This window comes from Phyllobacterium sp. CCNWLW183 (assembly GCF_037203775.1).
GTDB lineage: Bacteria > Pseudomonadota > Alphaproteobacteria > Rhizobiales > Rhizobiaceae > Phyllobacterium > Phyllobacterium ifriqiyense.
In genome coordinates this window covers 1-115,343 of record NZ_JBBCBN010000011.1, presented here as the reverse complement: position 1 = coordinate 115,343, position 115,343 = coordinate 1, and the positions used below count along the sequence as shown (strand labels likewise).

Below are 115,343 nucleotides of genomic sequence, written 5' to 3'. Positions count from 1 at the left end.
ATCTTACTTCGAATTATCAGGGTGGGCAGTCGGGGCAGATTTTGCTTGATATCGACCTTGCAGCTGAAAGCGCCGACGTCATTACAATTGGCGGCGTTGCCATGGGCAAAATGAATCTCCGTCTCAATAATATTTCCGAAGTAACAGAACCGATTCTTGGAAGTTCAATACTGCTGGTCGATATTCAGGGGTCTGGAAATAACCTTGACGTTACCGCAGATGGTTTGCCCACCGGTGGTGTTGTCCGTTATGATCTTGTCCGTCAACCTGCCAGCGGGGGTAACGGATATCAGTATGTGGTTAAATCAGGGGTTGACGGGAATGCTGCAAGCGCCGTCGTTTCAGGTTTTATCGCTGCCCAGAACGTCGTTGCTTCATCTTTTTTCAAACCGTCAAGCGGCCTTGTTTCGGCGCCAATTGATCCCGATAAAAATCAGTTCGGCATTGCGCCCTGGATGCGGACCAATTCTGGCATGTCAACAATCGAGACGTCAGGAACAATCCGGCAGCCCGACGGAACGCTGATAGATACGCCCGCTAAACTGGATTCCCAGTATATAGGCTATCAGTTTGGTTTTGACGGCGGCCTCTTCAACATCAATGACACAGACGCCAACATCAACGTCGGCGTTACCGCGGGTCAGATATTTGGTAGTTCCGATCAAAAGAACTATGAAAATACAACGGATTTCCAGTCTGTTTTCTATGGTGCCTATGCGGCCTTTACCAAAGGCCCGCTTTTCCTGGATCTGCAAGTCCGCCAAGAACTGACTGATTATACTGTCAATGTGAATGATGAAGTGTTTCAAATTGGGGGCGAGAAGGTTTCTGGGACCCGGAACTCTATTGGCGGTTCGGCTTCCTATACCTACGCACGAAACGATTGGAGTCTTATTCCTGCCGTTGGCTTTACCTACTCGATGAATCAGACTGATGATCTGTCAATACCACGCAACATTCTCCTCAACCAAAAAGAGGGCAAAGTTCGCTTTGAGGATGTCGAGAGCATGATCAGCTTTGGAGGGTTGACTGTTTCAAAGAATTATTTCGTTCTTGATGATCGCCTTCGCCTTTCACCGTTTATTACGCTAACGGCCTACCATGATTTTGCCGGCGATATCGATGCAACCATGACGATTGATCAAAACAGCGCTAATCCGATCGTGCTTCCAGTCACAACGAAGCGGCTTCAGACGTATGGGGAAGCAAGTATCGGCATGAATCTTTTATCGTTGACAGGCAAGATCGGTGGTGCTGAACGCCTGATGGTCGGAAGCGTGCGGGGTGATTTCCAATTCGGCGAAGATGTCGTTGGCGGTGCAGTGACAGCACAGTTCAGAATGCAATTCTAAGATCTGACTTTAACTTATCGATCCGGTGTTGTTAACTAACCGACAGAGCTACGACTGTCAGATTATCAGCTGTTCCATTGATCAATGTATTATCGATAATTCTGTCGACGATCGCTTCAACCCGGTCGTTGGCCATCAAGCCGGGGTCACTGGGTTCGAGTACGCCTTCGGCAACGTTCGCCGTCATCAGCATAAATTTGTCTCCGGGCAAAAGCTCGCCGGTAACAGTGCTGGATGTTGCTTTGAATTGTAGTTGCAGGGTAGAGCCCGAACGTTTGCTAAGGCTGGTATCGGTTAACTCGATCACTTCATCGCCTCGAAGCAGGATGCAGTGAACATTTCCCTGCACGATCAATCCAAACCGGCTTTCGCGAAAGAGAAAGCTGAGCACGCCCGCCTGCAGCGCAGGACCAGCGACGGTGATATCAAGACGCTCGGTCAATGCACGTTTGGCATCCTCCAATCTTTCCTGCAGGACCTGTAAAGCATCATCAATGCCAGCCGGCAACGGAACGCTGTCCAAAGCTGCCAGCAGGAAGCGTGAAATAGTTGCACTGCGACTGAGGCCAAAGGTTCCATCCGCGATGGAGACAAGCCCTTTATCCAATCGAAACACGAAGCTTTCGATGTTTTGCTCAGCCAATGTTCCCCGATGGGATCGTGCAGCCAAAGATAGCGCTCCGGCTTTGGCAGATTCAGAAGACATGCCGTTATTGTGACGGGACAGTCCGCTTTGGCGTGCGCGCTCGAAGACGTCATCAAAATTCGCGGGTGCGGAGCCGTCAGTAAAGAACGATGCAAAGGCGCTGGCTGACGGCCAACCGCTGTAGAGCGAGATGCCAGCCTTGCGTCGATCCGAGCCTGAAGTCCACCATACTGAACGTGGGCCAGAGCTTTGATCATTCAGTGCTGCCGCAAGGGGAGCAAATATAGCTGTGGTTTCGCTATGCTGATTGGGCTGGCCGATATTAAAAGCTATTTTAGCCAGCCGGTGATCGAAAAAATCGAGATCGAAGTCATCGTCAAGCACACTTAAGACCAGACCCTCGAGCGACTGCAGCCATTCATCAGTCTGCCCGACTGCGGCAACGGAAAGGGCAAAGTCCGGTATTTGTGCTGCTGCGAGAAAAGGAAAATAACGGCCTGCCTTGTCAACGCTCGGGATCATCGTCCCCACAACGGGATAGGGTCCGCATATTTCCGCCTCCAGATAAAAACGCCATATCGGTGCGTTCAGATAAAGCTCCAGCCATTCACCAGCGAGTGTTTCCTGACTTGTCTGTAACGCGGATTGAAGCCACTGATCAAAATGCGCACGAACATTGCGATCAATGCGCCGGCTGACAAAATCTCCCTTTGAGGGGATTTTGCCGAAATAACCCGCCAAGACCGTGTCACGGTGGTGCATAAAACCTGGTTCCTTACTTCTATTGGTCTGGCAGGCGTCCATTGCCTTGTATCTGAGAATTGAGGTTACAGGCCCTCAGGGCATTTAAACGAGCGTATTGCATTCAACGCAAATGGATTGAGCACTGACCCGACCCTGATATCAAAGCTCGCCCTACGGCTGCCTATGCGGAATATTGCAGTAAACTGATCGGCGCTGGACACATTTTTTTGCGCCATGTCAAACAGGCGGAACATCGCCCACGGGCCATTTGTCTTTTTGGTTGTACCAGGTCCCGGAGGATTGAAGGCGATGCGTGCTTCGCGATTCCCTTCGCCCGGCCATTGGAAGGACTGGGTTTGGGGAGGGCCGTGATCGTAGGTAATGTTCTTGCCATTGATATCGAGAGAGACACTCGTCGAATTACTATCAAGGTCAGCCGGCGTAATATCCAGATCGAGACTTAGCTCGTTGCCGCCCTTTGAGAAGAAGGCGGTCTGTATCTCTTGAGCATTTTCAAACTGGATGAGAGCATCGCTTGGAATAGCTTCGGCACCGTTCATTCCGGTTAAGCGCCATGGGGACTGTGATACGTCGACGAACGGCTTCAGATGCAATTGGAAGAATGTTGCAAACTCACCGGATGGTCCGAACATGCGAATGAAATCGTTGATGGCGACATCGTTGACACCATTGGGGTTGAAAGGATAGCGGCCCTCGATACCAGCCTTGCAAACGCGTGCCGCTGAAGCCTGCCACATGGCAGACATGGACTGACGGGCACCGTTAGCTGTCAATCGCGCAATATCTGTCGCAAGACGGCCAATCCAGATACTTACCGGTTCAGGCAGGCGCTGTGCCTGTGTCACCAGCATCTGATTGGCCGATACAAGCTTGCTTTCTACGCCGAAGATTGTGTTGACATCTCCGGCGTTGATTGCGGCGCGGCTCAATTGCAGGGACAGCTCTTCAAGGATCGGAGAAAGATCCGCAAATTCCGATTTTTGACCCTCAGGCGCCTGCAGTGATTTACGCAATGCAGCGTAGGGATCGAGCATGTTTGTTTCAAAACCATCGGTCAACAATTGCAACGCCTCAACACGTGCGGATTCTGCCTTGGCCTTTTCCTCTGCCAGACGCCGCTGCGCTTCGTCTGTTGCACCCTCTTTGGGGGCTGGATTTTTAGGTGTTTCAGGTGCCGCAAACTGCTGCGGGTCGAGATTCGTTGCATCAGCGATGGCAGTGGCAAGAGTGCGCAGAGGATTATCATTGGAAGCGAGAATACGCACAATCTCAGCGGCTTGAATAAGATCGGGAGCAGGAAGAATGGTGAGGTCGCTCAGAAGCGCTGCCCATTGCATGCGGTTGGCATTGAAATAGATGCGCAATACATTGGTCTTGAGATCGTCACCAGATTCTGCATTCGCTTGATCTTCGCCAATAACCCAGCCTTCCTTGGCGAATTGTTCTGCCATTTCCGCCAGACGGGGCAGGAAATAATTGAAGTAGCCGTCACGCGTGAAAACGCCCGGTATGCCTTCACGCAAGTCCGTTAGGGTCTGCCGCGCGAACAGCAGTTTTGCTCCTGAACCTGCTTTGTCGAGAGGCCGCCACTCGGGTAGCGCAAGAGCATCAGGGCTTGCTACAAGAAGTTCGTACAGTTGCTGTGCCCGCGGGATGGCGCTCAGCTTTTCGCGGGCCTTTTTGATCAGGTTGTCGTCGAGTGTTACTGCCGTCAATGGCCGCGACAGCAACGCACGACTGTGAGCAAGCAAACTTTCGCGGACCTGGGTGCGTCCAGCACCGGGCAGGCTTGTGTCAAACGTTGCCCGCAGCTGACGCAAAGCAAATTCCTCATCAAGCGGCCCGAGGCCGCCAAGCATGCTGTAGAGTTTAAGCGTATCATAGAGCTGGCCCGTGCTGATCTTCGGGTCATTCATCCGGTTTTGCAGATGAACCAGCAAACGCGGCAACAGGAAACCATTTAACCCGCGGGCATAAGTCGCCTGCATGCTTTCCCGAAGTTTTTCTTCCTGATCAGTACCAAAGTGATACCAACGGCTCTTGCCCGCAATGTCATCGGTAAGGGCTCCGCGCAACGTATCAAGCGGTGATAAAACGCGGTTTAAATCGTCAGTCGTTATGTCTTCGACAGGAATGGACATCGCTTCGCGGTTATAGGATGCAATCCTTGCATTCACGGCGCCCATCGTGCCTTGGTTGGTGAAATAGGCGTGTGCCCAGCCTCCGAACAGTCCGCCGGCAATAACCAGGGGAACCAGATAGAAGATTGCAGACATGATGCGCTTGCGGCGCTGAACTTTGAGATCTGTCGTAACGAGATTGGCTTCACCAAAGATCACGTCATTGAACAGACGCGACAGGAAGAATGCCTTCTGCGAGACCGTTCCGGTTGTATTCGGTTCCTGCAGAAACGAGAAACGCTCGGAAGTCGACCGGCCAACCTTGTCATAAACTGCCCCGGTTTGGGTGGCGGAAACAAAATAGACGCCGCGCAGCAGTGGCGCACCAACCAGTTTTGAACTCGCAGTCAGTTCGCCGATCTGTTCGACAAGCACATTCTTGATAGATGCAAATTGTGCGGGGAACCGGAATACGCTGCTTCGCCGGATATCATCGGGCTCCTGTTGCATGCGCTCCAGCAATATCTTGTGCATGCGTTCCAGCAGCAGATCGATTTCACCCGAAAATGCCTGAGCGATCTTGCCTTTCGACTGACTGACGCCAAGCGGGAAGGTAACTCCCAGAACCTGTTCACGATCAAACTTGTTGAAATTGTCGAAGAACTCGCCAAATCCCGCAAGCATATCAACCTTCGTGAACACGAGATATACGGGCAGGCGTACCTTCAGATTGTCTTCAAGATCACGCAGGCGCTGTTTGAGTATGCGAACTTCCTTAAAGCGCGCCTGCGCACTTTGGGTAAGTATGTCCGCCATGCTGATCGTTACGATAACGCCATTGATTGGCTTTAACGGGCGATGACGCTTCAGTAGACCCAGAAAGCTTTGCCATGCAGTACTGTCAACGGTAACATCGCTGTCCTGCGTTGTGTAGCGCCCGGCTGTATCAATCAGCACAGCCTCATCGGTAAACCACCAGTCGCAACTGCGTGTGCCACCAACGCCCTGAATGGCCTGCTCGTCCATTTCATCGGCAAAGGGAAAGGACAGGCCTGAATTCACCAGCGCAGTTGTCTTGCCGGATCCGGGAGAACCGATGATCAGATACCAGGGAAAGTCGTAAACGTAGCCAAACCGCTTTTTGCTGATCGATTTGAGGCGCAGCAGTGCGTCTTTGAGGCGTTGCCTGAGGAGCGTAACCTCTTCTCTTGCATCTGCTTCGGAAGCCGTGCCGTCTTCCGCGACGGCATCAATCATCGCAGCTTCAGCCCGGCGACGCCTGAATGCCGAAACAATTACATAGATAAGCCAAGCCAGTACGACGACGCCAATCGCCACCAGACGGCTATATTCGGTTTCCAGCGGGCGCCATTGGCCGAAGGCTACGCTTTCGCCGTAAAACCAGATCATCACAGAAATGGCGACAACCCAGATTAGCGACCAAAACCTGCCGCCCTTGAGGAAGCCGGCGTAGCCCTCAAGATAAGATCGGATTGTGTAGAGCCAATTGAGGATATTCACTGTTGAGTGCCTGCGCCGGTTGCCGTGTCATTCTCGGGGCGCGGAGTAGCAATTACGACGATTTCTGTTCGCCTGTTTGCCTCTTTACCCTCTTTGGTATCATTCGTATCGATCGGTTCAGACTCGCCCTTGCCCTCGAACGTAATTTGATTGCCAGGTACATAGGCCCCGAGGATTTTTGCGACGTTTTCTGCTCGTGCTCGCGATAGATCAAAGTTTGACGGAAACCGAGCATTATTTCTGATCGGATCATTATCGGTATGACCGAAAACCTGCACCGCAAAATGCTCCTGCGCAATGGCCCTCCCAATGCGATCTATCAGACCCCGAAACTGCGGTGACACGTCTGCTTTTGCCGATGCAAAAAAGCCTGCGTTACGAAAACGCACGAGCACGCGATTACCGTTGCGTTGAGTTGTAACCAGGCCGCGATCTACTTCCGGTTGCAGGAAAGCGAGGAAATTACGAATCCGATCAACCTGCTCGACGGGCTGGGGAGCTGGTTCGGCAACTTTAATTGATGGATTGCCTTGGGGTGGTGCAGCCGCCATGGCTACCATGACTGCGTCTGAGTCTCTATTGAGCAGCCGCAGAATGCCGATGTAACCGAAGGCGCAAAGCAGTACCAGTAAACCAAGCAAGGTCGGATAAAGATTCTTGAAGCGCCCCTTGAGGAAGCGAGCATTGATTCCGCGCCAATGCGGCGACACTTCTCGTTCGACATCTCCCATTGTGGCTTGAAGCGTCCGGTACAGGCTGTCTCTGATCTGGGACAGTTCCAACGCGCCACGCGCACTAACCCTAAGTTTGCCTTTGAAACCGAGCGAAAGACACAGATACAGCAACAGCAGAATATCTCGGTTGCGGCCTGGATCTTTGTGAAAGTGCTCAAGCAGTTCAAAAAAACGTTCGCCGCCCTGCACATCCCGGTGGAACGTCGAGACGATACTGTTGCTCGCCCAATTGCTTGCGCCGCCCCATCGTGTGCTTAAGACGACGTCGTCAATAGTGGCGCACAAGGCATAATGGGCAACGCGTGCGTGCTGGGCATCGACGTTGGCATTGGCTACTTTGCGTTCGTATGCGCGCATTTCGTCAATGACCGCCGTACGCAGCTGATCTGGATCGGGACCTTCATGAAGTCCGCGCAAATGATAAAGCAGATTGAGCTGTGGCCGTGCTGCCGACACTAAAAACGGCAGGCCTTTAGGTGTGCCGTCGATCATCTCCACGCCGCCTTCAGTCAATGCAGCTTGCAACGTGGTCGTTTCGGCAGAATCGGCGATACTGGATTGGGCATTACGACCACGATCACCGCCGGGTTTTGGCTTTATGATCGTCGGTTCGCTGCGCCAGAACTTGTCGTCACTCATAGCGTCATGACTTTATTGCCCAAAGCTCAAACTCAATGGACGGAAACTCACCGGCCAGATGCAGAGCGATAGCACCGGAAGTGCTAAGCTGTTTCCACAAGGGGCCGTCTTTATCGAGTTCAAAATAGCTTGTGCCCGGGCGATAAGGCAATTGGCGCGGCGCTACAGGCAGTGGGCGAACCGCTATGCCTGGAAGAGCGACATTGACCAGTTCGGCGATACGTTCGACTGGACCGACCTTGATCTGGCGAGGCAGGGTGCTGCGAAGTGCTTCCGATGGCATATCGCTTCGTACAGCTAATACAAAGCCGCTGCCGAGGAGCAGATTGCGGTCTGTAATCGTGCCAACGCGTACACCATGCTTGCGTTCGTCGAGTGGAATTTCCACCGCTGAACGTTCCAGCACGGAAGAAAGTGACTCGCGCAAATCTGCCAGAACCGGATCAAAAGAGCCGCGCAAATCAACATGGCGGTAGCCGGGGAAAACCGACCCCCTGCGTCGTTGCTTAGTGAAGGTTGAAAGCTCTCCGGCAAGCTGGGCACAGAGCACATAAAGCGTCTCCGGATGCAAAGCAGCAAGATTTTCGCGGTGATGCCGGAAGACTGCTTCATTGCGGTTAAGGACTTGCAGGAACTGGAAGTCGGAAACCTCTGCCGTGCCGCGTATGGATGGATCGCCCATTCGATCGGCGATCGCTTCGGCACGGTGGGACATGATACCCAAAATTTCGGTGACGATATTTTCGAGTTGAAGCTGGGCTGCGCAATTTGTGGCTGATGCAATGAAGGTATCGTCAAGTAGGACCGATTGATCCTGTCGAACCTCGACAATGCGGGCTACAGCTATGCGATCATAACCGGCCAATTCTTCGTCTGACAAAAGAAAATTCAGGCGCAGCCTGCCAACCTCCAGCAGTGCTGAAATTGAACTGCCTTCATTCGTATCCTGCACCTCATACTTCTGACGCGCATAACGAATGCTGCGTCCCGGTGTAGTCTCGCCGCCTACTTCAGCAAGTCCTGCCTGTTGCATGGGAAGGCACAAATAGACCAGAACATTCTTGGTACCTTCCTCCAGTCGCAGTGCTGGGGGCAGATCAACGGGGCCGGGGGCTTCGAAAACAGTGCCGTCCGGCATCACTCCCCGCGCACTGGAAAGAGCAAACAGACCATTGCTCAAAAGCTGTTCATTAATAGCAAGACGGGAAACACCCCACGGGAACTTTACCAGTTCACGTGTTGCCGCCTTTACAAGCTTCTCGGTCCAGCGGTCCTGTTGCTGGAAATGCTGCGCCCGAAGGAACATGCCTTCCGACCAGACGACGCGATTGTCATGTTCCATCAATAAACACCGTATCGATTAATTGCTGGCGGACGCACTGACAGACAGTCTTCCGACAGAAATGCTTAAGTTCCCGGAGCCTGAAATCGGAACGAGTGCACGCCAGCGGGCGTTCTCAATGTCGCGGAAACCGGCGATTACACCAGCATATGCACCGTCAATGCCAGGATTGATGACCAGATTGGCAGTCTCACCCGGACGTACAGAAATCGTCTTGCGCTCTACAAGGTCGTCACCGAGTGCGCTTCCGCCTTTCAGCTGAAAATAATCGAGTGACTGGAAGCGGCCGGGCGACTTCAGCACGAATACTTCTACCGCTGTGGGCGTGGCCGAGCCGGAAGGTGACGGATTGGCTGAACTGCTGGCGGAAACAGTGACAGGAATTGGTTCCTGGTATTGCGGCCCCGTGTTCTCGGGTGTTGATGTGCAGGCAGAAAGAAACACTGCCGCCGAAGCAGCAAAAGCGAAATGAAAAGATCGTTTTGACGATGTGTTTTGGTGACGAGACTTAGATACTTCAAGCGTTTCAAAACGCATACTACTCTCCCGATGCAATCCATTTATGGACTTGACACAGCCTAAGTGACCAAACTGGTTGTAACTTGCAGATAAGACACCTTCACGTCAACGTAATCTTGAGTGGGCGAGATTTATGTTTTGGAAAAGAATTTGCGAAAAAGTTTCAGTAGTGCAGGTTTGCGCCGTTCGTCCTGTTGTTCCTCGAAAAGTGTTGTCGAGGCAAGGAATTCATCCCAAAGAGCTGCCTTACGCAGCGCAGGGATCGCTTTTGATTTGGTTTTGCTTGCAAGAACTGAAGGATCGATCGCCTGTTGGACCTCTCCAATAAAGTCCAGCACGGCTGCCGACAGCTTGGTCTGGTAATTGGTGATGGAGCGAAAGTCGCGCTCAATGAGCTTCATGTCAGCAGGTTCAGCCTCGTTGATGAACTCCACGACGCGATACATCCGCTGGCTGTCCTCTTGGCTTGCCAATGAGAATATCCAGGGTGTGTCTCCAACAATGCCTTCCAGCTCCAGGCGAGCAGCGGATGCATTCTTTCCTACATGCATTTCATAGAGTTCGCTCAAGGCGATTCGCATAACTGCGCCGGCTTTTCGCAAAAACTGTTCCGGATCAAGACCGGGTGTCGATGCATCCAATCCCGCACCATCCATAAAAGCCTGAAGCAGTTCAGCAGCTTCCTGTGCTGAAACGGTTCTTGCTGGGGCCGCTTTTGATGGCGTTGGTACAGGAGCTATGGCTTCGGGCGTTATCGAAGGCTGCTCAAACCGGACCGGCTGCTGTTCGATTACCGGTTCTTCGTCATCACTATCCCAATTGTCCGGAAGGATAGGGCGCACGACCGGCAATTCAAACAAGGAGTTTGCCGCTGGCGTTTGTTCTATCCTGTCAGAAAGTGAAGAAGGGCGGGTGGCCCGATACGGCTTGATGATATCCACTTCAGTTTCGGGCGGCCCATCCCAGCCGATATCGGAGACGCCCAAGCCTTCACGCGATGCAGGTTTGGCTGGCTTGTCAAACAATTCATCGTGGCTTTCGCCGGGCAGTTGCCCCGTGGCTCCGACGCCCGCAGGAGCAATGTCCGATAGAATTGACGTCACGCTTGGCCCTGCCAGCAAGTCAGCGCTGCTACTTTGCGCGACAGGTGTTCGAATGGCGGCGTTCTTCTGCATGACAAGTTTAAAGCGGTAGTCTGCGATCTCAATAGTGTCGCCATCAAACAATTGCTGACCATGTTGCCGGTCGACAGCAATTCCACCAACGCTGACGCCGTTTGTACTTTTGTCGATAAGATAGATGCCCGTATCGCGCTGTTCCAATGTGCAATGATGCTTTGAAACGACACGGCGGCTATCCTTGATTACCCAATCGCAGCTTTCGCCCCGGCCTATGGTAAAATGCCGCCCTTGAACCACCATGGAACCACCAAAAGAGGTGTCATTCGAGTTGTTCATGGCTTGAAGTTCAATTCGCATTTGTAGTTCCTGCATATGGTAGGCAATAAATCTGTGCGTCTTACGACGGACAAATAACTCTGATATCTTAGTCTTCACCACAAGACAGTTGCAAGTACAGCGATATCTAGGCTAATTTTGTGTATACACTGTGATCTGCTGAAGATCGGATGAAAACAGGAGTGCACCGGACGATAGGACTTGTCTGGTAACGCCCGCAAGTTAAAGAGACAGTGAGTGTCCTCTCATGTGCAATATATCAGTCGATTGACTTCATTCGCGCTACACGTGGGTGCGGTGCTTATTGCGCTGTTTTTTGCGCTGCAGAGTGCCCAAGCAGAAATACTGGGGCTTCCGGTACAAAAACGCATTGCCTTGATCATCGGTAACGCCGACTACCAGAATGTCGAGAAGCTCGAAAACCCAGCAAATGATGCCGCAGGTATCTCGGACGCATTGAGAGCGCAGGGATTTGATATCTTTCCTGCAAACAACACTACGCGCGCCGAATTCGACAGGATTTTCGAAGATTTTAAAGTGCAGGCCAAGACTGCGGACGTCTCACTCGTCTATTTTTCGGGCCATGGATTTCAGTTGAACGGTACGAATTATCTGGTGCCCGTCGATGCGCATCTCAATGATCGGACAAAGATTGTCGAGGAGACAATCAGCCTCGACAGGATCATTGCCGAAGTACAATCGCCGGACCGTCAGACACTGATTTTTCTTGACGCCTGTCGTAATAACCCCTTGCCGGGCGGCGGATCGGTAAATGCCGGCCTTGCACAGGTTACAGGCGGCGCGAACGTATTCATAGCCTTTGCCACCCAACCCGGTAACATCAGTTATGATGGCGCCAGCTCGTATAGCCCATTTACCAAGGCGCTGCTCGACCATATCAATGCACCCGGCCAGGACATCTCAAACATGATGATCAAGGTGCGTGCCGATGTGTTCGCAAATACACTTGAGCAGCAGCTGCCCTGGGATCAGTCTTCCTTGAAGAAACAGTTTTACTTCTCGCGGCCGGTTGATGGAGGTGAGGATCAACAGACTACCATTGCGATGGCTGCTCAACCGGCAAGAGGCGGGCAGGGCCTTTCCCGCCGGACGGACCTTGGATCAATGATTGATCCTCCGGCAGTGGGTCTGACGGTTGCTCCGCCGGATGCTGGAGCTGCACCGTTCCCCCCGGCCATCAATCCGGAAATTATGCCAGGCAACGGTTTGAATCCGCCGGTGATTTATATGCCTACGGCACCGGCAGAAATATTCGGGCCAGAGGATCTGGTCTGGGGTCTGCAACAGGAATTGCAAAGGCTTGGATGCTATACTTCTGATTTGGACGGTGTGTGGGGAGCGAGCTCACGCGAAGCCCTTGCTCGGTACTATTCGAACAGAAACCTCAAGGTTACCGATACTGCACCGACACAGTTTCATTATGAAAACTTGCGGCGTGAAACGAACACCGTTTGCGTGTATGTGCCACCTCGACAGGCGGTTGCTCCGGCACGCAATGGTCCACGGGCTCAGGTAAAACCTGCCAGAGCGCCACGACCTGCAACAACATCAGCGCCGCGACAGCAGATTGATGCACCTGCCCGTGCTGCGCCGCCACGCAAAGGTTTGCGCGATATTGGTATTGGCGGTGTGTACCGATAACGCCCGTCAGGGGCGCGCAAGTCTTGTCAGCTTCATATGGTGACTTATGAAGCATGAAGGATCCCTCCATACCATCAACGCGGACTTCAAGCAGGCAAAGAAACTGTCTGGAAGGCGGCGTTTGATACGGCGTTTCACACGCTTCCTTTCGTTCACTTTCATTATCGCTGCGATCGGTTCTGCGATATATTTTACTCCGCGTTTTGCCAATGCCCCTGAAGATTTGACAGACCAGACATTGGTTATCCCGGAAGGCGAGGTTAACTCCGCTGGCAAAGAGGGGGATTTCGAGCTGGCAGCAACTGATGACCGGCGAGACGCGCTGCTGCTGCAAACTGTCAACAATGAAAAGCCGCAGGCCCGTAAAACTGAAATCCGCTTCCAGAAGAACGATAGTGGCTCGGAAATAAAGGGCCCGATCTTTTATGTCTCAGACACGATGCTTTCGAGTTCCGTCCGGTTGATGACAGCATTGCCTGCAACTCCGCAAGATTTCGCCCTTATGCAAACAGCTCCTGAAGCGCCGGCAACATCGGCAACGCCCATGAGCCAGCCGGAGGCCGGATCTAAACCCGGTGACACCGCCCCCACCGACGCCGGCTGGGAAGGCAGCGTATCGTCCAGTGAACATACGCAGATCGGCCAGACAATGCCCGGCAGTTCCAATAATATTGAAATCATCGGCGAAAAGCAGCGCCCACCGCAAAATCAGCAATATGTAATCAAGGTTCTGGCCGAACGAAGTGTGGCTGACGTGCTGACAGATGGCCACACAACACTAGGTGAGAATATCCGTGTATCCGAAGCCGTGGCCAGGCTCTTGAACATTCAACTGCTGCGCCCGGGTTATCTTGCTGTCTGGCGAACATCAGTTGTGGATCCGCAGAGTGTGACGACTGCACCGGTACAGCTTTCACTGTACGGGACCGAGGGGCTGATCGGCAGCTTGGCGCGTGCCGACGACGGCAGCTACCTCAAGATTGACGATCCCTGGAAAGATGAAAGCTGGACAGAACTCGTAACAGGAGGCAAGCCCGAGGCTAGTGAACAGAATTTCCGCATCATGGACGGCATTTATAGTGCCGGGATACGCAATGACATACCTTCGAACGTGGTCACCGAGACAATTACACGGATGTCGCGACTGTATGACCTTGGTAAGTTCATCTCGCCCGAAGACAGGGTCACATTGCTTTATTCGGAATCTCCGCGCGATGGACCCAGCGAAAGCGGACGTGTGCTTTATGTATCGGTCCGGCGTAGCGGAGAGACTTTGCAATGCTATCTCCTGCGGCCCGAGCGTGGTGGTGACTACTCTTGTATGACGGAAAATGACACCACGTCGGGTCTTGGCGGCGCAGAAGGTTTCGTGCTCCCCGTCAAAGGCGTATTCCGGTCTGGTTTTGGTCCGCGTGTTCATCCAATTCTTGGTTCGGTAAAGTTTCACGAGGGCGTGGACTGGTCAGCGCCTGCCGGGACGCCCGTTTATGCATCGTTCGACGGGACCGTATCTTTTGCCGGTACCAACGGCAATTTTGGCAACTTCATCAAGATCAGACATGCGGGCAATCGTGAGACGCATTATGCGCATCTACAAGGATTTGCCGGTAACGTGACAGTGGGAAAATCGGTGAAAGCTGGTCAGATAATCGGCTTTGTTGGATCTACTGGCCTTAGCACCGGCCCACATCTGCATTTTGAGCTTGTGGCCAATGGCCGGCTGGTTGACCCATTAGGCTCCAGCTACAGCGAAATCGGGCTTGATGGGGAAGCAGCGAAACTTGTTCAACGCATTATTCATGTGGAGAGCGGCGGCAACCCTAACGCAGCCAATCCATTGTCTTCTGCCAGCGGTCTCGGCCAATTCATCAATAGTACATGGTTACGGATGATGAATTCCTATCGAGGCGATCTTGTTTCCAAGATGAGTGTCAGCGAACTCCTCGCGTTAAAATTTGATCCGACGCTTGCTACGGAAATGGTCATGAACCTCGCGAACGAGAATGAGGCGACATTGAAAGCCTCAGGAATTCCCGGTACTGCAGGCAATCTCTATCTGGCCCATTTCCTTGGCGGCGGCGGTGCCGTAACTGTGCTTTCAGCCGCGCCAGATACGCAGTTGAGCTCGCTGTTCGACCAATCGGTATTCGCAGCCAATCCGTTCTTATATGGCAAAACCGCTGGATGGATCGTCGATTGGTCCAACCGTAAAATGTCGGGCAGCACTGGGGGTATGACGTCTCCGGTTTATCGTGAAGCTCGGGTCAAGGCATCGCGGTTCCGGCAATACAGCTCGGCAATTGACGATATTCTCTCCAAAGTCCCCGGCTGATCGGGACTATTCGCCAGATGGCTCACGAACGATCCTTTCATCGTACGCTTCGCCGAAGTAATGAAGAAAAACGTCCAGAATGCCATTTTCATGTGGTTCGTTGCGTTCACGCCATGCTTTGACGTAACGCGCCCAATAAGCACCCTTGCCCGAAAGCAGAGAGCTTGGAGTTGAAGCTTCGATCGCATCGGGAGACAGTTCGTTCAGGAGACGAAACAAAGCCGTTTGCATCGCCTGAAATACCGCCTGTTCGTGCTGCTTCAATTCCTCGACCGTTTCGGAGAAACTGTTGCCGGCATCAAGATATTCGAGTTTGTTTGCACCAAACAGTGCAGCCAAAGCGGTAGATGCCTCGGGGATGAACTTCATCGGATTATTATTGTTCGTTTTCAGCACCGTTTGTCTGGTGCTGCGGATGAGAGCGCGCATTTCTGCCCGAGCAGCCAGCAACTGCGTTAATCCTGGTACGATTGTGCGGAATATCTGTCCGAGTTGCTCGGCAAACTCGTCATCCTGACGCCCCGCCAAAGTTTCGGGGTCGAGTCCTGCGCCACGAGCGAAATGTTCAATGAAGCGCTCGCGCGGTCCGCCGGTATGGGATGCACCAGGCCGAGGTTTGACGATGGTTGGTCGGGGCTCTTCAGCAGCGACTGATACAGGTTTAAGGTTCTGTAGCGACGCAAGCTGATCAACTCCGAGGAACATCGTGCGATCCTCCATCTCACGCAACCTTCCATCGGCATTCAAGGGCATGATGACCGTTTGCTCAAAATCCGAGGGTCGAGCAGCCTTTGCAGGCTTTTCGAAGAAAACCCGTAATTGATAAGGGCCGATCTGGATAAGGTCACCCGCAGAAAGAACCCGCCGCGCGCTGTTCTGCAGTTCCTCGTCATTGATCAAAAGGCCATTTGCTGAAAGATCCTCAGCCCAGTAAGAGTCCTTATCATAGTCAACTCTGCAATGTGTGGTTGAAACGAAACGGCTCCTGTCAGGCAAGGTCCAATCAGCTTCTTCAGCACGGCCAATGGTGAAGCTACGCTTGTCAGATACATATTCCGGTATGACATCGTCACCATGCAGAGAACGATTCTCCAGTCTTAGCACCAATCGCATCTGCTTCTCCGTCTGACCCTATCCACCTATAGCCTATTCAAATAAAGTGTTGAATACCAAGACTATAGTGGATTTGGATGATAGATAATCAGCAAGGTCGGTCATATTTGATGAAGTCGCAAGGTCGAAGCGGGGAAAGCAGCATTTGATACTTCGAAACCCTATTGTCCCACTTGTGCTGGGCGCTACGTTTTTGCTGCTGGTTTCGATAATGCCCGCATCGGCTGCGTTCACCGTTTGCAACCAGACGTCCGACATAGCCAATGTGGCTATTGGCGAGCAGGTTGAAGGGCAGATGCGCACGGAAGGCTGGTGGGCCATTGCTGCCAATCGTTGCGCGGATGTTATCAAAGTGAAACTCGCCAATCGCTATATCTACGTACACGCTGTTGACGTACAGGGGCGCCCTGTTCTTAAAGGGAGCGTGGCATTGTGCGTTGACACCAAAAAGTTCCAGATCTCAGGAAAGGATGATTGCTGGCAACGCAACCATCTGCGAGGACTATTTACCGAAGTCGACACCCAATCATCTGATAACTGGACGCTGTTCTTGAAGGATGGATCATAAAAGGAAAATCAAATCTACTGATTTTCTCAAGTGACTATGGAGCCAGCATATTTTATGTACATTGATGGCAAGCCCCCAATTTCTGGCGAGTGGTTTAATTGCCACGGCGCTACACATACCGGGCGCGTCCGCCCGGTAAACGAGGACAGATTTCTTGCGAAACCATCGCATGGTATCTGGCTCGTTGCCGACGGGATGGGCGGTCACTCACATGGCGACGTTGCGGCTTCGATGATTGTTCAGGCTGCCACCAAAATTGAGCGGCCATCCACACATGTGGATCTGGTGAGCGCGTTCATTGGACAATTGCACGGGGTGAATGAGGACATTCGCAATCTGACTCGCGAGCATGGATTGGGAGTTATGGGATCGACCGTAGTCGGGCTGCTTATCGCAGAAGGGCAGTTCTCCGCGGTCTGGGCGGGCGATAGCCGCCTCTATCTCAATCGCGGAAACCGTATGACCCAGCTGACGAAGGATCATTCAGAAATCCAGCAGATGATCGATAACGGGACCTATGACGCTGTAGGGGCTGCAGGGCGCAAGAATGTTATTCTGCATGCGGTCGGCGTTCGCGAGCTTCCATATTTCGAGACTGTTGATGGTGAGATCAAGGAAGGCGATACGTTCATTCTGTGTAGTGATGGTCTCACTGCACATTTGTCCGCGCCGGATATACAGGGCATCGTTTTATCCTTGCCGCCAGCACCTGCATGTCAGCTTTTGATCGAAACGGCGTTGCAGCGTGGCGGAACAGACAATGTGACTGTTGTAATCGTTGAGTATCGCGGAAATGAAATGACAGGCAGACACTCATGAGCGGCAATACCGGTAAGTGCATGGGTAGTATCAAGCCGGGAACCCGGTTGAACGACATTTACGAAGTTACCGCGCTTTTGGCAGTCGGTGGAATGTCGGAGGTTTATAAAGGGCATAACATCCAGACTCTGGATGAAGTCGCCATTAAGGTGATCCTGCCGCATCTGGCGAGTGATGAACACGTTATTTCGCTGTTCAAGCAGGAAGCATCAATCCTTAACTCCCTCGGGCACGACGCCATTGTCCGCTATCACGTTTTCTCTATAGATCGCGCCACGGGTACGGCTTATCTGACGATGGAACTGGTCGAAGGGCCGTCATTATTTGAGCGGATAAGGGACCGTCCTCTCAGTTTGGCCGAGGCAGCCAAACTGATCAGCAGGATTACATCAGGTTTGAAAATCGCACATGGCCGCGGCGTGATCCACCGCGACATTTCTCTCGACAATATCATTTTGTCCGGCGGCAATGTCGAAGGCGCCAAATTGATCGACTTCGGGATTGCCCGCCTCGGCATTGGCGGAGACAGAACGCTGCTGGCCGGAAGCTTCGCCGGGAAGTACAATTATGTTTCACCCGAACAGCTCGGACTGTTTGGCGGTGAGGTTCACGAACCCAGCGATATTTATAGTCTGGGATTGGTTTTTGCCGCGGCGCTGCGTGGCAAACCCATTGATATGAGCGGCACTCACGCAGATGTTGTGCGTAAGCGGCAATCCATTCCCGATCTTTCAACGATCCACCCTGCCGCGCGGGCGATCATTCAGCGTATGCTTCAACCCAATCCTTCACTTAGACCCAAGAAGGAAGAAATCCTTGATGCGCTGAGGCCAATGATTCCCACCAGCAAAGAACCCACTTTGCGTCGCTCCGGTGGTTTGGCACGCAGCACTCCATTGGCGGCTTCCAGCCAGAATGCTGCATCGCAGGGAGGGGCAGGCAAATGGTTGGGGCTGGTGTTTTTTTTGCTCATCGCGGGAGGTCTGGGCTGGTACGGATACAACAATCAGGCCTTGATTCAATCTTATCTCACGGCTGCCAAAGAGCCTGTACAAGCGCCTGCCGGCAAGTCTGATTTCAAATTGAACGCTGACACTGGCATCGTGCCGCCGCCAGGTGCACCGCAACCACAACCGCAACCATCTGCCGGATCTTCGAAGCAGGAAACACTGGAAGCTCAGCCTGAGCCTCCTCCACAAAAGGCTGAAGAGCCTGCACCGCCCGCGATCAAACCTCCCGAGCCAATGGCAGAACCGGAAAAGCCGGCAAATTCCGTTCCGCAGGTTGCTCTGAGCGAACAGGACTGGGTTAAACAGTTTTCCGGCGGTCCATGCTTTTTCGCCAACAGCGCTAAAACGGCACCCGAGAAAATCAATATCGAAGGTTTTGCACCAAGTGTTGAGCCATTCTACGAGATGGAGAGAGCATTTCGCGCCGCTTTCAAATATGAGCCGACTATCCATGTGCGTCAGGTTGCTGCCGCTCAATGCAAGGCGCTCGCTTATCTCGCAGAAACCGGTGCAAACGCTGGCAAACCGATCATCTCAATGAAGAATGAAGTGCTGGGTGCAGGCGAGCAATTGATTGCGACGGTCAGCGGTGTTGAAAAAGGTCAGCTTCATGTTCTGCTGGTGCGCAATGATGGCGAGGTGGATGCTGTAGACACAAAGCGCGGTAGCGATGGGGAGGCGACGATTGACCTCAAATTGGCCGCACCCGCCAAGCAGGTCTCTACACCTTATATGCTCATCGCTATCCAGTCGGACGAAAAACTTGATATAAAGACTGGCAAGGATGTTTTCAAAGCACTGGCTTCTGCCTCCCAACAAATGAGAACCAAACCTGTTGTTACGGTGAAATATTTCCGGCAGCAGGGCTAATTTGCGGCCTGGGCAACTTTATCCGGGTCGAAAACCGCATCTGCGCTATCTTCTGGGGCTGGAGCCTGCCGTACCCAAAGATCCCAGCCAAGCCGGCCGACAGGTGAACCGCTCTCCAGGCGAGATTCGGGAATATCCTCTTTTGCAAGAATTAACTGGATTTCGAATGACAATGACGGCCCGCAATAAAGCCGTATGAGCTCAGTCAATTCCGCAAATTTTTTCTGGGCGGGCATCAGCGACAGATATTCCCCGTAGCGAAGGGGGCCGATCGAAACCCTGATGGCGCTTCTACGGTCGGCATAAGACGAACCGGCAATAGCCGTTACGCCTAACAATGCGTTTTCCCGGGAGCCGCTGCCGAGTTGTGTTTGCTCCGAGATATCAACTTGCAGCCAGCGTTTCTGAAATTGGTGCACGGTTACTTCATATCCAAGAAACTCGGCAAGCATGAGTCTTAGGTTTGTAGCGGTCCGGCGTTGATTAGCGAAAAACCCGGAGAAGTAGAGCGGGACCTCTGATGCGATGACCAGTTGATCAACAAGTTTTGGAGAAGCGAGACCCAAAAGAGCATATATGCTTCGGGTCACCTTGTTCTTCGGGCCGATTCCAAAAAGCTGAATGAGGCTGGACAGCCGGTACTTTCGCGAACTTGCGAAGAACAACTCGCGCAACTCTGCAGCAAAAATCTCGAGGAAGTCAAAATAACTTGAGCTGCGCAGCCGTTTCTCATCAAGCGCACGATCGGTATAGACGGCGGGCAATGCCGCTACGGGACCGACGAATCCAATATAATTGGCGTGGATACTGATTTTCTCTCCCCTGTTTTCTGCAGAGGAGAGAGCGGTGGCCACGTGATTATTCGTCGCGTGGGATGTCAGGACTGTGGATGTGATTTTATCGCCTGCCAGCTCCAACAATAATTGCGCAGCGTCCGGATCAAAAAGGTGCGGCTCAGCCCTGAGCCGATCAATCAGAGAGCTTGGAGATACCTCACTCAAAGCAATACCTCTTCAGCGGTACGTGGCGAGAACCGCACGACGGGCAGGGCAAGTCCGCTAAGCCGTACAGTAAGGCGGGAAAATGTATTGATGGAAGCATACAGGCCGAAAAAGTGCGAAAGCACTGATCCAAAAAGGTAGGCTTGGCCGCGGTCCATCAGGGCGTCCGTAAATTCCACCGTGACATCAACACCACTGGCAATCGTCCCGTCACTCAGCCGTGCAGTCGCTTTGCGGCTGGTGACCGATGCAATTGCTTCAATCATGGATCGCATTTCCGGTGAGCGCCGGAAATCATAAAGCCGGAGCATGCTCTTGAGTATTTCCGGGTCGCCGCTGGTTAGGGGCAGGTGGTTCAATGAAAGATGCGAGATGAGCTTCCAGTAGGACTCACCTTCAGATTCGAAACGATGCGTATGTGTCGGGGGAAGGAGGCAACTGATCTTGCCGATCTCTCCGACCTTGGCTTGAGCACCGAAATAAGGTTGTCCGCCACCAAATGGCAGCAACTCCGGCAGGCCACGATTGAGGCACAAGGCATCGATAGAGGCCACCAGATGGTCTTCCGGTGTCGTAGGGTCAAGGTTCATATCAACAAAGCGAATCTTTGCCTTGAACGATTTGCTGTCGTCATCAATCTCGCGCTTGTACTGCCAGAACATGTCGGCATTTTTTTCATTGGACTGCTTTTTTCTGCCAAAGAACGGAGGCACCTCTTTGCGGTTGCCCTTCTGGTCAGAAATATTGACCCGCTCAATAGCGTAGATTTCCCGGGTGGAGTTATAGCGGGCATCGGGAAGCAGATCATATTCATTTTGGGTATGGTTCACAGAGATCGGCTCAGCACGCTGCTCAAACAGGTTGATGACCGGCGTGCAATGCAAATCAAAGCTCGTCAGGTCCACAGCCTTCGCCAAAGCGTTGGCTGGCGTGTCGAGATAGAAGAAAATATGAAACTCATTGCCTTTAATTCCCGACAGAAAGGACTTCAGTCCCTTCAGCTCAAAGAACAGAAACTTTTCCGGCAGCGCGAAGAATTCGGCAAGAAGACGAAAGCCGGGGAAGCTTCTGTTGGAATACGGCAACATACGCCTGTCATGCTCGAAGCCGAGGGGTTTCAGCGCATTTGGCGGGAGGCGAAGCGCAGCCTTGTCCTCCCTGTGCCGTCCAATCGCAATACCTAGCGTATGATTGAAAAGAAGTTCGTACAGCGCAGCACCGGTTATGAATGGTGCTTTGATGAAGAACGTCAAAGCGTCGAGATCAAGTTCAGCGATGGTTGTAACGGGGCCGGTTGTCTTGATCCTGAAGGAGAGACATGACATTGGCGTCAAGTCAGGCACAGGCGGTGCCACATAAGGCGGTTGGGCCAGCTTGCAGTCAGTCAGAGCGACCGGGCTTAACGCCAAGGATTGTGTTGTCGTGAACCGGCAAGTATCACCGCGAACCGGTTCTGAATCGACAATCATGCCCCGTGGCAGATCAATCGTTTCGTCCTGCTGATCCGAAGGATTGAATTTGAGAATGGACATTGACGGTATTTGCGCCAGATAGTGCGGATAAAGCGATTCCAGCAGCGTTTCTGTCAGTTCAGGAAAATCGTCATCCAGCTTCTGCCGGACCCGCGCTGCGCTATAGGCGAAACCTTGTATCAATCGTTCAACATGCGGATCGTCGACAGCTTCCGGAGTAAGGCGCAGACGCCCCGCAACCTTGGGGTGCTGGTGAGCAAAAACCGACGCACGCTTGCGTAGCGCTCCAAGCTCCCGATTATACCAGGCAAGAAAACGGTTAGCCATGATGAGCGCCGCCAATCATGAAATGCCGGGTCGTCGGGTCCAGCGAGGTATCGAAAATGATTGGTTCTATACCATCCGGAAACAGCATCTCTGCTTCGATGCGCAAGTCCAGCACACGATCCTGATCGTTACGATTTCTGCCAAGCCCAACCTGAACGTGAGAAAGGCGAGGGTCGAATGCCACGATCACTTGCCTGATAGCTTCTGCGAGACGCAATCGTTGTTCGGTCGTGGCCAGCATCAGACCATGAAAACCGGCAGTGCCAAATCTCAAAAGGCTTGTGTGCAGTTCTTCAAATTCCTTCTCGATGGAATGGGGCCATTGCTGCGCGTTCAGAAGCGCTTCTATGTCTTTGCGCACACTTTCACGGATATTATTGATCTTCTGCCGGGGCGTTGTGGGCTGATCGGTCATCATATCAGGATCGTGATCCATCAGACGATCAAGCACAGATTCAAAAGATATCCTGCTGCTTGCTGCCATGTCTAACTTGCCACTGCCGGAACGAATTCTATCGAACCAATGTCGAGAATTCCCAGTACATCATCATCGGCAAGCAAGCATTTCTGTCCCTTGCCTGCATAAAGTCCGCTGCCAGCTTCAACCCAATCGGTTTCACGGCCGAGTTTCATGGCATCATCCGCGTCGCGGGAAAAATATGTTGCCGGCATCACAATTTCGGATTGAGACTCATCGCGAAGCGTCAACAACGCGTTACGCCAGGTGAGATCACGCACACTCTGGATCGGATGAAAATCCAATCGGCCAATCCGGTTAAAGTCGATCCACATATAGGTACCGTTGGTGTGGAAAATCTCGATAGCATGCGGAATACGGTCATCAAGATCACGAAACGCGCTTACGGGACGGCCGTCAATTTTGACAGAACCCTCAAAGACGTTTTCGGGAAAGGATTCCGGCGCTTCGCCATTTTTTCCGCTCGTCTTCTTATCCAGCACAAGCGCATTTTTCATCGCAAGTTGATCGCGCTCGCTCGGGCCCTCGGGAAAAGCTGGCACTGCCCCTCTCTCAAACCATGCGGCGCGAGCATCTGCAGCGCGAAGACGTCCGCGAAGCATTGTAAGGCCAAGCGCCAGATCCGGCAGGGTGTTTGCCAATATTGCGGCTTGCTTGTCAGCACGCTCGAAATCGCCACTCACGATCAACAGGTCAATCAGCAAACGACGCGCTAAAGCATCTGTCGGATTTTGCTTGACTGCGGCCAGTCCGGCGTCGACCGCTCCACGCAGATTTCCCGCATCAATAAGGGCAGAAACGCTGTTTGTTTGACCCGCCATTATGCTTTACCTCTGCTGGACTGTTGGGACTTGCTGTTCATATCGGCGAGCAGCTGGAAACTCGCAGTAACATCATCCAGCTGAAAATGCGGTTGCAAGCGCATAACGCAACCATAGACACCCGGTCGCCCGGGAATTTCGCGCACTTCCACGGAAGCTGACCGAAGCGGGTGGCGAGCCTTCATTGTTGCGTTCGCATCGTCATTACCGATGCAATAGGTGGAAAGCCATTTTTCCAGCGTATCCCGCAAGCTGGTGGAGGTCGCAATCTGACCGATATTCTCGCGCATGATCATTTTCAGGTAATGCGCGAAGCGGCAGGCACACAGCACATATTGCACCATTGACGCGATACGCGCATTGCGGTTGGCAATGTCTGAATCATATCGGGCCGCTCGGTGAACAGACTGATTGGAATTGAATACGAGATTGGGCGTGTAAGGGACTGCCGCAAGCGGCATAAAGCCTGCTTCGCTCAAAACTTGCTCTTGCGATGGGTTCAATCTCTGCTCCACAGGTGGCTGGGCGGCGAAATCATGGCGATCAGTGGAGAAGGCCAGATGAGGCAACATATCCACCAAACCACCGCTTTTTTCGTCTTCACGAACACCGCGAAGATCAGCAAACCAGCCGGACGACGCATACTCACGCAGGACGACCATAGCAAAGGCAAATGCTGAATTGCCCCATAGCAAATTTTTACCTTTCGCGTCGATATTTTCGCTGAAGCGAAAGCCGTCCATGCGCGCAATATCATTGCTTTTGTAGGGGCTGCGGACAAGAATACGGGGCAGGGTCAAGCCAAGAAATCGGGTATCTGCCGCCTGCCGCAGTCTGTTCCATCGTACCGCGCGATTTGCCTTTAGAAGGAACGAAAGGTCTGGCATACGATCGAGGTCGCTATAGCTCTCAATCTCAAACAATGATGGATGGGCTGCGCAGATAAAGGGCGAGAAGGCTGCTGCAGCAATGCTTGCGACGCTTTCCAAAATAGCAAGATCGTTGGTCTTGGTGGCCGGATTTATGCCGTCAGCAATTGAATAATCGCCGATGAGCAAACCATAGGGCTGCCCGCCCGGCATATCGAATTCTTGTGAATAAATCAATTCAAATAGGCGACTTTGATCGAAGTCTGCGGAGCGCTCGATATCGCGAGCGATTTCTTTCCATTTGGCCGGAAAAATCCGGATTTGAACGGGGCTTGTGCTGACCGGCATCCAGACAAGACGCAAAAGATTACGCCATACCGCTTCCAGTTGCTGGAATTCGGGGTGGTGAATAATGCGATTGACCTGCTTTGTAAGGCTGTCATCAATGGCATTAATCAAGCAGTCAATTTGATAACGGATATCAAAGTCTATATGCGGAGCTGGTTCAGCAGCCTCCGCGAAGGATTGACGGGTCTCGTATCGTTTTGAATCCGCAAGATACTCGGACGCCACGAAATCATCACTCCTGAATTCCGAAGGTAATACCGGAAGAAAGACCGCTTAGCACATTGGAATTAGGAACAAACCCGTGATCCGTCTGTACGAGGCGGTCGCTACAATAACAATTTTCCTGCTGCCGGAATATGGCTTCAGCTTTTAATTGCGAGCCTTTGGAATACGCGCGACCATCCGTAAGGATGTCGTTAGTTCTTCCATCTGCAACCACGGACGGAGCCATGCAATAGCTTCGTAAGATCCGGGACTACCGGCAACCGCTTTAACTTCGACGCGCGCATCGCGCAGCGGATACGCAGCGCGATTTTCAGGACCGGCATCATCATTGGCATTAACGTAATTATTGATCCAACGGTTCAACCATGCCTGGCAATCTTCCGCTTCCATGAACGAACCGATCTTATCCCGGCCGATCACTTTGAGGTAATGTGCGAAGCGCGATGTTGCCATCATGTAAGGCAGACGTGCCGATATTGCAGCATTCTCGGTTGCTTCTGGCCGGTCATACTTTGCGGGCTTATGTGTTGTCTGCGCGCCGAAGAAGACAGCATAATCGGTATTCTTGTAATGGCAGAGTGGCAGGAAGCCGAGTTTGCCCAGTTCCGCATCACGACGATCTGTGATGCCGATTTCGGTCGGGCATTTTGTATCCGTATCGCCGTCATCGCTCTGGAAAATGTGAACCGGCAAAGACTCCACCTTGCCTCCATTTTCCGCGCCGCGGATTGCTGTGCACCAGCCATTCTTGGCAAATGCATCGGTAAGGCGCGAGCCGAGAATATAGGATGCGTTGGACCAGCAATAATTATTGTGATCCATAGCCTTGTCGCCAAACTTGATCGCTTCGTTGTAATCGAACTCATCGATTGTCAGCGTTTCAGGGCCGAAGGGCAGGCGTGTTAGTACCCTTGGCATAGTCAGCGTCACGAAACGTGAATCGCTGCTTTCGCGGAAGGAGCGCCACTTGATATATTCCTTGGTCTGAAAGATTTTTTCCAGATCGCGTGGCTTTGACAACTCGGTGAAATCGTCGAAACCAAAAAGTGTCGGTCCGGCGGCGGCGATAAATGGAGCAAAAGCCGCAGCAGCTACGGAGCTCATGTTCTGCAGCGCTTCGATGTCTTCAAACGAGTTTCCAAACTCGTAATCGCCAACCAATGCGCCGAAGGGTTCGCCACCAGCGATACCAAATTCACTTTCATAGATGGTTTTGAAAATCTTGCTCTGGTCAAACTCAACTGCCTTTGACAGATCGCGGGAAAGTTCGCGTTTGCTGACGTTAAGCACGCGAATTTTAAGATTTGCGCTCGTTTCGCTGTTGTACACAAGGTAACGCAGACCGCGCCAGCTGCCTTCCAGCTTGCGGAAATCCTCGTTGTGCATGATCTCGGCGACCTGCGTGGATAGCAGTTCGTCGATCTTCTTGATCGCATTGTTGATGGTGACAGAAAGGTTGCGGTTGTAGGAAACCGTTCCCTTCAGTGCTTCGCTGGTCAGCGTGCGCAGCAATTGTTCAGTGCGGTCAGAAGAAGTTTGTTTGGTAGCGGAGATTGCTTCGTCGAGCAGGCTCTCCTTGACGACGGTCGTTGTAGTGCCTTGCGATGCGCTCTTTGAGGTCGCCATTTATTTCGTCCCTTTTTCGCTGCCGGGATTGCGTTCATCAAGTTCAGCGGCGAGCTTTTTCAGATCTGTCTGGTTCTGCAGGATGCGCTCGAGGAGCACTTCAAGGTTTTCAGAGCGATCGGCTTTCGTCAAAAGATCACGTAGCTGGTTGCGGGCTTCGAGCAGCGATTTAAGGGCAGGAACCTGCTCAACAATGGAACCTGGCTCAAAATCCTCGAGCTTCTCGAACTTGAGTGCAACGGCCATTTCGCGGCCTTTATCCTCTAGTGTGTTCTCAACGCGGATATTCAGGCCGGGTGTCATGCGACGCATGACATCGTCGAAATTATCCCTATCGATCTGGACAAATTTGCGCTCGCCGAATGGCTTTAGCGGCTCTGTCGGATTGCCGGAAAAATCGCCGAGAACGCCCACCACGAAAGGCAGTTCCTTCTCGACAACCGCACCTTCGGTTTCAACCTCGTACTTGATGTGTACCCTCGGCTTGCGGACTCTTTCGAGTTTGTCGTGAACGCTGGCCAATTGATGCCTCCTGCCTATGTGTGCTTGTAAGAAGTGGGGGGATTATTGCAAACCCTTTGTAGTTAGCAACTATTTTCTCAATCGAGGGTTGCTAGCGGTTGTATTACTACCCTCTCAACCTGTTCATTCCCGCCGATTGGCGGGGTCAATTCCCGCCCGGATCATGACATCACGGCGTAGTTCATCATGCGGTATCAGTTCTTCAAGCAGTCGCACGAAATCCATTCGCCCGCGACGGACGAGCGTTTCCAGAGCAAAGGGCAGCGACGAATTGGGTTCGGTGGCGCGAAAGAAACTGGCAACCTGCAACAATTGGTCAAATGCCTGTTCGCGATTCTGGATAGGGCCAGCCTGTTTCACGGCAACCGGCACGGCGGCGATCTGGCCCGCGTTCTGCGTTTCGGCGGGCACCATTGCCGGCGTAGGATTTTGAGGAACGTGCGCGACCAGTTTTTCCATTTCGTTGTAAGCTCTGCTTATCGATTCCAGAACTGCCTGAATTCGAGACACTGAGAAGGCATTGTTATTGCCTTCGCTTTCCTGCGTCAGACATTCGTCGATAGAGCCGAGTATTGCGAGGGAACGGTTTGCGTCGTTCTTCATGCGGCGAAACGCGTGGGCGTCAACATGTTCCAACGCGTCGCGAAACTCAGCCCATTGAGGGCCAGAAAGATCACGAAATGCTTGATCGTAGGTCCAAAGGTTAAATCGGCCATAAGCTTCATTGGGAAGCATCGATACGAGACGCAAGGGGCGCACCAGCGTACCGTCATCCTGACTACCATTGAGACCTGTCAAAGGGGCGAGCTTGTCGGACAGATCTTCGTCATCGATCGAATGGAGCTGGCTGAAATGGTTGTGCACCATTTTATCGAAAGCCGACAGAATTTCAGTCAGTGCCTGAATACCTTCCACACGAACTGCGGCCTCCATCAACCAGCAGAATATTTCGATGTCTTTGGTGTGCAGAGACAGGGTGTCGAAAGACAGGTCGTGTACGGTGCGCCAATGCACCGAGGGCCGGTGAACGAACGATTCCGAGGCAACGGAATTACGGTCATCATCCTGACTTATTATGGCTGGGTTTTCTATTGTGCGATCTTCGGAACGTGCATTTGAACGAGCATCCCGGATCGCCTGATAAACAGAAACGAGTTTACTATCGATTCGAAGGTTAACGCCGCAGGGGTTTTCCCCGGTAAATGCAACACCGAGAATTTCATAGTTATTCATTCGCAATACCCAAATACACAAAACTAAGACGCCGTTTTGAACCTTATGCGAAGAATATGTCAAATGGAACATTGTTATGCAGTTGCGTTATGTTGAATCATTATGGTGAACCTCGTGTGTCTTTTCTGCCTCGCAAATAAAAGCACTGCCATTATGCAACGTTTTTATCAGGATCACTGTTCTAGCCTGTGGCAACATTAACAATGCTTGTTTTTGTCGATTGATTTTTCATTCGAGATTTTCCTAATGTACGCGCGGCAATAGCAGGAGCAGGTTTTAATTCATGCCAAAACTGGATCTGAGACGGCTCGTTCAAAAACTGGACGGGGAAGTGGTCGTGGGCCTTGAAGAAGCCGTTGCCATCGCGGTCAGGAATAATCATTCCAGCGTTGAAATCGAGCATTGGCTGCTTGCATTGAATGATAAAAGCCAACGTTTTCGTGAGATTATTCAACGCAGTGGCGGCGATCTCGCTTCGATCGAAGCCGAAGCATATCGCGCACTGGAGCGCTACCCACGGGACAGTAGCTCTGCGCCGGCAATATCCACCAGCATTATCGATGTCATTCGAGAAGCATGGATTGGTGCGTCGTTGCAAAGCGGACGCTTGAGTGTCGGGGTTCTCGATCTTCTCCATACCTTGCTTGCCGATAGCACCTTGCGTGCGACGACGATTAGCGCTGTGCCTTCTGCCCGCGATATCCGGTTAGGTGAGCTCGAACGTCTGATCGAGGAGCGCGGCAGCGAACCCGCCGTCTCGGCGAAGCCTAAATCATCTGACGGTGCGCCGGCAAATGCTGGTGACGAAGAGTTCTTATCAGCATTCACCATTGATCTGACCGAACAGGCCCTCAATGGCGAAATTGATGCTGTTGTTGGACGCGAAGCAGAACTTCGCCAGCTGATCGACATTCTCGTAAGGCGCCGGCAGAACAATCCAATCCTCGTGGGTGAGGCGGGCGTTGGTAAGACGGCTATAGCCGAAGCTTTTGCGCTCGAAGTCGCAGCGGGCAACGTGCCGGATATGCTGAAAGACATTCGCCTGCTAACGCTTGATCTTGGTCTCTTGCAAGCGGGCGCTGGGGTAAAAGGTGAATTTGAGCGGCGGCTTAAGGGTGTGATCGACGATGTAAAGGCTTCGCCGGTTCCAGTAATTCTGTTTATCGACGAGGCACACAGCTTGGTCGGAGCGGGTGGACAAGCAGGGCAGAGCGATGCTGCAAATCTGCTCAAACCAGCATTGGCCCGCGGCGAATTGCGTACCGTTGCAGCCACAACATGGGGCGAATACAAGAAATACTTCGAACGCGATGCGGCTTTAACGCGGCGATTCCAGGTGGTCAAAGTCGATGAGCCGGACGAAGAAACAGCAGTGCGTATGGTTCGAAGCCTCGCGCCTGCACTTGAGAAACACCACGGGGTCAAGATACGCGATGAAGCCATTAGAGCGGCGGTATCACTCTCCATGCGATATATTCCTGGGCGTCAGTTGCCTGACAAAGCTGTCAGCCTGATTGATACGGCAGCCGCAGCGGTGTCCATTTCCCGCGCAACGGTGCCGGCCCAGATTGAGGATGCAAACAGAGCAATTGATCTGCTTAATCTCGAAAAGACACGTTTGGAACTTGAGCCCGATACATCGGTATCGAGTGAGCGGCTCGTCGAAATAGAGGAGCAGCTTGCAAGCCTACAGACTATCGCGGCCGCTTTCGTGACACGTTTGGGGCAGGAAAAGATACTTGTTTCCAATGCCGATGAGGTCGAGGCTGGTTTTGCAGAACCTGAAAACAGACCGAAACTTGCATCGCTCGAGAAGGAACTGCGGGCGCTACAAGGTGATTCCGCACTTATTCACCGTGTGGTTGACCGGGAAACTGTTGCGGCCGTAACCGCACGTTGGACCGGCATTCCCGTCGGTCGCCTGGTTCGCAATCTGGTGGAAGCTGTTCAATCACTTGAGTCGCGTTTGCAGGAACGGGTTGTCGGTCAAAATCAGGCGATAACATTAATCTCCGATGCGATGATCACTGCCCGTGCCGGCCTTGGCGATGATAGGCGTCCACCCGGCGTCTTTCTTATGGTCGGAACTTCCGGTGTGGGTAAAACCGAGACGGCGCTTGCTCTTGCTTCAACACTCTATGGTGGTGACCAGAGCCTTACAATCATCAATATGTCGGAGTTCAAGGAAGAGCATAAGGTTTCACTTCTGCTGGGTTCTCCACCCGGCTATGTCGGATATGGCGAGGGCGGCATTCTGACGGAGGCTGTTCGTAAGAGGCCATATGGTGTGCTTCTCCTTGATGAAATCGATAAGGCTCATCCCGGTGTGCAGGACATTTTCTATCAAGTGTTCGACAAGGGAATGCTGAAGGATGGCGAAGGCCGTGATATCGATTTCAAGAATACAACGATCTTGATGACTGCCAATACTGGTACAAATACACTAACGGCACTTGCGGCAGACCCCGATACTATGCCGGAAGGTCAGGCGTTGGTGGATATGCTGCAGCCCGAATTGCTGGGGCAATTTAAGCCTGCATTCCTTGGCCGGGTGACTGTCGTACCGTACAAGCCACTGGATGAAGCGGTGCTTGCACTTATCGTCAAGTTGCAACTTGGCAAAGTGAGTAAACGTCTACGCGATGCATATAAAGCAAGGCTAATTGTCTCAGACGAGGCGACACAGGCGCTGATTGACCGGTCCAAAGCGGTCGAAACAGGCGCGCGCGCAATTGAATCAACGATCTCGCGTGAATTACTGCCAAAACTCGCGCGAAGTATTCTGGAATTGAATTTGGAAAATTTACATCCGGAAGTTGTGCGTGTAGGTATTGACGGAACGGGGAGGTTTATTGTTGATATCGAACCTGTAACAGTACTTAAAGAACCCAACCGAATATCCGTCACATAAGGATGCTAGGAAGGTTAATACATTGCCATAACGCTTACTTAGGCAATTCACGGAGAGGGGTTTAACCCGTCATTTCTACCGACTAAAGGAGCTAGATAATGCCAATTTACTTGCAGATTGACCAAATTCAGGGGGATGCGACACATGAAACGCATAAGCGTTGGATGGATATTGAAGCGATCCACTGGAATGTAGGCCGTAAGATGAACACATCGGCAGGTTCCGCAGCCAACCGCGAAGCATCTGAACCGACACTTAGCGAAGTTATACTGACCAAGGTCAGCGACTCGTCATCAACGAAGCTTTTTCAAGAAGCCTGTGCTGGCCGCACAGGCAAAAAGGCTGTCATTCATTTGGTAACTACAGGAAATCCTGGCGATACTTACATCGAATACATTCTGACCAATACATTGATTGCAAATTATTCGGTTGACTCCAACGGTGATCGTCCGGTTGAAACATTGCGTTTGAACTTCACCAAAATGGAAGTGAAGTACACACCATATGACAACAATCACATGCCGCAATCGCCGCTGATTGCTTCTTACGATCTCGCGACAACGCGCGCAGCGTAAGCCAAATTTCAGACGACCGAGGCGGCCCTTTGGGCCGCTTCAGATTTCCGCGGGCCGACAAAATCCCTAATAAGAGCGGCCAGTATGACGTTGATATGAATGTTTTTTTACGCGTAAAGCTTTGCTTGAATAATTGCCTTGGTTAATTTATTCTAAATACAACTGGTTACAACTTTAGGGCCATGAAGAGGAATAACTATGCGATTGCTCCTTTCAGTTTCGGCGGCGGCACTTTTGGTAAGCTTTGCTGCGCCATCTTTTGCAGATCCTGCATATAAATCAGAAGCTATCGTTGAGCATTTCATCAAGTCCGCTGAACTTGGAAAATCTCGCGCGATCTGCGTTGGTACTGAGCAAGAGTGCGCGAAACAGCTTGTAAATGAAGCCGCTTCACCGCTGAACATGAAAGTGACGTTCGAGCTTAACTCTGATCGTTTGACCGGGGAAGCCAAGCAAACACTGGATGAATTCGCCAAGGCAATGAACGATAAGGCCCTTAAAGTCGCTTCGTTCCAGGTTGAAGGTCATACCGATGCAACCGGCACCGACATTTACAATGATACTTTGTCGATGCGTCGTGCACAGTCCGTTTCGGCTTATCTGGAGGGCCTCGGTGTTTCAGCTGAGCGCCTGAAAGCAGAAGGATTTGGCAAGCGTCACCCGAGCGTAAGTGACCCATTTGCACCTGAAAATCGCCGCGTTGAAACACGCCTCGTGTTGCCGAAAGGGTAAACAGCAGTAAGTTATTTCAGCAGAACTTGCTTGGACTGATTGCTGAAAGAAATAACTGTTGCGATGCAGCGGCGTTTCTTTGCGCTTAACTCTGGAAATCCCGAGATCTAAGGCGCCCGCTTCGCTGGCAGTTTAACTGTATCCGGCAACAGGTCTTTCAAACAAATCTGGCCAACTCATCTCAAATAACGTGGCATGGTTCGCGGACCATAAAGTAATAAAAATCTCATATTATCACGAATACTTTTGTATATAGGGGGAAGTATGTGGAAGTTTACACAACTCGCGGACTGGTGGGGGGAGCAGCAGAAGCAATCTGTTGCCGCTTTAGACGAATGGGTCGAGGGTTCAAACTACAATCAGGGTGTCATAATCGTCGCGGCGGGCACCCAAGCACTAATGACGTTCGGCTCGGGTTTCGTTGATGTTCTGCGGATGGGCGACGGGGTCGCCAAAGGGACCGCCGCGGGCTTAGGTCAAGATGCGCTGCGCGTCGCTGCGATTTTCCCAGTTGGCAAAGCAGCACAGATGTTTCAAGCCGCCAAAGGGACAGCGCTGGCTAAGGTAATTGTGGACATTAATCCAAGTGCGGGGATTTGTGCTTGGGTAGCATCCGCCAAGGCCCTTACACAAATTGGCGGTAAGATCGGTGGCAAGCTCTTTATAACAGTCGATGATCTGGCGAAAGCCATAGGTGTTAATGTGCGACACCTGTCCGGACTCACTATGGAACAGATTAAGATCGTGCTGACAAAGATGGGCGCGCGCGTTGGAGCTGTACGCGTAGTAAAATCCGAACAGGAAGTCGCGCGTATGGTGTCATATGACGGCAGCGTCGTGATGGTGTGCGTAGAGTTGGAAAGGGCCAAAAAGATTGCCTGGCATGCATTCTACGCATACCGGACCCCAATCGGTCAACTCCGGTATATGGACAGAACCGTGCAGACAACGGCGCAACGAGCTTATCTGAGCATTGATGAAATTCGACAGGCCTATGGCGCGAGTCGAATGACGCCTATACAGGCTATGAAAATCGAAAACATGTTTGTGAGGACGGTGGCAAATGAGATGCCGCGACTGGTTCTGCCGATTCTCGGCGTAGTTGCTACCGACGAACACTCCTAGACGCTGGTATTCGCACGGACAACAGCCTGATCTTCGCTTCACAAGCCATACTTCAGAAAGAATCACTTTTCACGGGAGATCACAATCAGTCTGCGGCGGAAGCAATCAAGGCCCATTGAACCGGAAATGCGTGCCTCCTCATGCTCGTACGCATTGGGCTCAGTCTATCAGACTTATGAAACCTTAAAGAAAGCCTGCTTACCCTGCAAGCCGACAACATTTGCCGAGTTACCTTCTTTCGTACAGAAGGCAATCGCCTCCATATATCGCGCGGCCAGCGGCTGCGTCAGGGCAGGATTTGGACTCATCAGGAACGGTACAGCCTTCCAGTTATAGAAGCTGATTGCCATCATATTATGCGTCTTCGGGATCAGCGTCTTTGGGTCGTCAAAGAGATTCTTGACAAAATTGAAAATGCCGATGGATTCACGGCTCGGCGTCATCAAAGTTCCCGTTGTTATCCCAACGGGGCCGGAAAATTGATCAGTTCCCTCGGATTCGTCCCAGTAGGGTCCCTTGAAAATCGGCACACCAACTTCACCGTCGATGACCTGCGCCCATGGCAAGTTACCAATTGTTTCGCCCGTCGGCACGCGCTTGGCAGCTTCAGCGAGACCCTTGACCTTAAAGCCCTTCAGCTTCACCGAAAGCACGCCAACACCGACAGTAACGCCAATCGTTCCGCCAAGGCCGCCGCCACTTAGTGTCCTCACTTCTCCGGTTTTTCGGTTGCGTATCGGCAGGGTGATCTTGCCGATACTAATGCCAAGCTTTGCGACAGGAGTGCTGACGGACACGCCGTCCTCACTTGCATCCATCAGGTTCCAACCGGTCCGGCTCTTCTCGATCGATGCTGCGTATTGCGAGCTTGCTGCGCGTTCCTGCTCGTATTTCTCGCGCTGTCTGTAGGCTTCTTGCATCAGGCCGGAGGCAGCAGAAGGTGAAATACCCAAATCGGAAGGTCCCATAATCTCTCCTACGGATGTCAGATCATTAAAGTATCAGTCTGGCAGGCGACAAAATTATGAAACACAAGTCGGGATATATCAACAGGAAAGGCCACTCATTTTTGCGCGTTGATGTCAGGCTCACTCCGTATCAAAGATTGGTGTTGTTTGACTCACAACGATATCGATGGCGGTTTCGGTTGCTTCGCGATAGATCGCCACCGTTGCGCTTTACCGATCACGTCGTTCAGATAGCGCGCCGCCAGCGCATTCACCATGGAGGTCTCTCTTTACACCGCCGCGCTGGATCCTGAGTTCACCGGAAAATTCGATGATAAACTGGATGAGAATTTCGCGAAGGTCGGTAGTGACAATATTCTCAAAGATGCATACTTCGACGATCTGAAGAAGGCGTTCGGCATCAATGGCGGCGATGAATTCGATGAGAAAAAGGTAAAAAAATACATCGAGGAAGTCAGCAGGGGAAATCCGGAGCTTTTTGTTAGCAAGTACGGAAAGGTTTCCACCCCTGACCAAATTATAGCTGGCTTCAGGGGGAGTTGGGATTTCTACCGTCAGGGTACGAAGACTCTCGACAGGGCCGGGAAACTCGAGAATCTCGACTCGAATAATGGCGCCAAGGGCGCCTACGACCGCGGTGTTCTGCACGGCGTCAGCGGCCTCTTTATGGCGGGTATTACCATTGCCACGGGTATCGGTAACAACGGTAAGCCGACGGCGAAGGATCTCGTCAATATCATTGCCGGTTCGGTCATGACCGCGACCCTTCTGACCGAAGACGATCTTCTGGACAGCATAGGACCGCTTCTGGACGATGCCACCCCCGAGAACCTGGCTGCTCAGGATAAATCAGCCCTGTATGATAAGAGCGCGGATCTTGCGAAGAAGTTCGAGGAAGGCGCCAAGGGACTTGGCGGCGGCGCCGGCGTGGTGATGGGCGCCTATGGCACATCTTCGATGAAGTACAGTCGATCAGAAAGGGCGACACGGTAACCGGCGGCTGAGCATTACGTCCGGTGCCGTGGGTGCCATAGCTGGACTGGCGGTCACGGTTGAGGGTGTATGGGGGCTCGGCAATGCCTTTTTGCCGAACCTGATCAGCAAGGTTCCGAATATTGGACCGGTCATGGCTGGCGCTTTGGGCTGGGCTGCGGCGGGTGTCGGGGTGCTGGTGTCACTCCTTCCGAGTCTGATCGAGGAGGGTAAACACCAGAAGAGATCCGATGATTTCGGACAGTTGCTTGGCAACTATCTGACCAAATACGAGATCAATGGCGAAGGACGGTAGCTTCAGGGACATACCCGACAATGAGTGGCCGGGTGACGAGGATGGACCGACGATAGGTTCCTGATCAGGAAAGCGCGCTCCGGAAAGACCATTTCCGCAGCCACACTGGAGAGCTTTCCATCGCCGGAACAGCGGGTGCACTTGGCTGGCCGGTTGTGGATCGACTGTGGCACCGGCATACGTGTTGCGGAGATGTCGATGCTGAAGGTCGCAGGCTTGACAGCGAGCGGATGTTGCCCCGCGTCGAGCATGGCAAGGGCGGGTGCTATCGCAATGCCATGCTTTCTGAAGACCTGCTCACCCCGAAAGCGACGACCGGTTTTCTGGCAGAAGGTTATGAGCGGTTTCATAAGGAGGGCAAACACGGCCTTCGTAGCCCCGGCCGTCGCCTTGTTTTCAACCGGCAAAGCGCGATTCGACCGATAGGGGGCTCGGTGCCGCCTGCAACGTTCGGCCGTTACATAGTGTGGAGATCGACATTATTGCGGTGATCTCACTTGCCTCCCTTGTGGAAGTAATCATAAAGACTGCTTCGAAGGTAATACAAGGACGAAAGGTTGATAAAATGATGTCACTGCCAGCCATTATAGGCATCTCACTAGGAGCTGCTGGCGTCGTGGCTTTTAGCCGAAAGAAAGAGCCACAGAGCACACTAAAAAAGCTCGGGGTTTTCGTCCTCGCTTCGATAGGCATGCTCGTGATCATGCTCGCTGTTAATTTCGGCATGTTTTACGCCAATCAAGGGTGAGACGAGACAGAGAGGAAGGCTTAACCCTTCCTCTTAGCCGATCGTCACGGCATAAAATCCTGATCAGGCGCTTGCGGCGCTGAACTTGCTCAAGACTGTTTTAACGGCACAGCATTCGGCTTCGTTCAGATGCCGCTGCCATGCGTCTTGCGGTGGCGACCACCTGAACCATGAGAGTTCAGGATGCGAGGGAAGCGACTGCGCCATGCGGTCGCTTTTCCAAGAGACAAGATTTTATACGAACTTGGCGCGCTGACTTGGCACCACGCCAGTCCCAACGAGAGCAGACCCGAGTGCGTTGACTTTCTGCGACATCGTGATCAAACAAGACATGACGACCCCGAACACCACTGATCATTGCCAGGCTGAACATCGTCCAATCCTTGCTCCCAATGTTGACTTTGACCAGTACGTCGAGAGGCGAGATTGTCGCACTCTAACTGGCCCAACTGTCGCATTACTAAATAGCCTGTACCCGGCTACAGCTGTTTGAAGCATAAGGGTAATTATGGACTATGTCATTGATATTATTAATTAACCCCTTGAGATGAGGAGCAGAGTGATCAACTATTTTCCGCTCGCCACAATTGCTCTCGTTCGGGCTCGGTGGAGAGTTCAATGGTAACCTACATACCAGTTTTAATACGCCGCCGCATGACGTCGGCGCGATCAGAATTTGTCTTAAGTTTGCCACCGTTATGAAGCGTTTGGAGCCGCGAACGCGAAATTCTCAACTCTGATGCCAACAAGCGGTCAAGGCGTGTGCTAGTCGGAAATGGAACCACCAGTTCTATTTCCAATTTCGTCCATTTGTCAGCTCCGTGGAGAAGTGCTTTTTCATATCAAACTCCGAAAACTCATCGACGCGCTGTGACTTGCGTCTGAGAGCTTCGAGGTTGAACATTTCCTTCTGGATCCACTGCGGATCGTTGGATTCTAGCGCGTCCAGGACGACAGGATCGATGTCGCGGACATTCTGCCGCTCAAAGATTGGACGGTTCCATGTCTTTTCGCAGGTCAGGCACTTGTAGATAAGCCACGCATCAAGCTTGCGACCGTTGGCGTTGAGCCGGATTTTGCCGCTGGATTGGAAGGCTCTCAGGCCCCCGCATCCGCATTGGGCTGAGGCGCACGAAAGATGACGGGGATTGCCGCTCACCAAAAGGCATTGTTCAGACGCGGCCCAGGAATTCGAGTACGCGAGTGCCGAGCAGCGCCGCTGCCTCGCCGTCATAGGACGCGAGCGCATGTCAGCGAACAGGTGCCAATCGCCGGGGCATAGAACGAATTCCGTGCCGGGTACATTGTTAGCAATTTCCCCGTCAAAGGCGTCGATGGTCGGACCGTCACCGTGACCTGTCATGGCAAGGAAAAGAAGATCGCCATTCCGGACGAAACACCTGCCGTGACCATTGCTGAGGCAACCAAGGACGATCTTGTTCCCGGTGCCGTCGTCTTCATTGCGGCCGAAATGGCTGCGACCGGCCCGGTCGCCCATCGGGTGGTCGTCGGCAAAAATGGCGTGCTTCCTCCCATGTGAGCCACGTCTTTGCCGGTCGGACCCGCCGCCTACGGGTTCGACCGGCGACAGCGACCACCTCTGTTTCGGGGGGGCGGCGATGGGCATGGTGTCCAGGTAAACAAAAGTAGTTGGATCATTAATCAGATATCTTAGATTGCTCTGATTGTGGGGGAAATGCCGCTGTGATAATGTATTTTGCTCTTGAACGAAGAACCGCAGCGAAAGTGAGATTGTGCGGTGAATGTTTTCTTGCCCATAATGCTGGTTCTCATGGGTACTTCGTCCACCGTCGCTGGCCCATTGCACGACGCGGCCAAGAACGGGGATTTGAAGCTTGCAAGGCAGCTTCTGGACCAAGGAACGAACCCAACCGAATTGGATAGCTCGGGTGAACCGGCGCTGCTGATCGCATCGCTCGCAGGACACGCAGATATTGTTGCGTTTCTTCTTGATAAGGGTGTCAGTGTTGAAAGTCGCAACAAGGGAGGGCTGACGGCATTGCATGCTGCGGCATATGCAGGAAACCTTGACGTCGTAAAATTGCTTGTGTCGAAAAAAGCTCCGGTGAATGACGATAAGAATTTCTACCATATGTCACCATTGCACGCCGCGGCTGAAGAAGGACACGCGGAGGTTGTAGCGTTCCTGCTGGCCAACAAGGCCGATATCGAGGCGAAGGAACGCAACGGCTATACGCCGGTTACCCAAGCCGGTTGGCGGTCGCATTGGGAAGCGGCAGACTTGCTGCTTAAAGCTGGAGCGGTATGCCAAGCGGCCGACATCGTCGGAGAACCGCTTTATAACGAGTGCCTGAAGCGAAAATGATCTTTCACGACAGGTGCCGCCCGGTAAAGGAGGATTCATTATGATTGGTAACAAACACAAAGGTGGCGTCTGGGCCGCGGTGATCCTAGGAGCGGCGTGCGCACTGGTTTCATTGTCCTCGGCGGTTGACGCAGATGAGCCTATCAATACTGGCTATTTCGGAGATGTGGCGATCAAGGGATACGATCCCGTCGCATACTTCACTCAAAACAAGGCAATGCAGGGAACGCCGGAATATTCCTATCGATGGCTTGGAGCCAACTGGCAATTCACCAGTGCGGAAAATCGCGATCTTTTTATCGCCGAGCCAACCAAATATGCCCCTCAATATGGGGGGTATTGCGCTGATGGTGTCTCATTTGGAACCGTTACCACAAACATTGACCCCAAAGCTTGGCGCATCATCGAAGGCAAACTTTATCTCAGTTACGATCCGGGAGCGGCTGACGGGTTTGAAAAAATACCAGCCAAACTTGCTGACTCGAAAAAGCACTGGTCCGAGGTTGAACACATGCTGGCTTCGGAAAAAACCGGGAAGAACTGGCGTGAGACACCGCCAAACTAATCACGACCGACCGCCCGTCAGTCAGGGTGTAACCGAGAACGACATTACCGCTCGCGGGGTGACATGAATAAATGGCTTGTCTTGTTCCCACTCTTTTGAGGTGTTGCGGTAGACATAGCCGCAAACCATGCGATCTAGAAAATAGCCCGTAAATTGTTCGCAGAGGCGATCATCCCGGATTTCCACGGTGCCCGTAATGCTCGTATTGGCGCTGCGATAGGCAGTGCCTCCACTCTTGTCAAAATATTGGATAAATTCAGTCCCGTTCCTGTGCTTTCCGGTCCAGGTTTTGTTGTTCGTCAGCTCGCGTAGTTCTGCTCCACGGATTTGATCGGCAGGATTCCCTTGAAAATCGAAAGGCCATTGCGGAATGCCAGCTGCCCTGAGGCCTGACAGGTGGTAGCGTAGATCGCTGTCACGCCAATAATCATATAGATAGGTGTAGTAGGTCAAATTGCTATCGGGAAAGATTGCCAGCAATTGCTTTGCTTCTTGCTCAGCTTGCTGTTTTTCGTTTGCATAGGCAAAGGCCGCTGCCAGATATTCCCGAGCGGGCTCGACCTTTGGAAGGGCGGATCGTGCTGCTTCTATCAGTGGTATCGCGCGTGCATTTTCCCGTGTGGTGTAGAAGACTATGCCAGCCAGCAGCTGCAAGTTTGGTGGCGGTGTTGGATCTAGCCGCAATGCCTTGTCCATCTCAATGATCGCCTGCTTTGAATCGCCAAAGTACGCCAGGATCAAAGCAAGATTTGCAACGATCTCCGCGTCGTTCGGTTGGGCCGCGACTGCTCTGTAAGCGGAATCCTTCGCTTCCACGGCGCGGCCGTCTACCAGTTGCAGCAGGGCGAGGACCGTTTGAGCACGCGCATTGTTGGGATCAATCTTCAAGGCTTGTCCTGCCGCGTCATAGGCTACTTTGCGCGCAACAGCTCCTGACCATAAGTAATTATAGTCGTTACGCCATACATCAACGGCGACGCGGGCAATACCCGCATGAGCACTGGCGAAGTCTGGATCAAGATCAATTGCCTTTTGGTAGTATGCCAAGGTTCGACGAAAGGACTGAACGTCGCCGTAGAAAAAACCCTCCTGCTCAGCTCTCAAGAAATAATCATAAGCCTCCAGATTATCCGTGGGGATACGTGCCAGCTGCTCGCGTTCATTCTTGCTGAGCTTGACCTCAAGCGCTGAGATAATCTTGCCAATTACGTCATCTTGGACCGCAAACAAATCCATATATTGCCGGTCATACCGCTCCGCCCAGAGGGATAATCCCGTTAGCGCGTCTATCAATTTCACGTTGATCCGCAGGCGCGTATCGGCTCGTTGCAACGTTCCTTCGAGCACAAAATGCACGCCCAGTTCTGCTGCAACGTCCTGAATCGATGAATCCTTGTTTCGTACTGCAAAAACGGAATGGCGGGCAATTACAAAAAGGCCGGATACTTTGGAAAGTTCGGTAATGAGATCATCGGTTAGACCGGCTGCAAGATGGTCATGTTCCGTCGCACCACTCACATTAATAAAGGGTAGCACTGCTACCGACGGCTTTTCTGGCAGAGGATAGGCAAAGCGCCCAGGCGATGCGGGCAGGAAAGTTGCGCCTATCTGCCACCAAACTCCTGCAGCGACTAATAAAACGAACACGATCAAGCCAAGGGCTTTGCGGGGCGGCCAACGGCGCGGTGGCGGAACTGGTTTGGCATTGATTCTGGCTGCCGGATCGGCGACAACACGATAGACTCGAATGGGATCGGCGATGTTCTTCACCATCGGCTCGCCTAAGGAAATGTAACCCAATGCGAGTTTTGATTTCACCTGGTCATAAGCAGAACCGGAGATCGCAATGCCGCCGGGCTCTGCCAAACCCTGAATCCTGTCCGCAAGGTTTACACCATCGCCCTGTATATCCTCGCCTTCAACAATGATGTCCCCAAGATTGATGCCAATGCGGAACACCAGCTGTTGCTCCGGCAACGCACCGGAGTTGCGTTCGGCCTTCTTCTTCTGGATATCCACTGCGCAACGCAAAGCATCAACCACGCTTTGAAACTCAATCAAGAGGCCGTCACCTAAGGTCTTCACCAATCTGCCCCGATGGTGAGCGATGGATGGATCGAATATATCTGTCATGTCGAGTTGGAAACGTGCGCGCGTGCCTTCTTCGTCAATCTGGCTCAACCGGCTGTAGCCAACGACGTCTGCGATTAATATGGCTGCAAGACGGCGCTTCATTGCCGCTCCCGCACGGTGCGTGTTAGTTTCACCCGGACACTACAGCATCGCGTCTATCTCTGTCACGGTGCAAGGCATATTTGCCATCCAATTGACTAGAAGAGACACTGAAACGTCCAGGCATGGAGTGCAACGCTGCTCGTGGCACAACAATTGCGCCTTAAATGCTCTCGGAACAATCTACTGGCAGCAAATCGGTGAGAACTTGTCCAGCGTATTGCCGCGCGGATTTGCATGGAGGATTTCTCGACTTGGGACGCTAGCTAGTGGCTGGACGCCAGTCGGAGCATTCCGATTATCCGTTCCGCCTCAGCGCCAGGGATGTTATCCGTTTCGACCAGCGGGAGCCGGTGGCTACTATTTCGTAGGCCGCTGATGTTCGACATTCGATCACTCTCTCCGAAGGAGTCATACTCTACTGGCCATCGCAAGCGGTCATTGGAGCAGTGTGATGGAAATCATGACTTTGCTACAGGGGGCGGCAGGCGGCGTTTAACGGAGGTCCCCTTGATAACAACCGGTCTTTCATGTTGAGGTTTGGCTGCAACGATTTCCAATCGGGCATCGGCCTCGTTGGAGGGTATAAAAAACTTCTCTTCATTAAATTCGCAACCATATAGGTCGCCCGATCGTTGGTGTCCCATTCCTCCATTAAGCGGTGGTTCTGCGGCTGGCTGGCACCATCCTTCAGAGCCTTCATGGACAGTCTTTTCGACAATGCAGACAGGCATGGCTATGGCACTGGCATCGCACGGGTTTGACGCCGCTCATCGGGCAACTAAACTATTAACGCGCTGCACGCACGACCAGACATCAACGGGGAGGCTGAAGTGGCTTTCCCTGTGAGATTGTGGAGATCTTCCAGGACGGCGCTTTGGTAGCGTCGTTCATCCGACGTCCTGATCACTATGGCCTTGTGCCATCAATCTTCCATTCTGACCGCAACTACGGCGAGGGGCGACCCGCAGCACAGATCTGATGCCAAGCCTGGTGTCAGATCTTAGCGGAACAAAAAACACGTTTTGGCTCGATGAGCATCAGCCTTGCCTAGCTGTACGATTTTGGAGCAGACTTGTAATTTCTGACGATTTTGGCGCTAGTCGACCATCAGCAAGCTTTTCAGAGAGGTGGCAGAGAGCAGAGTTATATGGAGTTTCTATGTTATGAAGACGCCCGAGAAGTACGATTTCGCCGTTGAGATAGCTTGTTTCCAGAGAACCCGTACCTCTTACTACACTTTGCAGGGTGGACGACCCTATCCGATCTCTTCCCGGAATGGCCGTCATGATCATTTGGTTGCGAGCCTCCGCTTCCGACTTGTCCCAGTCAATACCCGCGGCAGTCAGAACGCCTTCTGCTTCGGCGCGGACTTTTCGATACAAGTCGGCTTGTTGCTGTTTATCGCTGAAAGCAGTTTCGATGATATTTTCCAGGTTGGCGAGCAGTTTGCGATACTTGCTGTTCATCACATCACTTCTTGCATTTGCCACGAACCCGCATGAATTCAGAACCTCACATAAATGCTCTACTGCTGCATCGACGCCCGCCGGGTAGCGGCCGATATCGAAGATTCCGATTTTGGGAATGCAATAGGCTGCTACTTCACCTGGCCTCTCGAAATCAGCCGGAAGCATGACAGTAACGCCATAGACATTCCTGAAAAACCGCAACGCAGTTCGTTCATTGGCTACGCCGTTCTGAAAACAGAATATCGGCTGCTCGACCACACCGGCAGCCTTGAGCTGAAACAGCGCTTGTGCGGTATCCTGTCCTTTCATTGCCAGCAATATCATGTCGTCATTATTAAATATAATTTCCTTTGGATCTGCATAGACGGGGAAGGTCGTTGTTTCGGTCCCCTGCGGTGACAGCAGTGTAAGGCCGGATCGTCTTACAGCTTGAAGTTGTGTCCCTCTGGCGATTGCAACAACCGAATGTCCAGCCAGGCCAAGCTTTGCGGCCACAACTCCACCGATTGCTCCCAGTCCAAAGACGATAATTCGCATCATTAATCCCTCGGTTTAGCGAAAGCCGGCGCTGCTCTCAATATTGGACGAAACCACTGGAGCAGGAGCTCCAGTGGTTTCAGAAATCGGTTAAGCTGCCGCGATAGATTTCTCGATATCTTGGATCGAATGTCCGGTCAGATCTTTTGCAATCTCGCCAACTAAGATTGCTTCCAATTCCTTATGATAGTGCTTTCGCAACTCTCCCAGCGCCTTGGGAGCCGCGATCACCACCAAGCCGGTAATCTTACCGTTGAGCACCCGTCGGTTTAAGACGTCGGCAATTCCTCCCACGAAATTATCCTCGTCAGCCTGACCTTGGTCAGGATTCGCCGAACTGCTTTTGCGTCCTCCGCTTGCGTTGTTGCTCTCGGTATCAACATCGGTGTCAGGAAGTGCTTTCAGAGTCGGTTCGGTGTTATCACTTATGTTCTGAAAAAGGTTGAATTTTTCGCCATCCGCAACTGCAACAGTTGCCCCTTTTGGAATCTGCATGCTTTAATTCTCCACGTTATGCCCCGTTTATTTGGAAGAGGGCAAACTAGAAACCTTGGCACAATTGCCTAGCCTCTATAGGGTAACGCCCTAGCGGAATATTCGATGCAGTAAGGACTGACAGATCAATCTCCTTGGAGAGGCATTAGCTCGATTAATGCTATAGCGAACTACTAAGCTTGTGGATCATGAGTTTACCCCTTCTTTCGTCAGGTCACGTTGTCAGTTGGGTGCAGGCACCATCCGCCGAGTGACAAGATGTCCCTCCCGGACAGAACCCATCAGCCAGCCTTCGGCACTAATCCAAGCTGACTTTGGCGCTTCATATCCAGGCAACCGCTACGCAGTTGTGTTTTGGGACCAGTGTCACCACATTCCGTCTTGGAATATTTAGTAGGCCGAACATTTGAACGAAGGGTAAAAACAACCGATGGCAAGACGAGCTGGCAGTGCGGATTTACCGCTGCACGGAGGACGGGTTCCCCGCTGGCTGGGCGATCGGATGACTAAGCTCGGAGCACTTATGTGCGAAGCGATCATTCACCATTACGGCCGGGATGAACTTTTACGTCGGCTTTCTCACCCATTCTGGTTTCAGTCCTTTGGTGCAGTGATGGGCATGGACTGGCACTCCTCAGGTATCACAACCAGTGTGATCGGCGCGTTGAAACGTGGCCTTACCCCAATGTCGAATGAATTGGGAATTCATGTTTGCGGCGGGCGCGGCTCTCACTCGCGAAAAACGCCTTCGGAGCTGAATGCGATTGGAGAGCGTGTAGGAATTGACGCAAGAGCTCTGGGACAGGCAAGCAGACTGGTCGCAAAAGTCGACAGTGCCGCCTTGCAGGACGGATTTGATCTTTATCTCCACGGTTTCATTGTTGCTGATGATGGAAAGTGGGTGGTTGTCCAGCAGGGAATGAATGGAAATAGTCGGCAGGCAAGACGTTATCACTGGCTGTCTGAAGGGCTGACCAGCTTTGTCGATGCTCCTCATGCCGCAATCGAAGGTCAGCAAGTCGGAAATATTATCAACCTTGCTGATCGTCGCGCATCGGACTCGCGGGTAAAGCAAATCGAGGTTTTGAAGACATTGAATCCTGGCCGGATTGTCGAGGAGGTGGCAACTCTCGAGGGGACGCCTGCAGTCAAGCCGACCCTTTCAGACCAAATGCTCCTGCCGCATCTTGTCATGCCGGAGCACCATGATGTTCGGGAGGGTGACATCATCATGCGTCGCCTTTACGGCAATATCGCTGCGGCAGTCGAGGCGGCTCCAGCTGATTTCGAGAATCTGCTTCTCGTTCCCGGAGTCGGACCTCGTACCGTCAAGGCGCTTGCAATGGTTGCCGAGGTGATGCACGGCGCCCCTTGCCGTTTTTCCGATCCCGCGCGATTTTCGCTTGCCCATGGCGGTAAGGACCGCCATCCATTTCCCGTGCCCCTCAAGGTTTACGATGAAACCATCAACGTTCTGAAATCCGCTGTCAAAAATGGCAAGCTGGGTCAGCGCGAAGAACTGGATGCACTGGCGCGGCTGGACAACCAGTCCAGGCAGTTGGAACGGTATGTGACCGAACCTGATCTGAAGGAAATTGTTGCCGGGGAATTCGAGCAATCAACACAGTGGGGCGGCCGCAGTGTTTTCGGTTGGGAGAAACCGCAAGACTGATCGTTATTCCTGAATCCACCTATTTTGACGGTGAGAGCGTGATAAGCCCGACGGCAATGATTGCCAGCAATATCCCGGCGAGCTGAGCTGCCGGCAGTTTTTCACTGAAGTAGAATATGGCGATCGCATTAACGGCTACGAGTTGCAGGAGCGCCGATAGAGTAAATGCCGACGCCATGCCACAGTCACGTACCAGCCGCAGCATGATCACGTTGCCGATGGTGTATAAAATCAGCGTAAGCACCATCTTCAAAAGTGTGGGCGATATCGCCCAGTGTTTTGCTCCGATGGCAGCAAGCAAGAATACTAATGTTGACGCTGCAAGTTGCAGCACACCCGAAATCGCCATGTTATTTTATCCTGAATGCTTCAAACCTGATAGCACTGCTTCACAGCATGCGCTAACCGGGATTTGTACCCTCCGATTGACCCAGCGCATGAGGTGAGGGTTGTTGCGCCCCGGACGTCCGCATCTTTTCAGGTGCTAAATTTCGTACCATGTTCCTACACTTTGCACACATGCCCTTTGGCACTACTCACCTTAATCGGGATCGAGCCCGACGCGGAACAGCGTCGGCGATGGTTCGAGGCGAGGGCCACTTCCCGGTCCAAGACCGATTTTATCGGTCGCGAAAGGAAATCGAGAAGGCGTTCGGGAAGCCCGATCGTTACGAACTATGGCAGGTCTGCCGCGTCGCCCATCGGGCGCCGATCGCGAAATGGTTTCGAAGGGCCGGCTAATCCTTGGCGTGGATTGGCCCGAGAGCGCTTTTGGCTCACAGGCAAGGAAAGCAAGGACTCTGCCTTCAAGCGGAACGTTGGATAAACAATCGCATGAGGTTCCTTTACATTTGCCAGAGTCGGGGGCGGCCAGTTCGATGCTTCGTCGATTCGACAACAAGCGCTGGAACTCACCGGGAAGAAGCGCGTTGCAACAATGTTACTTTCGACTAGGAGAACGTTATGAACAGTATAATATGGTGGGTCGGTGCTATCGTGATCATCCTTGCAATTCTCGGATTCTTTGGGTTCCGCTAGGACTGCATAAAGCAATGTAGCGCAGGATTTTCGAAGTGCTGGCCATCGCAGTCTGACTGTTGAACACTGCTGCGGACAAAGCGCAGCAGGTAGTCGGCACGTGTTTGCTTTCATTCCCACCGTGTGAATAAGGGTGACGGCAGTCCTCAACATCGCAGCTGAACGAAAAACGTGATTGATCCAGGACGGGTCCATGTTTGGCGCTCTTTTTAGGATCTTTAGCAGATTGGCGCGCGCGAGCCCTTTTGGTTTAATTCGCCTTCGTAAAGCGTTATCGACACCGAAGCTCTTGGCAGATCATGCGTTGCTCCACTTGCTTGGCGGGCGCAGAAATGCGCCGGTTTTACAATGGAACGTTCATTGGCGGCGACAGTTTCCTCTTCTCACACACTGGAGGAAACAATGAAGCATCTGCTCATCTTAACTGCTGCTGCAAATCTCTTACTCACTACTTCGGTATTTGCGGCGGAGATCACAAAGCCGGCTGAATTCGCCAAGATGGCGACAGTCTCGAATATGTTTGAGATTCAATCCAGCGAACTGGCTCTGAAACAATCCGACAATGCTGCTGTCAAGAAATTCGCTGAACATATGATATCGGATCATTCCAAAGCAGGCGAAAAAATGATGCCGGCTGCCAAAGCAGACAAGGTCGAAGTTCCGACGAAATTGGATGCAGAACATCAAGCAAAGCTGGATGCACTTAAAGCCGCCGACAAATCGAGCTTCGACAAAATCTACAAATCCGAGCAGTTGAAGGCGCACGAAGCCGCCGTTGCTCTTTTCTCCGTCTACGCGGCAAACGGGGAGGCCGGTGAGCTGAAAAAATTCGCTACTCAAACCTTGCCTACGCTTACGGAACATTTGACCGCGGTGAAGACAATGAACTGATCATCCTCATATGCCTTCGGTTTTCGGCGGAGCGGAAGGCATCTTGTTGAGGTCATTGGCCTATGGAATAATCCAGCAGCACTGGATTTCAGTTTGCACTGGATGCCAGCAACAGGGACCTGGAGTCACGAGCACGCTCGCCGCGATCCATGACGCCATGCCATCGCTAGTGGGAAACTTGACGCGGCAGGCGCGGGCACCAGCAACGTCAAGTCGCCAGGACGCTGCCGATTGAGCAGGCGGCGCTGCGGACGGCCCGACTGCAACTCATCGCGCCTGGCGTTTCTTACCGCAGTTTAACCGCAAGGAGGGCCGTAACGCGGCTGAGAAGTCTCTGGTGCCGTGTCCCGGTACACCCATCACGACAGTGCCGGGCCAGGGCAACGAGTTCGTATCAATCCAACACCCCTCGGAAAAGAAAAATAACGCGTTCAGAAGGAATTGCGAAGAAGCCGTGGAAGACGAAGATCGGTGCTTGGAGGAGCAGCGTCACTGGAACAAAGCGGTGAAACGGACGTTCGCCAACAGTCACTACCAGCAATTCCGTAAAAACATGGGGTGTTATCATGAGCAAAAAGTCTTCCCTGAACGATCCTCGCGGTCTCTATCCGACACCGCCATTTCCCGACCAGCCGCAGCCCGCGCCTGGCCTCGCACGTAAGATGAATCCCACACCGGATCACGGTGAGCAAAGCTATCGCGGATCGGGAAAGCTGACGGGACGGAATGCGCTCATTACCGGTGGTGATTCCGGGATCGGCCGCGCTGCGGCCATCGCCTTCGCGCGCGAGGGCGCCGACGTTGCCATCGCCTACCTTCCAGATGAGGAAGCGGATGCCGAAGAGGTGATCCGGCTTGTTGAAGAAGAAGGACGCAAGGCAATCGGTCTGCCGGGCGATATCAAGGAAGAATCGTGGTGCCGAGCATTGGTCGAGAGGGCTGTTTCTGAGCTCGGTGGTCTCGACATTCTCCTCGTTAATGCTGGCCGGCAGCAATATCGAGAGAAAATTGAGGAGTTGTCGACCGACGATTTTGACAAGACGATGAAGACCAATCTCTATGCGCTGCACTGGATCGTCCAGGCTGCCGTTCCTCATATGCCGGTTGGGTCGTCGGTGATAACAACCGCTTCGATCCAGGCTTATCAGCCATCGCCGATCCTGCTCGATTACGCCACGACGAAAGCCGGCATCGTTGCCTATACCAAAGCGCTCGCCAAGCAATTGATTGAACGTGGCATTCGCGCCAACGTTGTAGCACCCGGCCCGGTCTGGACGGCGCTGCAGCCAAGTGGCGGACAACCGGATGAGAAGGTGAAGAATTTTGGCAAGGATAGTGACTTCGGTCGTCCCGGGCAGCCGGTCGAACTGGCACCAGTTTTTGTCTTGCTTGCCTCGCAGGAAGCCAGCTTTATCAATGGCGAAGTCTATGGCGTGACAGGCGGCAAGGGAGTGGCCTGACCAACTAGACCTGCTTATCGAAGTGGTTATGAGACCGGAGTCGGACGACGATCACTGACGAAGGATCTCCTGAAAAGTTGGCCAGTTAGAGAAGCGGTGGCCTCGCTTGGCATCCCTGTTTCGGCCTTCGATAGCTGGCTAATGAGCGCTCTCACGCAATTGGCAGAACTTGCCCTGTCTCTGATTGGTGGATAAATGGCCGCTATCGATGTTTTGGTCGTGAATGCGGACTGACCGCTTCCTGCACACTGGGTCATTCCAACCACACCGAGTGATGTCTCATGCCGGGGCCTGGAAATAAGGGCTTTGGCTTGGCAATTTTAGTTTGGACGATTTACGGGTAGGTGCAGTGAAGCGCCTGCCTTTTCGGCCGCTATTTTCAGACGCTTGTCTCTGGTCCATAAGGTCGCTCGCTGGTCAAGAAGGACGGATGCCAGCAAGTGAGCATCGGTGTAGCCAATGCCGATGCTGAAAAGACTGTGGCGATCGATCATTGTCATAACTTCGTCGTGCGTGGCGACGACCACCGCGCGCTGAGCCGCCAGAAAAGCGATCACGCTGCCGCGATCCCTAAGGCTGCCAAGCGCCAGCTCACCGATCACGGCTGGGTGGCAAAGTAGGAGGTCGGCTTCAATAATCCTGCGCAGCTCTGCATCAACATGACGAAAATGATCAATCCAGATCGAGGTGTCCGCGAGTATCACTTGGCCGCTGCGCTCCGGCGGCGCGGAGCTGCCTGGGCATCGGGCATAGTTCCTCCCAATGCGATGAGGCGCTTTCCGGACTCCACACGGACAAGCGTTTCCAACGCCTGGCGCACTAGGGCCGCAGTTTCATTTGTACCGGTCAAGAACCTAGCTTTCTCCATGAGCGTGTCATCGAGGTTAATAGTCGATCGCATGATGTAGCTCCGTAGTTGAAGTGCGGAAAATAGCACCACTTGGTGATAAAATCTATGCCGATTGCAGCATTACTACGCAGTGCTGGTTTAAAAAAATCTCACCGGGGGGGTCGAAGCTCGAGTGCTGTGACTATCTGCGATCACCTCGAATGAGCGGAGGTCCGGTACACTTATTATCTGGAATTGGCGGGAGAGCCGGATAACGGATATGCACCATCTACCCGTTTTCCCGGCCATAGCGGCAGAAGCGAACGCCGTCCGGTGAAACGGTAGCATGTCTTTCTACTGGAGCTGCAACCTTAAAAATCGTCCAATCTTGCTTCATCACAGTTTTGAGATACCCTCATGAACAGAGTTTTGAAACGAGGGGAAGAGCGGATGTGCAATCACTGCGTGATAGAGGACGTGAAGAAGAACATGCTGTCGCGTCGTATGCTATTCAAGGGTGCGGCTCTGGCGGGAATGGCAATGGGCGCGGGAAACCTGGCGACACCGGTGCTTGCTCAGACAGCTGGCAAAGTTGTCGATCTCACTCATGTGTATGATTCAATGTTTCCAACATTTGATGGCAAGCCCGGAATAGAGTTTGAATGGGCCGCCAATATCGCCAAGGACGGATATCAACTCCATAAACTGACGGTTTTTGAGCACACTGGAACCCATATCGACGCCCCTTTCCACTTCAGCGCCGATGGCGCCAGCGTTGATCAGCTGGAACCACAAAAGCTGGTCGCGCCGCTGGTTGTCATCGACATCACAGATCGTGCCAAAGAGGATGCCAATTCGACCATTGAGGCGGCGGATATAGAACGCTGGATCAGCACAAATGGCGAGATTCCCGCAGGTGCTGTCGTGGCCTTGCGCTCTGGCTGGGCGACAAAAGTAAAAAGCCCCGCATTCCGTAATGACGATGCTGGAAAATTCGCCTTCCCCGGCTTTAGCAAGTCGGCAACGGATTTACTGCTCGAGATCGACACCGTCGCAATCGGCGTCGACACGCTCTCATTGGATCCGGGCAACTCTGCCGATTTTGCGGTGCATAATTCGTGGCTTCCGGCGGGCCGCTACGGCATAGAAGGTCTGAACAACCTTGAAGCGTTGCCCCTCAAAGGAGCGACAATCGTCGTCGGCGCACCAACCCACCGAGGCGGGACAGGTGGCCCGGCTCGTATCCTGGCGCTTGTTTAATCGCAACTGGTCCCGTCCCGATAGACGAGAATGCCGCCGGGGCAGGCTGGCTTGTCAAAGCCGTCAAATCGTAAATGCAGATCGCATGGTACCTGCACCCTAACGAACATCGGCGCACACTTAGAAAAGCAGATAGGAAACAATCCGGAACCCGAATTCTAATCTTTCCGTTCTCCTGGACATGGACGGCACGTCGATCAAATCTTACCCGGTATTTATCGAGCTGCCGTGTTACCCTACGCGCACCAGGGAATCAGCCACCCGAGGTTATGGATATTCAATCGATAATTGGCCCTCCTGTGGACGCATATCGAGCGACTACAGTACTCACGGGCTCCTCATGAGCACGCTTCATGCCCGGATTCCTGCAACGCTAAACTCTCTTCGTGATACGAGGATGAGACTGTTTCCGGCTACATCAAAACGCGTCGTTTGCTTGAAGGGTTCTGGACACCCTTGACCTGGATCACATGTTCACCGCAGTTCATGGTTCTGAACCGGGCGGCGTTACGGATCACAAGCCCTGGCGACTTGGTTCAGCGGGGGCGTTGCAGAAAACCAATGGCGACGCAGCCCCCTGTTGGCAAGCAATCAAGAATTCATACTGATGCTGAAGGTTTTGATGTTACGGTTGGAGACAAGACCAGCCTGGTTGGTGGCCGGATCAACTCCAGGACCAATCCTGCCTTGAACACGTCGGAGACCGGACCACCCTGCTCGCCTCGCTTTGCGACCTCACTTGCGAACATACTCTGGAAATTGTTCGCTTATAAGATCAATGATGGACAGTGTCCCAGACAAGTGTTTGCGCAGGGCGATTTCAGCGGTATGTGCGCGTTCCGATCGTATCGCATTGATGATCTCTTGGTGATCCTCAAGAACAGTTTGCATCTTGCCGGGCATCGGCAGATTCAAGCGGCGCAACCTGTCAAGATGGACGCTCTGGCGACGCACGGTCGACCAGAGGTTGAGGATGTTTGAGCGCTCATAGATTTTCCGATGAAAATCCTTGTCCAGCGCGTCGAAGAGATCATATGTCTGCGGAGAGGCAACTTGCCGCTGCCTTGCCAGCAATTCCTCAAGGTCTGCTGCGGTCTCGGCCGGACACTCGGCTGTCAGACGGCGAACCGCTTCAAGTTCAATCGAGAGCCGGAGGAATTGTGCCTGCCTTGCGTGATCAATATCGATCCTTGCCACGACCGTGGCATATTGTGGATAGACTTCAACGAGGGCCTCCTCCTCAAGGCGCATCAGAGCGTCCCGGACCGGGGTCTGGCTGACGCCAAACTCCATCTGAAGCGATGCCCTGGAAAGAATTGTTCCCGGCACAAGTTCAACAGAGAGAATGCGGTCCCTCAATATTTCGTGAATCTGATGGGCGACCTGCCGTGTGCGGTCCAGAACGCTATTATTAACCCTACCACTCATGATTGCTGCTCTCTCGTTGTCTGTCTCAATTGCACTACCACAATTATTTAGTTGATGCACTGATGCATTAGTGCTTTAATCAAAACCAGCGATGTCGGAGGGTCATCGCCGTTCGCGAACCATAAAGAGAACTATCGGGAGGAAAATATGCGATTGTTTCAGGGCAGTGTTGCCGCACTTGCTATCATTCTGGGTCTAAGCTCGTCTGGCTATGCTCAGGACAAGACCGATATCTCCATCACCCGCCAGCCAGGCATCCTTTACTTGGCCAGCCACGTCATGGAGACACAAAAGCTCATTGAGAAGCATGCGGCGGAGGATGGCCTCAAAGATGTTACCGTCAATTGGCGCACGTTCAGCGGTGGCGGCGCACAAACTGATGCGCTTCTTTCCGGGAATGTCGACATCGTCAATACTGGGACGGGCAACCTGCTTCTGCTGTGGGACAGAACACGTGGCAAAGTAAAAGGGATCATCACCAGTTCGGCGCAGCCGGTCATCATGGTGTCGCGTGACCCCAAAATCAAATCACTGAAGGACATCGGTCCGAGCGACAAGATTGCTGTGCCAACGGTTGGCGTTTCGACGCAGGCGATCCTGTTGCAAATGGCAGCGGGTCAGATGTTTGGAGACAGCGATCTGAAGCATTTCGATGTCAACACCGTGCAGCTCGGGCATCCCGATGCGATGGCGGCGCTGGCCAACAAGAGCCACGAGGTGGCAAGTCACTTCTCCGCACCGCCTTTCCAGTATCTGGAGATCGACGCCGGCAACCACATCGTGGTCAATTCCAAGGACATCATTGGCGGTCCGTTAACACAAGCGACGTTTTTCACGACCACGACTTTTGCCGACGCAAATCCTGTCATCATCAGGGCCGTGCGCGAAGCCACGGTCGAGGCAATCGACATGATCAAGAAGAACCCGCGCGACGCATTGAGTGCCTACAAGCAGGTTTCCGGTGACAAAACCGATCTTAATATACTGGTCAAGATCCTCGAACAGCCGGACATGATGGAGTTTCGCACCGATCCTCAGGGAACAATGAAGTTTGCCACCCATCTGCACAAGATCGGAACGCTCAAGACGATGCCTGCGGCATGGACAGACTATTATCTACCAGAATCCGCCGAACTGAAAGGCAACTGACTGTCGGCAACGAGCCAACGACCTGGCAGAGATGCCGGGTCTTCTGACTATCTTATGGAGGCCCATATGCTACAGGCCATACAACAAAAAACAGATCCAACAGCAGGTTTTCCCGATGTCAAGGCGGCAAGTGAGGGCAGGTCTCTTCTCACCGTGGACAAGGTGACGCTTCGCTACAAGACCCCGAATCTACTGATAACCGCGACGGAAGACGTTAGTTTTTCAGTCGAACGATCCGATCGTTTTGTTCTTCTTGGACCGTCCGGATGCGGCAAGTCCACGCTGTTGAAAGCCGTCGGCGGATACATGGCCCCGGTGAGTGGATCAATTCATATCAACGGACGGCAGGTCAAAAAGCCCGGGGCCGATCGTATGATGGTATTTCAGGAGTTCGACCAGCTTTTGCCTTGGAAGACGGTACTGGAAAACGTCATGTTTCCTCTAATCGTGGCGCGCAAACTGCCGCACAGGGAGGCGGAGGCTCGGGCAAAGGAATATATCGACAAGGTAAAGCTCACACGCGCCATTGACAGTTATCCACACACGCTTTCGGGTGGCATGAAGCAACGCGTGGCGATCGCCCGCGGCATGGCCATGCAGCCCGACATTTTGCTGATGGACGAGCCATTTGCAGCGCTCGACGCTTTGACCCGGCGTCAGATGCAGGACGAACTGCTGCAGCTTTGGGAAGACACCAGGTTTACGGTGATTTTCGTTACACATTCCATTGCCGAAGCCATCAAGGTCTCCAACCGCATTTTGCTGTTGTCGCCTCATCCAGGGCGCGTGAAGGCTGAAGTGATCGACGTTGATCGCGCCCGTCAGGACGATGGCAGCGCCGCCGCGCTCGAACGCGATATCCACAATCTGCTCTTTTCCGAGGCGGGCCACAGGGAGTGACGATAATGAAAAATCCGCAGATCATTCTTGCAGCCGATGTCACGACAAACGGGCGGCACGCCAATGTAGCCGAGGTCGAGCAGAGGCTCGGTTCCCTCGAATTGATCCTGGGCATCAGCGCTGTGCGTAAGACGGTGCTGATAATCGTCCTTGCCGTCATTTGGCAGGTCTATGCAAGCTATCTCGACAATCCACTGCTCTTCCCGACGCTGAGCGACACGCTGGTCACGCTTTATGATCGTTTTGTCGACGGTACATTGCCGTCGCGCATCTGGACGACACTTCAGGTACTGATAACAGGCTATGTGGCAGGCACTGTGCTTGCAGCCATTTTGACCATCCTTGCCATTAACACACGGATCGGCACCGATTTTCTGGAAACAATGACGGCGATGTTCAATCCGCTACCTGCCATCTCATTGCTGCCACTTGCTTTGATCTGGTTTGGGCTCGGCGCCTCTAGCCTTGTCTTCGTGCTGATCCATTCGGTGCTTTGGGCGGTCGCGCTCAACACCCATGCGGGCTTTCTTGGCGTATCTCGAACGCTGCGCATGGTCGGAGGCAATTATGGATTGACAGGTTTGTCCTATGTGATGCGGATTCTGGTTCCCGCTGCCTTCCCCTCGATCCTGACCGGCCTGAAAATCGGCTGGGCGTTCGCCTGGCGAACGCTGATTGCCGCCGAACTTGTCTTCGGTGTTTCTTCGGGGCAGGGCGGACTTGGCTGGTTCATCTTTGAGAACCGCAACCTTCTGGACATCCCCGCAGTCTTTGCCGGCCTTCTCACCGTGATCATCATCGGCCTTACTGTTGAAAACCTGGTGTTCCAGACGATCGAACGCCACACCATTCAGAAATGGGGCATGAAGGAATGAGCAGTTGAGGCTTCCTTTTCCGTCGCATTTTCCAATTGAGCAATGGCTATGAAAAAAACTCCAGAAACATTGAGAAGCGCCCGCTGGTTCGCTCCGGACGACCTGCGCAGTTCCGGTCATCGCTCCAGAACAATGCAGATGGGATACGCACCGGAAGAATGGACAGGAAAGCCTGTCATTGCCATTCTGAATACCTGGTCGGATGCCAATCCCTGTCATGCACACTTCAAACACCGCGTCGAAGATGTGAAGCGCGGAGTGCTCCAGGCGGGTGGGTTTCCCCTCGAGTTGCCAGCGCTTTCTCTGTCGGAGAGCTATGTCAAGCCGACGACGATGCTCTATCGCAATATGCTGGCGATGGAAGTCGAGGAACTGCTGCGCTCCCACCCGGTCGATGGTGCTGTATTGATGGGTGGATGTGACAAGACCACACCCGGCCTGGTGATGGGCGCCGTGAGCGCCGGCCTGCCTATGATCTATCTGCCGGCAGGCCCCATGCTGCGCGGCAATTATCGTGGCAAAGCCTTGGGTTCCGGTTCGGATGCCTGGAAATTCTGGGATGACCGGCGGGCAGGTAATCTGTCGACCGACGAATGGGTAGAGGTCGAGGCGGGTATTGCGCGGTCTTACGGACATTGCATGACCATGGGCACGGCAAGCACTATGACGGCGATCGCGGAAGCCCTGGGCCTGACGTTGCCGGGCGCGAGTTCGATTCCCGCTGCCGACTCCAATCATATCCGGATGGCATCTGCCGTGGGGCGCCGGATCATCGACATGGTGTGGGAGGACCTCGTACCAGGCAAGATCTTGACCGATGCATCCGTACGCAATGCCGTTTCTGTCGCTATGGCCACCGGATGCTCGACCAATGCCATCGTCCACCTCGTTGCAATGGCGCGCCGGGCGGGGGTCAACCTGACAATGGACGATCTTGATCAAGCGGGCCGCACGACTCCGGTTCTCGCAAACATAAGACCAACGGGCGAAACCTACCTGATGGAAGATTTCTACTATGCCGGCGGATTGCGTGCGCTCATGGCAAAACTTTCATCAAAGCTCGATCTTTCGGTGATTACTATCTCCGGCCAAACGCTCGGAGAGACGCTGGAGGGGGCCAAATGTTTCAATGACGACGTCATCCGGTCGCTCGACAATCCTGTCTATAAGGAAGGTTCGCTTGCGGTCGTTAAGGGCAACCTCGCTCCTACTGGCGCGGTCATTAAACCAGCGGCATGCGATCCAAGGCTGCATCAGCATCAGGGCCCGGCATTGGTTTTCGACAGCTACCCTGAAATGAAAGCAGCGATCGACGACGAAAATCTTGACGTCACGCCCGATCATGTTCTGGTGCTGCGCGGGGCCGGGCCCCAAGGCGGCCCGGGCATGCCCGAATGGGGCATGTTGCCGATGCCGAAGGTCCTGCTCAAGAGGGGATATCGCGACATGCTGCGTCTGTCCGATGCGCGCATGAGCGGCACCAGCTATGGAGCCTGCGTTCTGCACGTCTCGCCAGAATCGCATGTCGGCGGTCCGTTGGCGCTTCTGAAAACGGGGGACATAGTGCGGCTCGACCTGAAGGAGCGCAGGATCGACATGCTGGTGGACGACGGTGAAATTGAACGCCGTCGCTCCGAATGGAAGAAACCGGCAGACAAGGCTGGTCGGGGCTACGGATGGATGTTCGCCAAACATGTGGGCCAAGCCGACACGGGCGCGGATTTTGACTTTCTCGAAACACGGTTTGGACCATCCGCTCCTGAACCAGATATCTACTGACATCCGAGGACAATAAATGACCAACTATGATCTAAGTGAAGGAACGCGCAAAAAGCTGATGGGCGTGGCTACACCAACGATTGCCACGGCTCTGTTCAAACGTGGGCTCCGCAACCAGTTCATCCAAGATGTGCGACCGCTGTCCGCCAAGGGGGCCAACATGGTTGGGCAAGCCTTTACGTTGCGTTACATCCCAGCCCGCGAAGACCTTAACACGATCGAGGTCTTCAAGGACCCCGATCATCCGCAGCGCGCCGCGGTAGAACAATGTCCGGAGGGAGCTGTCCTGGTGATGGACAGCCGCAAGGATGCGAGGGCTGCTTCGGCCGGCTCCATATTGATATCAAGGCTGCAGGTGAGGGGTGTGGCAGGTATCGTCACTGACGGAGGCTTCCGCGACAGTCCTGAGATTACCAATTTAGCCATTCACGCCTACCACAAACGTCCTTCGGCTCCAACCAACCTTACCCACCACCAGGCCTGCGATATCAACGTCCCAATCGGCTGTGGCGATGTTGCGGTATTTCCGGGAGATGTAGTTGTTGGGGACAATGAAGGTGTCATCGTTATTCCCGCCCATCTCGCCGACGAGATTGCCACCGAAACGGTCGAGATGACGGCCTATGAAGATTTTGTCACAGAACAAGTTATGAACGGTGCGACGATCATCGGGCTTTACCCGGCCACTAGCGAAAAACCCAAGGCCGATTTTGCTGCCTGGCGACAGAAGCACGGACGATGAAGCAGTTGCCGCATCAGTATGCGCGCCTGATGCGGGCGGGCACGGATGCTGGGTTCGACAATATCATTGGCAGCTGCGGTGCCGGACGGCAAGGTCAATTTGAAACCCGCGGGCGACATTTACCGTCCCTGAAGCAGCGCGATACGGTAATAATAAACTCAGGACAAAAAGAAAATGCGGCCTCTTCGGTTCAAGCAAAACATTAACCACAAGTCAGCCCTCCGTCATCGGGCGGCGGCCCATTCTCCGCATTCCTGGGATCCAAACTACCCTGTTATCGACCTTGCCGCCTGTTCCAGACTCGCCGGCGCGATCACGCGGTGAAACGGCGCTATTACCGCCAAGTAGGTCCGTCCCAGCCAGTTATGACAATGCACCACGGTCACCACGACGAGTTCCCGGTCGCCCGCTGCACCTGCTGCCCGCAACAGGATCGCGAGCCGGAAGTCGAGATGCCGGTCATCCGCACCCATCACCAGCTCCTCCGCACTTTTTGATAGCAGTGGAAAGAAGCCGATCACCGGGCCTTGCGCCGCTGCGGCAACACCAACCGCACGAGACGTTTTGACGCCGACTGTCGCCATCACCACGTCGCGCACCCGCGTCAACGCGCGAATCCACCACGCCTGCCGCTCGAACCCAGCACGAGCCAGCACTTCGATATTGTCGTCAGCCTGTATAGGTAACTGAATCGCGTAAGCATCAATAAGGTCTGCGCCCACATAAAACGGCGCCAATACACTATCGGACGGCATACGCACCGCACGGGCTTTGATTCTATGCCCGGGTTTCCGCAAGGTATCATCAGCCGCGAGCGATGAAGGAAAACCAGCTGCCTGATCCACCGCGTCTTTCCGTGTGGTCATTTTGGCCGGGCCGATGCGAGGTATCATTTCGGATATCCTTCTGCTATTATTTTCTTAGCAATGAGTACATGGGTCACTATGAAAAGTATAGCATGAAATTTCCTCAGCCTGGACAACCCGTGCGCGGCTCGAAAACCGGTCAACCAACTATGGCATTGCTCGACCTACTGGGGCGGCGCATGAGTTTGCGCGTGTTATGGGAGCTTGCTCATGCAGAACAAGCCCTAACGTTTCGGGAGCTTCAGGCTGTCGCCGAAACGAATCCCAGCCTCCTAAATACACGCCTCAAGGAATTGCGAGCCGCTGCCATCGTAGTCCATCATACTGGCGGGTATGATTTGACAGAAGATGGGAAAGCGTTGGTCCGCCTTATCATGCCGCTCGACGAGTGGGCCATCGCCTGGGGTGCCAGACTTGGGGCCACGTGCAGTAAAGAATGAACTGCAATGCCGTCCAAACGTGGGACCAGCGCCCTAAAGATCAGCCGGGTCGGAAAACAAAATATCTTCGAGCTTTCCCTCGCCTGGCTGCATCTTGAAATGAACACGGCATGGGTCATCGATGGCACCGGGGCTCGGAAAGCAGATTCGCTGATCCGTTCCTGACACGTAAGGCTTGAGCCGATGACGTCAGTGCGCGCCAAGGAGCCAAGAGAATGCTTGAAACCATGCCATAAAGGTAATACCTTTTGCAAAACAATCATTACCGAGGCAGAAATGACAACGACCGTGACGACAAAGGGCCAAGTCACCATCCCCAAGCCCGTGCGTGATTTCCTTGGAATCGTACCTGGCAGCAAAGTCGAATTTCATAGGGCGAGCGACGGAAGCGTTGTGATTACTCGCGCTGACCGACATCAACCGAAGAGCCGGTTTAACAATCTGCGCGGTCATGCCGGTGAGGGATTGAATACGGACGCGATCATGGCTCTCACACGCGGAGAATGATGACGCTTATCGATACAAACGTGCTGCTGGACCTTGTTACAGACGACCCGAATTGGGCGGATTGGTCGATTGCACAACTGGAAACCGCTTCGTTTCGCGGCCCGCTCTTAATTAATGATGTTGTCTATGCCGAGCTAGCAGTGCGTTATAAAAGAATTGAGGAACTTGACGCATTCGTGGATGCGGCGGGCCTCGACATTCAGCCAATACCCCGATCAGCCCTGTATCTGGCTGGAAAGATATTTACACGGTATCGCAAATCTGGTGGCTCGCGAACCGGTGTTCTTCCAGACTTCTTCATCGGCGCTCAAGCCGCTGTCAGTGGATTTACTCTTTTAACCCGCGATATCGGTCGATACCGAACTTATTTTCCAACTGTGACGCTGATTACGCCAGACGCCTAAATCGCTAACCGAGACCAGGTCAACGATTTTTTTCGATCGAACAGGTGTTCGACGATGAGGCTACTTGATTTGCCAGTTCTTTGGAGTGCGCTCGGGCGTGGCTTCACCTTGAGCGGCAATGTCATGCAAGGTAAGGTTCGGTTAGCGTCAACAATGCCAGTGATCAAAGACATCGGCCAGCGTCAAGCAGCCGGCGCTTGGCCACAACACCGTATCGACTATCCGCCGTCCGGTATATTGAGGCGACCAGTCTTCTGACGGTCATAGCGAGTGTGGTTCTTTTAACCTCTTTAGCCCGCGCCCCTGCGAACATAAGAGCGGGCATGGCAAGGGATCGCCACATCCGCGTTTTGACAAAATGGACGATTATGACGAGCGGGCAGCGACCTTCTGCGTGCTCAGCCGATCAAGAGTTTTGAGAGCCCAATCCCAATCAGGCGCTAACTCGGTACCTCGCATGGCAGCTTCAGTGGCTTTGACCCTATCGCCATTGACCTCGTGTAATTGCGACCGCAGCATATAAATTTCTGCTCTTTGCCGGGCATGAAAAAGTGTTTCAAGCAATCGGTCGGTGGCAACGAGACCCTGCTCTGGATTGGTTTTGGTGTGAACGCGCAAATTGGCGAGCTTGAGCAAGGGCCACGTCCATTCAGGCTTGGCATCCGACGCGCGTACAAAAGCTTCGGCAGCTTCTTCGATATTATCAAGTGCCTCATGACACCGGCCAAGCAATTGCCAGGCATCTGCAGAATCAGGGCGCCGTGAGAGATAGTCTCTCATGATCTCTACAGATTCAGCATGTTTCTGTTGCCGGAACAGCACTTGTGCAAGCTGGTAGTTCCACCAGTCAACATTGCTATCCAATTCAATTGCTTTTCGAAGCTGCTCTTCGGCTTTTTCCGGCTGCTCAAGCCGCATTAGTGTAAGAGCCAGTTGATGCCGGGCACGGGCATTCCAGGGTTCGGCTGCAACGGCACGTTCGGCATAGACTTTGGCATCATCCAACCGCTCACCCAAGCGGGACAATTCCGCCGAAATCAGATGATGAGCTTCCGGATTGTCCGGATGGTGCTTCTTCAGCTGCTCGATCAGTGCGGCGCTGACCGATTTGCCGCTATGAGTCGAAATCAATGCCTCATAGATCGGCCGCACTGGGAAGACTTCCAGCGGCACCTGCAAGGTTTGTTTGGTGGCCTCCGCAAGATCATCCCGTGACAGGAGTTTCATTTTCGAGCGGACCACGGATGCATAGCTGAAATGTGGCGTATCGACCGGTGGATCGATCAGAAAACGCTCGACAAATTCAGACAGTACAACATCGGGCTTGTAGGCCTCAATCAGTTCCCGGTCGAACGATTTGCCATAAATATAGACCAGCGTACTGAAACTCTCCTTCAGAAATGGCAGGAGATTGCCACCGAAGGAATCCCCAAACATGACGCAACGCGGCAATGTCGTGTCCTTATTGGTGAAAACGCGGATACGGCCACGATTTGGAATCCGATTGTCAAAAGACAGCTTCCCGGCCGCGTTATCTATTCTGGCAGACAGAGTAGGCGCTGACACTGCCGGCTCGAACTTTATGCCGAGATCGCCAACATAGGGAACTTCTTCGAAGGAAATGCGCGATGGTTCGATCTGCAGGGGTTCAATGCCGTTTTGCGACAGTCCCCGACAGAACTCCTGATAACCGATATAGGCCCCAAAACCGCTCCAATGCGTGTCTGTTTTGGGATAGGTAAGTCCTTTGGACTTGCCTGCACGTATTGCTTCAAGCGGATAGACTATCTTTGATGCACGGCGCGGTCCAAGCGCCGTCATGATCTGGTGCAGCGGTCTGGTATCGGCAATCTCCACCCAGTCCGGTAATTGCTCGGAGTAGACGAGCTCCTTGTTTGGCGCGACGAAAACCAAATGTTGTGCGCCAAGCGATGAAACATAGGCGTCACGCTCAAGGATCAATTTACGCCAAGCTTCGATGCCTTTCTGGTCAAGAATATGCCGCCCGGTAATCTGGTCGATAACGCGATTGGAATCGTGATCGAGAAATATCCAGCCATCCTTGCCCAACAGATATTTCTTGCTTTTGTCGGCGCGCGACGTTGAGGTAAAATCATCGGTCATGAACATCTCCTGACTTGCAATTCCTGCCATTCGGTATTTTGAAAGACACGAATATTTCTAATCGAGGTCGCAGCCCCATCGACATCGCCATCGTCTTTCCCTGCAAAAGATGCCACTGCATTGCTGAACAGTAACTGCGCTGGCGTATGCGCAAAATCATTGACGGCTTCGAAGATTTTCTTTTCATCGAAATAGAATTTGAAGCTGTCTTCGCTCCACAGCATGCCATAACGGTGAAACTCGTTTGCAAGCTTGAGCCGCGGGCGGTAACTCTTTGAGAGCACCTTTTTCACTGGCAGCCATTGGCGAGCTGTCACATGCACGAGATTGGGGAATTTGGCTTCAACTACATCGAGTTCGAAACGTTTATCCCCCTCGCTATCCGGCACTGAGGTCAGCCAGAATGCATTATTGACGCCCGCTTCATTGGCAATTTTCATCTCGCATTCAAAATAGCCATAGCGCTGACGAAAATCTTTTGTCCGCACATAGCCACCAACGAAGGGTCGATTACCGCCCCGGTTGTCGCGATTTCGCCCCAGATTGAGCGAAAGCCCGGCACCGGAGATCGTGACATTTTCCGGCCGCCGGACAGATTTTGTTTCGCCGCCGCTATCGGTAACCTTGACCCACCGCTGATCAAAACCCGCATCGTCGGTAAAATTATCGGTGAATGACAATTGCCAATCCCCGGAGGCGCGCTGCAGAGCAGACGGCAGATTGGGGCAAAGCGCACGGGCAAGAGCGGGCCGTGCAAGCAAACCAGCCGATGCAACACCAAACCCTGCAAGGGTCAGAAAGGAGCGTCGGCTGAGTTGTGCACGGCCTTCATTCATTCAGCAGCCACCTTTGCTGCCGGTGTTTCCTTAAGACTGCGCAAGCTGGTTTCAAGATTCCATGCACGGTTGCGAAGCACTTCAACTTCACCGGTCATGAAATCGATTTCGCTACGGAACCACGAAACCGCTTCATGAATGTTATGCGGTACCTGTACCAGATTAGGTACAGACTGGGGCTTGTCAGCTGGCGCTGCCACTGGCTTCGGCAGTACGTGGTTGAGCTTGTTCTCCGTCAGGAAGCGATGATACTCGGCAAAGTTCTGGCGGTAGATATGTTGAACCTTGGTGAAATCAGCCTTTTCAAGCAGTTTCTCGAGGTTGATCGGAAGGTAGTCCTCGATCTCTATTGAAGGAATAGCAAAGAGTGAGGACAATTCGCGGATGCGTGAGTCATAGGTAAAGAAGATTGCCGGTATGCCCTGATGCAGGGCAATAACATTGCCGTGCAGACGGAAGCCGACCATGACATCGACATTTGCAGCCGCGTCTGCTGCCCACTCGTCGATATCGAAGAACGCGCTCATGCGGTTGTTGAGCATTTCCTCAGCTTCAGGATGGCCCAGCAAACCGAATTTGGTCAGGATGGCCTTGACGTTATCCTGCTTTTCTTTGCCCGAAGAGAAGATCGCCAGCGTCTCTTCCCGCTCACCCTGTGAATAGAGCTTGCTGGATGGGCGTTTGGCAACGGCATCAATCAAAGCCCGCTGCATCCGATTGGTCTTCGTCGCATTACTTGCATAATCAGCAGACAGATATTTGTTCAGGGTCAGGCCAATACGTGCCTTCTCCGGATCAATCGACTTGATCGCAATTGAAGGACGCAAGGAACGGTAAAAACTGGGGCAGCCAATAACGCGCACGTTCTTGATACCAAGATCGTTGAATATCTCGGCACTGTAGAAGCCGCGAACGCCGATTGTTTCGCACTTGTCAGCGATGATCTTCCAGGCTTCAACCGTGCCCTTTGGAACATTGAGCTTCTTGTATTTGCCAGCCTGCGCACCAACGCCGATAGCAACGACCGGACCTTTGAGCTTCTTCAGCAAAGGTACAACGTGACCAAGATCAACGGTCTCGGTCAGATAGTTCGATCCACGCACAACAGTGGCTTCATAGCTGTCATCCTGAGGCCATAGCTTTTCATTTCCCGCATGGGAAAACTGCACGTTCCTGATTTCATCATAGGCTAGCGCCTTGAGCGTGGCATCATAGACGAGAACGTCGCCTGTGTTGATGCCGCCCTTGTTGAAGGCCGCAAGCGGATCTTCAAACTTTAGATAGGCTGCCTTGTTGCCGGGCTTGACCGCAGCACCACCATTCAGAACGAAAAGTTTCTTCATCGCTAGTTCCTCAAATTATTCATATTGGCTGACCCGGCAGCAGCGATTTGCAACGGCCTGATTTCGGTAATTTCATTACGATCTTCTTGATCTTCGTCGATTGCTTCCGCGTCCACGCGGTGAATCCGACTGGTCGAGATTGGTACAACGGTCTGCTCCAGAACTTTCGGAGCCTGCTCAACGCTCTGCGGTAACCGGTCGGGGAACCATGCCTTCAACTGCTTGACCAGCGGTGAAACACTTTCCTCCCAGGCGAGGGCGCCGCCGCGAATGGCTGCCGCTTCCGAAAGACGCTGCAAGGCATCACGGTCGGCCGCCAAGGCGGAAATAGCTTCTGTGAGTTCGCGGATAATTACTGTGTCATCTTCAGACCGGATAAGCAGCCCATCCACAGCGTGATCGATAAGTTCATCAACAGCACCGACAGCTGTCGCAATCGGCACGCAGCCAAGCCGCTGGGCTTCAATAATTGTCAGTGGAGCGCCCTCCCAGCGCGATGGCAATACAACAACGTCCGCCCATGCGAAGGCCTTGTTAAGATGACGGCTTGAATACACCGGTGGCTCAACCTGCACGCCAATTTCGGCAAACCGGTCCTTCCACGATCCGCCCGCACCGGCATCCATCACGTCGCTGCCAATAATTTTCCAATCAACGGGCTCTCCGCGTTCACGCAAATCCCGAACTGATGCAAATAGGCGCTCAATTCCTTTTTGTGCATCTAACCGGCCAAGAAACAGGACGTTGAGCTTGTCCCTTTGGGACTTTACCCGCCGTGCCGACAGTATGGTGTCTCGCTCTTTGGCGGCCAATGCATAGCTTGCTGCATTTTGTATATGCGTGAGCTTTGCTATTGGCACACCCATGCCATGCAACCATTCGACCATATCGTTCGAGCAGGTAAGAATCGCGTCATAGACATGCTCAAATGCCAGTGTGAGATAAGGATGACCGGCATCACGCCCCATTCTGGATTTATCCAGCACATGGACATAGTTCAGAACCTTGACACCGCGGCGGCGCAGATCGCCCAGCAAGGCGTTTACGGGTGCCACTTGATTGTTGATGACAACGTCAAGCCCAGCCAGAAAACCCATGATCTGCTCAGCCTTGGCTGCTTCGTCATGCCCCATCATCAGGTCATGGCCCGCAAATTTGTTTGGCCCACCCCAAAGTGGGTAATCGTCGGACAAAAAGTTGACCGATTTGAACACGCCGTCATTTTCCGGGACGCGATTGTAGATCGCTTTTCCAAACAGGAAGAGATGCACTTCACATCCGGCATTCTTCAAAGCGTTGGCAACCGCATAGGCTACCTTTTCCACGCCGCCAAAACTGGCGATTGGCAATAGGAAACCGACGCGCAGCGGGTTCGAAGCCTGCGGCAATCGTGGCATGACAGGCCTTGCGCCCACCGCATGGCGCAACAGCTCGAAATAGCGGCTCCGGTTGGGAAAATAAACGGATCGCCAAAGCCAACGATTCCTGGTCTTTGAGCGATATCCTGAGTCACGCAATGCTCCAAGCGTGGCTAAAAGTGCATTTGTTGACGATAAAGCCGTGCTTTGCATTTCGCGTGCTGTAAATGGTCCACTCACAACAATTTCCACGACATTGGGCGATGGAACAGCCTTGTGCAGCGAGCGTATCCAATCATCGGAGGTGTCATCTGCACAGGTAGAGAAAATATCGAATGTGCACATCCAGCCGAAGGGCTTGTCGGCAAGAGGCTCACCATCATTAATGGTGCGGATATCTATTCCCATCCTGGCATTATTCCGTTCGAAGCGTATCGCCACGAAATGATGCTTCTCAGCGATGCGTTCACTCAACCATAACAGATTATGAATGAGGCCGAGGCGGGTTAGAGCTTCGCGATGGGCGGCGGTCATCCAAAGCATGAACGGCGGAACTCCGAATGTTTCCGGTTCCGTCTTTGCTGCCCAAAAGCGGGTTACAAAATCTTCGAGGCTGCATTTGGCGTGGTCCACCGTCGGGTCGGTAAACATATCGACTGCATAAGCCCCCATGCCGATTGCAGCATATCGGGGTGCCTCCTGATGCTCCCAGGTCAACAATGTTTCCGTGGCGAAGAGTTTCTTATGCTTCTGGCGGATATAGGTGAGAATGCCCTCCCGGGTGCGATTGGAATCGCGAAGCATGCTCTCGGCACGCTGCCGGTACTCGAACCCGAAGAAGGGATAGTTGGAACCAAGAAATCCGCGACCGATCGCCTGTAGCCAGAAATCCCAGTCTTCAAACCCGGATGTCATGCTTTCATCGAAGCGAATGCCTGCGTCAAGCATGCGCCTTGAGACCAGACTTCCAGCCTCGCAAATATTATCGAAGGTCAAATGCAACAGGCGTGAATATTGGGTCGTATAGTTCCCATTCCATTCAATCCCGAACTTGTCGATGTTGGGGTATACCCAATCAACCTTGTCATCGGCCTGCATGAAAGCCAGAATGTCGCGAAGGGCAGTGCTCGTAATCCGATTGTCAGCATCAAGAAAGTAAACAGCCTCGATGCCATCGAAATTGCGTAGCGCAAATTCAATCCCGTAATTGCGCGCTGAACTTAATCCGCCGTTTGCCTTGCGCAGATAAAAGACATTTGAATGCGCCATGGCATAGGTTCGCCCGATTTCGCCAGTCTCGGGAAAGGGGCAGCCATCATCGATAACCAGTACAGCAATCTCAAACGGTGCCTGTTGTGCCAGCGCCGATTCAATGGCTTCTGCCAACAATACCGAATGTTTATAAGCGGGAATGATGACGGCGACCTTAGGCGAAAAACGTGGTTCCGGCTCTTCACCCGAAGGCAACTGATCCACGACTTGCTCCCGTAAACGGTTTATCTGGTCCAGCATGAAACTACCCGTTGACCATAAGACTGACATTGCGGAATTTGGCCCACGCGAAACTGTTGTCACCCGGTGTCGTCATCCGCGTTGCGAAATAGATATTCTGCCAAACACCAATCTGATCATTGATGAAAGCGCTGATCCGATTATTTTCTCCCGGCGCAATACTCACCCATCCAGAGAACCCTTCTCCCGGGTCCACCGTCCGTTGTTCGGCAAATAGCGGCCGCGCATTCTCGAGGCTCGCGGCTACGACAATCGCAAATTCGACATCCTGCGACTCTTCGTTGTCGACGACGACATCCGAAGAAATCCTCAATATTTTAGGAGGGCACGCGGCGGGAATCTGGCCGATTGTCATGCCTGTTGACGGAGGGTGACAACCCACCGCTTTTTCTTCCGGCAAAGGAAGGATGGCGGCAAACTCGAAAGAGATTTCATCGGTGTTTGCCAATGTGGCAAGATCAAGGATACCAGACGCAAGCGGCATCTCCCTGAATCCGCCTTCGCGAACCTTTTCCGACTGAGCCGGCAAATAATTGGCCCAACTGGGCAGAACAACACCCGGCATTCCGCACCAGACCTGGATAGCCAAACTGTTCTTTAGCAGCGGCACATCATTGGCGGCATCGCGCACCTGAAACATCTCCAGCGGCTGAAGCCCGCCGAGCGACAAGAGGGGCAGTTCATCATCAGCGCCGTCCACCTGCACCCGCAAGTTCAGCGTGCGCCGCAATCCCGCAAGAGTTCTGGAAAGACCAAGGTAATTCCAACCATGCTTGAGCTTGCCCAGCGGAATGACCCAGCTCTCGACGATAGCCATGTCTTCCATAGTCACGAGTTGCGCATTCAACGTAGCGTCATCGCGATGTGACAGGCGATCGAAATGAATGGCAATGGCACTAACGCCCGCGCTTGCGACAGGAAGCACCTGTGATACGCCATCAAAGGAAGCATCTGCCAATACGTTTGAACGAGATGAGCTGGTTACAGGCTCGTTGGAGAAAGCAAGTTCAAAGGGTTGCATCCCCTTGCGATCAATAAAGCTTTCGACAGTGGCAAAACGATTTTGAAGGTTATCGTTCAAAGTCCTTAACGCCAACAGCTCCCGGTTTGATTTGACCATTCGCCGTGCATCAGAAACCAGCATTCCCGACAGTTTCCTGATAAGGACACCGGCCGTCTCCATTTCCTTGCCCGTTCGCCACTCAAGGATCACCGGTTCCTCAATAATACCTCGGCCCTTCAGCCAATCGAGCAATCGCTTCTCGCGCCCTCTGTGTGCTGGATTTAAAAGAACAGCCAGGATGCACAAAGGCGCCTCAAAGGCTTCTGTTTTGACCCCCACTGCATCGGAGAAAATTGCGGCCTCATCCTTGACCCCTTCGAATCCGAGAATCTTTACCGCATTGGATAGCTCACTCGGCAAATCATCATGTTCGATGCCCAAGCGTAATAGGATCGGTTCTTTTAACAGATCAATGTTTTTCGAAGATTTCGTAGCCGGCGAAAGCTTGTACGAAGTCTGAACCGTCATATTCTGGACCCTTGATCGATTGATGTGTTGGAATTTGAATTTCTATACATATAAAATGGCAACTTCATGAAGATTGTCACATATTTCTATTGCAGTGCAACAATAAAATTATTTCAACTGTTTGGCATTATTCTAAAACAAAACTGGTATTATTATGGACATAACTTGACTATATTATAATAGGACTTTACTTCAATATTTGAAATATTATTTTCCGGACAATAGCTTGCCAAACCCGGCAATCGACTGCCGGGTTCGGCCTTCAGGTCGATATGCTTAGACGGCCACGCGTTCCTGCTCTTCAAGCCGCATTGCCTGCAGCTGACGTTCCCAGGCAAGCGCATCACCTACAATTGTATCAAGATCTGCACGCTTTGGCACAAAACCGAAGTCGTTACGGACACGATCATTTGCGGCCACCAATATTGCCGGATCCCCTGCACGGCGGGGAGCCATTTTTACGGCGAAATCCACCCCGGATACACGCTTAACAGCATCAATAATTTCCAGAACCGAGTAGCCGTATCCATAACCACAATTTGCTGTTGTGCTCGCACCGCCTGCCTCAAGATAATTGAGGGCGCACAGGTGAGCTTCCGCCAGATCGCTGACATGGATGTAATCGCGGATACAGGTTCCATCGGCGGTCGGATAATCCGTGCCATAGACTTCGATATGGGACCGGTCACCGGTGGCGGCCTGGCTGGCGATCTTGATTAGATGGGTTGCGCGAGGAAATGATTGGCCAGAACGCAGCTTCGGATCAGCGCCAGCCACATTGAAATAACGCAATGCAACAAACCGGAAATCCTTATGAGCGGCAGCGGCATCACGTAACATCCATTCGGTCATAAGCTTGGATGTTCCATAGGGAGAAATTGGCTGGTGCGGCATATCCTCGGTGATCGGTGTCCGCTCGGGTTCGCCATAAACGGCGGCGGTCGACGAAAAAATGAAATGCCGGATGCCTTCCGCGATGGCGGTTTCCATCAATGCTCGCGACTGTACCGTATTGTTACGGTAATAGGATAGGGGATCACTAACGGAGTCCGGCACGACAATCGAGCCTGCAAAGTGCAAGATTGCCGTGATGCTGTGCCTGCGGATCGTGTCAGCAACCAGGGCCTGATCACCGACATCGCCCCGAATAAAGGGAACGCCTTCTGGTACCAGCCACTCGAACCCACAACTAAGGTCGTCGAGGACAACAACATCTCTTCCCGCATCTTTCAGGGCAAGAACCATGTGACTGCCTATATAGCCTGCGCCACCTGTAACAAGAACGGTCATTGATAACTCCTGGGAGGTTATTTCTAGCTTTGTTGAAGATTCTGGCTTTTGCCAATTAGTGAATTTTGTCTAAGCCACACGCCGGACGGAATCCGGTATGTTCTCTTTTGTGTCGACCATCTTGTGGTCGACATGGTTTTCATCAAGAAATCTGCGCATTTCGCCATATGTTCGATACCAGGCGTCATTGTATTTATTGAACAATGTCTGATCCCAATAATCTTCAAGGCGAAACCTATCTCCGCTGAAGACATCGAAGCGGGGTATCTGGTAGGTTTCAGCGAACTCAACTGTGCGGCTGTCATAGGTAAAATAGATAGATGGCACCCCATTCGCCAAAGCCATAAGATTGCCGTGCAACCGGTAACCCAATACGAGATCTTTTGTCTGCACCAGTTTCTCATAGTCGGCCACAACGTCCGAATAGAAGAGTCGCTCGCGGTAAAGCTTCTCGATTGTATCGTCGAGATACCAGTCGGAAGCCCATCGATTGGCCTTCAGCGCCGCGATTGCATCTTCCTTCTGTTCATCAGTTCCCAATACAAGCTTTTTTTCCTCAATCTCGCCCTGCGCCATCAGCGTAACGTTGAATTTGTTTGCGGTATATTTGATCAAATCGCGATGAAATGTCAGATATCGCTCAATATTACGGGCATAGGCTGGTGAGACCTCCCGGCGCACGGTCAGGCCAACATTGCGGACATCTTCAAGCAGGGGCAAAGTGACCTTCAACGTGGGATCATTGCGCCGAAATGCAGTGGGACAGCCAACGATCCGAACGTTGTCAATGCCGATATCTTTGAGCACCTGCGCAGAATAGGCCCCTCGCACGCCAATGGATGCCGTTGAATCTGCCATGATCTTCAGGAGCGTCTTGAGATCTTCAGGCAGTTGTATCTGTCCTTCAACAGGAGCCTGTGCTCCAATGCCCCAGGCGATTACAGGCAGTCCAAGGCGCTTCAAAACCGCAATCGCATGTGGCCAGCCCATATGCTGATGAATGTAGTTCGACCCACGCAGAATCACGTAGTCATATTCTTCTTTCAACCGATCGATTTGATCAAAATTTGGCTCACCGAGCGGCAATTCCCGCAGCTTTTCGAAGTTCATCAGCTTGAGCGATGAGTCAAAGACAAAGGCATCGCCGATATTGTGATAATGGTCGATATATTTTTGAATATCACTGTGCTGGTACCAGCGAACATTATCGTGGTCGTAAACTTCGCCTGATGGGCTCATTACGAGTACACGTGCCATAGAGTATTCCTTTTTGTAACTTTGAAAGCAATCAGCTTGCTTGTGAAAGAACGACTTCGTTCGCTGCCACTGTCTGGGTTGAGCCTTGATGAACAGATCGGAGCAATTTTGCGTAAAGGGCAACGTGCTCTTCCGCACAATCGACATAGTTGGTCGGCTGTCGAATTGAGTGATGCAAGTGATCCCAAATGAGCGGGTCGCTCAAAACCTCGGTGAATCGGTCAGCAAGGTCTTCGGCACTCCGCACGCGGAAATGTAATCCATCTTGCCCATCCCGCACCTTTTCAGCCATGCCGCCAATATTTGAGCAGATAATAGGCCGACGATGATGCAAGGCTTCCTGAATAACGATCGGAGAATTCTCCCACCAGATGGAGGGCATCAACACCCAATCGACGGACTGCATCAGCCGAGGCATCTCGTTATTCTGGTAAGCTCCGTGAAATCGCACACGAGATCCTGCATCTGCAATGAGCTTTTCCATGCGCGTTCGAAATTCTGCGGGCTGCTTTTCAAGATTTCCGCCAAATATCATCAGCCTTGTATCTTCGCCCCAGACTTCCTCTGGCACTCGCGAGACCGCATCGATAAGCACATCAATGCCTTTAAATGGTGTAATCTGGCCGAAATATGCGAAGCGGTTCCGGCGTGGCTTCGGTCCGGAGAGTTCCCTCGGCGGCGTAACGCTATCAATCGACACGCCATTTTCAATGACATGCAGTTTTTCCGGATCCAGGCCCCATTCTGCATATTTTCCGGCAAGAAAACCGCTTGGTGAAACGAAGGCGTCTGCCAGTTCGAGCATTCCGCGCACAAACTTCTCACGCTTCAAAAATCGAGCTGGCGGAATATCAGGAAAACAGGCGTGGCAGTCGATAGGGGACGCTTCATGACAAAGTTTGGACGTACCAACTTTGACCATCTGTCCGTCATTGTTGCAGATAGAAAGGTATTCATGAAATGTCATCAATATGATTGCCTTGGGAAGCGCCTCGCGAATAGCATAAAGAGTTTCCAAACCAAGGCCCAATACATGGTGGAAATGCACCACATGTGGGTTGAGATCGCCGACAAAACGTAAAAGGTCGCGATGAATTTCGTCTGTGTTGTTGTTCGACAGATAAAAATGATCGTACTCGTCCGAATGAAACAGGATTTCATCGCTGGAACGCCGCAGGCTCATAAGTGCAGTCGTTCCGTGACGCGGTATCGGGTGTCCCGCGCGGGCAAGATATACGGATTGAACCCGTGGCAGGGCATTCAGGCCCTTGTGCAGATTATACGATGCAATTTCACCACCACCCAGCGAAATGTTCGGATGCGCGTGAGAAATTACCAGAACGCGGAGTTGTTCGGTCATGCCGGGCTCTCCGTTTTCAAAGTGTTTTCTTTCCCGAAACTCCTGGCCCATCGGCTGTCAAAAATCTGTCTGTCAATCCGCTCTATCAGCGCAACCGTGGAAGCTTTTTCAGAGACTATAATATCGTCAGAGCCCAGCATCTGGGCCGATGGCAACCAGTAGGATTTAAGACCTGACTGCTTCAACTTGAGTCCGAGGTCCAGGCCTTTTTCATGCGTTCCCATGTAGCCGCGTGTAAAGCCGTCCACTGAGAACAGCGCTTCTCGGGGCATGATACAACATTCAAATGTCGCCGTTGCCACTTCCGTCGTGGCCATGCCGGTCACCGCATCAATGGGATAGCCTGCGTAACGGCTGATCAAGGCGCGATCCGAATGCGCACCAGCCACCCATGTTCCGGCCCAGCGTATGGAATCATCTTCATATGCGAGGGTGGGCGAGAGAACACAATTCTTGCGCATCTCATAAGCCGTGAGCAATTTATTAAACCAACCCTTGTTCCTGGGAAGCAACGAGGCGGCGAGAAACACAACTGTTTCGCAAGACACTGCCCGCGCACCAACTTCAAGTGCATCGTAGAGATCCTCCGAGCCGCTTGCCGAAACCAGCCGGACACTTAGCTTGTAGAACTGCGCCAGTCTGCGCACCCGCACACCAATACGGTCTATAACGTCAGTTGCCCCGGCAATCACGACAGGCAAACCCCGGGTTTCGGGATCAAGCGCAAGCAAGGCTATAAGCGGTCCAACTTCTTCAACTCTCTCATCGATACCAATGATTAGCGCCGGACCCTCAATATCATCAAATGCTCCGACATCCGCGACACCGAAGATTTCCGGTGCAGGACGGCTCACATTGCGCAAAAGTGGTACAAGCTGTTGGTCGACTACGTGGCGAAGTGCCCATGCATTTGGGTCAATCGCACGGATCTGTCTGACAACAGCTTCTCGTGATGTGACCCGGATCGGTGTCAAAGGCAGAAAGGCGCGCCGCTGATCGCTGAGGCAAAGCTCGAGGTAAAACGGGGCGGTGCTGTCTCCTGATAGTTCCGGCGCAAAGGCAACAAATCCGTGAGCATGCCGATTTGGATCGAGACCAGCATTGAAAGGTGCCCGATTGTCGAATTCGGCGGTGACATCTGGCCTGTCGATACGGGTCCAGTTGCCATCAAGCTGGCACTCGCCGCGATGACGACGCAATTTTACGCTTTCGACATGACCGTCGGGATCAAGCAACCAGCCAGAAACCAGGAGGCCACTACCGTCGACGCGCAGGACATTATCAATGCCAGCGCGCACCGGAAGCGGCAAACCGGAAACGGTCTCAGTTCCGTCAAAGCGGTTGGCAGCCGAACGCATTCGAAGCAATATTTCTGTAGAACCTCTAACGCGCGGCAAAATTGCACGCACATGACTTGGCGTTTCCCGCGAACCGACAATCAGACGGCGATCATAGACTTCGGTGAAACGCCATCCGCGCCGTCCGCGAAAGAGCAGGCGTTCGATATCACTTGCTTCGACAGTTTCATTGGCAAGCAACAGTCCGGCAAAGCCCGAAGCTTGGTCGTTCAGATCCGGGCGGGCAAACACCGATATCACACATTCTGCCAGAGACGAAGCGCGTCCGCTGATGAAAAGCCGCGTCACTGATGGCGTGAGGTCTTGAGCCCAGCCTTGTACAAAGATTTCACCCTCATCACTGCCACCGATAAGCTCGACACATCCATCCGACCGCGCGCCCGCCTGTAGCAAGACGGTAATCGCCGCGAGCTTCTTTCGGCCTATGGGGCCGGAGATCAGGGCCTCCACAAGCCCGTCAATGACGGACGGGAGATTTGCCCCTGCCAGATCTGCGATCATGGCAATCAGATCGCCAACCGATGCGCCTCTATTGGCGAAAGTATAGCGCGTTACCTTTGCCTTATGCTGGAACATGATGGTTTTGAGCGAAGCCCGACGCAGTATGCCTGTAGGAAGAACTGCTACAAAACCATGGGTTCCTGCTGGCGAGGCATTTTTCAATGGCCAGCACACCAAGGTCGCCTTGAGGCTCAGGGCAGGGTCGCCATTGAGGAACACCGCCACGTGCTCCAGGTTGAAATTCCCTATGCCCATGACGAGCACCAGCGCATCGTCAACAGGGCAACCAACAACTATTTCGCCTTCCATGACAATGGAATGGTTTCCCGCTGGTTTGGCAGCGTTGGTTATCGGTAATATGTTCCTGTCATCGCGCAAGTGCATTACTCCCGAGTTCAGTGGAGTATCGTCAAGGAAACAAGGGCTCCCGCGGCAAAACCGACAAGAACAAAAAGCAGAAGGAACAGCGGCTTCACATCACCATTGGACCGCTTCTGCAGCGATTCAATACGCTTTTCCAAGCCTCCGACCACACCGTCAAGACGCATCAAATGTACATCTAGCTCGGTCAGACGATTATTTACGTCGCCCCGCATCGCTTCAATTGAACCGCCAATATCCAGGCCTTCGACAGACGAGCTACCGCTATTGCCATCAAGCACAGGCGCAGCACGTTGCAGAGACCTCTGGTTAACCTGCAGCTGACGTTGCGCTGCCATCAGCATGTCGAGCTTGTCCAATATCCGCGTCATTGGCGCAGCGATAAGTGCCTCTGCTGCCTGTTCGGCGGGTTTGGGGACACGCAAAACCTGTTCGACCCCTGAGGCACTGATAGCAACCACTACCAGTTCGGCCGCCCTTATCGAAGCAAATTGCGGCAACATGACATTGAAGGCATGCGCGCCATCACCGATGCCGCTTCGCTTCAAATCTGGGCGATCCTGATCAGCTGTTGCTTCGGCGATTGGTTTCCCATCCAGCAATACCCGGATGGTCACCCGCGCGGTGGGTGCAGATGGATCGAAGGCCCAGCCGTAAAGACGTCCATCGTCGACGGCGTCGACCCGGCCCTTCATCGGTTCTGTCTTCAGTGGTCGCGCATTATCTTGCACGGGTGCAGCAGGAGGCTGTGGTAAAGCCTGCGCTGGGACTTGTGTCGCTATAGACATGATCTTCCTTTCAGGCGGCTGCCACACGATCCGAGCGCAATGTCCCGATCAAGTCGAGATACTTCGCTGCCGATGTGGCAATGGTGTCGGGATGGCGTGCGCGACTGGAAAGCTGCTGACGCAGGTCGCCGTCTTCCGCGATACGCCGGATAGCTGAAGCCAGTGCCATAGGATCGTTGGGAGTGACGGTCAGACCGTTTACTTCGTCCTCGATTGCCTCGGCCATGCCTCCGATATTACTGGTAATCACCGGGCAATTGAGGCCCTGGGCTTCCTGGATGACCAAAGGCGCATTTTCCCACCAAATCGAAGGCATGATTGCACAATCAACAGTGGCAATGAGCTTGCCAATATCCTCGCGCCGATAGGCTCCACGTCGCTGGACGAAAGGGTACGTCTCGGCGAACAACCGGTCTATGTCGGCAATAAAGGTCTCACTTTGGAATGGCGCCGCGCCATGGACCCGCAACTCAAAGTCCAATCCTTCGGAAATCAGCTGCTTTGCTGCTTCAAGCAAAACCGTGGTGCCTTTCCACGGATTAAGGTTGCCGAAATAACCAAAGACCGGCTTGGGGCGGGTTGTCTCTGATGGTTTGACCGGCGCACGTTCGGGCTGTCCATTCGGTATCACGCTAATAAGATGTTCTGACAAACCCCAATCAACATAACGCTGCTTCAGAAACGCGCTTGGTGAAACAAAGCTGTCCACTGTGCTTAGCAGCGATTTCAAATGCCGCTCCCGTAAAACAAACTTGTCGAGCGCGATCTCTTTAAAGCAGCTATGGCAACGGTCAGGACTTGCGCCGTAGCAAAGTTCTTTGTTTGTGGTCCGAACCATCAGACCATCATGATGGCAGATTGGGTAATAATCATGCAGCGTCATGACGATACGGCAATCGGGAAGTGTGCGTCTGACGATGTGCGGAAATTCGGCACCGAGCAACAGCAGGTGATGCAGATGAACGACATCTGGCCGAAAATCGCGAAGCAGTTCCACAATATCCGGCACAATTCCATAAAGATCGACTTGGCTCATGAAGAAACGGTCGAAATGACCAGACCAAAGAAGAATTTCGTCGCCAGTGGTGCCGATACTCTGGAAACTGGTTCCAGGGCGAGCTTCACGGTGAATATGATTGGTTGCGCCCAAAAAAAGCGCGTCGCAGCCAGCCCGTTGATACGCCCGAAACAAATCGTGCGCAAAAATCTCCGTCCCGCCAGGATGGAGGGAGGGATGATTGTGGGCAGCAACGAGAACCTTCATCGGCGGATCCCGTCTTTTTCTGCAACAAACAGATCCTGATAATGATCCGACGAAACACCGCGCCAATGACCGAATGATTTAAGGACAGTGTTCAAACCGGCGCCAGTAATCGCTCGGTCCAGAAAGCCATCATCGAAACCCACAGCTGCAAGCGGCGGCAGTTCCGGTACGAACCAGCACGGTCCATTGTCATAGCGTTGAAACCCAAGCCGGGCGTCACGCTTCTTGGAAACATTTTCCTGTGCCACCTTGTCGACGACAAATGCGGTCATGAAGAGACGGCCACCAGGAGCAAGAAGGCGCTCGATTTCGCGCAAATAAGCGCTGACTTCTTCATCCGGCAGGTGGGTGACGATCGAGGTCATGATGATGAAATCGAACTGATTTCCATCGTAAGGAAGGACAAGCTCAAGGCCATCGATGGCGCCTTTTGGATTGTACAGGTTATGCGCAATATCCACGTGGCGAAATTCGAAGTTTGAATAGATGGGGCTAAGTTTTTGATTGCACCATTCTATACCGCCAGCCACGGGATCAATACCGCAATAAGTGCCTTTTTCGTAGTCGAGATACTGCGTGAGCGGCACCGCCATGCGTCCGATGCCACATCCGATATCCAATATGCGGTCTGTTTTTTCCAGTCCGCCCTTTCGAATGAAATGGCCGAGAAATTCAGCGCCGACGGCCTGATAACTGCCGTCCCCAACAAATATGCTCTCAAGCTCGGGGGAGGGGAGAAACCGGTTCTTCAACACGGTCTCCATCAGCCATTCAACGTAATCATTATCATAGACCCGGACATGATCGGCTGGTGATTGTTTGAGTGCGATGACCTCGGTCAAGCGGCGCTCCTTTCCGACTTGTTACTAACAAAAGGTGTGACCGTATCCTCGTCAGTCTCGTCGAGATAACTCGTCATCAATTCTGAAATGTCGCGGTTCCAGCGCTGCGTATGCAGCCATGAATTGTACTGGCTGGCCAAGCCCCGCATATAATCAGAACTCCGGCGTATTGACCGGCGCTCGAAGTGGTAAAGTGCGACGTTCGGCTCATAGGCAATCTGGAATCCTATCTGGCGGATTTTAAGGCAAAGGTCGCTGTCCTCGTAATCGCCGATCACATAGTCTTCCGTAAAACCTCCAACGAGGTCGTAAATATCCTTTCGCGTAACGAGGCACGCGCCTGTTACACCTGGCACAAAGCGGGCGACCCGAGCTGGCGCATAGTCCCCCGGCATTCCTTTGTAAAAATGGTGATTGAGCCATACTCCGCGCTGATCCCGGGCGAAATAAAGGCCTGCATGTTGCAAAGAACCGTCTTCAAACAGCAATTTGGGTCCGACAGCGCCAAGTTTTTTCTGTTTGAATAGCGGATTGATAAGTTCATCCAGCCACCCCGCCTTGCAGGGAACGACATCTGAATTCAACATCACCAGTATCGTGCCATTGGCGAGGCTGGCGCCGGCGTTGCATGCCCGCGCATAACCGCCATTGCGGTTCATCGTTGCAAGCTTCATGGGCAGATCGTGAAGAATGTGCAGTCCACCCAGCATGTGCTCGGTATCGTCCTGAATTTCAGGGGAATCGAGCACGAAAATGATTTCGGCGTTCTCGACGAGCCAGGGATCTGTTGCCATAGCGGAAAGTTGGAAACGCAGAAAATCGAGATTCCGGTACAAAGGAATAACAAGGGAAACCAACGGTGATTCCGGCATAATACCGTAATCCTTCACGTCGGCGATCTTGACCATTCTTCCTATCTTTTGCTCGACCTCCCGCAGGGCTGGCGCCAGAATTCTTTCAAAAACCTGCGCCTTGGCATGCTGTGGCGGGACAGCGCGTAATATACAGTTGCGCTGAGCACCAGCCTCAAAGGGCTGCATCTGTGGCACAAGTGCAGAGGTTGCACCCGAAATCAGCCGCATTTGGAACCGCGGCTGCAACAGCGGCCCAAGATTGTTGACCTGCGGAAGCCAGGCAGCAAAACCTGTCACGTCAGACCGTGATCCGTCCTCACCTTTTCCAGTTTTGCCTGGAAAACTGTAGAAGTTTGGCTTCAGTGGAAGGGCTGTTCCATCTTCGGTTACGTATTCGATACCGGCGAGCATACCGGACGGATCGTTCGTCCAGCCCCCAACCAATAAGCCGCCATCCAGTGCCAGCGCCAGATCAATTTCGCCGGAAGGCTGAGTAGCAGATTTACCGATTTGACGGGCAGGGAGCGGAGCCCTTATCTGCATGTCGATTGCGGTCGCGATGCCGGCGCCAGGCACCTTTGCAAGATGGCGTACCAGAAAGGCGCGCAAACTTGCATCCCCCTGTTTTTTTCCCCACCACTTCTGGAAATCCGAGGCACTGGCATTGTCGGAGAGCTTGCGCACGGCAACGCCATTCTTGCCTGAAATAACCAGTCGAAACGATTGGGGAAGGGCGCGGGCGGATTCCACAAGCAGGTGGCATTGTTGCAGGCCCTTTTTGACCGCAGGGCCAATAACCAGCTTCACCGGCAGTGAAATGACCGAATTGCCGCTGATACCATATATGGCGGTAACAGCTCCAAGGTCCGGGTTGAGACCGGTCTCCAGCAAATGGAGGCCATCAATTGGCTGTCCACAACTGCGCACTTCCCGCGGCTCGGGTGTAAGTGCCACTGTGACCTCGCGAGCGACGCCGGCAAAAATTGAGTTCTGCGAAAGGCGAAAGGCACTTCGCCACGTGCCGAGCAGGTTGTTGAGGAGTTTGACCTGTCCGCCCGAGCCGATATTGCTCAAGGCACGCTCTATATCAAAGGCACCCAGCTCGGAAGCTGGATAGAGCATTACTTCCTGGTCTGAGGTCGAATTGCCATTGGAAAGCCTCAGCGAAACGGGATCGGCCTTCGTCCGCATTGCCCAGAACATACGCTGACCACCCGTTTCGAGCGGCATGCTGAGGCTGACGAGGGGCACCAAAGGATTTGATGCTTCGATAGTGCATTTTGTCAGCGCTTTGGAGGAAGCTGGAATATCCCATATTACAACAGCCACGTCGGCGCAAAGGCGCGAGATCGAAAGGTCCTGTGGGTAATCTTCAATTTCCGTTGAATGGTCTAGGTGCAACAAATTGCCCTTTCACTCACTGCGCAACGCGAGAAAAAAAGCGTGCCCTGTGGGAGACAGGGCACGCCATAAATCGATATTAATGAACGACGAAGAAATCGCCTGGGTTTGCGAGTACATCGTCAGCGTTCACACCAACCAGTGTGACAGAGTCGCCATTGCCGAGATCGACAACTACGTCACCACCAACCTGGGTAACATGGGAAGCCACATCGTCAGCCGAGTGGATATCCGTTCCATTAATGCCACTCGAAATCTGGAGATGATCCTGACCTGGAGTGAAATCGAGCACGACGTCGTTGCCGCCGCCGCCATTGAAGACAAACGTATCGCTGCCTGCACCACCGATGAGTGTATCATCGCCAGCACCGCCAGAAAGGATATCGTTTCCAGCACCGCCAGAAAGGATGTCATCACCTTGCCCGCCGAACAGAATGTCATTGCCTGCACCGCCGAGAAGAACATCGTCTCCACGACCGCCAAACAGAACATCGCTGCCGTCATTGCCGGTCAAGACGTCGTTGCCATTATCGCCGAACAGGATGTCACTACCGGCGCCACCGAAAATGGAGTCATTTCCGTTGCCGCCGAACAGGAGATCATCCCCATCATCGCCGAATATTGTGTCACTTCCGTTCCCACCAAAAACAACGTCATCACCGCCACGGGCGTGGATGAAGTCATCAAAACGGGAGCCAAACAAAACGTCGTCGTAGGCGCCGCCTTCTAAAGTGGCCATCTGCTTCTCCTTTGTTGTCCTGCATTGAGTTTATGCATTGCCGGAAAAATACCCCGGCGATCGAGTGCTTTGACGATTGTGCGCTGCACCAAATCGAAATGCAACATATGTTATGAATATAAATGTGGCAATCTATAGTAACAATTTATTACATGAATGTATTACGACATATTTATATTAGACTTATAATTGCGGTTTATACTCAATATACTTTAGTTATGCATCCTTATTAGGCGTAAATTATTTTTAATTTTGAAGTATCCTCAAAAACATCAGCTGTACCAGCGCTTTCCGGCTAATCTTCCCTGAAGGCACGGTTGAAACTGTCGGTGATTGGGCCAGCGATGTAATCAATCGCTCGACGTGACTTGTGCACAATCAGGATTTCTGCAGGCATGCCTGGATAGAGCTTGATGGACGGATTGGCTGTCAGCGACTGGGGAGAAATTTCCGCCCGTGCCACAAAGTAGGCCGTTTCGCTTTTTTCATCGATAAGCTGGTCAGCGGCAACATAGGTCACCTTTCCATCAAGCGGCGAAAGGGATCGTTGATTAAACGCCGTCAATTTGACCTGAACTGCAGAATTCACAGCAACGCCATCAATATCGCGTGGACTGATCTTCATTTCGACCACCATCGGCTCGTTTTCCGGAACAATATCAAGAATTGCTTCGCCGGCTGCAACAACACCGCCCGGTGTACGCAGACGAATATTGTCGACGATACCGGCCTGTGGCGAACGTATCTCGACCCGGCGCATGACATCTTTGGCAGCGACAATTCGCTCTTCGGTGTCAGCAAGATCAGTCTGGCTGGTGGTAATTTCACCTGCAATCTCTGATTGCACATCACTTTCAATGCCGGTTAGCGAAAACTCGGCACCTGCTTTGGCCTGTTCCGCTTTGGCCTTATCGCCGGCATATTCACCACGTTGGCCGGCAAGTTCGCTTAGCCGGGTATCGATCTCCGTAAGTTTGGATTTTTGGGCAAAACCCTTTTTGACCAAGCTGGCGATTGCATCGCGCTGTTCGGTGATAAGGGCAATCTGTCGATCTGTGGCTACGATCTGTGCCTCTGATGCCTTTGCCTGCTCGGTATATTGTTCAATGGTTTTTTGCTGAACATCGATGCGACTTGTCTTTTGGGACGAGCGCTTTTGGAAAAATATCTGCTCGGCTTTCATGGCATTTTGTGCCGTGACATCATCAGCTGCACCAAAATCTTTTGGAAACTCGATTTCAGTAGCGCCCGCCTGCTCCGCCCGCAGGCGAGCAAGCTTTGCGATCAATCCAACGCGGCGGCTTTGCAGAGATTGCAACTCCGAGCGGGCCTTTGTGTTGTCCAACCTTACCAGCGGCTGCCCAACTTTGACGACGTCGCCTTCCTGGACCAACAAGCGATCAAGGATACCACCTTCAAAATGACTGATGGTTTTACGCTTTGAATCAACGATTACCGTTCCAAGCGCAACAGCAGCGCTGCCAAGCTCAGCCGAGTAAGCCCAGCCAAAAAAACCACCAAATGCGATGGCTATCGTTGCAACACCGGCAATGATCAGCCTGCGTAGAGGGCTCTTTGCATCTTCCTGCTCGAGGTCGGTGACCCATTCAGGGCGAACCGTGCCAAATTTCGTAGGCAGATTGTCGCCGGTCGATGCGGCGCGCGGGGCAAGCAATTGGGAAACCCGTTTGGGCAGATTGATTTTGTCGGTCATGATGCAGTCGCTCTCTTAGGACCGGTCGGTGTTATCGAGGCAACAACATCCGTGCGCGGCCCGAACTGGGTAATACGGCCGTCCTCAAGGACGAGAAGCTTGTCCGCCACCTGCATAATCGTGGGTCTATGAGCTATCATGATCACGATCGCACCATCATCGCGCGCCTGTTCTATGGCCCGCATCAATGCTCTCTCGCCCACGGCATCAAGATTGGCATTGGGTTCATCCAACACGATAAGGCGGGGGCGGTTGTAAAGGCAGCGAGCGAGGCCAATCCGCTGGCGTTGACCACCTGACAGCGTTAAACGCCCGTCGCCCACAGGCGTATCATAACCCAGCGGCAGTCTTCCGATCATCTCATGAACATCTGCAAGCCTCGCGGCCTCTAGAACACGGTGGGGGTCACTGTCGCCCATGCGTGCGATGTTGTCCTTGATCGTTCCTTCAAGCAGCGCCACTGACTGCGGCAAGTAGCCGGCAATTTCGCCAAATGAGCCGCGCTCCCACAAATACACGTTGTTGCCATCGAGGAAGACGCCTCCTGACGTGGGCTTCACGATGCCGATCATCAGCCGGGCAAGCGTCGACTTGCCGGCAGCCGAAGGCCCGACAATACCGAGAACCTCTCCGGGTGAAAGAGCAAATGAGATGCCCTTGATAATTGGCATTTCGACACCAGGCGCGGCATAGACCAACCTGTCCACGATAAGATCTCCATGGGGCCTGGGGGTCGGCATTGTTTGTCGCACTGCGAGATTCTGGGCCAGCAAGGATTGAATCCGCTGCCAGTTTCCAATTGCGTTTACCCATTGCCGCCAGGTCTCAACGACCTGATCAAACGGCATGAGAAGTCGTCCGACAATGATACTGGTGGCGATCATCGCGCCAGGCGAAATTTCTTGCTCCATGGCCAGCAATGTGCCGGCGCCGAGCGTTACCACCTGGATCATGAACCGTAATGTGCGAGTGATGGATGTCATGGCACGGCTGCGGCTGCCGCCAAGGTCAAGCAAATCCAGGGCATTCATCTGCAGGCCACGCCAGCGACGGGCCAAAGCAGGTAGCATACCCATGGCTTCAATCGCTTCAGCATGGCGCAATGTTGCACCGATCTTGGAGATTGCCTCGATATTCGCCTGATTGGCGTCTTTCACCAGATTGCGTGTCATCAAATCCGTCACGACACCGCAGCAGATCAGAATGATGACTGCCACAATACCAATAATGCCAAAGACGGGATGCAGCAAAAACAGGACTCCAAGAAAAATAGGAGACCAAGCTGCATCAAGCGGAGCACTTACCGCTGACGATGTCAGAAACGAACGCAACTCGGTCAAGTCACGCAGGGATTGCGTTGCTTTTGGAAGCCCCTGATCAACCGAGGCTTGTACCGCTGCGGTTAAAACCGGAAGGTTGAGCCGACGAACCAATGCGCTGCCCATTGCCTGAAATGAGAGAGCGCGGATGAACTCCAAAATTCCGAAAACAATCAACGCGCCAATCGCAAGAATCGTTAGCATCAACAACGTATCTGTGCTGCGGCTATTCAATACACGGTCATGAACCTGCAGCATATAAAGCGGTACTGTCAGCTGCAAAATGTTGATGCATGCACTGAGCAAAACAGCATAAAGCAGCCCCGCCAAGAATACCCGGCGGGCTTTGAAAATAAGGGTTTGAGGCGTGGGCACCGTAGGTGTCATCGCTTTTTTTCCAACATTGCTATTGCCATTCTCATTGATTTGACGAGTATCTACCATACACTTCTGCCTTGGAAATGACACAGCCGCGGTTTAGCTCCTACGACCTTGGTCTAAGGCCATAGACTAGTAAAGTAATACTGCGCAGAATGTGACAGAAAAAAGTTCTTACGGTGGGGAAATATTCGAAGGAGAACCGAAAACATACTTGTAACTTACTTCAAATTTTGAAGTAAACTTGATCATGGAGACCAAGATGATACAAAAACTTCTGCACGAAGAAGTGGAAGTCGAAACATCTATTGACGGCTATGATGCCGCCAATTTCCCCGAAATTACCGCAGAAAAACAGGGACATAGACATCCAGTTCATACAGTGGTTGTAACGCATTTTGAACTGGCAAGAATGATTGAGAGGGTCAATCGGAGGTTCGCGAGTTTGCTCAGGACAGAGATGACAAAACTCGGCGTTGAAGATGTTGGGCCAGCTCAGGCAATGGTTCTTCTTGCCATCGGCGACGTTGAACTTTCGGTTGGAGAACTACTGGACCGCGGCCATTATGTCGGCTCCAACATCTCCTATTACCTGAAGCAGCTTGCCGATGGTGGATATATCGACAGGGTAGCATCACAGCGCGACAAGCGATCCGCGAGGATTCGTTTGACGGAAAAAGGCGAACAGCTTTGCGCCAATTTGCGCGACGCTGGCGGTGCTTATAATCGGGTTCTTGCGCGGGATGATAGTGACCTGCGCAATCTAGAGATTGCATTTCAAACATTGCATCGGCTTGAACTGGTATGGGGTAATGCTGCACGTTACGGCATTTAACAATCAAGTGGTGTGCCGTAACGGTCGGAAAGGACTGAAATCATGCATGTGGCATTCGTGCACAGACGTGGCTTTGGTCAATTTTCTGCTCTGGCTGAAAATCTTGCTTCCAGTGGGCATGATGTCAGCCTCGTTTGTGAAACTGTAGACCGACGCCTCCCATCGGTCCGCGTAGTCAGACACAGGGCAGAACCCGGCCCTCGATCGGATACTCAGATGGCAAAACATCTGGGTATACCGGATCACCATGTTCGGATCGGGCACCGGGTTGCTGAAACATTTGAGGCCATGATACGTCATGACCAGCGACCAGACATTGTTGTCGGTCACATAGGCTGGGGCAGCATGATGTTTGTAAAAGACGTGCTGCCACAGGTACCTGCGATAGGATATTGCGAATTTTTCTACAGGGCAGAGGGTGCTGATGTTGGGTTTGCACCCGACGACTTACCCGACGCGGATACACGCAAGCGCTTGCGTCTGCGCAATATCGCCCAGCTCATCTCGCTCGAAGCCCTGGATGGCGGCATTAGCCCTACACAATGGCAAAAGAGCCTCTATCCCACGTCTGCACAAAACCGCATCGCGGTCTGCCACGAAGGCGTTGACACTCAACGCTTTCGTCCAGACCGCAACGCCTCGCTGCGTCTTCCCGACGGGCGCGTTTTGCGGGCAGGGGATCCGCCGATCATCACATTCGTCGCCCGCGATCTGGAACCTTATCGCGGCTTCCCGCAAGCACTTGAAGCGGCATCGAAGGTTCTGGCCAAGAATTCCGACGCTCTTTTTATCTTTGTGGGCGGCGATGGCGTAAGCTATGGCAAGCCGCCGCCAGGTGGAGGTACATGGAAAGAGGTTATGCTGGCGCAGCACAATGTCCCGGCTGACCGAGTCTTGTTTACTGGTCCAATCTCACATGATCTTCTTCGTCAGCTGTATCAAATTTCCACAGCGCATATCTATTTAACCTACCCGTTCGTTCTCTCCTGGTCCGTGGTGGAGGCCATGGCCTGTGGCGCTCTGATCATTGGCTCGGACACTCCTCCGGTGCAGGAGATCATTCGATCGGGGAAAAATGGCTTACTTGTGCCGTTTTATGATACCGACGCTTTGGCCGACACCCTTTTACGTGTTTTGCACAAGCCAGACGATTATATGCCATTGCGTATCGCTGCCCGCAGAACAGTCGAACATCGCTTCCAACTTACGGATTGTCTGACACGTCAAAAAGCTTTGATTGGGTCAATTGCCAAGGCAGGTTGAGTATTTGACAATTGCTATCCCTGATAGCCGCGGCTTTTCCGCCCTGAACCTCACCTGTGCTGGCCTCCGCATGTAGCTGCCCATAAATCAGTTCAAAAGCAGGTCTGTCTTTGTCAAAATCGCGTAACAGTGCTAACCATCGCGCATCTCGTAGGCAGGTATGGCAATGAACGAAGCCAAGATCGCAGAAATTGAAACCTGGCTGGACATGCAAGGGCTCTCCGGCGCCAGCGAAACAGAACTTATGAATGGGTTTTGCCAGCGCTGTCTTGATGCTGGAATCCGGCTTGAGCGAGCAAATGCATTTGTCGACACGCTGCACCCCATCTACGAAGGCCGGGTTTTTCTATGGCGCAGGGAAGGGCAGGTCGAGCGCGCGATCATTGAATATGGTTCTTCGCAGGAGGGTGAAAGCGCAAGCAACTGGCAGACATCAACCTTTTACAGCATGTTGAATGCGGGCGACGATGAAATGCGCGTGCAGCTGGGACGGGAAAAAGACTTGGGATTCCCGCATTTGCTCACGCTCAAAGGCGAAGGCTGCACTGATTATCTCGCGCTCATAAATCGCTTCTCTTCTGAAGGCACTATCGGCGAAATGGATTGCTTTTATTCCTCCTGGTCTACCGATGACCCACAGGGTTTCCGTGCAGAGGATCTGGTGGCGATCCGTCGAATGGTGCGAGGACTGGGATTGGCCATAAAGTGCGCCTCGCTGACCCGTATCGTCCAGACCTTGGCCGATGTCTATCTAGGTCATGATGCCGCTAAGCGTGTCCTTGCCGGACGCATCAATCGAGGTGCCGCGGAGCGTATTGAAGCGGTCCTGTGGTATTCGGATCTGAGAGGCTATACACGCATTTCAGATACAGCATCGCCCGATGCAATCATTCCCATGCTGAATGATTATGCGGAAGCAGTCATATCCTCGATACACGAAACGGGCGGCGACGTACTCAAGCTTATGGGAGACGGTATTCTTGCAATCTTTACCAACGGCAACTCTGCTCAGGATTGTGCAGCAGCGCTAGAAGCTGAATATTTGCTACGCAAACGCCTTGTCACGCTTAACCAAGTTCGCCACGCGGATGGTGCTCCAGCAACCGATGTCTATCTTGGCCTTCACATCGGAGAGGTATTCTACGGTAATATTGGGAGTGATACGCGCCTCGACTTTACAGTTGTCGGTCCCGCGGTAAACGAAGTCAGTCGCATCGCATCAATGTGTCGCTCGGTTGACCAGGACATATTGATTTCCGATAGTTTTGCCGAAGCTTTGCCAAGCGAATTGCGAGACCAACTCGTCTCCGTCGGGCGTTATGCGTTGCGGGGAGTGGGACGTGCCCAGGAGCTCTTTACCCTTGATCGAGCCAGGTCTGGACGCCTGTAGTCATTTTCACAACCTATGCGCCTCCGCATTTGATTTGGCAACTTCGTAAATCTGACGCCATTATTGCGCCGCGTCGACTGTCAAACTGGGATTCCTGCTTTTGCCCACCGGTTATCATTTTTGTAGGGGTTCAGTCCTTCGAGCGATCTTACGGCGTTCATCCATATCAATCTGGGAGTAGGTGCATTTCATGGGCAACTCCTTGCAAGCGATAAGCCACTGTTATCTATTGCAAGTCGCACTTCATCCTTGAACCCACCCGCTAAAAGCAGAAAATCACGTAATAATAGTTATGGAACTACCATTATCCCTTGCGCACCAAGAAAACATCATTAAAGGGATAATTCGTTTATTTTCATAGTTTTAAACTTGCATAATATGCTATTATCCCTATTCTAAAGTTCATCGAACATTCTAGGGATAACATGATTAAATTCAAAACGTTATCATCAGAGCAAATTCGCCAACAGGTTGATACAGCGCAGGTTTATGATGTTTATCGAACCAGCGCGAAAGACTATGAACAGCGGTTTTCTGGGTCTATGTCATGGAAGAAAAGCATCAATGACAAGACTTATCTTTACAAGAAGACCAATGGCATCTGGAAATCTTTGGGTCCAAAATCAGCCGCAACAGAACTGATACATAACCAGTTTCATTCGGGTCGCGACGACTCGAAGGATCGTATGTCGCGGTTGGCACAGCGTCTTGACCAGCTTGCGCCCGTTAACCGGGCTATGTCCCTTGGGCGCGTCCCGCTATTGACAGCCCGTATCGTTCGGGCGCTCGACAAACTCGGCCTTATCGGAACAGCAGTCGACGTTGTTGGCACCAACGCCCTGTTCATCTATGAACGCATGGCTGCTGTTCATATCAGCGGCGGGCTATTGTCCACACAGGACGTCGACTTGTTGATGGATTCGCGTTTCAGTTTAAGGCTCATCGTTAAGGATTTCTCTAACAAAGGCTTGATCGGCCTATTGCAGAAAATTGATCACTCTTTTCGCCCTCTTGCCAAAAATGGATACCGGGCGGCAAACCGTGATGGGTTTCTGGTTGACCTTATCAAGCCTATGCCAAAAGATATTCTCTCCTCCAACGAGAAAAACCGCTTCAGCGCCGATGCCGAAGATTTGCAGGCGATAGAGATTGAGGGGCTTTCTTGGCTGGTTAACAGTCCCAAAGCATCCGAGACAGTGATAGACGAACGAGGATATCCAGTCAGTTTCTCCTGTCCCGACCCTAGAGCCTTCGCACTCCACAAATTGTGGCTTTCACGTCGTTCGGATCGAGATGCAGCCAAACGTTTGCGGGATGAGCAGCAGGCACGTGTCGTTGCCGAGCTTATAAATAAATACCTTGCCCACCTCTCCTTCCAATCGAGCGACCTACAGGCTTTACCATTTGCCCTACGCCAGCTTGCCTCGGAGTTCGACTCGGCTGCAGTTAAAAATGCACCTCCAAGCCTGACACCTGACTGGTAGCAAAAAAGAGCGCCGGACATGCCAGCGCTCTTTTTCTTTTAATTATATGCCGTCATGGGCGGGCAAGAACAAACCAGATTGCGATCGCCTGCAACATTGTCGATCCGGGAAACCGGTGGCCAATATTTCAGCAGATCCTCCGATTCTCCGCCGGGCAGACTTGCTACCTTGCGGCTATAGGGGTGCGACCAGTCATCAGCCAGAACATCGCCCGATGGATGCGGAGCGTTGACAAGTGGATTGTCATCTCTCGGCCACTCTCCGCTCGCAACTTTTGCAGCCTCACCCGCGATTGCGATCATCGCATCGCAGAAACGATCAATCTCGCGCTTCGATTCTGATTCCGTAGGTTCAACCATCAGCGTTCCAGCAATTGGCCAGGACATTGTGGGGGCGTGGAACCCATAATCAATCAGACGCTTGGCTATGTCTTCAACACCAATTCCGGCACTTTCCTTAAGTACCCGAGTATCAAGAATACACTCATGTGCCACGCGATCATTACGGCCCTTGAACAACACAGGGTAATAATCCTTCAATCGTTCAGCAATGTAATTGGCATTGAGAATCGCCATTTCGGTTGCGCGTTTCAAGCCTGCTCCACCCATCATACGGATATACATCCATGTGATTGGCAGAATTGATGCGCTGCCGAATGGTGCGGCGGAAACCGCATTGCCGGTGCCATTCATCACATGTCCAGGCAGGAATGGAGCCAGATGCTTCTTAACACCAATCGGGCCGACACCGGGTCCCCCGCCTCCATGCGGAATGCAGAAGGTCTTGTGCAGGTTCATGTGGCAGACATCCGCGCCAATATCACCGGGACGTGCAAGCCCAACGAGCGCGTTCAAATTGGCGCCATCAAAATAGACCTGACCGCCATGTTCATGAACGACAGCGCAAATATCTTTGACCCCCTCCTCGAATACGCCATGTGTTGACGGGTAGGTAATCATCAATGCGGCAAGATTGGCGCTGTGTAGTTCAGCCTTTGCTTTCAGATCATCGAGATCAATGTCGCCTGCCTCTTCGCAAGCAACAACGACCACCCGCATCCCCGCCATATGCGCACTGGCAGGATTGGTGCCATGGGCTGATTCAGGGATGAGGCAAATATCGCGATGATCATCGCCGCGATCCAAATGATAGCGACGGATTGCAAGAAGACCGGCATACTCGCCTTGGCTACCGGCATTTGGTTGCAGTGACACGGCATCAAAGCCTGTGATCTCTGAGAGCCAAGCTTCAAGATCATCGGTCAGCGACTTATAGCCCAGCGCATGATCTGCCGGTGCGAAAGGATGCACATTGGCAACGCTTTGCCAGCTTACGGGAAGCATTTCTGCTGCAGCGTTCAGCTTCATCGTGCAGGAACCGAGCGGAATCATCGCACGGTCAAGCGCCAGATCCTTATCGGCAAGCCGACGAAGGAAGCGCATCATTTCGGTTTCCGAACGCTGTTGATGGAAGACAGCCTGGGTCATGAAACCCTCGGCAGGCCGCGAGCTTGGCAACTTTGAGCCGGGATCATTCAGCACCTTGGCACCGAACACACCGGCAAGCGCTGCCAGATCCTCGTCCGTCGTTGTCTCATCTACAGTGATACCTAGTCTGTCCGCATCAATATGACGGAGCAGTCGTTCGCCTTTTTCGGCGCTGGCCGCAATAGCATCTGCTCTACCCGGAACGCTGACCGTGACGGTATCGAAGAATTGCGACCCACTTAATTCAAGGCCCACAGCCTCAAGTGCAGCCGCCAATCTTGCAGCCTTTGCGTGAACTTGGCTGGCAATAGCCTGAAGCCCCTGCGGACCATGCCAGATGGCATAGGATACCGCCATGTTCGCAAGCAGTGCCTGCGCTGTACAGATATTCGACGTAGCCTTGTCGCGGCGAATATGCTGCTCGCGTGTCTGCAATGCGAGACGGTATCCCGCCCTGCCTTTGCTATCGACCGATTGGCCGACCAGCCGACCTGGAATAAGCCGGGTTAGATTTTCAGTCACCGCGAGGTAAGCGGCATGGGGGCCACCATAACCTACGGGAACGCCAAAGCGCTGCATGGAACCTGCAGCAATGTCGGCACCCAGCGACGCAGGTGATGCAGTGACCGTCAGAGCAAGCGGATCGGCAACTGCAATAACAAGTACTCCTGCGGCCTTCGCAGCCTTGATAACAGCAGAGTGATCCCTGTAGACCCCGTAAGTATCCGGCCAAGGTACGATGACAGCGGCTGCAGTATTATCAATCTCGCCGCCATTGACCGTCATGCCCAGGGGTTCAGCACGAGTTCTGACCACGTCCAGGATTTGCGGATGAACATCTCCGGCAAGGACAATTCGCGTACGCTTTTCGCGGTGATGGCGATAGGCAATCCCTACGGCTTCCGCAACAGCGGTTGCCTCGTCAAGGAGCGACGCGGAAGCGACGGGCAGTCCTGTCAGCTCGGCCACCAGCGTCTGGAAGTGAAACAGGAGCTCAAGACGGCCTTGGCTGATTTCAGACTGATATGGCGTGTAGGCCGTATACCACGCCGGATTCTCAAAGAGGTTGCGTTGGATCACTGCCGGAACATGAGTACCGTGATATCCTTGGCCAATATAACTTTTGAAGGTCTTGTTGTGGCCCATCTTGGCGGCCAGTTCGGCGAGTGCTTCGGCTTCATTAACCGCCTCGGGAATATCAAGGGGTTTTTCGAGCCGGATAGACTTTGGAACAGCCTGTGAAATCAACGTATCGAGTGAAGGAATACCAAGCGCAGCCAACATGGCGCGCGAGCCTTGCGTACTAGGGCCGATATGCCTGTCGGCAAATGGGAATATACTCTTGTTCATGATGTTCAACCAATAATCGCTTTGTAACCGGCTTCATCAAGCAAGCCTGTCAATTGTTCAGTGTTGGAAAGCTTCATCTTCCAAAGCCAGCCATCGCCAGTAGCGGCAGAATTGATCAGGGCCGGATCACTTGCGGTCGCTTCGTTCACTTCTGTGACTTCACCATCCAGCGGCGCGTATACATCGGAGGCAGCCTTGACAGATTCAACAACAACAGCTGCATCACCTTTGGAAAGGCTGGTGCCGATATCGGGCAACTGAACAAAAACGAGATCGCCGAGCAGATCCTGTGCATGATCCGTAATACCGACCGTTGCGATATCGCCATCAACGCGTACCCATTCATGATCTTCGGTAAAGTAAGTGGTTGCCATTTGTATTATCCTTTGTGGTAGCGATGTGGCGTGAAGGGAAGTGGATGAATGTGGACCGGAATGCGATTTCCGCGCACTTCAGCAAAAATCGGCACCGTTGCGGCAAGAATGTCCTTATTGACGTATCCCATCGCCACCGGATGACCAGCGGAGGGACCGAACCCGCCCGAAGTGACAATGCCGACATGTTTTCCGTCCGCATCAATGAGGACAGTCTCAGAGCGAACCGGTTGGCGACCATCGGGTTTCAAGCCAACCCGCTTTCGCGCGCTACCCGAAGCAATTTTTTCGAGCAGAGCTTTGGCGCCGATAAACCCGGCCTTCTCACGGACAGCTTTTCCAATTGCCCAAGTAAGGCCTGCATCCACCGGGTTAAAGTCAGGGGTAATATCGTGACCATGCAGACAAAGACCGGCTTCCAACCGAAGGCTGTCACGGGCCGCAAGTCCGACCCAAGCCACTCTCTCGTCCTTGAAGAGCGTCTCTACAAGCTCAACGGCATCGGTCGCAGGCAATGCAATTTCGAAACCATCTTCACCCGTATAGCCTGAGCGACTCATGAACCAGCCCGGCTTCGGCTCAAAGCCATGCATGAAAGCTAGCTCGGTCCCCGAAATCCCTGCTTTATGCAGAACATCGGCTGCTTGCGGGCCTTGAATGGCCAGAAAAACACGGTCTAGCGCATCAATCTTGCAGTCAAAATCTTTTGCGACACCGCGCAGGTGCGCCTCGTCGGCCGCCGCATTGCCGGCATTGGCCACCACCATGTAATGAGCGGCACCCAAACGGGTTACGATAAGATCGTCGAGTATGCCTGCCTGCTCGTCGAGAAAAAATGTGTATTTGGATTGTCCCGGTTGCAATGCCCCTGCATCCAGCGGGCATGCACGTGACAAAAGCGCTGTCGCGCCTGGACCCGAAACATCGAACAATTGCATATGGGAAATGTCAAAAAGCCCGGCGTTTTCGCGCGCATGAAGATGTTCCTTCATCACCCCCAGCGGATAGGTGATAGGCATGGACCATCCGGCAAATCCACCAAAGCGCGCACCGGCAGCTTTATGCAGATCATCAAGTGGTAGTGATTTTAATTGTTCTTCTTCGTTGCCCATTACTTCTCCAGAGTCGCGCAAAGACCTCCGCCACAACGACGGAATGTTTCTTTGCCCCTCTGTCGGAAGCCTGAGAGACTCGCACAGCCGTTACGGGACCTTGGTCCCAGCTGAACTTACACCTTCGGCGCGAGGTTTCCCCCGACTTTCCAGAGTTGCCTTACCCGTTTGCGGTTCTTGATACCTGAGAGATTTCGGGCGATTTCCCCTTCGGTGGCTCTGCACATCATTGCACAGAACACTCTCCCGCAAACTGACAGGGCCTTATGATTCTTCAATCCCAAGGCCCTCGACAAGCCCGGACCATAGCCTAGCGCAACGACCCTGTCATCCGCACAAATGGCAAATTTGGCGCTTAATGAACAAAATTTGTCGAAGTGGGGATATTTGCCGCACGCTTCAACGCCATGACTCCGAGCGTCTGCCCCCTACCCTTCACGGCATGCATTCCAAGAAATTCCGGCTGAATATCGCGTTCGAATTCCACTCGCTTTGCGAGATCTCCGGAAATCAATACTGGTGCATCAAGTGTCCGACAAAGCGTTTCCAGCCGCGCAGTGGTGTTCACCGTGTCACCAAAATAGGTAATCTTGTGATGATCGACCCCTATTTCCGCAGTAATGATGGGACCACCGTGAAGGGCTGCGCGAAGTTGTGGAACACGTCCAAAATTTTTCAGCCACTTTTCCCGGTCTGCCTCAATGGAATCGAGAATAGCGAAGACGCATTTTACGCTATTGCCATTCTTGGTGCCTCTCGCCATTGGCCAAGTAATAATGGCGGCATCGCCAATATAATCGTCAATGGTCCCCCTATATCTGCGTACTGGCTCGGCAAAGGCTGCGAACAACGCTCCAAGGAACTGCTGGGCCCGCAGATCGCCAAATTCCTGGGCAAAGGAAGTCGACCCAACCAGATCGATAAATAGGAATACCCGCTCCTCTTCGATGGGCTTGCGGTAACGCCCGATAAGAAGACTTGAAAAGACGTCACGCCCCAACAATTCGCGTACCCGCGCAACGAAACTGACGACGAGCGAAACACCCAGCGCGGCGAACATGGCGCTAGCGGGCAAAATTGCGATTTCACGCCAGGATTCGTAAGTTTGGTAACCTATAAATCCCAACAGGAGCCGACATAATGCGGAGCCTACATACATCAAAATGTATGTAACGATGAGCATGGCAATCAGATAAAGGGGGGTCGAAAGCGCGGCAATTCTTGCATAGAGTCGAGGAAACAATGCCCCACGCTCGAGTGCGATAATGGGTACGCAAGTAAAAAGCGCAAAAACGGAACCTACAATTGACGGCTCTCCGTAAAAGGCCCAGCTAAAAAGTGCGCCGCTTATGGAAACGACGCACAGAATGAATATCCAAAATCCTCCGGAGTATCTGTTCATGTCTGCTCGCTCCGCAGCAGAAGTAAGTTGGGCGGATTGATCAACATGCACATCTCCGGATAACCGTTTGACCTTATGTAGACGCTTTTGCTCGCTGTCCAAGATGAGTTGAAGAATTTATTTCACGCAATCTTGACGTGCGCTGAATCACGCATCATATATTGTTACATGAAAAGAAACAGCCGCCTTTCCGCCGTCCTTCACGTCATTCTCCACATGGCAGAGCGCGCCAAACCCATGACATCGGAGGAATTGGCCAAACATATGCATACAAATGCCGTTGTCGTCCGCCGGACAATGGCGGGATTGCGAGATGCCGGATTTGTGCGATCCGAGAAGGGCCATGGTGGTGGCTGGATTATCGCACGCGACCTCAACACTTTAACTCTTCGCGACATTTACAACGCGCTTGGCTCCCCTGACTTTTTTGCTTTGGGCAATAGAGCCGACGCACCCGATTGCCTTGTGGAACAGTCGGTCAATCATGCGCTCGACACTGCATTTCAAGAAGCCGAAGCCCTTATCATTGAACGGCTCGGCACGATAACACTCGCCGATCTCGCCGCCGATTTTCACCGGCGTTTTGATGCGATCAGAAAGGAGAGAAAATCCCATGACCTATGACGTTATTGTTGTTGGGGGAAGTTATTCCGGTCTTGCAGCAGCGTTGCAAGTCGCCCGTTCACGTCGCAATGTACTTGTTGTGGACGCAGGCGAGCGCCGCAACCGATTTGCTGAAACCTCTCACGGATTCCTGACACAAGACGGCAGTTCGGCTGTACAGATTGCGCATGTCGGGCGCGAGCAGCTATTGGCTTATCCGAATGTCACCTGGGTTGATGCCCGTGCGGAAAATGCCGAAGGTATCCTCGATGCCTTCACTGTCGGCACCTCATCCGGAGCAAATTACAAGGGTCGGCGTCTTATTCTGGCAACAGGTGTCACGGACATATTGCCAACAATACCCGGTCTTCGCGAACGGTGGGGCAAGAGCGTTTTTCATTGTCCCTATTGCCACGGTTATGAAGCAGGTGGCGGCGATATTGGCGTGTTGGCGACAAGTTCCTTGTCTGCCCATCAAGCTCTAATGCTTGCCGACTGGGGCAATACCAAGCTTTTTGTCAACAACATGTTTGAGCCTAGTGACGACCAATTGGCGGCTCTGGCTGCGCGTAATGTGACGCTCGATTATGGGACGATTGCCGCCATATCGGGCGAAGAGGCACAGCCGATTGTAGAGTTTTCTGATGGTCGTGCCCTATCGCTTACCGGATTGTTTACTCTTTCGCGCACCGTTGTCACTGGTCCACTCCCGCAACAATTGAAGTGCGCGCTGGAAGATGGACCGCTCGGAACATTCATTCAAACGGACGCAAGCAAACTAACGTCGGTTCCTGGTGTCTATGCCTGCGGCGATACAGCCCTTATGGCCGGTTCGGTCTCCTTTGCCGTGGGCGACGGCGCTAGGGCGGGGGTTTCAGCACATCAATCGCTAATATTTCCCAGCCCAATGCACTGATTTACATCGGCTGCGTCTCGGTTCGAGCTTGCCGATAGGACACCAGTACCAGCGCACCGATGAAAGTTCCCGTCATCAACAGAACGATGGTCGGCGCCGGCGCGCTGTCAATGAAGAAAGCAAAATAAGTACCGAAGAAAGAGGCCAATACCGCAACGACGACGGAGACGAGAAGCATTTTACTGAATGTCCGGGTAAGCAAAAAAGCAATTGCTCCCGGCGCGATCAACATGGCAATTGCTAATATGATGCCAACAGCTTTTAGAGCGCCCACAATCGTCAGGGAAATCAGGCAAAGCAGCCCATAATGCAACAATCCCACACGTAATCCAACTGCGCGGGCTTGCACCGTATCAAATGCGTGAAGCAAGAAATCGCGCCATTTAAACACGATAGTTCCGGCTGTGATCGTTGCGATGATCGCCGTCTGGGCGATATCGCTCCAACTGATACCGAGCATGTCACCAAACAATATATGGTCGAGGTGAACGTCTGACTGGATTTTCACATATAGCACGAGACCAAGGCCGAACATGCCGGAAAAAACGACGCCCATAACTGTGTCCTGCTTGATACGGCTGTTTTCCTTCAAAAACCCGGTGGCAATTGCGCAGAACATGCCTGCCACAAAGGCTCCGACCGCATAGGGCAAACCAACAATATAAGCGATGACTACTCCTGGAAAAACAGCGTGCGAAATGGCGTCGCCCATCAGCGACCAGCCCTTCAGCACCATGAAACAGGAGAGCAAAGCTGTCGGAATTGCTACGAGTACTGAGATGATCAACGCATTGATCATGAATTCGAACTGAAAGGGCAAAAGCAGGGTTTCAAAGACGCTCATAATGCGACCTCCTGCATTTCTGCAGCGCGGCGCCGGGCTGCGATCAGTCCATGTTTGGGCGCGAAGATAAAAGCGACCAGAAAAATAAGCGTCTGCAACAGGACAATGATTCCGCCGGTAGCCCCGTCGAGAAAATAGCTTATATAGGCACCGGCAAAGCTTGTCATTGCACCGATGACAACAGCGATGACGAGCAGCCGCGGAAATCGATCCGTTAAAAGATAAGCGGTGGCGCCGGGCGTCACGACCATGCAAATAACCAGAAATGCGCCGACTGTCTGTAAAGCTGCTACGGTCGACGCCGATAAAAGCGTAAAGAACATGATTTTGAGCGCTGTTGGATTGAGACCGATAGAGCGTGCATGACTCTCATCGAAAAAAACAACCATAAGATCTTTCCATTTTACCAGCAGAATAGCCAGCGAAACGAAACCGATAATGGCAAGTTGGAGTGTGTCTTCCGGTGTAATCGCCAGGATATTCCCCAGAACAATTGTCTGGATATTCACGGACGTCGGAGAGAGTGACACCATGAACAGGCCGAGACCAAAAAAGGATGAGAAGATCAAACCGATGATGGCATCGTCCTTGAGCTTCGTACGCTGGTTGAGAAACAACATCGCAGCGGCGGCCAATCCTCCCGAAAAGAATGCACCAATTGAGAAAGGCAGCCCAAGCATATAGGCACCAGCCACACCCGGAACGATGGAATGCGAAAGCGCATCCCCGATAAGAGACCAACCTTTCAGCATGAGATAGGCCGACAGGAAGGCGCAGACACCGCCCACCAACGCCGAAACCCACATGGCATTGATCATATATTGATAAGAGAAAGGTTCGAGCAGCAATGTCATCTAACGTGGTCCATTGCTTTTGGGATTTACGGTATTGTCGTAGAGCACAAAGGGCCGCTCATCATCGGTAATCACGCCGACAGGACGTCCTTCACCTGCATGTGGTGCATCAAGCTTGAAATGACGCAGCACTCCGCCGAATGTCCGTTCCAGATTTTTCTGTGTGAATGTCTCGGCTGTCGGACCATAAGCAAGTACGGTGCGATTGAGTAGAACAGTGCGGTCACAGAACTCCGGTACGCTACCAAGATTATGCGTTGAAACCAAAATTACCCGCCCCTCGTCGCGCAGGGCGCGCAGCAATATGATAATCGCCTCTTCCGTTTTCACATCCACGCCGGTGAATGGCTCATCCAGCAAAATGACCCGTCCATCTTGTGCTAATGCGCGGGCAAGAAATACCCGTTTCTTTTGGCCACCCGAAAGCTCGCCAATTTGGCGTTTGCGAAAATCGGTCATTCCCACGCGCGCGAGGGCATCCGATACTGCCTGCCGATCTGCAGCCTTGGCGATACGCATCATGCCCATGTGGCCATAACGGCCCATCATGACAACATCTTCCACCAAGACCGGAAAATTCCAGTCTATATCCTCGCTTTGAGGAACGTAGGCGACAAGGTTCTTTTTCAAGGCTTCATTTACTGACTGGCGAAGAACTGAAATCGTTCCTTCGGAAGCCTTTATAAAACCCATGATTGCCTTGAAAAGCGTTGACTTGCCGGAACCATTAACTCCCACCAGCGCAGTGATAGTGCCTGTAGGGATTTCAAACGTCGCATCGCGCAACGCCGTATGACCGTTGCGATAGATTACCGTAGCGCCCTTTACCGAAATGCCCCCACCCGCGTCAGACGACGCGGGTGAATATCTGTGAGCCGATTGAAACGATTGGGCGTTCATTGCGTGATACCTTTGGCAAGGCCTTCCGCAACCCGGCTGGATGTGACGCGTAAGAGATCTATGTAGGTTGGGACTTCACCACTCGCGTCGGTAAGCGAGTCCACATAAAGAACGCCGCCATAACTTGCGCCGGTTTCCCGTGCGACCTGCTTGGCAGGATCAGCCGAGATCGTGCTTTCCGAGAAGACCACGCCGATCTTGTTCGCCCGGACCGCATCAATCACTTTGCGTACTTGTTGAGGCGTGCCTTGCTGATCTGCATTGATAGGCCAGAGATAAACTTCTTTCAGATCAAAATCGCGAGCCAGATAGGAGAACGCACCCTCGCTGGACACCAACCAGCGCTTTTCTACTGGAATGGCTGCAAGCTCGTCCTTAATCGGATCAATCGCTGCCTTGATTTGTCCCTTGTAGGTCTCGGCGTTTGCCTCATAGGTTTCAGCATTAGCCGGATCATATTTTACAAAAGCGTCGCGGATATTATCAACGTAAATCAGCGCCGCTGTCGGGGACATCCAGGCATGCGGATTTGGTTTACCTGTATAGGGCCCTTCGGCAATGCCCATCGGCACCACACCCTGCGAAACAACGACTCCTGGAACGTTTTTTAAATTGGTAAAGAACTTTTCAAACCAGAGCTCGAGATTGAGGCCATTCCATAAAATAAGTTGGGCACCCTGCGCTTTCTGGATATCGCCCGGCGTTGGCTGATAATTATGAATCTCCGCGCCTGGCTTGGTAATAGATTCAACAATCGCCGCATCACCAGCAACATTGCGCGCAATGTCGGCAATAACCGTAAATGTGGTCACCGCCTTGAATTTGTCCTGTGCCGCTGCGGGAATGATCGCCAAGATCATTCCGAAGAACGCGCCCATTATTCCGGTCAACACGGACCGCCTCACTCCATCCAGCATAGCCTCTCCTTATTGCAATTGAGTTGCAACTGCATCCTTAGCGAGGATCATCAATTATTGCAAGTGCGAATGATTTGCAAAAAGACTTGGCAGTATCTGTCAGGAATGAATTGTGAGCAGCTCGTGCAACTTTGACAGAAAATGCTGGCATTGATATCTGTTCGCTCTTGCCGCCGCTGATCCCTACCTGACATTTCGCCAATTTAAGGACTGTGACGATGGCCGACACCGCTGCGCCGAACAATGGCGTTTCATCTTTAGCAATCGAAGCGCATGGGCTAACCAAAAATTTTGGCAATGTCCGCGCCGTGGACGGTATTGATCTTACCGTGCCGCGCGGCATGATCTTTGGCATCCTCGGACCAAATGGTGCTGGCAAGACCACCTTGTTGCGCATGCTGGCGACGTTGCTGCCGGCAGATGCGGGATCGGCAAAGGTGCTGGGTTTTGATTTGAAGGACTCACCTCACGAGGTGCGCGGATCGATTGCCATGACCGGTCAATTTGCCTCGCTTGACGAAGATCTGACGGGACGTGAGAATCTGATCTTGCTTGCAAGACTATGGGGCTTCCGCGGACGCAACGCCAAGAAACGTGCCGATGATTTACTAACAGCTTTCGACCTGATGGAGGCGGCTACCAAGCAGGTAAAGGATTATTCTGGAGGCATGCGCCGAAGGCTGGACATCGCCGCGTCGCTTGTTGTTACTCCCGGGGTTCTTTTTCTCGATGAACCAACAACCGGTCTCGACCCGATGGCACGCAAGAGTGTTTGGCGTATGATCCGCTCTCTTTCCGAGGCGGGCGTTACGATACTTTTGACCACGCAGTATCTTGAGGAAGCTGACCAGCTCGCTGCTCGCATAGCTGTCATCAATCATGGCAAAAAGATCGCCGAGGGCACCAGCCGCGAATTGAAAGCTGCAACTGGCTCCGGCTTTCTGCACCTGACATTGGTTGAGCATTCACGCATTGACGAAGCGGAGCAGGTGCTTGAAGAAATAACAGGTAACAAGCCCCAGCGAAGCTCGGAAGGTGCGGCCTTATCATTGATGATTGATACGCCTCAAAATGCCAATCGTGCTCTGGCCGCTTTAATAAAAGCCGACATCGAACTTGCTGATTTCTCTATGGGTGCGCCAAGCCTTGACGAAGTGTTTTTCGCTCTGACTGGCCAGATTACCGAGCCTCAGATTACTGACGGAGAAGCGTGATGGACGATAATAAGGCAACGGTTGCACTTATCCATGCTGCCCGCCCTCCTCAACCTTCAGCATTTTCCAATGCGCTTGTGTTTGGCTGGCGGGCAGTATTGAAATTTAAACATGTCCCTGAACAGCTTTTTGATCTGGTGATGACGCCGATCATGTTCACCCTGCTCTTCACCTTCGTCTTCGGCGGCGCGCTCTCAGGGTCAACATCAGCCTATTTGCAGTATTTTTTGCCAGGCATCCTCGTACAGACCGTGGTGTTCAATTCAATGTACTCGGGAATGGGTCTGAGTACAGATCTTGGCAAGGGTCTGTTTGACAGGTTTCGTTCATTGCCAATCTGGTCTCTCTCGCCTTTCGCCGGTCTGATGGTCGGCGATATCCTGCGCCATCTCATCGCGTCCCTGCTTATTCTGATAATAGGGATTATTCTTGGCTATCGGCCGGAAGCTGGGATTATAGGTATCGTCGAGGCTTTGCTGTTGCTTATTGTTATAGGTTTTGGCTTTGGCTGGATATTTTTGGTGCTGGGATTGGTCATGCGTACGCCCAATACGGTCATGACAATGGCGTTCACCGGCATCATGCCGTTGGTTTTCGCATCGAACATCATGGTTGATCCAGCAACAATGCCCAGTCTGCTTAGGGCATTCGTCGAGGTCAATCCTGTATCGTTGATGACGACAGCTATGCGCGGTCTTATGGCTGGCAATGCGACAATGGTTCAAATTGGCGCAGCATTGATCGCGCCTGTTCTATTGACCATCACACTCGCGCCGCTCACGCTTTGGCTCTATCGCCGTAAATAAACAGGCCAAAACAATCCGAGTGATTGAAATTGGGAGCCGAATGTGAACATTCGGCTCCCAATCCTATCACTACCGACAGTACTGTCCGCCTATGTAAGTTTCTTACTCGCCATAAGGAACCCATATATTTTTGACTTGTACAGCCCGGCGCAAATATTCCTTGCCTTGCGCCTTGCCGCCCAGCCAGTCGCGCTGACGGCCATTGCTGACCCATGTGGTCTTCAAATTTCCACATGACGCTCGCTCCACCATGGCACTGCCTTCCTTGGAGCCGATATACCAGATCGCATCAACTTCATCATGTTCGGCCAACGTCTTGGCAAGAACGTCGCGTTCACCGGTAATGATATTAATAACTCCGCCGGGCACGTCGGATGTGTCGAGCACCTGATAAAGATTGGTTGCAAGCAGTGGATGGCGAGCAGACGGCACAACCACTACACGATTGCCCATCGAAATGGCTGGAAGCACCAGCGAAACAAAGGACAGAAGTGGGTTTTCATCCGGACAAACTATACCGACAATGCCAAAGGGCTCATTCATAGCCAGCGTCACATGGCGTGACTTGGTCGCGTGGACAGCACCATCATATTTGTCGGCCTGTGCAGCATAATAGAAGATGCGTCGCAGCGCCGTATCAAACTCTTCTGCCGCCGCCTTGGCCGACACGCCGGTGCTTTCGACCAAAAGTGCTTCGAATTCCGCACGGCGGGCATCAAGGTTTTCGCCAAGATAATAAAGCACCTGAGCGCGGTTGTGTGCAGTTGCACTTCCCCAGCCTCCAGCTTTGGTTGCCGCTTCTACCGCATTACGAATGTCTTTCCGATTGCCGATGCCGGCATGGCCGACGATCTGACCGCCTTTGCCAAGGACGGAATAGGAGTAGCCTCCGTCCGGTCGAGCTTGTTTGCCGCCGACATAGTTCTTGGCCGTACGGTCAATGGATCCACCCTGAGCAACCTTTGCATCTCCGTCCGGGGCCGCCGATAGTTTCAAAGGCTGTTCCGCCTTTGCTAGCGGCAAGCGCTTTTCCCAATCAGCGGTGAGATATTCATAAAGACCTTCGCGACCACCTTCCCTACCAAAGCCGGATTCGCGATAGCCGCCAAAGCCTGCGCCGGCATCGAGAAGATTGGTTGAATTGATCCAGACAACACCAGCTTTCACCCGTGCAGCCATATCAAGGGCCAGGTTGATATTCTCTGACCAGATTGAAGCGGCAAGCCCGTATTTTGTATTGTTCGCCAAGGCAATTGCCTCGTCGGGTGTACGGAAAGTAGTCGTCGTCGCGACAGGACCAAATATTTCGACTTCGCAGACAGTCGATGCCGGATCCACATCCGTAAAGAAAGCTGGAGCAAAGAAATTACCCTTGGCCGGGAGTTTCACGGGCGCTTGCCAAAGTGTGCCCCCTTCTGTCTTGCCCTTTTCAACAAGCGACGTCACGCGTTTCAACTGACCTGGCGAAACCAAAGCACCGATATCCATTGTCTTGTCGAGTGGATCTCCAACACGCAGCGTCTCCATGCGTTTGCGCAGCTTGTTGTAAAAGCGCTCGGCAACACCTTCCTGCACAAGAATACGGGATCCAGCGCAGCACACCTCACCTTGATTGAACCAGATTGCATCAACAACCCCTTCAATGGCGCCGTCAATATCCGCATCTTCAAAAACAATGAAGGGCGACTTGCCACCGAGTTCCAAGGAGAGCTTTTTTTCCGATCCGGCAATCTGCTCGCGGATGATCCGGCCAACCTCGGTGGAGCCGGTAAATGCTACCTTGTCCACATCCTTATGGCCGCAAATAGCAGCACCAGTTGTGCCATCGCCATGAACAATATTCACCACACCCGCAGGCAGACCCACCTCATGGCAGATCTCCGCGAAAGCGATAGCCGTTAACGGCGTCAGTTCGGCAGGTTTAAGGACAACGGTGTTACCGGCAGCAAGTGCCGGAGCGACCTTCCATGCCAGCATAAGCAAGGGAAAGTTCCATGGAATGACCTGACCGCAAACGCCGACCGGAGAATATCCTTCGAATTCTGTCTCGACCATTTCTGCCCAACCGGCATGATGATAGAAATGACGGGCGACAAGCGGAATATCAATATCCCGCGTCTCCCGGATAGGCTTGCCATTATCCATTGTTTCCAACACGGAGAAAAAGCGCTCACGCTTTTGTATATGCCGTGCAATGGCGTATAGATATTTGGCCCGCTCATGCCCGGGCAATACCGACCATTTTCCGAATGCTGCGCGAGCAGCCTTTACCGCCGCATCCACATCAGCGGTCGTGCCGTGCACCACTTTTCCCAACGGAGAACCGTTTGCAGGGTTCATGACGGCAATCAGATCGCGACCTTCAATGCTGGTGAACTTACCATTGATGAAATGTCCGAAACCTTGGTTATTGGCATCGAGCCAGGCTTGAACGTCAGTATTACTTTCCGGTGCCGGGCCATATTCCATGGTGCGAAGAATATCCTTGATCTGTCCCATGTTTGATTCCTTAAGCGAGTGCATGGCGCGACGATGCGGCGTAGCGGCCCGTCACATAATGTTCGAGTTGCCGTTCGATATCTCCAAGCATCGAGCTGGCACCAAGGCGGAAAAGATCCGGCTGCAGCCAGGGCAGGCCCAATTCCTCCTTCATCAGGATCAGCCAATTCATGGCGTCCTTGGCAGTCTTCATACCGCCGGCAGGCTTGAATCCAACGATCTGGCCCGAATATTCGCCAAAATCACGCAAGGCACGCAACATGATCAAACTGACAGGCAAAGTTGCATTGACATCTTCCTTGCCTGTGGATGTCTTAATGAAATCGGCACCAGCCTGCATTGCAACCATGGAAGCACGATAAACATTGCGTAGCGTATTGAGGTCGCCAGTTGCGAGAATTGCTTTCAAATGCGCATCGCCAGAGGCCTCGCGCATCTGCACGATCTCGTCGTAGAGCGCTTCCCAATTCTGCGTAAGAACCTGCTCGCGATTGATAACAATATCAATTTCCTTGGCACCCTCGCCTACCGCATATTTGATTTCGGCAAGGCGCTGCGGCAATGGCGTCAAGCCAGCGGGAAAGCCGGTCGCAACCGATGCAACAGGAATGTTCGTTCCGCGCAAGGCCTTAACAGCGTGCCCAACCATAGTAGGATAAACGCACACCGCGCCCGTCGTAATATTGGCATCGCCAAGGCCAAGCGCTTCAAGTATGTCTATGCGAACCGGACGTTTTGCCTTCGCGCAAAGCCGCTGAACACGCCCTGCCGTGTCGTCACCTGCCAGTGTGGTGAGGTCAATACATGTAATCGCTTTTACCAGCCAAGCAGCCTGATATTCCTTTTTTACGGTCCGGCGTGTCGTCAGAGTGGCAGCACGGCGTTCCGTGGCAGAACGGTTGACAGCAATATCCTCAAACCACTCAGGTTTCAGTTCAGTGCCGGTGTTGCGCGCATGAGCTTTCTGCACGGCTAAGTGCGTGCCCTTGGCAACCGATAAGTCTTGCGTGTTCATCCACGACCCTTCCTGTGATCTATGAAGCGATTGAGCAAAATAGCTGCAACTATGATGAGTCCGGTGACGGTCATCTGATAGAAGGAGCCCAATCCCAGAAGATTGAATATGTTTCTAAGAACTTGAAGCAACATTACGGCAAAGAATGTGCCGAGAACACCACCGCGACCGCCAAAAAGGCTTGTACCGCCAAGGACAACTGCTGCGATGGCGTCAAGCTCAAGGCCTTGCGCTGCTGTTGGCTGACCGATGCGCAAACGCGATGTCAAAAGAATTCCACCGAGAGCCGCCATGAAGCCGGAAACAGCAAAGACGGCCGTGACAATCAAACGGGTGGGCAGACCGGAAAGACGGGCAGCTTCCGGATTGCCGCCTGTCGCAAACACATACTCACCAAAGACTGTAAGGCGCAGCACAAGCCCTGCCACAATGCAAAGGCCTATAAAGATCAGCCCCATGGACGAAATGGCAAAGCCGGGAAAGATTGGCACCATCGTTGAGCCGATGGCGGCAAAACCTTGCGGCAGCCCGCTGACTGGCACGCCATCGGTCAGAAGATAGGTAATGCCCCGGAAAGAGACGAGGCCGGCCAAAGTTACAATGAAGCTCGGCACTTGTGCCAGAGCGCTCGTCGCGCCCATGGCTGCGCCACAGGCTGTTCCCGCCAAAACCGTTATTGCAACTGCGATGAATGGATCGAAACCGTTGGACATGAGCACTGCCACCAGCATTCCGCACAGTGCTACAATGCTACCTACAGACAAATCAATATTCCCTGTGAGAATGACAAAGGTCATCCCAATGGCAACGACGCCTACCACAGCTGCCTGTTGGAAGAGGTTGGCTATGTTTGCGAAAGTCAGAAAATTATCTGACAAGGTTGTCGCGATCGCTACCACCGCCAAAAAGATGACAATGAAATTATACTCGATACCGAGATCAATGGCCCGTTTACCCAACCCCGGCGAAGGCAGCTGAGCGGCGGATATTGCTGTTTTAGACATGGTGTTCACCCAATATTGTAGCCCGCAGAATTGTATCGCGGTCGGTGATGGACGGATTATATCGTCCAATATTGCGGCCCTCATGGAAGACCCAGATTGCATCGCAGGCAGCATAGAGTTCTTCGAGTTCGCTGCTGGCAACAATTACCGCTGCGCCATCTTCTGCCAATTTATCCACCAGATTGTAGAGATCGGCTTTCGCCCCAATATCTAGACCACGGCTTGGCTCATCCAGCAGAAGTACACGGGCGCCATTGATGATCCACTTCGCCAGGACAATTTTCTGCTGATTGCCACCGGAAAGCTGCACCACAGCCTGTTCCGGCTTGCCATACTTGGTGGAAAGACTTTGAAGGACCGGTGTTGCCTTCTGTTTTTGGAGCGAATGGCGCGTCAACCAGCTCTGGCGCATGGAAGGTAACGTCGCGTTTTTGTAGATGGGCGCGTGTAATATCAAACCCTCGGTCTTGCGGTTCTCCGGTACGAGGCCCAAACCACATCGAATAGAGTCTGCCGGATGACGTGGATGGAAGTTCTTGTCTTCCAGCAATATCTCACCTTCGAAATGGTGCGCTCCAAACAAAGCTTTCAGAAACGACGTGCGGCCTGATCCGTTAAGTCCGGTAAGGCCGACAACTTCACCCCAGCGCACATCAAGTCCAGAAATATTGAGGCCCTCTGCACCACGCAGCCTGTTGACTTTCAACGCTACCTTGCCTGTAACCGGCTTGCGGACCTTACGTTCAATCAGCGAACGCTCCTTACCTATGATGGCGGTAACAAGTTGCTCATCGGTGGTGTCAGCAATATCGTACGTTCCGATAGTCTTGCCGCCGCGCAAAACCGTAACCCGATCACCGATCTCACGCAATTCACCAAGCCGGTGACTGACATAAACAATTGCGACGCCATGCTTCACCAAATCGCGGATAACTTCGAATATGCTCTTCAGCTCAGTCTCATTGAGCGATGCCGAAGGCTCATCCATGATAATGATTTTCGCATCCATGGTGAGCGAGCGGGCGATTGCGGTCAGCTGCTGGTTGGCAACAGATAGAGTTTCAACACGCGCATCGGCGGCGAAATTTGCACCAACCCGCCGCAAAGCTTCGTGGGCGCGCTTGCGCCTTGCCTTGTGATCAATCAGACCAAACTTGCCCGGCGCATGACCGAGAAATAGATTTTGTTCGACAGTTAGTTGCGGGACAAGATCCAACTCCTGATAGATCATGGAAATGCCAAGTCGCGATGCTTCAGCCGGACTGCGCAATTCTACAGGATTACCTTCCAGCGCAAGCTGTCCGCCTGTTGGCCGAAAAGCTCCCGCTATGATTTTGAGCAGCGTCGACTTCCCGGCACCATTTGCCCCGAGCAGACAGTGGACCTCACCTGCACGGACTTCAAGCGATGCCGATTCCAGTGCGATAATGTTAGGCAGAAATGTCTTTGAAACGTTTTTAACCGTCAGAACGTCACGTGTCATTGCTTATCCCCAATGCGTAACGGGCGGTGGCCTCATCGGTAACAATGACCGATACGTAGCCGGCTTTTAACACCGAGGTTGCAATCTTGAACTTTTCCTCACCCGCGACCACACCAATTGACCACTGCTTGTTTTTCAGCAGTTCAAGGCGCATGCCAACGGTACGGTCATCAATCGCTGTATCAACGATTTTGCCATTCTTATCGACGAAGCGTCCGAGAATATCACCCACAGCGCCGGCATCTTTAAGCCGGTCTATATCTGCTTCATCCAGATAGCCGGAACTTAGCAGCACTGATTCATGGGTAATTCCGCCCATGCCAAAGCAGACAATATCAGCCTGCATGGCTAGCTTCAGTACACGTTCAATAATTGGATCTTCTTCAAGAACCTCGCGCGTGCTCTTTTTCCCGACAATAGCAGGAACAGGCAAAAGCGTTGCGGTGCCATTGCCAGCCTTGGCGAACTCTTCTGCCACGGCACTGGTGTGTGTTACCGTCGAGCGCAAATTGGTCGCGCCATTAACCAGCACGACATGCACACCAGGATTCCAATTATTGGGCAGAAAGCGCGCCACGGCCGACATTGTGCGACCCCATGAAACGCCGATCAGTTCTGCCTTTGGATTAAGTCCTGCCAAATACCGCGCGGCAGCCTGGGCAACACTCTCCATAAGCAGAGCTGAATCGGTTGAACCGCCCGAAGGAACGACAATTGCATCGCGAAGACCAAACTCCTGCTGCAACCTCACCTCGAGTTCCGTCTTCCGGTAAGCACGCGGCGTTATCTCAATACGGACAACACCCAATTCCTTCGCCTCAGTCATGAGGCGGGCGATCTGCCAGCGGGTCAGACCAAGTTCCTTGGCGATCTCGCTCTGGGTTTTGTCGAGATCATAATAAAGCTTTGCTACGCGAACCATGAGATGTTCACGCTGCTCATCGGAGGGCAATCGTACGGACGGGTTTTGACGTGCATCGTTCATCGTTCGGCTCCTGCCCTTTGCCGTGCACTCAAGGCGTGGAGCACCGGCGTCAATGATTCCGTTGCATTTCTATAAAGTTCCATCGTCTCGCGATAGCGTTTTGACCGTTGCGCATCCGGAAGCATTTCTTTGGTCGGAGCAGCACAGGCTTCAGACGCAGTGATCAAATCCGGAAACAGACCGAGAGCATGGGCAGAACAGACGGCTGTACCGACAAGCGAAAGATTATCGTCATACGCAACATGTACCGAACGCTGCAGAGCATCCACTGTTGCTTGCAACCATAGTGGATTTTTACAAATGCCGCCGGCAACGACAATCCGCTCGACGTTGACACCGCGCTGTTCAAGGACAGCAACGACATTGGCTGAGCCTAATGCGATGGAATCGACGGCCGAAGCATATAGGTCTGCCCGGTCGTGTCCAAGGGACAGTCCAAGTACAGCACCGCGTAGATCAGCGTCGCGGTATGGCGTACGGTTTCCCATCCAGTAGTCCAGAGTCAACAAACCCGAACCGCCCCCAGATGCATTGGAGGCCTTCTTGATCAGATCGGTATGTCCTTGCTCATCAAGGCCGAATAGCTTCTGGCTGAACCAGTTAAGGATCGAACCGGCCGACACCTGCCCGGCTTCTACCAGCCAAAGCCCATCCACCAACGCATTTGGATAAGGACCCCAGAAACCGCTTACGTCACTTTGTTCATTCAAATGGGTCAAATGAACAACTGATGTTCCGCCAATAATTAGCATTCCGCCAGCGGCAACTGTACCGGCACCGAGCATTCCTATATGGGCGTCGATACCGCCCTGCACAACGATTGCTTGTCCGGAAATACCCAAGGCATCCGCAATGCCTGGTTGCAAATTTCCGATGACATCGCCTACTGGAATAATCCGCTGCGGTAGTTTTTGCTGCAATCGGGAAATGCCAAGCGCATCATAAATTTCCGGAACGAAACTGCCGTTTTTGGAATCATAGTTCCACTTGCAGGCGGCATTCATGCGCGAGCCGGACCACTCCCCACAGAGCCGGAAATTGATAAAATCCAGCGCTTCGCAGATGACGTCCGCTTTCTCAAAAATCGCAGGCTCATTGGCAGAAAGCCACATCGCCTTGGGCACCAGCCATTCGGCAGCGTCGCCACCGCCGCTATAATCCATAACCGGATGTTTTACTGTTTCAGTGGCTCGGGCTTCTTCGCTGGCACGGCAATCCATCCATAGAATTGCCGGATAAAGCGGCTTGCTTTCCTTGTCACAAACGACAACCGAAGAAGCCGTTGTGGCCGCGCATACAGCTGCAATTTCGTTGGAGCCGCATCGAGCAATTGCCTCACGCCCGGCTGTCAGCACCGCAGCCCACCAGTCCTCAGCCTGCTGCTCTGCCCAGCCAGCACGCGGATAGGTTGTATCATAACTGGCTTCCGACAAAGAGAGCATTACTCTGCCCTCTACATCGTAAACTCCAGCCCTGACACCTCCCGTGCCGAGATCAAAGTTCAGAACCAATGTCACTCTTGTATCCTCCCTTTCCACACCATTATGGGCGGAACATCACTTTCGAGAAGAACATGGATTTGTCGGTCCGGAATTTTTCAAACATGCCTGGCAATTCAGCGAGATCGAGGTCGTGGGTGATCATAAACTCCCATTCGAGTTCGCCAGAGCCGAGTTTGTCCAATGTAACGGTCCACTGGCGACCAGGATATGGGGAGCCAAAGGAATTCCATGAACCGTGCAGCGATATCTCTTGGCGGAGAAAATGTTGGAACGTCTTGTTTTCCAAAGCCACTTCCGCAACCGGTATCCCAATGAAAACAACATGCCCGCTTGGCGCTGCCAACTTCACCGCCATATTGACTGACGAAGGATGCCCTGCAGCTTCGACAATTGTATCGCAGAGCAAATCAGCTGGAATCTCAGCACCGGCAAGAAACGTATGCTTGGCGCCTGCACGCCGCGCCATCGCCAGTTTCTCTTCGGAAACATCGATTGCTACAACTTCGCTGGCTCCCATCAGCCGCATCCATTGGATAGCGAACAGACCAATGGGACCGCAACCGATGACACCGCCACGCTGACCCATCGTCATTCCGCCTGCTTTCCAGATCGCGTGGAGCGCAATTGAAGCAGGGTCGGTCATTGCCACCGCTCGCGGATCTATATTTTTTGGCGTCTTCAACAAATTGGATACCGGAACACAGACATATTCCGCATAGGCCCCATCACGGCGTGAACCGAAATAATCATAGTCCCGGCAGCGCGAAAACTGTCCCTGCTGACATTGGTCACATTTATAGCATGGCAGCATCGGTGGAATGGCCACAAGTTCGCCAATTTCGAAACCTTCAACGCCCTCGCCAATTTCGGTGATATGACCGGAAAACTCATGACCGCAAATGAGCGGCATCTTGTGTGCGCCCTTGATCAGCATACGCGGCATGTCAGAGCCGCAAACACCAACCGCTGCAACCCGTATTTTCACATGGCCGGAAAGCAATTGCGGAACCGGGACATTTTCAAGACGAATATCGCCTGGGGCATAAAGTACTGCAGCACGCATCTGGTAATCCTTGGAATTGATAAAGAGATCGCGGGGCAGGATGTGCCCTGCCCCGCAGGCCTTGGGAGAGGTTATTACTGACCGAGAACGCTCGGGCGATATTCGGCAAAAAGTCCCTGACGCGGGAAATCAGCAACATTTTTGGAGGTGACAAGTGTCGAACCTGCATCGACGAATTTCGCCACTTCCTTCTTGGCAGATGCCTCCCGCGCGACCTGAATCGTAACGTCCCCGAGATATTTCGGATCGTTGAGAGCTGAACCGATATAGTTGCCACCATCGGCAATGATGCTCAGCGCTTCAGACAAGCCGTCAACACCCGCAACGAGAACATCATTCCGGTTGTTCTCCTTGAGTACCTGCAAAGCTCCAAGCGCCATATCGTCATTATGGGCATAGACAACTTTAACATCAGGGTTTGCCTGCAACGAATCCTGCATAGCCGTTACTGCATTGGCGCGAATATATTCGGCATAAGGCCCCTCGACGATGGTGTGGCCAGTACCCTCCAGGGCCGCATGAAAGCCATCTCGGCGATCCATCATGACAGCGCCGCCCGCATCCCCTTGAATTTCAATAATTTTGGCCTTTTCAACTCCGTCCGCTTTCAATCTGGCTACGACAGCTTCACCGACCAATTGGCCCATTTTCTTGTTATCGCGACCCACGTGAGCAGTTACACCAGTACCGTTAACGCTACGATCCACCGTGATCACCGGGATACCAGCAGCCACAGCTGCTTCGAGTGATGGAACGACCGCATCCGGGTTGACCGGATTGATAATGAGCGCATTGACGCCCTGTGTAATCAGATCCTGGATATCATTGTTCTGCTTGCTGACATCACCGTTTGCATCAAGAAATATCAATGTATCTCCGCCCGCCTTAGCCGCGGCCTCCGCACCGGTTTTCAATTGAACATAAAACGGAGATTGCAGAGTTACCTGGCTAAATCCAATCTTCAAACCCTCAGCGTGAGCCGAGAGCACGGGCATTCCCAAACCAAATGCGAGAGCAAGCGTAAAAACAGAAGCAGCGGTTTTCGTAACGAAACGACGACGGTTGAGCATGGTTTTCCTCCCCAGAACTCTTCTAGATAACAACAAAAGTGCAAACATTTCACATTTGTATTGTTAAATAATCAGAAGCAGGTCTGTCTGTCAACGGCTGTGGGCGATTGAATGTAACCTCGGGCGCGTTTGTCTGTCGGCCCTTCAACCGAAAAGGCCGGGCGACGCAATGGACACATGCAAGTAGGTAATATCTGAAGAGGTTACCCGAGCTTCGATGCTCTTTAGGAAGCGTTACCGGCACAAGTTCCCGGTCCAAGACTTTCGGCAGCTGCTCTCATTCCCACCGAGCTCAAAATGTTTTCCGATGCCTTGCCTTGACATGCAAGTAAATACTTGCATGATTAGATCATGGATATTGATACAACTTTTCGCGCTCTGTCACATTCAACACGCCGACAACTTCTGGATCGACTGTTTGAACGTAATGGGCAAACGCTATCGGAGTTATGCGATGATTTGGGAATGACAAGGCAGGCCGTGACGCAGCACCTGTCTATACTGGAAGAGAGCAATCTCGTGGTGAGCCAGATGAGCGGTCGCGAAAAATTGCATTTTCTCAACCCCGTTCCAATACACCACATCTTTTCACGGTGGATTGGTAAGTATGAAAATGCCCGCTTGAATGCCCTGGCTTTGCTCAAGGATGACCTTGAAAGAGAGAATGATGACAGCTCAAAATGAAAATAAGGCCGGTGAGCAGTTCGTGTACGTCACCTATATATTGTCTACCCCCGAAAAGGTTTGGAAAGCCTTGACCGAACGCCAATTCACCGAACAGTTCTGGTACGGCCTTTCCGTTGAGTGTGATTGGCAGCAAGGCTCGCCGTGGCGCCTTCTTGCACCCGACGGAACACTGGCCCACACCGGGCGCGTGTTAGAAGTAAATGCACCGTACAAGCTCGTTTTGGCTTGGCAGCACGAATTTATCTCAAAGCTCAAGGCAGAAGGGCATACCCGCGTCACCTTTGAAATAAAACAACTCGAAGAGATGGTAAAGCTGACGGTTGTTCAAAGCTCTGATCGAACGGACGGTAACACTATCAGCGTCATGGCTCGAGGGTGGCCCCTATTGTTAGCCAGCTTGAAAACATTGATGGAAACAGGCGCATCCCTCAAAAGTTCAAGTCACTGGCCTGCGGTTCGACGATCGGCCTGATACAGCCACACCACTAATTCAACTTTGCAGCACATTGAATGCCAGCACTCACAGGCTGGCAAACGAGAAACTGTGTCTTTGGCCTCTGGATATCTGAGGATCCCCTCTCAAAAACTGACAATTTCACCGAGTACGGAGTGCACCTATGAGCAAATTACTGATTCTCTATTATTCAAGCTATGGGCATATTGAAGAAATGGCGCAAGCGATTGCACAGGGAGCTCGTGCGGCTGGCTCTGAAGTGGATATTAAACGTGTGCCGGAAACTGCTCCTTTTGAAGTTTCACAAGCTGCAGGTTTCAAACTGGATCAAGCGGCGCCAATAGCCACTATAAGCGAACTAAGCAATTACGATGCGCTTATTCTTGGCGTTCCGACACGATATGGGCGGATGCCCTCCCAAATGGCTGCCTTTCTTGACCAAGCCGGCAGTTTAGTGGTGAGTGGGGCATTAACTGGGAAGATCGGTGCTGCCTTTACATCTACAGCCAGCCAACATGGCGGGCAAGAAACCACACTATTTTCTGTCATTACCAATTTGATGCATTTCGGTATGATGATTGTTGGAATACCGTATGATTTCAGCGGATTAAGCGCCATTAAAGAAGTACATGGTGGTACGCCCTACGGGGCAAGTACGATTGCAGACGTAGATGGAAGTCGAAATCCAAGTCCAATCGAACTCGACGGCGCAAGATATCAAGGCCGTCATATTGCACAGATCGCCAACCGCTTATTCGGATAGGGAATAGTTTAGCAAGCATCAGAACAAGTAGGGCTACAGGAAAGCATGCAACAGGTCGGTGTGACCTTGGAGATGAGCTGATCAAATTGTCCTTCAATCCGGGAAAATCCCCCACATTGAAACCGTCGCAAACGCGTCATCGTTCCCTATACGCGAGAAGAGGCTGGCTTTAGGGATGTGTTCACGGCTAGATGTGGGGCAGCCGTTTGACCGTCTGAACTGTTTGTGTCCGGTTGTGCTTGACCGTCGGCCGTTGATTGGCCGGTTTGGGGTTTGCGCCGACATTTGGCA

General features: G+C 52.7%; 94 protein-coding genes, 2 pseudogenes and 1 riboswitch (1 of these 97 running past the window's edge). Of the genes and pseudogenes, 39 read left to right on the top strand and 57 right to left on the bottom strand.

The window, feature by feature from the left end; all coding sequences use genetic code 11:
* The coding region annotated (locus V9K95_RS22105; protein ID WP_337345124.1) for an autotransporter-associated beta strand repeat-containing protein crosses the window boundary (this coding region is incomplete at its 5' end): on the top strand, positions 1–1,352 show 1,352 of its 3,505 nt. 2,153 nt of the annotated region lie to the left of the window's left edge.
* Positions 1,353–1,383: 31 nt separating this feature from the next.
* Here the strand turns inward: V9K95_RS22105 and tagF are convergent.
* From tagF to V9K95_RS22075, 6 genes are all read right to left on the bottom strand, one after another.
* On the bottom strand, positions 1,384–2,760 hold the full coding sequence (gene tagF, locus V9K95_RS22100; RefSeq protein ID WP_336442280.1) for a type VI secretion system-associated protein TagF: 1,377 nt from the start codon (positions 2,758–2,760) through the stop codon (positions 1,384–1,386).
* A 65-nt stretch (positions 2,761–2,825) separates the two neighbouring features.
* A complete protein-coding gene (gene tssM / locus V9K95_RS22095; RefSeq protein WP_336442279.1) occupies positions 2,826–6,404 on the bottom strand; it encodes a type VI secretion system membrane subunit TssM in 3,579 nt (1,192 codons plus the stop codon).
* A complete protein-coding gene (tssL, locus tag V9K95_RS22090) occupies positions 6,401–7,777 on the bottom strand; it encodes a type VI secretion system protein TssL, long form (protein WP_336442278.1) in 1,377 nt (458 codons plus the stop codon). The genes tssM and tssL overlap by 4 nt, the downstream gene beginning before the upstream one ends.
* Positions 7,778–7,781: 4 nt before the next feature.
* Positions 7,782–9,119 carry a type VI secretion system baseplate subunit TssK gene (gene tssK / locus V9K95_RS22085; protein WP_336442277.1) on the bottom strand — a complete coding sequence of 446 codons (1,338 nt, stop codon included), beginning with the start codon at positions 9,117–9,119 and terminating at the stop codon, positions 7,782–7,784.
* Positions 9,120–9,137: 18 nt separating this feature from the next.
* Positions 9,138–9,656 carry a type VI secretion system lipoprotein TssJ gene (gene tssJ, locus V9K95_RS22080; RefSeq protein ID WP_336442276.1) on the bottom strand — a complete coding sequence of 173 codons (519 nt, stop codon included), beginning with the start codon at positions 9,654–9,656 and terminating at the stop codon, positions 9,138–9,140.
* 113 nt (positions 9,657–9,769) lie between these two features.
* Positions 9,770–11,116, bottom strand: coding sequence for a type VI secretion system-associated FHA domain protein (locus V9K95_RS22075; protein ID WP_336442275.1), 1,347 nt, complete (start codon positions 11,114–11,116; stop codon positions 9,770–9,772).
* A gap of 216 nt (positions 11,117–11,332) precedes the next feature.
* On the opposite strand from V9K95_RS22075, the gene V9K95_RS22070 reads away from it, so the two are divergent.
* Both V9K95_RS22070 and V9K95_RS22065 read left to right on the top strand, forming a co-directional pair.
* Entirely contained in the window at positions 11,333–12,757 is a 1,425-nt protein-coding gene (locus V9K95_RS22070; RefSeq protein ID WP_336442274.1) for a caspase family protein, read from the top strand.
* Positions 12,758–12,878: 121 nt separating this feature from the next.
* Positions 12,879–15,089, top strand: a complete 2,211-nt coding sequence (locus V9K95_RS22065; RefSeq protein WP_336442273.1) for a peptidoglycan DD-metalloendopeptidase family protein — start codon at positions 12,879–12,881, stop codon at positions 15,087–15,089.
* Positions 15,090–15,095: 6 nt separating this feature from the next.
* On the opposite strand, the gene tagH is transcribed toward V9K95_RS22065, so the two are convergent.
* Complete coding sequence (gene tagH, locus V9K95_RS22060) at positions 15,096–16,202, bottom strand: type VI secretion system-associated FHA domain protein TagH (RefSeq protein ID WP_336442272.1); 1,107 nt, start codon at positions 16,200–16,202, stop codon at positions 15,096–15,098.
* Between the two features lie 145 nt (positions 16,203–16,347).
* Here tagH and V9K95_RS22055 point away from each other — a divergent pair, with 145 nt between their 5' ends.
* From V9K95_RS22055 to V9K95_RS22045, 3 genes are read left to right on the top strand one after another with little or no spacing between them, the layout of a single operon-like run.
* Positions 16,348–16,770 carry a DUF1036 domain-containing protein gene (locus V9K95_RS22055; RefSeq protein ID WP_336442271.1) on the top strand — a complete coding sequence of 141 codons (423 nt, stop codon included), beginning with the start codon at positions 16,348–16,350 and terminating at the stop codon, positions 16,768–16,770.
* 54 nt (positions 16,771–16,824) lie between these two features.
* The gene (locus V9K95_RS22050) at positions 16,825–17,589 is read left to right on the top strand and encodes a PP2C family protein-serine/threonine phosphatase (protein WP_336442270.1); all 765 of its coding nucleotides are present in this window, start codon (positions 16,825–16,827) and stop codon (positions 17,587–17,589) included.
* Positions 17,586–19,469: a protein kinase domain-containing protein gene (locus V9K95_RS22045; RefSeq protein WP_336442269.1), complete on the top strand. Its 1,884-nt coding sequence runs from the start codon at positions 17,586–17,588 to the stop codon at positions 19,467–19,469. The genes V9K95_RS22050 and V9K95_RS22045 overlap by 4 nt, the downstream gene beginning before the upstream one ends.
* Here the strand turns inward: V9K95_RS22045 and tssG are convergent.
* The 8 genes from tssG to V9K95_RS22005 all read right to left on the bottom strand — a co-directional run bounded on the left by tssG (position 19,466) and on the right by V9K95_RS22005 (position 28,391).
* Entirely contained in the window at positions 19,466–20,470 is a 1,005-nt protein-coding gene (tssG, locus tag V9K95_RS22040) for a type VI secretion system baseplate subunit TssG (protein ID WP_336442268.1), read from the bottom strand. The genes V9K95_RS22045 and tssG overlap by 4 nt on opposite strands.
* Complete coding sequence (tssF, locus tag V9K95_RS22035; protein ID WP_336442267.1) at positions 20,467–22,269, bottom strand: type VI secretion system baseplate subunit TssF; 1,803 nt, start codon at positions 22,267–22,269, stop codon at positions 20,467–20,469. The genes tssG and tssF overlap by 4 nt, the downstream gene beginning before the upstream one ends.
* Entirely contained in the window at positions 22,262–22,753 is a 492-nt protein-coding gene (tssE, locus tag V9K95_RS22030; RefSeq protein WP_336442266.1) for a type VI secretion system baseplate subunit TssE, read from the bottom strand. Before tssE ends, tssF begins: the two co-directional genes overlap by 8 nt.
* 2 nt (positions 22,754–22,755) lie before the next feature.
* Entirely contained in the window at positions 22,756–23,568 is an 813-nt protein-coding gene (locus V9K95_RS22025; protein WP_336442265.1) for a type VI secretion system accessory protein TagJ, read from the bottom strand.
* Positions 23,568–25,010, bottom strand: a complete 1,443-nt coding sequence (gene tssC, locus V9K95_RS22020; protein ID WP_336442264.1) for a type VI secretion system contractile sheath large subunit — start codon at positions 25,008–25,010, stop codon at positions 23,568–23,570. The genes V9K95_RS22025 and tssC (V9K95_RS22020) overlap by 1 nt, the downstream gene beginning before the upstream one ends.
* 144 nt (positions 25,011–25,154) lie before the next feature.
* On the bottom strand, positions 25,155–26,636 hold the full coding sequence (gene tssC / locus V9K95_RS22015; protein ID WP_336442263.1) for a type VI secretion system contractile sheath large subunit: 1,482 nt from the start codon (positions 26,634–26,636) through the stop codon (positions 25,155–25,157).
* A complete protein-coding gene (tssB, locus tag V9K95_RS22010; RefSeq protein WP_336442262.1) occupies positions 26,637–27,158 on the bottom strand; it encodes a type VI secretion system contractile sheath small subunit in 522 nt (173 codons plus the stop codon).
* 123 nt (positions 27,159–27,281) lie between these two features.
* On the bottom strand, positions 27,282–28,391 hold the full coding sequence (locus tag V9K95_RS22005; protein ID WP_336442261.1) for a type VI secretion system protein TssA: 1,110 nt from the start codon (positions 28,389–28,391) through the stop codon (positions 27,282–27,284).
* A 283-nt stretch (positions 28,392–28,674) separates the two neighbouring features.
* Here V9K95_RS22005 and tssH point away from each other — a divergent pair, with 283 nt between their 5' ends.
* The 4 genes from tssH to V9K95_RS21985 all read left to right on the top strand — a co-directional run bounded on the left by tssH (position 28,675) and on the right by V9K95_RS21985 (position 33,734).
* Positions 28,675–31,302: a type VI secretion system ATPase TssH gene (gene tssH / locus V9K95_RS22000; protein ID WP_336442260.1), complete on the top strand. Its 2,628-nt coding sequence runs from the start codon at positions 28,675–28,677 to the stop codon at positions 31,300–31,302.
* A 98-nt stretch (positions 31,303–31,400) separates the two neighbouring features.
* Complete coding sequence (locus tag V9K95_RS21995) at positions 31,401–31,877, top strand: Hcp family type VI secretion system effector (RefSeq protein WP_336442259.1); 477 nt, start codon at positions 31,401–31,403, stop codon at positions 31,875–31,877.
* Positions 31,878–32,075: 198 nt separating this feature from the next.
* Positions 32,076–32,609: an OmpA family protein gene (locus V9K95_RS21990; protein WP_336442258.1), complete on the top strand. Its 534-nt coding sequence runs from the start codon at positions 32,076–32,078 to the stop codon at positions 32,607–32,609.
* A 264-nt stretch (positions 32,610–32,873) separates the two neighbouring features.
* Positions 32,874–33,734, top strand: a complete 861-nt coding sequence (locus V9K95_RS21985) for a hypothetical protein (RefSeq protein WP_336442257.1) — start codon at positions 32,874–32,876, stop codon at positions 33,732–33,734.
* Between the two features lie 173 nt (positions 33,735–33,907).
* Here V9K95_RS21985 and V9K95_RS21980 read toward each other — a convergent pair whose 3' ends face one another.
* The gene (locus V9K95_RS21980) at positions 33,908–34,702 is read right to left on the bottom strand and encodes a hypothetical protein (protein WP_336442256.1); all 795 of its coding nucleotides are present in this window, start codon (positions 34,700–34,702) and stop codon (positions 33,908–33,910) included.
* 255 nt (positions 34,703–34,957) lie between these two features.
* Between V9K95_RS21980 and V9K95_RS21975 the strand changes: the two genes are divergently transcribed.
* The 3 genes from V9K95_RS21975 (at position 34,958) to V9K95_RS21965 (ending at position 36,738) form a co-directional block, all read left to right on the top strand.
* The gene (locus V9K95_RS21975) at positions 34,958–35,695 is read left to right on the top strand and encodes a hypothetical protein (RefSeq protein ID WP_336442255.1); all 738 of its coding nucleotides are present in this window, start codon (positions 34,958–34,960) and stop codon (positions 35,693–35,695) included.
* A gap of 28 nt (positions 35,696–35,723) precedes the next feature.
* Entirely contained in the window at positions 35,724–35,990 is a 267-nt protein-coding gene (locus V9K95_RS21970) for a hypothetical protein (RefSeq protein WP_336442254.1), read from the top strand.
* Positions 35,991–36,555: 565 nt separating this feature from the next.
* On the top strand, positions 36,556–36,738 hold the full coding sequence (locus tag V9K95_RS21965) for a hypothetical protein (protein WP_336442253.1): 183 nt from the start codon (positions 36,556–36,558) through the stop codon (positions 36,736–36,738).
* A 629-nt stretch (positions 36,739–37,367) separates the two neighbouring features.
* Here V9K95_RS21965 and V9K95_RS21960 read toward each other — a convergent pair.
* Positions 37,368–37,852, bottom strand: a pseudogene (locus V9K95_RS21960) (DUF1062 domain-containing protein); the annotation flags it as partial.
* A 207-nt stretch (positions 37,853–38,059) separates the two neighbouring features.
* On the opposite strand from V9K95_RS21960, the pseudogene V9K95_RS21955 reads away from it, so the two are divergent.
* The 3 genes and pseudogenes from V9K95_RS21955 to V9K95_RS21945 all read left to right on the top strand — a co-directional run.
* A pseudogene (locus V9K95_RS21955) lies at positions 38,060–38,278 on the top strand (hypothetical protein); the annotation flags it as partial.
* A 240-nt stretch (positions 38,279–38,518) separates the two neighbouring features.
* A complete protein-coding gene (locus tag V9K95_RS21950) occupies positions 38,519–39,085 on the top strand; it encodes an ankyrin repeat domain-containing protein (RefSeq protein WP_336442285.1) in 567 nt (188 codons plus the stop codon).
* Positions 39,086–39,125: 40 nt separating this feature from the next.
* A complete protein-coding gene (locus V9K95_RS21945) occupies positions 39,126–39,650 on the top strand; it encodes a YHS domain-containing (seleno)protein (protein ID WP_307277754.1) in 525 nt (174 codons plus the stop codon).
* Between the two features lie 21 nt (positions 39,651–39,671).
* Here V9K95_RS21945 and V9K95_RS21940 read toward each other — a convergent pair whose 3' ends face one another.
* From V9K95_RS21940 to V9K95_RS21930, 3 genes are all read right to left on the bottom strand, one after another.
* Entirely contained in the window at positions 39,672–41,885 is a 2,214-nt protein-coding gene (locus tag V9K95_RS21940; RefSeq protein ID WP_336442252.1) for an adenylate/guanylate cyclase domain-containing protein, read from the bottom strand.
* A gap of 1,037 nt (positions 41,886–42,922) precedes the next feature.
* Positions 42,923–43,894: a ketopantoate reductase family protein gene (locus V9K95_RS21935; protein ID WP_336442251.1), complete on the bottom strand. Its 972-nt coding sequence runs from the start codon at positions 43,892–43,894 to the stop codon at positions 42,923–42,925.
* A gap of 87 nt (positions 43,895–43,981) precedes the next feature.
* Positions 43,982–44,386, bottom strand: a complete 405-nt coding sequence (locus tag V9K95_RS21930) for a host attachment family protein (RefSeq protein ID WP_307277748.1) — start codon at positions 44,384–44,386, stop codon at positions 43,982–43,984.
* 430 nt (positions 44,387–44,816) lie between these two features.
* Here V9K95_RS21930 and V9K95_RS21925 point away from each other — a divergent pair, with 430 nt between their 5' ends.
* Positions 44,817–46,058 (top strand): DUF763 domain-containing protein, encoded by a 1,242-nt coding sequence (locus V9K95_RS21925; protein WP_336442250.1) that lies wholly within the window; start codon positions 44,817–44,819, stop codon positions 46,056–46,058.
* Positions 46,059–46,077: 19 nt separating this feature from the next.
* On the opposite strand, the gene V9K95_RS21920 is transcribed toward V9K95_RS21925, so the two are convergent.
* Entirely contained in the window at positions 46,078–46,407 is a 330-nt protein-coding gene (locus V9K95_RS21920) for a hypothetical protein (protein WP_336442249.1), read from the bottom strand.
* 1,091 nt (positions 46,408–47,498) lie between these two features.
* Here V9K95_RS21920 and V9K95_RS21915 point away from each other — a divergent pair.
* Positions 47,499–47,987, top strand: a complete 489-nt coding sequence (locus tag V9K95_RS21915) for a DUF4142 domain-containing protein (RefSeq protein ID WP_336442248.1) — start codon at positions 47,499–47,501, stop codon at positions 47,985–47,987.
* A gap of 566 nt (positions 47,988–48,553) precedes the next feature.
* Entirely contained in the window at positions 48,554–49,447 is an 894-nt protein-coding gene (locus V9K95_RS21910; RefSeq protein WP_336442247.1) for an SDR family oxidoreductase, read from the top strand.
* Positions 49,448–49,767: 320 nt separating this feature from the next.
* Here V9K95_RS21910 and V9K95_RS21905 read toward each other — a convergent pair whose 3' ends face one another.
* Together V9K95_RS21905 and V9K95_RS21900 are read right to left on the bottom strand one after the other, a co-directional pair.
* Positions 49,768–50,151 carry a type II toxin-antitoxin system VapC family toxin gene (locus V9K95_RS21905; RefSeq protein WP_336442246.1) on the bottom strand — a complete coding sequence of 128 codons (384 nt, stop codon included), beginning with the start codon at positions 50,149–50,151 and terminating at the stop codon, positions 49,768–49,770.
* Positions 50,148–50,348 (bottom strand): type II toxin-antitoxin system VapB family antitoxin, encoded by a 201-nt coding sequence (locus tag V9K95_RS21900; protein WP_336442245.1) that lies wholly within the window; start codon positions 50,346–50,348, stop codon positions 50,148–50,150. Before V9K95_RS21900 ends, V9K95_RS21905 begins: the two co-directional genes overlap by 4 nt.
* 378 nt (positions 50,349–50,726) lie before the next feature.
* Between V9K95_RS21900 and V9K95_RS21895 the strand changes: the two genes are divergently transcribed.
* A complete protein-coding gene (locus V9K95_RS21895; protein WP_336442284.1) occupies positions 50,727–51,536 on the top strand; it encodes a cyclase family protein in 810 nt (269 codons plus the stop codon).
* A gap of 735 nt (positions 51,537–52,271) precedes the next feature.
* On the opposite strand, the gene V9K95_RS21890 is transcribed toward V9K95_RS21895, so the two are convergent.
* Positions 52,272–52,964 (bottom strand): GntR family transcriptional regulator, encoded by a 693-nt coding sequence (locus V9K95_RS21890; protein ID WP_336442244.1) that lies wholly within the window; start codon positions 52,962–52,964, stop codon positions 52,272–52,274.
* A gap of 147 nt (positions 52,965–53,111) precedes the next feature.
* On the opposite strand from V9K95_RS21890, the gene V9K95_RS21885 reads away from it, so the two are divergent.
* The 5 genes from V9K95_RS21885 to V9K95_RS21865 all read left to right on the top strand — a co-directional run bounded on the left by V9K95_RS21885 (position 53,112) and on the right by V9K95_RS21865 (position 58,409).
* Positions 53,112–54,113, top strand: a complete 1,002-nt coding sequence (locus V9K95_RS21885; RefSeq protein ID WP_336442243.1) for an ABC transporter substrate-binding protein — start codon at positions 53,112–53,114, stop codon at positions 54,111–54,113.
* Positions 54,114–54,179: 66 nt separating this feature from the next.
* A complete protein-coding gene (locus V9K95_RS21880; protein WP_336442242.1) occupies positions 54,180–55,013 on the top strand; it encodes an ABC transporter ATP-binding protein in 834 nt (277 codons plus the stop codon).
* Between the two features lie 5 nt (positions 55,014–55,018).
* Positions 55,019–55,888, top strand: a complete 870-nt coding sequence (locus V9K95_RS21875; protein WP_336442241.1) for an ABC transporter permease — start codon at positions 55,019–55,021, stop codon at positions 55,886–55,888.
* Positions 55,889–55,930: 42 nt separating this feature from the next.
* A complete protein-coding gene (gene araD / locus V9K95_RS21870) occupies positions 55,931–57,667 on the top strand; it encodes an L-arabinonate dehydratase (protein WP_336442240.1) in 1,737 nt (578 codons plus the stop codon).
* 16 nt (positions 57,668–57,683) lie between these two features.
* A complete protein-coding gene (locus tag V9K95_RS21865; RefSeq protein ID WP_336442239.1) occupies positions 57,684–58,409 on the top strand; it encodes a ribonuclease activity regulator RraA in 726 nt (241 codons plus the stop codon).
* 266 nt (positions 58,410–58,675) lie between these two features.
* Here V9K95_RS21865 and V9K95_RS21860 read toward each other — a convergent pair whose 3' ends face one another.
* Complete coding sequence (locus V9K95_RS21860) at positions 58,676–59,302, bottom strand: DUF2867 domain-containing protein (protein ID WP_307277713.1); 627 nt, start codon at positions 59,300–59,302, stop codon at positions 58,676–58,678.
* 65 nt (positions 59,303–59,367) lie between these two features.
* Between V9K95_RS21860 and V9K95_RS21855 the strand changes: the two genes are divergently transcribed.
* The 3 genes from V9K95_RS21855 (at position 59,368) to V9K95_RS21845 (ending at position 60,626) form a co-directional block, all read left to right on the top strand.
* Positions 59,368–59,715 (top strand): winged helix-turn-helix transcriptional regulator, encoded by a 348-nt coding sequence (locus V9K95_RS21855; protein ID WP_336442238.1) that lies wholly within the window; start codon positions 59,368–59,370, stop codon positions 59,713–59,715.
* A 276-nt stretch (positions 59,716–59,991) separates the two neighbouring features.
* Complete coding sequence (locus V9K95_RS21850; protein ID WP_307277706.1) at positions 59,992–60,222, top strand: AbrB/MazE/SpoVT family DNA-binding domain-containing protein; 231 nt, start codon at positions 59,992–59,994, stop codon at positions 60,220–60,222.
* On the top strand, positions 60,222–60,626 hold the full coding sequence (locus tag V9K95_RS21845; RefSeq protein WP_336442283.1) for a type II toxin-antitoxin system VapC family toxin: 405 nt from the start codon (positions 60,222–60,224) through the stop codon (positions 60,624–60,626). Before V9K95_RS21850 ends, V9K95_RS21845 begins: the two co-directional genes overlap by 1 nt.
* Before the next feature lie 366 nt (positions 60,627–60,992).
* On the opposite strand, the gene V9K95_RS21840 is transcribed toward V9K95_RS21845, so the two are convergent.
* The 16 genes from V9K95_RS21840 to V9K95_RS21765 form a co-directional block, all read right to left on the bottom strand.
* Entirely contained in the window at positions 60,993–62,750 is a 1,758-nt protein-coding gene (locus V9K95_RS21840) for a tetratricopeptide repeat protein (protein WP_336442237.1), read from the bottom strand.
* On the bottom strand, positions 62,747–63,586 hold the full coding sequence (locus V9K95_RS21835; protein ID WP_336442236.1) for a glycoside hydrolase family 16 protein: 840 nt from the start codon (positions 63,584–63,586) through the stop codon (positions 62,747–62,749). Before V9K95_RS21835 ends, V9K95_RS21840 begins: the two co-directional genes overlap by 4 nt.
* On the bottom strand, positions 63,583–64,929 hold the full coding sequence (locus tag V9K95_RS21830) for a polysaccharide pyruvyl transferase family protein (protein WP_115054035.1): 1,347 nt from the start codon (positions 64,927–64,929) through the stop codon (positions 63,583–63,585). Before V9K95_RS21830 ends, V9K95_RS21835 begins: the two co-directional genes overlap by 4 nt.
* Positions 64,930–64,931: 2 nt before the next feature.
* Positions 64,932–67,763, bottom strand: a complete 2,832-nt coding sequence (locus tag V9K95_RS21825) for a glycosyltransferase (protein ID WP_336442235.1) — start codon at positions 67,761–67,763, stop codon at positions 64,932–64,934.
* A 40-nt stretch (positions 67,764–67,803) separates the two neighbouring features.
* A complete protein-coding gene (locus V9K95_RS21820) occupies positions 67,804–69,330 on the bottom strand; it encodes a DUF6212 domain-containing protein (protein ID WP_336442234.1) in 1,527 nt (508 codons plus the stop codon).
* Positions 69,331–69,606: 276 nt separating this feature from the next.
* A complete protein-coding gene (gene galE, locus V9K95_RS21815) occupies positions 69,607–70,620 on the bottom strand; it encodes a UDP-glucose 4-epimerase GalE (protein ID WP_336442233.1) in 1,014 nt (337 codons plus the stop codon).
* A gap of 69 nt (positions 70,621–70,689) precedes the next feature.
* Positions 70,690–71,877 carry a polysaccharide pyruvyl transferase family protein gene (locus V9K95_RS21810; RefSeq protein WP_336442232.1) on the bottom strand — a complete coding sequence of 396 codons (1,188 nt, stop codon included), beginning with the start codon at positions 71,875–71,877 and terminating at the stop codon, positions 70,690–70,692.
* 31 nt (positions 71,878–71,908) lie between these two features.
* Positions 71,909–73,237, bottom strand: a complete 1,329-nt coding sequence (locus V9K95_RS21805; RefSeq protein ID WP_336442231.1) for a glycosyltransferase family 4 protein — start codon at positions 73,235–73,237, stop codon at positions 71,909–71,911.
* Positions 73,234–75,474, bottom strand: coding sequence for a hypothetical protein (locus V9K95_RS21800; protein WP_337345123.1), 2,241 nt, complete (start codon positions 75,472–75,474; stop codon positions 73,234–73,236). The genes V9K95_RS21805 and V9K95_RS21800 overlap by 4 nt, the downstream gene beginning before the upstream one ends.
* A gap of 17 nt (positions 75,475–75,491) precedes the next feature.
* A complete protein-coding gene (locus tag V9K95_RS21795; protein ID WP_336442229.1) occupies positions 75,492–76,265 on the bottom strand; it encodes a hypothetical protein in 774 nt (257 codons plus the stop codon).
* Between the two features lie 10 nt (positions 76,266–76,275).
* Complete coding sequence (locus tag V9K95_RS21790; protein ID WP_336442228.1) at positions 76,276–77,529, bottom strand: glycosyltransferase family 4 protein; 1,254 nt, start codon at positions 77,527–77,529, stop codon at positions 76,276–76,278.
* Positions 77,526–78,371, bottom strand: a complete 846-nt coding sequence (locus tag V9K95_RS21785) for a class I SAM-dependent methyltransferase (RefSeq protein ID WP_115054043.1) — start codon at positions 78,369–78,371, stop codon at positions 77,526–77,528. Before V9K95_RS21785 ends, V9K95_RS21790 begins: the two co-directional genes overlap by 4 nt.
* Positions 78,368–80,626, bottom strand: coding sequence for a glycosyltransferase family 2 protein (locus V9K95_RS21780; protein ID WP_336442227.1), 2,259 nt, complete (start codon positions 80,624–80,626; stop codon positions 78,368–78,370). Before V9K95_RS21780 ends, V9K95_RS21785 begins: the two co-directional genes overlap by 4 nt.
* Positions 80,627–80,705: 79 nt before the next feature.
* Complete coding sequence (locus V9K95_RS21775) at positions 80,706–81,365, bottom strand: calcium-binding protein (RefSeq protein ID WP_115054044.1); 660 nt, start codon at positions 81,363–81,365, stop codon at positions 80,706–80,708.
* A 295-nt stretch (positions 81,366–81,660) separates the two neighbouring features.
* A complete protein-coding gene (locus V9K95_RS21770) occupies positions 81,661–83,079 on the bottom strand; it encodes an HlyD family type I secretion periplasmic adaptor subunit (protein ID WP_336442226.1) in 1,419 nt (472 codons plus the stop codon).
* On the bottom strand, positions 83,076–84,785 hold the full coding sequence (locus tag V9K95_RS21765; protein ID WP_336442225.1) for a type I secretion system permease/ATPase: 1,710 nt from the start codon (positions 84,783–84,785) through the stop codon (positions 83,076–83,078). Before V9K95_RS21765 ends, V9K95_RS21770 begins: the two co-directional genes overlap by 4 nt.
* Positions 84,786–85,041: 256 nt before the next feature.
* Here V9K95_RS21765 and V9K95_RS21760 point away from each other — a divergent pair, with 256 nt between their 5' ends.
* The 4 genes from V9K95_RS21760 to V9K95_RS21745 all read left to right on the top strand — a co-directional run bounded on the left by V9K95_RS21760 (position 85,042) and on the right by V9K95_RS21745 (position 89,748).
* On the top strand, positions 85,042–85,611 hold the full coding sequence (locus tag V9K95_RS21760; protein WP_336442282.1) for a MarR family transcriptional regulator: 570 nt from the start codon (positions 85,042–85,044) through the stop codon (positions 85,609–85,611).
* A gap of 42 nt (positions 85,612–85,653) precedes the next feature.
* Positions 85,654–86,874: a glycosyltransferase family 4 protein gene (locus tag V9K95_RS21755; RefSeq protein ID WP_336442224.1), complete on the top strand. Its 1,221-nt coding sequence runs from the start codon at positions 85,654–85,656 to the stop codon at positions 86,872–86,874.
* A gap of 166 nt (positions 86,875–87,040) precedes the next feature.
* The gene (locus tag V9K95_RS21750) at positions 87,041–88,264 is read left to right on the top strand and encodes an adenylate/guanylate cyclase domain-containing protein (protein WP_307277664.1); all 1,224 of its coding nucleotides are present in this window, start codon (positions 87,041–87,043) and stop codon (positions 88,262–88,264) included.
* Between the two features lie 425 nt (positions 88,265–88,689).
* Positions 88,690–89,748, top strand: coding sequence for a nucleotidyltransferase domain-containing protein (locus tag V9K95_RS21745; protein WP_336442223.1), 1,059 nt, complete (start codon positions 88,690–88,692; stop codon positions 89,746–89,748).
* A gap of 38 nt (positions 89,749–89,786) precedes the next feature.
* Here V9K95_RS21745 and gcvP read toward each other — a convergent pair whose 3' ends face one another.
* The 4 genes from gcvP to V9K95_RS21725 all read right to left on the bottom strand — a co-directional run bounded on the left by gcvP (position 89,787) and on the right by V9K95_RS21725 (position 95,473).
* A complete protein-coding gene (gene gcvP, locus V9K95_RS21740; protein WP_336442222.1) occupies positions 89,787–92,585 on the bottom strand; it encodes an aminomethyl-transferring glycine dehydrogenase in 2,799 nt (932 codons plus the stop codon).
* A gap of 5 nt (positions 92,586–92,590) precedes the next feature.
* Positions 92,591–92,959, bottom strand: coding sequence for a glycine cleavage system protein GcvH (gene gcvH / locus V9K95_RS21735; protein WP_336442221.1), 369 nt, complete (start codon positions 92,957–92,959; stop codon positions 92,591–92,593).
* A gap of 5 nt (positions 92,960–92,964) precedes the next feature.
* Positions 92,965–94,071, bottom strand: coding sequence for a glycine cleavage system aminomethyltransferase GcvT (gcvT, locus tag V9K95_RS21730; protein WP_336442220.1), 1,107 nt, complete (start codon positions 94,069–94,071; stop codon positions 92,965–92,967).
* Positions 94,072–94,232: 161 nt separating this feature from the next.
* Positions 94,233–94,330, bottom strand: a riboswitch (glycine riboswitch).
* Positions 94,331–94,426: 96 nt separating this feature from the next.
* Positions 94,427–95,473, bottom strand: a complete 1,047-nt coding sequence (locus V9K95_RS21725) for an adenylate/guanylate cyclase domain-containing protein (protein WP_336442219.1) — start codon at positions 95,471–95,473, stop codon at positions 94,427–94,429.
* 168 nt (positions 95,474–95,641) lie between these two features.
* Between V9K95_RS21725 and V9K95_RS21720 the strand changes: the two genes are divergently transcribed.
* Both V9K95_RS21720 and V9K95_RS21715 read left to right on the top strand, forming a co-directional pair.
* Positions 95,642–96,097, top strand: a complete 456-nt coding sequence (locus tag V9K95_RS21720) for an Rrf2 family transcriptional regulator (RefSeq protein ID WP_115054063.1) — start codon at positions 95,642–95,644, stop codon at positions 96,095–96,097.
* Entirely contained in the window at positions 96,087–96,992 is a 906-nt protein-coding gene (locus V9K95_RS21715) for an NAD(P)/FAD-dependent oxidoreductase (protein ID WP_336442218.1), read from the top strand. Before V9K95_RS21720 ends, V9K95_RS21715 begins: the two co-directional genes overlap by 11 nt.
* Before the next feature lies 1 nt (position 96,993).
* On the opposite strand, the gene V9K95_RS21710 is transcribed toward V9K95_RS21715, so the two are convergent.
* The 4 genes from V9K95_RS21710 to V9K95_RS21695 are packed head-to-tail and all read right to left on the bottom strand — an operon-like array spanning position 96,994 to position 100,507.
* Positions 96,994–97,836 (bottom strand): metal ABC transporter permease, encoded by an 843-nt coding sequence (locus tag V9K95_RS21710; protein WP_336442217.1) that lies wholly within the window; start codon positions 97,834–97,836, stop codon positions 96,994–96,996.
* Positions 97,833–98,690, bottom strand: coding sequence for a metal ABC transporter permease (locus V9K95_RS21705; protein WP_336442216.1), 858 nt, complete (start codon positions 98,688–98,690; stop codon positions 97,833–97,835). The genes V9K95_RS21710 and V9K95_RS21705 overlap by 4 nt, the downstream gene beginning before the upstream one ends.
* Complete coding sequence (locus tag V9K95_RS21700) at positions 98,691–99,590, bottom strand: manganese/iron ABC transporter ATP-binding protein (protein ID WP_115054067.1); 900 nt, start codon at positions 99,588–99,590, stop codon at positions 98,691–98,693.
* On the bottom strand, positions 99,587–100,507 hold the full coding sequence (locus V9K95_RS21695) for a metal ABC transporter substrate-binding protein (protein WP_336442215.1): 921 nt from the start codon (positions 100,505–100,507) through the stop codon (positions 99,587–99,589). The genes V9K95_RS21700 and V9K95_RS21695 overlap by 4 nt, the downstream gene beginning before the upstream one ends.
* Positions 100,508–100,725: 218 nt before the next feature.
* Between V9K95_RS21695 and V9K95_RS21690 the strand changes: the two genes are divergently transcribed.
* Both V9K95_RS21690 and V9K95_RS21685 read left to right on the top strand, forming a co-directional pair.
* Positions 100,726–101,721: an ATP-binding cassette domain-containing protein gene (locus tag V9K95_RS21690; RefSeq protein WP_336442214.1), complete on the top strand. Its 996-nt coding sequence runs from the start codon at positions 100,726–100,728 to the stop codon at positions 101,719–101,721.
* Positions 101,721–102,527, top strand: a complete 807-nt coding sequence (locus V9K95_RS21685) for an ABC transporter permease (RefSeq protein ID WP_115054071.1) — start codon at positions 101,721–101,723, stop codon at positions 102,525–102,527. Before V9K95_RS21690 ends, V9K95_RS21685 begins: the two co-directional genes overlap by 1 nt.
* Positions 102,528–102,629: 102 nt before the next feature.
* Here V9K95_RS21685 and V9K95_RS21680 read toward each other — a convergent pair whose 3' ends face one another.
* The 8 genes from V9K95_RS21680 to V9K95_RS21645 all read right to left on the bottom strand — a co-directional run bounded on the left by V9K95_RS21680 (position 102,630) and on the right by V9K95_RS21645 (position 113,148).
* Positions 102,630–105,026, bottom strand: coding sequence for an aldehyde dehydrogenase family protein (locus tag V9K95_RS21680; protein WP_336442213.1), 2,397 nt, complete (start codon positions 105,024–105,026; stop codon positions 102,630–102,632).
* 10 nt (positions 105,027–105,036) lie between these two features.
* Complete coding sequence (gene deoC / locus V9K95_RS21675; protein WP_370878687.1) at positions 105,037–106,041, bottom strand: deoxyribose-phosphate aldolase; 1,005 nt, start codon at positions 106,039–106,041, stop codon at positions 105,037–105,039.
* A complete protein-coding gene (locus tag V9K95_RS21670) occupies positions 106,038–107,045 on the bottom strand; it encodes an ABC transporter permease (RefSeq protein WP_115054072.1) in 1,008 nt (335 codons plus the stop codon). The genes deoC and V9K95_RS21670 overlap by 4 nt, the downstream gene beginning before the upstream one ends.
* Positions 107,038–108,528 carry a sugar ABC transporter ATP-binding protein gene (locus tag V9K95_RS21665; protein WP_336442212.1) on the bottom strand — a complete coding sequence of 497 codons (1,491 nt, stop codon included), beginning with the start codon at positions 108,526–108,528 and terminating at the stop codon, positions 107,038–107,040. Before V9K95_RS21665 ends, V9K95_RS21670 begins: the two co-directional genes overlap by 8 nt.
* Positions 108,518–109,513, bottom strand: coding sequence for a sugar-binding transcriptional regulator (locus tag V9K95_RS21660; RefSeq protein WP_336442211.1), 996 nt, complete (start codon positions 109,511–109,513; stop codon positions 108,518–108,520). Before V9K95_RS21660 ends, V9K95_RS21665 begins: the two co-directional genes overlap by 11 nt.
* Entirely contained in the window at positions 109,510–111,030 is a 1,521-nt protein-coding gene (locus V9K95_RS21655; RefSeq protein ID WP_336442210.1) for an FGGY-family carbohydrate kinase, read from the bottom strand. Before V9K95_RS21655 ends, V9K95_RS21660 begins: the two co-directional genes overlap by 4 nt.
* Positions 111,031–111,055: 25 nt before the next feature.
* Entirely contained in the window at positions 111,056–112,078 is a 1,023-nt protein-coding gene (locus V9K95_RS21650) for a galactitol-1-phosphate 5-dehydrogenase (protein ID WP_336442209.1), read from the bottom strand.
* 74 nt (positions 112,079–112,152) lie between these two features.
* On the bottom strand, positions 112,153–113,148 hold the full coding sequence (locus tag V9K95_RS21645; protein WP_336442208.1) for a substrate-binding domain-containing protein: 996 nt from the start codon (positions 113,146–113,148) through the stop codon (positions 112,153–112,155).
* 351 nt (positions 113,149–113,499) lie between these two features.
* Between V9K95_RS21645 and V9K95_RS21640 the strand changes: the two genes are divergently transcribed.
* The 3 genes from V9K95_RS21640 (at position 113,500) to wrbA (ending at position 115,052) form a co-directional block, all read left to right on the top strand.
* Positions 113,500–113,832, top strand: a complete 333-nt coding sequence (locus tag V9K95_RS21640) for an ArsR/SmtB family transcription factor (protein ID WP_336442207.1) — start codon at positions 113,500–113,502, stop codon at positions 113,830–113,832.
* Positions 113,813–114,307, top strand: a complete 495-nt coding sequence (locus tag V9K95_RS21635; RefSeq protein ID WP_336442206.1) for an SRPBCC family protein — start codon at positions 113,813–113,815, stop codon at positions 114,305–114,307. Before V9K95_RS21640 ends, V9K95_RS21635 begins: the two co-directional genes overlap by 20 nt.
* A gap of 145 nt (positions 114,308–114,452) precedes the next feature.
* Positions 114,453–115,052: an NAD(P)H:quinone oxidoreductase gene (wrbA, locus tag V9K95_RS21630; RefSeq protein ID WP_336442205.1), complete on the top strand. Its 600-nt coding sequence runs from the start codon at positions 114,453–114,455 to the stop codon at positions 115,050–115,052.
* Positions 115,053–115,343: the final 291 nt, after the last annotated feature.

Excerpts from the sequence above, each read along its gene's own strand:
- tssF (WP_336442267.1), bottom strand. The coding sequence starts at position 22,269 with ATGGCTAACCGTTTTCTTGCCTGGTATAATCGGGAGCTTGGAGCGCTA.
- V9K95_RS21835 (WP_336442236.1), bottom strand. The coding sequence starts at position 63,586 with ATGAATGAAGGCCGTGCACAACTCAGCCGACGCTCCTTTCTGACCCTT.
- V9K95_RS21990 (WP_336442258.1), top strand. The coding sequence starts at position 32,076 with ATGCGATTGCTCCTTTCAGTTTCGGCGGCGGCACTTTTGGTAAGCTTT.
- V9K95_RS21950 (WP_336442285.1), top strand. The coding sequence starts at position 38,519 with ATGCTGGTTCTCATGGGTACTTCGTCCACCGTCGCTGGCCCATTGCAC.
- V9K95_RS21895 (WP_336442284.1), top strand. The coding sequence starts at position 50,727 with ATGTGCAATCACTGCGTGATAGAGGACGTGAAGAAGAACATGCTGTCG.
- tssE (WP_336442266.1), bottom strand. The coding sequence starts at position 22,753 with ATGGCAGCAAGCAGCAGGATATCTTTTGAATCTGTGCTTGATCGTCTG.
- V9K95_RS21720 (WP_115054063.1), top strand. The coding sequence starts at position 95,642 with ATGAAAAGAAACAGCCGCCTTTCCGCCGTCCTTCACGTCATTCTCCAC.
- V9K95_RS21770 (WP_336442226.1), bottom strand. The coding sequence starts at position 83,079 with ATGACCGACAAAATCAATCTGCCCAAACGGGTTTCCCAATTGCTTGCC.
- V9K95_RS21940 (WP_336442252.1), bottom strand. The coding sequence starts at position 41,885 with ATGAAGCGCCGTCTTGCAGCCATATTAATCGCAGACGTCGTTGGCTAC.
- V9K95_RS21755 (WP_336442224.1), top strand. The coding sequence starts at position 85,654 with ATGCATGTGGCATTCGTGCACAGACGTGGCTTTGGTCAATTTTCTGCT.
- V9K95_RS21810 (WP_336442232.1), bottom strand. The coding sequence starts at position 71,877 with ATGGCACGTGTACTCGTAATGAGCCCATCAGGCGAAGTTTACGACCAC.
- wrbA (WP_336442205.1), top strand. The coding sequence starts at position 114,453 with ATGAGCAAATTACTGATTCTCTATTATTCAAGCTATGGGCATATTGAA.
- V9K95_RS21665 (WP_336442212.1), bottom strand. The coding sequence starts at position 108,528 with ATGACACGTGACGTTCTGACGGTTAAAAACGTTTCAAAGACATTTCTG.
- V9K95_RS21670 (WP_115054072.1), bottom strand. The coding sequence starts at position 107,045 with ATGTCTAAAACAGCAATATCCGCCGCTCAGCTGCCTTCGCCGGGGTTG.
- V9K95_RS21705 (WP_336442216.1), bottom strand. The coding sequence starts at position 98,690 with ATGACATTGCTGCTCGAACCTTTCTCTTATCAATATATGATCAATGCC.
- V9K95_RS21830 (WP_115054035.1), bottom strand. The coding sequence starts at position 64,929 with ATGAAGAAACTTTTCGTTCTGAATGGTGGTGCTGCGGTCAAGCCCGGC.
- V9K95_RS21790 (WP_336442228.1), bottom strand. The coding sequence starts at position 77,529 with ATGAAGGTTCTCGTTGCTGCCCACAATCATCCCTCCCTCCATCCTGGC.
- gcvT (WP_336442220.1), bottom strand. The coding sequence starts at position 94,071 with ATGGGCAACGAAGAAGAACAATTAAAATCACTACCACTTGATGATCTG.
- V9K95_RS21920 (WP_336442249.1), bottom strand. The coding sequence starts at position 46,407 with ATGGCGATTTCGGGTGTGCTGCAACTTGCAGCGTCAACATTAGTATTC.
- V9K95_RS21985 (WP_336442257.1), top strand. The coding sequence starts at position 32,874 with ATGTGGAAGTTTACACAACTCGCGGACTGGTGGGGGGAGCAGCAGAAG.
- V9K95_RS21935 (WP_336442251.1), bottom strand. The coding sequence starts at position 43,894 with ATGATGCGAATTATCGTCTTTGGACTGGGAGCAATCGGTGGAGTTGTG.
- tssL (WP_336442278.1), bottom strand. The coding sequence starts at position 7,777 with ATGAGTGACGACAAGTTCTGGCGCAGCGAACCGACGATCATAAAGCCA.
- tssH (WP_336442260.1), top strand. The coding sequence starts at position 28,675 with ATGCCAAAACTGGATCTGAGACGGCTCGTTCAAAAACTGGACGGGGAA.
- V9K95_RS21910 (WP_336442247.1), top strand. The coding sequence starts at position 48,554 with ATGAGCAAAAAGTCTTCCCTGAACGATCCTCGCGGTCTCTATCCGACA.
- V9K95_RS21775 (WP_115054044.1), bottom strand. The coding sequence starts at position 81,365 with ATGGCCACTTTAGAAGGCGGCGCCTACGACGACGTTTTGTTTGGCTCC.
- tssK (WP_336442277.1), bottom strand. The coding sequence starts at position 9,119 with ATGGAACATGACAATCGCGTCGTCTGGTCGGAAGGCATGTTCCTTCGG.
- V9K95_RS21890 (WP_336442244.1), bottom strand. The coding sequence starts at position 52,964 with ATGAGTGGTAGGGTTAATAATAGCGTTCTGGACCGCACACGGCAGGTC.
- V9K95_RS21640 (WP_336442207.1), top strand. The coding sequence starts at position 113,500 with ATGGATATTGATACAACTTTTCGCGCTCTGTCACATTCAACACGCCGA.
- gcvP (WP_336442222.1), bottom strand. The coding sequence starts at position 92,585 with ATGAACAAGAGTATATTCCCATTTGCCGACAGGCATATCGGCCCTAGT.
- V9K95_RS21865 (WP_336442239.1), top strand. The coding sequence starts at position 57,684 with ATGACCAACTATGATCTAAGTGAAGGAACGCGCAAAAAGCTGATGGGC.
- V9K95_RS21715 (WP_336442218.1), top strand. The coding sequence starts at position 96,087 with ATGACCTATGACGTTATTGTTGTTGGGGGAAGTTATTCCGGTCTTGCA.
- V9K95_RS21980 (WP_336442256.1), bottom strand. The coding sequence starts at position 34,702 with ATGGGACCTTCCGATTTGGGTATTTCACCTTCTGCTGCCTCCGGCCTG.
- V9K95_RS21995 (WP_336442259.1), top strand. The coding sequence starts at position 31,401 with ATGCCAATTTACTTGCAGATTGACCAAATTCAGGGGGATGCGACACAT.
- V9K95_RS21745 (WP_336442223.1), top strand. The coding sequence starts at position 88,690 with ATGATTAAATTCAAAACGTTATCATCAGAGCAAATTCGCCAACAGGTT.
- V9K95_RS21685 (WP_115054071.1), top strand. The coding sequence starts at position 101,721 with ATGGACGATAATAAGGCAACGGTTGCACTTATCCATGCTGCCCGCCCT.
- V9K95_RS21660 (WP_336442211.1), bottom strand. The coding sequence starts at position 109,513 with ATGAACGATGCACGTCAAAACCCGTCCGTACGATTGCCCTCCGATGAG.
- V9K95_RS21930 (WP_307277748.1), bottom strand. The coding sequence starts at position 44,386 with ATGCAGATTCCAAAAGGGGCAACTGTTGCAGTTGCGGATGGCGAAAAA.
- V9K95_RS21805 (WP_336442231.1), bottom strand. The coding sequence starts at position 73,237 with ATGACCGAACAACTCCGCGTTCTGGTAATTTCTCACGCGCATCCGAAC.
- V9K95_RS21750 (WP_307277664.1), top strand. The coding sequence starts at position 87,041 with ATGAACGAAGCCAAGATCGCAGAAATTGAAACCTGGCTGGACATGCAA.
- V9K95_RS21915 (WP_336442248.1), top strand. The coding sequence starts at position 47,499 with ATGAAGCATCTGCTCATCTTAACTGCTGCTGCAAATCTCTTACTCACT.
- V9K95_RS21880 (WP_336442242.1), top strand. The coding sequence starts at position 54,180 with ATGCTACAGGCCATACAACAAAAAACAGATCCAACAGCAGGTTTTCCC.
- V9K95_RS21635 (WP_336442206.1), top strand. The coding sequence starts at position 113,813 with ATGATGACAGCTCAAAATGAAAATAAGGCCGGTGAGCAGTTCGTGTAC.
- V9K95_RS21680 (WP_336442213.1), bottom strand. The coding sequence starts at position 105,026 with ATGGGACAGATCAAGGATATTCTTCGCACCATGGAATATGGCCCGGCA.
- tssJ (WP_336442276.1), bottom strand. The coding sequence starts at position 9,656 with ATGCGTTTTGAAACGCTTGAAGTATCTAAGTCTCGTCACCAAAACACA.
- V9K95_RS21925 (WP_336442250.1), top strand. The coding sequence starts at position 44,817 with ATGGCAAGACGAGCTGGCAGTGCGGATTTACCGCTGCACGGAGGACGG.
- V9K95_RS21710 (WP_336442217.1), bottom strand. The coding sequence starts at position 97,836 with ATGAGCGTCTTTGAAACCCTGCTTTTGCCCTTTCAGTTCGAATTCATG.
- V9K95_RS21725 (WP_336442219.1), bottom strand. The coding sequence starts at position 95,473 with ATGAACAGATACTCCGGAGGATTTTGGATATTCATTCTGTGCGTCGTT.
- deoC (WP_370878687.1), bottom strand. The coding sequence starts at position 106,041 with ATGAACACGCAAGACTTATCGGTTGCCAAGGGCACGCACTTAGCCGTG.
- V9K95_RS22045 (WP_336442269.1), top strand. The coding sequence starts at position 17,586 with ATGAGCGGCAATACCGGTAAGTGCATGGGTAGTATCAAGCCGGGAACC.
- tagH (WP_336442272.1), bottom strand. The coding sequence starts at position 16,202 with ATGCGATTGGTGCTAAGACTGGAGAATCGTTCTCTGCATGGTGACGAT.
- V9K95_RS22050 (WP_336442270.1), top strand. The coding sequence starts at position 16,825 with ATGTACATTGATGGCAAGCCCCCAATTTCTGGCGAGTGGTTTAATTGC.
- V9K95_RS21700 (WP_115054067.1), bottom strand. The coding sequence starts at position 99,590 with ATGAACGCCCAATCGTTTCAATCGGCTCACAGATATTCACCCGCGTCG.
- V9K95_RS21765 (WP_336442225.1), bottom strand. The coding sequence starts at position 84,785 with ATGACACCTACGGTGCCCACGCCTCAAACCCTTATTTTCAAAGCCCGC.
- V9K95_RS22075 (WP_336442275.1), bottom strand. The coding sequence starts at position 11,116 with ATGCGAATTGAACTTCAAGCCATGAACAACTCGAATGACACCTCTTTT.
- V9K95_RS21650 (WP_336442209.1), bottom strand. The coding sequence starts at position 112,078 with ATGCGTGCTGCAGTACTTTATGCCCCAGGCGATATTCGTCTTGAAAAT.
- V9K95_RS21645 (WP_336442208.1), bottom strand. The coding sequence starts at position 113,148 with ATGCTCAACCGTCGTCGTTTCGTTACGAAAACCGCTGCTTCTGTTTTT.
- V9K95_RS21945 (WP_307277754.1), top strand. The coding sequence starts at position 39,126 with ATGATTGGTAACAAACACAAAGGTGGCGTCTGGGCCGCGGTGATCCTA.
- V9K95_RS22005 (WP_336442261.1), bottom strand. The coding sequence starts at position 28,391 with ATGAATAACTATGAAATTCTCGGTGTTGCATTTACCGGGGAAAACCCC.
- V9K95_RS21795 (WP_336442229.1), bottom strand. The coding sequence starts at position 76,265 with ATGTCTATAGCGACACAAGTCCCAGCGCAGGCTTTACCACAGCCTCCT.
- tssC (WP_336442263.1), bottom strand. The coding sequence starts at position 26,636 with ATGGCGACCTCAAAGAGCGCATCGCAAGGCACTACAACGACCGTCGTC.
- gcvH (WP_336442221.1), bottom strand. The coding sequence starts at position 92,959 with ATGGCAACCACTTACTTTACCGAAGATCATGAATGGGTACGCGTTGAT.
- V9K95_RS21855 (WP_336442238.1), top strand. The coding sequence starts at position 59,368 with ATGAAATTTCCTCAGCCTGGACAACCCGTGCGCGGCTCGAAAACCGGT.
- araD (WP_336442240.1), top strand. The coding sequence starts at position 55,931 with ATGGCTATGAAAAAAACTCCAGAAACATTGAGAAGCGCCCGCTGGTTC.
- V9K95_RS21690 (WP_336442214.1), top strand. The coding sequence starts at position 100,726 with ATGGCCGACACCGCTGCGCCGAACAATGGCGTTTCATCTTTAGCAATC.
- galE (WP_336442233.1), bottom strand. The coding sequence starts at position 70,620 with ATGACCGTTCTTGTTACAGGTGGCGCAGGCTATATAGGCAGTCACATG.
- V9K95_RS21875 (WP_336442241.1), top strand. The coding sequence starts at position 55,019 with ATGAAAAATCCGCAGATCATTCTTGCAGCCGATGTCACGACAAACGGG.
- V9K95_RS21965 (WP_336442253.1), top strand. The coding sequence starts at position 36,556 with ATGATGTCACTGCCAGCCATTATAGGCATCTCACTAGGAGCTGCTGGC.
- V9K95_RS21695 (WP_336442215.1), bottom strand. The coding sequence starts at position 100,507 with ATGCTGGATGGAGTGAGGCGGTCCGTGTTGACCGGAATAATGGGCGCG.
- V9K95_RS21900 (WP_336442245.1), bottom strand. The coding sequence starts at position 50,348 with ATGCGATCGACTATTAACCTCGATGACACGCTCATGGAGAAAGCTAGG.
- V9K95_RS21845 (WP_336442283.1), top strand. The coding sequence starts at position 60,222 with ATGACGCTTATCGATACAAACGTGCTGCTGGACCTTGTTACAGACGAC.
- V9K95_RS21885 (WP_336442243.1), top strand. The coding sequence starts at position 53,112 with ATGCGATTGTTTCAGGGCAGTGTTGCCGCACTTGCTATCATTCTGGGT.
- V9K95_RS21860 (WP_307277713.1), bottom strand. The coding sequence starts at position 59,302 with ATGATACCTCGCATCGGCCCGGCCAAAATGACCACACGGAAAGACGCG.
- V9K95_RS21820 (WP_336442234.1), bottom strand. The coding sequence starts at position 69,330 with ATGACGGTTCAGACTTCGTACAAGCTTTCGCCGGCTACGAAATCTTCG.
- V9K95_RS22025 (WP_336442265.1), bottom strand. The coding sequence starts at position 23,568 with ATGGCGGGTCAAACAAACAGCGTTTCTGCCCTTATTGATGCGGGAAAT.
- V9K95_RS21840 (WP_336442237.1), bottom strand. The coding sequence starts at position 62,750 with ATGACCGATGATTTTACCTCAACGTCGCGCGCCGACAAAAGCAAGAAA.
- tagF (WP_336442280.1), bottom strand. The coding sequence starts at position 2,760 with ATGCACCACCGTGACACGGTCTTGGCGGGTTATTTCGGCAAAATCCCC.
- V9K95_RS21850 (WP_307277706.1), top strand. The coding sequence starts at position 59,992 with ATGACAACGACCGTGACGACAAAGGGCCAAGTCACCATCCCCAAGCCC.
- V9K95_RS21975 (WP_336442255.1), top strand. The coding sequence starts at position 34,958 with ATGGAGGTCTCTCTTTACACCGCCGCGCTGGATCCTGAGTTCACCGGA.